The sequence below is a fragment of the Myxococcus sp. XM-1-1-1 genome (assembly GCF_020037095.1).
Taxonomy (GTDB): domain Bacteria; phylum Myxococcota; class Myxococcia; order Myxococcales; family Myxococcaceae; genus Myxococcus; species Myxococcus fulvus.
The window spans coordinates 401355-514729 of record NZ_JAIQDH010000001.1; the positions used below are offsets into that span (position 1 = coordinate 401355).

At 70.5% G+C, this 113375-nt stretch carries 98 protein-coding genes and 1 pseudogene (2 of these 99 cut by a window edge); 57 read left to right on the forward strand and 42 right to left on the reverse strand.

The window, feature by feature from the left end; all coding sequences use genetic code 11:
* A protein-coding gene (locus tag K8640_RS01590) for an MXAN_5187 family protein (RefSeq protein ID WP_223745464.1) crosses the window boundary here: on the forward strand, positions 1–1128 show its 3' portion. It extends 951 nt beyond the left edge of the window; only the last 1128 of its 2079 coding nucleotides appear in the window; its start codon lies off the left edge, out of view; it ends in the stop codon at positions 1126–1128.
* A gap of 259 nt (positions 1129–1387) precedes the next feature.
* On the opposite strand, the gene K8640_RS01595 is transcribed toward K8640_RS01590, so the two are convergent.
* From K8640_RS01595 to K8640_RS01615, 5 genes are all read right to left on the reverse strand, one after another.
* Positions 1388–3061: an ATP-binding protein gene (locus tag K8640_RS01595; RefSeq protein ID WP_223745465.1), complete on the reverse strand. Its 1674-nt coding sequence runs from the start codon at positions 3059–3061 to the stop codon at positions 1388–1390.
* A 277-nt stretch (positions 3062–3338) separates the two neighbouring features.
* Positions 3339–4709: a peptide ABC transporter substrate-binding protein gene (locus tag K8640_RS01600; protein WP_223745466.1), complete on the reverse strand. Its 1371-nt coding sequence runs from the start codon at positions 4707–4709 to the stop codon at positions 3339–3341.
* Positions 4706–6094: a VCBS repeat-containing protein gene (locus K8640_RS01605; RefSeq protein ID WP_255652612.1), complete on the reverse strand. Its 1389-nt coding sequence runs from the start codon at positions 6092–6094 to the stop codon at positions 4706–4708. Before K8640_RS01605 ends, K8640_RS01600 begins: the two co-directional genes overlap by 4 nt.
* 116 nt (positions 6095–6210) lie before the next feature.
* Entirely contained in the window at positions 6211–8835 is a 2625-nt protein-coding gene (locus K8640_RS01610) for a penicillin-binding protein 1A (protein ID WP_223745468.1), read from the reverse strand.
* Between the two features lie 95 nt (positions 8836–8930).
* Positions 8931–9986: a tetratricopeptide repeat protein gene (locus K8640_RS01615; RefSeq protein WP_223745469.1), complete on the reverse strand. Its 1056-nt coding sequence runs from the start codon at positions 9984–9986 to the stop codon at positions 8931–8933.
* 196 nt (positions 9987–10182) lie between these two features.
* Here K8640_RS01615 and xth point away from each other — a divergent pair, with 196 nt between their 5' ends.
* The 4 genes from xth (at position 10183) to K8640_RS01635 (ending at position 14165) form a co-directional block, all read left to right on the forward strand.
* Entirely contained in the window at positions 10183–10953 is a 771-nt protein-coding gene (xth, locus tag K8640_RS01620; protein WP_223745470.1) for an exodeoxyribonuclease III, read from the forward strand.
* Positions 10954–10973: 20 nt separating this feature from the next.
* Complete coding sequence (locus K8640_RS01625) at positions 10974–11825, forward strand: alpha/beta hydrolase (protein ID WP_141325605.1); 852 nt, start codon at positions 10974–10976, stop codon at positions 11823–11825.
* Positions 11826–11861: 36 nt separating this feature from the next.
* Positions 11862–13034, forward strand: a complete 1173-nt coding sequence (locus tag K8640_RS01630) for a threonine synthase (RefSeq protein WP_223745471.1) — start codon at positions 11862–11864, stop codon at positions 13032–13034.
* A gap of 273 nt (positions 13035–13307) precedes the next feature.
* Entirely contained in the window at positions 13308–14165 is an 858-nt protein-coding gene (locus tag K8640_RS01635) for an alpha/beta hydrolase (protein WP_223745857.1), read from the forward strand.
* A gap of 3 nt (positions 14166–14168) precedes the next feature.
* On the opposite strand, the gene K8640_RS01640 is transcribed toward K8640_RS01635, so the two are convergent.
* Positions 14169–14603 carry a hypothetical protein gene (locus tag K8640_RS01640; RefSeq protein WP_223745472.1) on the reverse strand — a complete coding sequence of 145 codons (435 nt, stop codon included), beginning with the start codon at positions 14601–14603 and terminating at the stop codon, positions 14169–14171.
* On the opposite strand from K8640_RS01640, the gene K8640_RS01645 reads away from it, so the two are divergent.
* Together K8640_RS01645 and K8640_RS01650 are read left to right on the forward strand one after the other, a co-directional pair.
* A complete protein-coding gene (locus K8640_RS01645; RefSeq protein ID WP_223745473.1) occupies positions 14602–14796 on the forward strand; it encodes a hypothetical protein in 195 nt (64 codons plus the stop codon). The genes K8640_RS01640 and K8640_RS01645 overlap by 2 nt on opposite strands.
* Before the next feature lie 208 nt (positions 14797–15004).
* Positions 15005–15475, forward strand: coding sequence for a hypothetical protein (locus tag K8640_RS01650; RefSeq protein ID WP_223745474.1), 471 nt, complete (start codon positions 15005–15007; stop codon positions 15473–15475).
* Positions 15476–15640: 165 nt separating this feature from the next.
* Here the strand turns inward: K8640_RS01650 and K8640_RS43040 are convergent, their stop codons facing one another.
* The 3 genes from K8640_RS43040 to K8640_RS01665 form a co-directional block, all read right to left on the reverse strand.
* Positions 15641–15772, reverse strand: coding sequence for a CstA-like transporter-associated (seleno)protein (locus tag K8640_RS43040; RefSeq protein WP_267700114.1), 132 nt, complete (start codon positions 15770–15772; stop codon positions 15641–15643).
* A 1-nt stretch (position 15773) separates the two neighbouring features.
* Positions 15774–15956 (reverse strand): hypothetical protein, encoded by a 183-nt coding sequence (locus K8640_RS01660; protein ID WP_223745475.1) that lies wholly within the window; start codon positions 15954–15956, stop codon positions 15774–15776.
* Positions 15957–16601: 645 nt separating this feature from the next.
* A complete protein-coding gene (locus K8640_RS01665) occupies positions 16602–17054 on the reverse strand; it encodes a nuclear transport factor 2 family protein (RefSeq protein WP_194869192.1) in 453 nt (150 codons plus the stop codon).
* 310 nt (positions 17055–17364) lie between these two features.
* Here K8640_RS01665 and K8640_RS01670 point away from each other — a divergent pair, with 310 nt between their 5' ends.
* Positions 17365–18966 carry a GMC oxidoreductase gene (locus K8640_RS01670; RefSeq protein WP_223745476.1) on the forward strand — a complete coding sequence of 534 codons (1602 nt, stop codon included), beginning with the start codon at positions 17365–17367 and terminating at the stop codon, positions 18964–18966.
* A 9-nt stretch (positions 18967–18975) separates the two neighbouring features.
* Here K8640_RS01670 and K8640_RS01675 read toward each other — a convergent pair whose 3' ends face one another.
* Positions 18976–19491: an OmpA family protein gene (locus tag K8640_RS01675; protein WP_141325585.1), complete on the reverse strand. Its 516-nt coding sequence runs from the start codon at positions 19489–19491 to the stop codon at positions 18976–18978.
* A 283-nt stretch (positions 19492–19774) separates the two neighbouring features.
* Here K8640_RS01675 and dgt point away from each other — a divergent pair, with 283 nt between their 5' ends.
* Positions 19775–21169 (forward strand): dGTP triphosphohydrolase, encoded by a 1395-nt coding sequence (gene dgt, locus K8640_RS01680; RefSeq protein WP_370640308.1) that lies wholly within the window; start codon positions 19775–19777, stop codon positions 21167–21169.
* 18 nt (positions 21170–21187) lie between these two features.
* Here the strand turns inward: dgt and K8640_RS01685 are convergent, their stop codons facing one another.
* Positions 21188–21643, reverse strand: a complete 456-nt coding sequence (locus tag K8640_RS01685; protein ID WP_223745478.1) for a VOC family protein — start codon at positions 21641–21643, stop codon at positions 21188–21190.
* Positions 21644–21787: 144 nt separating this feature from the next.
* On the opposite strand from K8640_RS01685, the gene K8640_RS01690 reads away from it, so the two are divergent.
* Positions 21788–22915, forward strand: a complete 1128-nt coding sequence (locus tag K8640_RS01690) for a sensor histidine kinase (protein WP_223745479.1) — start codon at positions 21788–21790, stop codon at positions 22913–22915.
* Positions 22916–23082: 167 nt separating this feature from the next.
* Entirely contained in the window at positions 23083–23883 is an 801-nt protein-coding gene (locus K8640_RS01695; RefSeq protein ID WP_223745480.1) for a response regulator, read from the forward strand.
* On the opposite strand, the gene K8640_RS01700 is transcribed toward K8640_RS01695, so the two are convergent.
* The 4 genes from K8640_RS01700 to K8640_RS01715 all read right to left on the reverse strand — a co-directional run bounded on the left by K8640_RS01700 (position 23880) and on the right by K8640_RS01715 (position 26757).
* On the reverse strand, positions 23880–24080 hold the full coding sequence (locus K8640_RS01700; protein ID WP_223745481.1) for a hypothetical protein: 201 nt from the start codon (positions 24078–24080) through the stop codon (positions 23880–23882). The two genes, K8640_RS01695 and K8640_RS01700, sit on opposite strands and share 4 nt — an antisense overlap.
* Positions 24016–24342 carry a hypothetical protein gene (locus K8640_RS01705; RefSeq protein ID WP_141325580.1) on the reverse strand — a complete coding sequence of 109 codons (327 nt, stop codon included), beginning with the start codon at positions 24340–24342 and terminating at the stop codon, positions 24016–24018. Before K8640_RS01705 ends, K8640_RS01700 begins: the two co-directional genes overlap by 65 nt.
* Positions 24343–24393: 51 nt before the next feature.
* Positions 24394–25929 carry an MBL fold metallo-hydrolase gene (locus tag K8640_RS01710; protein ID WP_223745482.1) on the reverse strand — a complete coding sequence of 512 codons (1536 nt, stop codon included), beginning with the start codon at positions 25927–25929 and terminating at the stop codon, positions 24394–24396.
* Between the two features lie 108 nt (positions 25930–26037).
* Positions 26038–26757, reverse strand: a complete 720-nt coding sequence (locus K8640_RS01715; protein WP_223745483.1) for a hypothetical protein — start codon at positions 26755–26757, stop codon at positions 26038–26040.
* A gap of 177 nt (positions 26758–26934) precedes the next feature.
* On the opposite strand from K8640_RS01715, the gene K8640_RS01720 reads away from it, so the two are divergent.
* Both K8640_RS01720 and K8640_RS01725 read left to right on the forward strand, forming a co-directional pair.
* Positions 26935–27609: an SOS response-associated peptidase gene (locus tag K8640_RS01720; protein ID WP_223745484.1), complete on the forward strand. Its 675-nt coding sequence runs from the start codon at positions 26935–26937 to the stop codon at positions 27607–27609.
* Positions 27610–27790: 181 nt separating this feature from the next.
* Positions 27791–28612 carry an alpha/beta fold hydrolase gene (locus tag K8640_RS01725; RefSeq protein ID WP_223745485.1) on the forward strand — a complete coding sequence of 274 codons (822 nt, stop codon included), beginning with the start codon at positions 27791–27793 and terminating at the stop codon, positions 28610–28612.
* Positions 28613–28669: 57 nt separating this feature from the next.
* On the opposite strand, the gene K8640_RS01730 is transcribed toward K8640_RS01725, so the two are convergent.
* The gene (locus K8640_RS01730) at positions 28670–29212 is read right to left on the reverse strand and encodes a hypothetical protein (RefSeq protein ID WP_223745486.1); all 543 of its coding nucleotides are present in this window, start codon (positions 29210–29212) and stop codon (positions 28670–28672) included.
* Positions 29213–29464: 252 nt separating this feature from the next.
* On the opposite strand from K8640_RS01730, the gene K8640_RS01735 reads away from it, so the two are divergent.
* Positions 29465–30853: a neprosin family prolyl endopeptidase gene (locus tag K8640_RS01735; RefSeq protein WP_223745487.1), complete on the forward strand. Its 1389-nt coding sequence runs from the start codon at positions 29465–29467 to the stop codon at positions 30851–30853.
* A 57-nt stretch (positions 30854–30910) separates the two neighbouring features.
* Here the strand turns inward: K8640_RS01735 and K8640_RS01740 are convergent, their stop codons facing one another.
* Positions 30911–32425, reverse strand: a complete 1515-nt coding sequence (locus K8640_RS01740; protein ID WP_223745488.1) for an Hsp70 family protein — start codon at positions 32423–32425, stop codon at positions 30911–30913.
* Positions 32426–32502: 77 nt separating this feature from the next.
* Positions 32503–33075, reverse strand: a complete 573-nt coding sequence (locus K8640_RS01745; RefSeq protein WP_223745489.1) for a helix-turn-helix domain-containing protein — start codon at positions 33073–33075, stop codon at positions 32503–32505.
* 47 nt (positions 33076–33122) lie between these two features.
* Between K8640_RS01745 and K8640_RS01750 the strand changes: the two genes are divergently transcribed.
* The 3 genes from K8640_RS01750 (at position 33123) to K8640_RS01760 (ending at position 35737) form a co-directional block, all read left to right on the forward strand.
* Positions 33123–33815, forward strand: coding sequence for an AzlC family ABC transporter permease (locus K8640_RS01750; RefSeq protein WP_223745490.1), 693 nt, complete (start codon positions 33123–33125; stop codon positions 33813–33815).
* The gene (locus K8640_RS01755; protein ID WP_223745491.1) at positions 33812–34120 is read left to right on the forward strand and encodes an AzlD domain-containing protein; all 309 of its coding nucleotides are present in this window, start codon (positions 33812–33814) and stop codon (positions 34118–34120) included. Before K8640_RS01750 ends, K8640_RS01755 begins: the two co-directional genes overlap by 4 nt.
* A gap of 216 nt (positions 34121–34336) precedes the next feature.
* A complete protein-coding gene (locus tag K8640_RS01760) occupies positions 34337–35737 on the forward strand; it encodes a hypothetical protein (RefSeq protein ID WP_223745492.1) in 1401 nt (466 codons plus the stop codon).
* Positions 35738–35741: 4 nt separating this feature from the next.
* On the opposite strand, the gene K8640_RS01765 is transcribed toward K8640_RS01760, so the two are convergent.
* Positions 35742–36359 carry an RICIN domain-containing protein gene (locus tag K8640_RS01765; protein ID WP_223745493.1) on the reverse strand — a complete coding sequence of 206 codons (618 nt, stop codon included), beginning with the start codon at positions 36357–36359 and terminating at the stop codon, positions 35742–35744.
* Positions 36360–36599: 240 nt separating this feature from the next.
* Between K8640_RS01765 and K8640_RS01770 the strand changes: the two genes are divergently transcribed.
* Entirely contained in the window at positions 36600–37691 is a 1092-nt protein-coding gene (locus tag K8640_RS01770) for a response regulator transcription factor (protein ID WP_223745494.1), read from the forward strand.
* A 65-nt stretch (positions 37692–37756) separates the two neighbouring features.
* Here K8640_RS01770 and K8640_RS01775 read toward each other — a convergent pair whose 3' ends face one another.
* Positions 37757–39250 carry a sigma-54 dependent transcriptional regulator gene (locus K8640_RS01775; protein ID WP_223745495.1) on the reverse strand — a complete coding sequence of 498 codons (1494 nt, stop codon included), beginning with the start codon at positions 39248–39250 and terminating at the stop codon, positions 37757–37759.
* A 219-nt stretch (positions 39251–39469) separates the two neighbouring features.
* On the opposite strand from K8640_RS01775, the gene K8640_RS01780 reads away from it, so the two are divergent.
* The 6 genes and pseudogenes from K8640_RS01780 to K8640_RS42390 form a co-directional block, all read left to right on the forward strand.
* Entirely contained in the window at positions 39470–40222 is a 753-nt protein-coding gene (locus K8640_RS01780; protein ID WP_141332153.1) for an OmpA family protein, read from the forward strand.
* Positions 40223–40249: 27 nt separating this feature from the next.
* Positions 40250–40684: a chemotaxis protein CheW gene (locus K8640_RS01785; protein ID WP_046715198.1), complete on the forward strand. Its 435-nt coding sequence runs from the start codon at positions 40250–40252 to the stop codon at positions 40682–40684.
* Positions 40685–40687: 3 nt separating this feature from the next.
* Positions 40688–41059 (forward strand): protein CrdC, encoded by a 372-nt coding sequence (locus K8640_RS01790; RefSeq protein WP_223745496.1) that lies wholly within the window; start codon positions 40688–40690, stop codon positions 41057–41059.
* Positions 41056–42846, forward strand: coding sequence for a methyl-accepting chemotaxis protein (locus K8640_RS01795; protein WP_223745497.1), 1791 nt, complete (start codon positions 41056–41058; stop codon positions 42844–42846). Before K8640_RS01790 ends, K8640_RS01795 begins: the two co-directional genes overlap by 4 nt.
* On the forward strand, positions 42843–44663 hold the full coding sequence (locus K8640_RS01800; RefSeq protein ID WP_223745498.1) for a methyl-accepting chemotaxis protein: 1821 nt from the start codon (positions 42843–42845) through the stop codon (positions 44661–44663). Before K8640_RS01795 ends, K8640_RS01800 begins: the two co-directional genes overlap by 4 nt.
* Positions 44664–44707: 44 nt before the next feature.
* Positions 44708–44878: pseudogene (locus K8640_RS42390) on the forward strand (Hpt domain-containing protein); the annotation flags it as partial.
* A gap of 14 nt (positions 44879–44892) precedes the next feature.
* Here K8640_RS42390 and K8640_RS01810 read toward each other — a convergent pair.
* Positions 44893–45171 (reverse strand): hypothetical protein, encoded by a 279-nt coding sequence (locus K8640_RS01810; RefSeq protein ID WP_223745874.1) that lies wholly within the window; start codon positions 45169–45171, stop codon positions 44893–44895.
* 781 nt (positions 45172–45952) lie between these two features.
* On the opposite strand from K8640_RS01810, the gene K8640_RS01815 reads away from it, so the two are divergent.
* The 8 genes from K8640_RS01815 to K8640_RS01845 all read left to right on the forward strand — a co-directional run bounded on the left by K8640_RS01815 (position 45953) and on the right by K8640_RS01845 (position 53564).
* Positions 45953–47635, forward strand: coding sequence for a response regulator (locus tag K8640_RS01815; protein ID WP_223745858.1), 1683 nt, complete (start codon positions 45953–45955; stop codon positions 47633–47635).
* Between the two features lie 79 nt (positions 47636–47714).
* On the forward strand, positions 47715–48770 hold the full coding sequence (gene cheB, locus K8640_RS01820) for a chemotaxis-specific protein-glutamate methyltransferase CheB (protein WP_141332148.1): 1056 nt from the start codon (positions 47715–47717) through the stop codon (positions 48768–48770).
* A 67-nt stretch (positions 48771–48837) separates the two neighbouring features.
* Entirely contained in the window at positions 48838–50037 is a 1200-nt protein-coding gene (locus tag K8640_RS01825; RefSeq protein WP_223745859.1) for a protein-glutamate O-methyltransferase CheR, read from the forward strand.
* Between the two features lie 59 nt (positions 50038–50096).
* On the forward strand, positions 50097–50945 hold the full coding sequence (locus tag K8640_RS01830) for a tetratricopeptide repeat protein (RefSeq protein ID WP_223745499.1): 849 nt from the start codon (positions 50097–50099) through the stop codon (positions 50943–50945).
* Positions 50942–51073 (forward strand): hypothetical protein, encoded by a 132-nt coding sequence (locus K8640_RS42395; RefSeq protein ID WP_255316141.1) that lies wholly within the window; start codon positions 50942–50944, stop codon positions 51071–51073. Before K8640_RS01830 ends, K8640_RS42395 begins: the two co-directional genes overlap by 4 nt.
* Before the next feature lie 66 nt (positions 51074–51139).
* Entirely contained in the window at positions 51140–52084 is a 945-nt protein-coding gene (locus K8640_RS01835) for a 5'-nucleotidase (protein ID WP_223745500.1), read from the forward strand.
* A 109-nt stretch (positions 52085–52193) separates the two neighbouring features.
* On the forward strand, positions 52194–52463 hold the full coding sequence (gene rpmE / locus K8640_RS01840) for a 50S ribosomal protein L31 (RefSeq protein ID WP_141323673.1): 270 nt from the start codon (positions 52194–52196) through the stop codon (positions 52461–52463).
* Positions 52464–52682: 219 nt separating this feature from the next.
* Positions 52683–53564, forward strand: coding sequence for a site-specific DNA-methyltransferase (locus tag K8640_RS01845; protein ID WP_223745501.1), 882 nt, complete (start codon positions 52683–52685; stop codon positions 53562–53564).
* 30 nt (positions 53565–53594) lie between these two features.
* On the opposite strand, the gene K8640_RS01850 is transcribed toward K8640_RS01845, so the two are convergent.
* Positions 53595–55349, reverse strand: a complete 1755-nt coding sequence (locus tag K8640_RS01850) for a M1 family metallopeptidase (protein ID WP_223745502.1) — start codon at positions 55347–55349, stop codon at positions 53595–53597.
* 132 nt (positions 55350–55481) lie between these two features.
* Between K8640_RS01850 and K8640_RS01855 the strand changes: the two genes are divergently transcribed.
* Both K8640_RS01855 and K8640_RS01860 read left to right on the forward strand, forming a co-directional pair.
* The gene (locus K8640_RS01855) at positions 55482–57872 is read left to right on the forward strand and encodes a 3-hydroxyacyl-CoA dehydrogenase/enoyl-CoA hydratase family protein (RefSeq protein ID WP_223745503.1); all 2391 of its coding nucleotides are present in this window, start codon (positions 55482–55484) and stop codon (positions 57870–57872) included.
* A gap of 77 nt (positions 57873–57949) precedes the next feature.
* The gene (locus tag K8640_RS01860) at positions 57950–59122 is read left to right on the forward strand and encodes a thiolase family protein (RefSeq protein WP_141323678.1); all 1173 of its coding nucleotides are present in this window, start codon (positions 57950–57952) and stop codon (positions 59120–59122) included.
* A 71-nt stretch (positions 59123–59193) separates the two neighbouring features.
* On the opposite strand, the gene K8640_RS01865 is transcribed toward K8640_RS01860, so the two are convergent.
* The 4 genes from K8640_RS01865 to dgcN form a co-directional block, all read right to left on the reverse strand.
* Entirely contained in the window at positions 59194–59718 is a 525-nt protein-coding gene (locus K8640_RS01865) for a hypothetical protein (RefSeq protein ID WP_223745504.1), read from the reverse strand.
* A 233-nt stretch (positions 59719–59951) separates the two neighbouring features.
* Entirely contained in the window at positions 59952–61799 is a 1848-nt protein-coding gene (locus tag K8640_RS01870) for a MutS-related protein (RefSeq protein WP_223745505.1), read from the reverse strand.
* Positions 61800–61890: 91 nt separating this feature from the next.
* Positions 61891–62877, reverse strand: a complete 987-nt coding sequence (gene dgcA, locus K8640_RS01875) for an N-acetyl-D-Glu racemase DgcA (RefSeq protein WP_223745506.1) — start codon at positions 62875–62877, stop codon at positions 61891–61893.
* Between the two features lie 6 nt (positions 62878–62883).
* Positions 62884–63900 carry an N-acetyltransferase DgcN gene (gene dgcN / locus K8640_RS01880; protein WP_223745507.1) on the reverse strand — a complete coding sequence of 339 codons (1017 nt, stop codon included), beginning with the start codon at positions 63898–63900 and terminating at the stop codon, positions 62884–62886.
* Positions 63901–64107: 207 nt separating this feature from the next.
* Here dgcN and K8640_RS01885 point away from each other — a divergent pair, with 207 nt between their 5' ends.
* From K8640_RS01885 to K8640_RS01895, 3 genes are all read left to right on the forward strand, one after another.
* Positions 64108–65202, forward strand: a complete 1095-nt coding sequence (locus K8640_RS01885; RefSeq protein ID WP_223745508.1) for a vWA domain-containing protein — start codon at positions 64108–64110, stop codon at positions 65200–65202.
* A 153-nt stretch (positions 65203–65355) separates the two neighbouring features.
* A complete protein-coding gene (locus K8640_RS01890; RefSeq protein ID WP_223745509.1) occupies positions 65356–66126 on the forward strand; it encodes a metallophosphoesterase in 771 nt (256 codons plus the stop codon).
* Positions 66126–66743: a hypothetical protein gene (locus K8640_RS01895; protein WP_223745510.1), complete on the forward strand. Its 618-nt coding sequence runs from the start codon at positions 66126–66128 to the stop codon at positions 66741–66743. The genes K8640_RS01890 and K8640_RS01895 overlap by 1 nt, the downstream gene beginning before the upstream one ends.
* A 16-nt stretch (positions 66744–66759) precedes the next feature.
* On the opposite strand, the gene K8640_RS01900 is transcribed toward K8640_RS01895, so the two are convergent.
* Positions 66760–68694: a sulfatase-like hydrolase/transferase gene (locus K8640_RS01900; RefSeq protein ID WP_223745511.1), complete on the reverse strand. Its 1935-nt coding sequence runs from the start codon at positions 68692–68694 to the stop codon at positions 66760–66762.
* 135 nt (positions 68695–68829) lie between these two features.
* Here K8640_RS01900 and K8640_RS01905 point away from each other — a divergent pair, with 135 nt between their 5' ends.
* Together K8640_RS01905 and K8640_RS01910 are read left to right on the forward strand one after the other, a co-directional pair.
* Positions 68830–69738, forward strand: coding sequence for a LysR family transcriptional regulator (locus K8640_RS01905; protein ID WP_223745512.1), 909 nt, complete (start codon positions 68830–68832; stop codon positions 69736–69738).
* Between the two features lie 107 nt (positions 69739–69845).
* On the forward strand, positions 69846–71420 hold the full coding sequence (locus tag K8640_RS01910) for an aromatic amino acid hydroxylase (protein ID WP_223745513.1): 1575 nt from the start codon (positions 69846–69848) through the stop codon (positions 71418–71420).
* Positions 71421–72028: 608 nt separating this feature from the next.
* Here the strand turns inward: K8640_RS01910 and mrpC are convergent.
* The 3 genes from mrpC to K8640_RS01925 all read right to left on the reverse strand — a co-directional run bounded on the left by mrpC (position 72029) and on the right by K8640_RS01925 (position 75476).
* Complete coding sequence (gene mrpC / locus K8640_RS01915) at positions 72029–72775, reverse strand: Crp/Fnr family transcriptional regulator MrpC (RefSeq protein WP_015351149.1); 747 nt, start codon at positions 72773–72775, stop codon at positions 72029–72031.
* 264 nt (positions 72776–73039) lie between these two features.
* Entirely contained in the window at positions 73040–74491 is a 1452-nt protein-coding gene (locus K8640_RS01920; protein WP_223745514.1) for a sigma-54 dependent transcriptional regulator, read from the reverse strand.
* Positions 74492–74501: 10 nt separating this feature from the next.
* Positions 74502–75476: a sensor histidine kinase KdpD gene (locus tag K8640_RS01925; protein WP_223745515.1), complete on the reverse strand. Its 975-nt coding sequence runs from the start codon at positions 75474–75476 to the stop codon at positions 74502–74504.
* 45 nt (positions 75477–75521) lie between these two features.
* Here K8640_RS01925 and K8640_RS01930 point away from each other — a divergent pair, with 45 nt between their 5' ends.
* The 4 genes from K8640_RS01930 to K8640_RS01945 all read left to right on the forward strand — a co-directional run bounded on the left by K8640_RS01930 (position 75522) and on the right by K8640_RS01945 (position 80836).
* Positions 75522–78392: a fused MFS/spermidine synthase gene (locus K8640_RS01930; protein WP_370640299.1), complete on the forward strand. Its 2871-nt coding sequence runs from the start codon at positions 75522–75524 to the stop codon at positions 78390–78392.
* A gap of 162 nt (positions 78393–78554) precedes the next feature.
* A complete protein-coding gene (locus tag K8640_RS01935) occupies positions 78555–78812 on the forward strand; it encodes a hypothetical protein (protein WP_046715176.1) in 258 nt (85 codons plus the stop codon).
* 156 nt (positions 78813–78968) lie between these two features.
* Positions 78969–79862 carry a cupin domain-containing protein gene (locus K8640_RS01940; protein ID WP_223745517.1) on the forward strand — a complete coding sequence of 298 codons (894 nt, stop codon included), beginning with the start codon at positions 78969–78971 and terminating at the stop codon, positions 79860–79862.
* A 206-nt stretch (positions 79863–80068) separates the two neighbouring features.
* The gene (locus tag K8640_RS01945) at positions 80069–80836 is read left to right on the forward strand and encodes a MerR family transcriptional regulator (protein ID WP_223745518.1); all 768 of its coding nucleotides are present in this window, start codon (positions 80069–80071) and stop codon (positions 80834–80836) included.
* 6 nt (positions 80837–80842) lie between these two features.
* Here the strand turns inward: K8640_RS01945 and K8640_RS01950 are convergent, their stop codons facing one another.
* Both K8640_RS01950 and K8640_RS01955 read right to left on the reverse strand, forming a co-directional pair.
* Entirely contained in the window at positions 80843–83338 is a 2496-nt protein-coding gene (locus tag K8640_RS01950; protein WP_223745519.1) for a YfhO family protein, read from the reverse strand.
* Complete coding sequence (locus K8640_RS01955; RefSeq protein ID WP_223745520.1) at positions 83335–84843, reverse strand: hypothetical protein; 1509 nt, start codon at positions 84841–84843, stop codon at positions 83335–83337. The genes K8640_RS01950 and K8640_RS01955 overlap by 4 nt, the downstream gene beginning before the upstream one ends.
* A gap of 1085 nt (positions 84844–85928) precedes the next feature.
* On the opposite strand from K8640_RS01955, the gene K8640_RS01960 reads away from it, so the two are divergent.
* The 5 genes from K8640_RS01960 to K8640_RS01980 are packed head-to-tail and all read left to right on the forward strand — an operon-like array spanning position 85929 to position 91208.
* The gene (locus K8640_RS01960; protein WP_223745521.1) at positions 85929–87254 is read left to right on the forward strand and encodes an amidohydrolase family protein; all 1326 of its coding nucleotides are present in this window, start codon (positions 85929–85931) and stop codon (positions 87252–87254) included.
* Between the two features lie 14 nt (positions 87255–87268).
* A complete protein-coding gene (locus K8640_RS01965) occupies positions 87269–88243 on the forward strand; it encodes a class I SAM-dependent rRNA methyltransferase (protein ID WP_223745522.1) in 975 nt (324 codons plus the stop codon).
* A 37-nt stretch (positions 88244–88280) separates the two neighbouring features.
* The gene (locus K8640_RS01970; protein WP_223745523.1) at positions 88281–89558 is read left to right on the forward strand and encodes a serine/threonine-protein kinase; all 1278 of its coding nucleotides are present in this window, start codon (positions 88281–88283) and stop codon (positions 89556–89558) included.
* 1 nt (position 89559) lies between these two features.
* Positions 89560–90357 carry a tRNA pseudouridine(38-40) synthase TruA gene (truA, locus tag K8640_RS01975; protein ID WP_223745524.1) on the forward strand — a complete coding sequence of 266 codons (798 nt, stop codon included), beginning with the start codon at positions 89560–89562 and terminating at the stop codon, positions 90355–90357.
* Between the two features lie 20 nt (positions 90358–90377).
* Complete coding sequence (locus K8640_RS01980) at positions 90378–91208, forward strand: hypothetical protein (protein ID WP_223745525.1); 831 nt, start codon at positions 90378–90380, stop codon at positions 91206–91208.
* Positions 91209–91214: 6 nt separating this feature from the next.
* Here K8640_RS01980 and K8640_RS01985 read toward each other — a convergent pair whose 3' ends face one another.
* The 3 genes from K8640_RS01985 to K8640_RS01995 form a co-directional block, all read right to left on the reverse strand.
* Complete coding sequence (locus K8640_RS01985; protein WP_223745526.1) at positions 91215–92825, reverse strand: Na+/H+ antiporter; 1611 nt, start codon at positions 92823–92825, stop codon at positions 91215–91217.
* Between the two features lie 104 nt (positions 92826–92929).
* Complete coding sequence (locus K8640_RS01990; RefSeq protein WP_223745527.1) at positions 92930–93805, reverse strand: ATP-grasp domain-containing protein; 876 nt, start codon at positions 93803–93805, stop codon at positions 92930–92932.
* A 2-nt stretch (positions 93806–93807) separates the two neighbouring features.
* On the reverse strand, positions 93808–94125 hold the full coding sequence (locus K8640_RS01995; protein WP_223745528.1) for a hypothetical protein: 318 nt from the start codon (positions 94123–94125) through the stop codon (positions 93808–93810).
* Positions 94126–94438: 313 nt separating this feature from the next.
* Here K8640_RS01995 and K8640_RS02000 point away from each other — a divergent pair, with 313 nt between their 5' ends.
* Positions 94439–94996: a hypothetical protein gene (locus K8640_RS02000; RefSeq protein ID WP_223745529.1), complete on the forward strand. Its 558-nt coding sequence runs from the start codon at positions 94439–94441 to the stop codon at positions 94994–94996.
* Positions 94997–95051: 55 nt separating this feature from the next.
* Here the strand turns inward: K8640_RS02000 and argC are convergent, their stop codons facing one another.
* From argC to K8640_RS02035, 7 genes are read right to left on the reverse strand one after another with little or no spacing between them, the layout of a single operon-like run.
* On the reverse strand, positions 95052–96119 hold the full coding sequence (gene argC, locus K8640_RS02005; protein WP_046715162.1) for an N-acetyl-gamma-glutamyl-phosphate reductase: 1068 nt from the start codon (positions 96117–96119) through the stop codon (positions 95052–95054).
* The gene (locus K8640_RS02010; protein WP_223745530.1) at positions 96116–97177 is read right to left on the reverse strand and encodes a hypothetical protein; all 1062 of its coding nucleotides are present in this window, start codon (positions 97175–97177) and stop codon (positions 96116–96118) included. The genes argC and K8640_RS02010 overlap by 4 nt, the downstream gene beginning before the upstream one ends.
* Before the next feature lies 1 nt (position 97178).
* The gene (argG, locus tag K8640_RS02015; RefSeq protein ID WP_223745531.1) at positions 97179–98372 is read right to left on the reverse strand and encodes an argininosuccinate synthase; all 1194 of its coding nucleotides are present in this window, start codon (positions 98370–98372) and stop codon (positions 97179–97181) included.
* Positions 98373–98399: 27 nt separating this feature from the next.
* A complete protein-coding gene (gene argH / locus K8640_RS02020; RefSeq protein ID WP_223745532.1) occupies positions 98400–99749 on the reverse strand; it encodes an argininosuccinate lyase in 1350 nt (449 codons plus the stop codon).
* On the reverse strand, positions 99742–100803 hold the full coding sequence (locus K8640_RS02025; RefSeq protein ID WP_223745533.1) for a M20/M25/M40 family metallo-hydrolase: 1062 nt from the start codon (positions 100801–100803) through the stop codon (positions 99742–99744). The genes argH and K8640_RS02025 overlap by 8 nt, the downstream gene beginning before the upstream one ends.
* A complete protein-coding gene (argB, locus tag K8640_RS02030; protein WP_141323719.1) occupies positions 100800–101729 on the reverse strand; it encodes an acetylglutamate kinase in 930 nt (309 codons plus the stop codon). Before argB ends, K8640_RS02025 begins: the two co-directional genes overlap by 4 nt.
* A gap of 54 nt (positions 101730–101783) precedes the next feature.
* On the reverse strand, positions 101784–102794 hold the full coding sequence (locus K8640_RS02035; RefSeq protein ID WP_046715156.1) for an N-acetylornithine carbamoyltransferase: 1011 nt from the start codon (positions 102792–102794) through the stop codon (positions 101784–101786).
* Between the two features lie 169 nt (positions 102795–102963).
* On the opposite strand from K8640_RS02035, the gene K8640_RS02040 reads away from it, so the two are divergent.
* The 8 genes from K8640_RS02040 to K8640_RS02075 form a co-directional block, all read left to right on the forward strand.
* Positions 102964–103401 carry an arginine repressor gene (locus tag K8640_RS02040; protein ID WP_082165339.1) on the forward strand — a complete coding sequence of 146 codons (438 nt, stop codon included), beginning with the start codon at positions 102964–102966 and terminating at the stop codon, positions 103399–103401.
* Between the two features lie 199 nt (positions 103402–103600).
* Positions 103601–104158 carry a Uma2 family endonuclease gene (locus tag K8640_RS02045; protein WP_223745534.1) on the forward strand — a complete coding sequence of 186 codons (558 nt, stop codon included), beginning with the start codon at positions 103601–103603 and terminating at the stop codon, positions 104156–104158.
* 100 nt (positions 104159–104258) lie between these two features.
* Positions 104259–105509 (forward strand): VWA domain-containing protein, encoded by a 1251-nt coding sequence (locus K8640_RS02050; protein ID WP_223745535.1) that lies wholly within the window; start codon positions 104259–104261, stop codon positions 105507–105509.
* An 8-nt stretch (positions 105510–105517) separates the two neighbouring features.
* Positions 105518–106225, forward strand: coding sequence for a response regulator transcription factor (locus K8640_RS02055; RefSeq protein WP_223745536.1), 708 nt, complete (start codon positions 105518–105520; stop codon positions 106223–106225).
* A 165-nt stretch (positions 106226–106390) separates the two neighbouring features.
* Positions 106391–108142, forward strand: a complete 1752-nt coding sequence (locus K8640_RS02060) for a HAMP domain-containing sensor histidine kinase (RefSeq protein ID WP_223745537.1) — start codon at positions 106391–106393, stop codon at positions 108140–108142.
* 351 nt (positions 108143–108493) lie between these two features.
* The gene (locus K8640_RS02065; protein WP_223745538.1) at positions 108494–109045 is read left to right on the forward strand and encodes an ECF-type sigma factor; all 552 of its coding nucleotides are present in this window, start codon (positions 108494–108496) and stop codon (positions 109043–109045) included.
* A 252-nt stretch (positions 109046–109297) separates the two neighbouring features.
* Positions 109298–111436 carry a hypothetical protein gene (locus tag K8640_RS02070; protein ID WP_223745539.1) on the forward strand — a complete coding sequence of 713 codons (2139 nt, stop codon included), beginning with the start codon at positions 109298–109300 and terminating at the stop codon, positions 111434–111436.
* Between the two features lie 111 nt (positions 111437–111547).
* On the forward strand, positions 111548–113375 hold the 5' portion of the coding sequence (locus K8640_RS02075) for a HEAT repeat domain-containing protein (protein WP_223745540.1). 98 nt of this gene lie beyond the right edge of the window; only the first 1828 of its 1926 coding nucleotides appear in the window; it begins with the start codon at positions 111548–111550; the stop codon falls past the right edge of the window.

Consider the following 113375-nt stretch of genomic DNA (forward strand, 5'->3'; position numbering starts at 1 on the left):
CAGCAGAGCGCGCTCTTCGCCCTGGCGGGCCTGCTGGTGCTGACGCTGGTGTGGGCGGCGATGATGGGCGGCGCTCGGGCCTCGGGTGACGAGGTCCAGGGCTCTTCCGACACGCTGAGCCTGTCGGCCGCGATGGCTGCGAGCGCTCCGGCGGCCATGCCCGCCGCGCATTCCACGCCGCCCCCGCCGCAGCCGGTGGCCGCGGCTCCGACGCCGGGACCGTTGCCGGACCCGTTCGCGTCCTCGCCGCTGCCTCCCGTGCCGACGCCGGGGCCGCTGCCCGACCCGTTCGCCTCCGCGCCGCCTCCTCCCGCGGCCCAGCCGTTCGGGGCGGATCCGTTCGCCCATGCGGCGCCGGCGCCCGCGGCGGCTCAGCCGTTCGGGGCGGACCCGTTCGCGCTGCCGCCTCCTCCCTCGGCGCCCGCGCCGATGGCGGACCCGTTCGCGCTGCCGCCTCCCTCGGCGGCTCCGTCCAGCCCGTTCGGTGGGGCGGACCCGTTCGCCCAGGCGGAGCCGTTCCCGTTCCCGGCGCCTCCTGCCTCGACGCCGCCTCCTCCGGCGGTGCCGCCCGCGACGCCGTTCGGCTCCGCGTCGTCCATGCCGTTCGAGCCGGAGCCCAATGGGGAGTCGCTGTCGCCGGCGTCGCCGCGTCGGGGGGCGTTCGCCTTCGAGGACCAGCCCACGGCGGCGTACTCGCTGCAGCAGGCGGCCAACCCGTTCGCGCTGGCGGCGGCGCAGTCTCCGGAGAACCCGGAGACGACGCGCGTCGCGGCGATTCCTCGCGAGCTGCTCCAGGCGAGCGCGCGTCCTCCCGACGCTCCGATTCCGTTGCCGGCGCGGGGTGGGGCGGCTCCCGCGGCGATTCCGCTGCCGGGCGCGGGGCCCTCGGGCAACTCCGCGGTGGCGCTCTCCGAGGAGCAGCACTTCCAGGAGGTCTTCCGCGAGTTCGTCACCACGCGCGAGCGCTGTGGCGAGCCGGCCGACGGCCTGACGTACGACAAGTTCGTGCAGAAGCTGCGCAAGAACAAGGAGCAGCTCGTCCAGAAGTACGCGTGCAAGACGGTGCGCTTCCAGGTCTACGTGAAGGAGGGCAAGGCCGCCCTCAAGGCCACGCCCGTCAAGGACTGAGCGCGGCGCTCACCGTGAGGTGACAGTCGGAGCCCGAGGCGCGGGTTGCCTCGGGCTTCGTACGTTTCCGGGGCCGCGGCACGCGGCGGCTCGTGTCCGGTGCGTTGGGCTCCAGGCACGTCCGCGCGTTTCGTATCGATTCGAGGCAGAAGGCTCGCCGCCCCTTGTTCCACACATGCAGTGCGTCGCGAGGGCCACGCCTGCGCGAGGCCTCGTGTCCCCTGGCCCGCGCGCTGGGCGGTGGCTCGAGGCGCCTGGCCTACCGGGCGCTGACGGTCCCGATGCTCTCGGCGCGGGGGAGCACGACGCTGAAGCGCGCGCCCTGACCCGGCTCTCCGCCGACCTCGAGCTTGCCGCCGTGCTCCTGGAGGATGCGCGCCGCGATGGCGAGCCCGAGCCCGGTGCCTCCATCTTTCGTGGTGAAGTACGGCTCGAAGATGCGGGCCCGGTGTTCGAGGGGAATGCCCGGCCCGCTGTCCTCGACCTCGATGAGCGCGTCGGTGTCCGTGCCCTTCACGCGCACGCGCAGGTTGCCGCCCTTGCCGGCCATGGCCTCCTCGGCGTTCTTCACCAGGTTGACCAGCACCTGCGTCAGCATGTCCCGGTCCACCCGCGCCACCACGCCCGTCTGCAGGGCGGGAAGAATCTGGATGCCCTCGGGCGGCGTGGCGTAGAGCGCGAGCACGCTCTGCGCCAGCTCGGACAGGTCCACCGGCGCGAGCTGCGGCTTGGGCATCCGCGCGAACCGGCTGAACTCGTCGACGATGCGACGCAGCCGGTCCACCTCCTCCAGCACCACGCCCGCGCTCTCCTTGAAGAGCTCCGGGAAGCGCGGATGACGTGCCTCCTGCGCGGCGAGCAACGTCTCCAGCGACATTCGGATGGGCGTGAGCGGGTTCTTGATTTCATGCGCGAGCCGCCGCGCCACCTCCTGCCACGCGGCGATGCGCTCGCTGGCCACCAGTCGCTCCGTGGTGGCCTTCAGCTCGGACGTCATGTGGTTGAACGTCCGGACCAGCTCGCCCACCTCGCCCGTGGCATCCGCCGTCACCTGGACGTCCAGCGCACCCTCGGCCACGCGGCGGGCGCCCTCCGTGAGTGCCTCCACGGGCCTCGTCATCCACCGGGACACCAGCAGTCCCAGGAGCACCGCGAACGCACCGCCCAGGCCCGCGAGCAGGACGAACGCGCGCATGACGCCTTCCTCGGCCTCGCGCGCTGCGGCGCGACTGAAGACCAGCCGCACCGTGGCCGTGTCCCCCAACGGCAGCTCCCGAGCCACGGTGGGTGGCAGCGCGGTGCCGGCGCGCGCCAGCTCGTTCTCTCCCGAGACCAGCGTGACCTGGGCCTGCGTCAGTCGCGCCAGGTGCTGCGCCAGGCTGTCATCGAGCAGCACGCCGCCCACGGCCCACAGGCGCAGGTCTCCGTAGTCGATGGGCCGCGCGGTGACGAGCGCGGGCATCTGCCGCAGCCCCGACGACGTGCGCACCTCCACGCGGACGGGGACGGGCTTGGGGGACGACTCGCGGGTGACGGCGAAGAGGACGGGGTCCGGGTCTCCGCGCCGCGCGGGCAGGTGGCCCGAGGAGAGCACCGTGCCTCCTCGGTCGAAGAGCGCGAGCACCGTCAGGCCGCGCGTCTTCATCAGCGCTTCCGCCGTGCCGGCCTGGATGGCGCGGGTGGGGCGCTCGCGCGCCTCGCGGGCGAGGTCCTCCATGGCGGGGCTCTCGACCAGCTCCTCCACCGCGCGGCGGGCCGTCGCGGCCGAGCGCTCCAGCGACTCCTTCGCGCTGAGGGTGGCCGCCTCCATGCGGGCATCCAGCTCGCGCGAGAGCGTGTCACGCAGGCGCGACAGCGTGGGGAGGACGACCACCGCGAGAGGAACCAACGCGAGCAGCGCGAAGGCGAGCGCCAGCCGGGTCCTCAGTCTCAAGAGTGGCTCCTCCAAGCGTGTGGCTCATCCACGCCACTCGGGCATCGCGACATGTGCATGGATGCCGTCCTATCGCGGAGCCCTCCGTGGGCAGCAGGACCGCCCCCATGCACGTCCGCGGAGCTCGGTTGCCGCGCACCTTCGCAATGTGGAGGTCGTGCCGAGCGCACCGATGGCCTCTCTGCGCGACGCGCTCGGTGGACTGGGGCAATGCGCCACCGCATGGCGGCTGCGCCGGCTCGCCGCTCACCCGCGCGGAGAGCCCATCGCGTCACGCTCACGGGCGCCCTCCCACCGCGGCGCCCTCTGCGGGCAGCAGGAACGCGCCGTCGAGCGTCGGCAGGCCCTGCGTGTCCATCACCAGCCCGCCGACCTCCGGCATGGCGCGCACGCCCAGACCCTGTGCATACAGCGGCAGCAGGGGCAGCGTCGCGGCCAGCGCCAACGCACGCTCACGGGCCCTCGCGTCGCGCGCCGCCATGTCCGTCAGGGCGCCGATGGCGGGCAGCTCCACGCCGAGCAAGTCCTTGCGCCCACCCGCGTCCAGCACCACGGCCAGCGCGGGCCCCGGCGCGGGCGGCAGCATCAGCGCATGCAGCATCAGCTCGAAGTCGCCCTTGGCCCACCGCGCTCGCAGGGCCGCTCGAGACAAGGGCTCCAGGGCCACGGTGTAGCCCCGCTCATGCAGCTTCACCTGGATGCGCTCGGCCACCGCGCGCTGGTCCTCGAGCGCCGTGTCGTAGATGAGCGTCACCTTGCGAGACGGGCCCGAGGGAGGCGCCGTGGGCCGCGAGCGAGGACCTTGCGGCATCAGCGCGGGAGGCAGCAGGTGCGGCATGGGCACAGCGGGTCCATGCACGAACAGCCGCGTGAGGTCCTCGCGGTCGATGGAGCTCTCCACCGCCTGGCGGAAGTCGGCGGGGAGCCGACGGGGCGAGAACGCCAGGTACGTCGCGTACAGCATCGCGCCCGACACGGTGTCGGACTCGGACGAGACGCCCAGCTCCACCTGGACCTGTCGCGAGGACCACAGGCGGGCCAGCCCCCGCTCATCGGTGGCCGTGAGCAGCAGCCGGTCCAGGTACGGCCTCCCACGAGGCCAACGGGTCTGCGCATCGAGCGCGCCGCGCCCCGCCGACGAGAACGGCCCCGCCGGAGTCCCAGACACGGGCGCGGCCAGCGCCGGATGGCACAGCGCGCGCTCCATGTCGGGCCAGGGGAACGACAGCGCCAGCTCCAGCGTGGCGCCGCTCGCGTTGACCTGTCGCCCCTCGCCCCGCAGCGGGTAGAGCAGCGCACGGTACGGCGAGGCGCCCTCCGTGCTGGACAGCCGCATCCACGCGCGGGCCAGCGCTCCGGCCGTGGCGGCGTTGGGCAGCGTCAGGCGCGAGACCTGAGGCGTGGGACGCGACATCTCCTGGGCGAGCGCGGGATGGGCCTCGCCCTCCGGCGTCACCGTGCACACGGGGCGCGACAGCAGGCCCAGCAACGTGGCCTCCAGCGGCGTGTCCGCGAGCGACGGCTCCCCGACCTCGGGCGGCCCCGCGTGGGCCATGCGCACCTCTCCGCCATAGCGCGTCCGCCCCGCCGCGAGCGAGGGCGAGGCGCCAAGGAGGACCAGACTGGCGAGCGCGAGACGCGGCGTCATGGGGCACCCTGGCGAAGGAGGAACAGCTCAGCGGTGCCATCCGGCTTCAACAGGCCCACCACCACCTCCCGACGCGCATCGCCGTCCAGGTTGGCCGTCACCACGTACAGCGCGCGCCCTGGAGGCAGCGCCCCCTGCCACAGCGGCTCATGCACGGTGGGGTCGGCGCCATTGAGCGCGTGCACCCGCAGCGCATCCGGTGAGGGCTGCAACAAGGGCGACGTGGTGAGCAGCTCCGGAGTGCCGTCTCCATCCAGGTCCCCCAGCGCGCTGCCCGCTCCCAGTCCGCTCAACCGCGTGGGCGCTGTCCCCGCGCGCGAATAGAGCGAGCCCGTGCCATCCGGGTGCACGAACAACATCCTCGGGGACGCGAAGCCGGCGGTGGTGAAGGGCGCGGAGAGCGTCACGGGCTTGCCGTCCGCCAGCCTCACCTCGGCCTGGAACGCCGTCTGTCCGGGGACGAAGCTCCCGCGCTCGGCGGGGCCCAGCGGGGCACTGTCCAAGGTCCCCACGGGCCGCAGCGTCCCGCGCCCCTTGTCGAGCACGAGCAACTCACCCTGCGACCGCCGGGTGCTCCAGGCGGCGAGGCGGGGCGGCCCCGGAAGCACCGCCAGCGCGCCGAAGGGCTCTCGCGTGGGCGCATTCGAGAAGGGCAGGCCGTCCAGCTCGCGTCGAGCCAACAGGCGTCCGTCCGCGTCGAAGACGGAGACCTCCGCCTCCGTCAGCACCGCGATTTCATCCCGCCCGTCACCATCCAGGTCGCCCGCGGCGAGCGCGGCGATGGGCTGCTCCAGTCGCGCCAGCACGGCGCCCAACAACCGCACACTCCGAACCCCCGCGGTGGGAGGCGTGGTCGCGGGAGCGCCCACCGAGGCCAGCGCGAGCACCTCCGCGTCCGCGTCCACCGACTCGACGAGCGCGCCCGAGGGCTTCGCCGGACGCGTCGGCACGCGGCCCGACCAGAAGTTCACCCACGTGCCCAGCGCATCGCCACGAGCCCGCAGGGCGCCAGCCTCCACATCCAGCGTCAGCCGCACCAGTGTGCGGGCACCCTGGGCCCGGGCCACGGACTCCGCGGCCTCGGCGCTCGGCGCATCCACCAGGACGGGGGCGAGGTTCGCCGAGGCGAGCCGTGAAGTGAGCACACTGCCCACCGCCCGCCGCAGCTCCGCCGAGCTTCCCGACAGGTACAGGCCCACGGGGGCCTCGGCGGGGAGCTTCCGCACGGCGGTGGCCAGCTCACCCGCGAGCCGCTGAACAGCGGATGTGCCCTCCGCGGAGGAAGACGCCGCGCCCGCCGCCACGAAGGACAGCGCGGGCCAGGCGCCCACGGCGGTAGCGACCCCACCAGCAGATGCAGAGGCTGCTCCCTCGAACACCGACATGGCAGCGGGAGCCTCGGGCGGCAGCCTTCGCACGGCGGGGGCCAGCTCACCAACCGAGGCCGGAGCCGCGCCCGCCGCCAGCGAGGCCAGCAGCGGCGCGAGGACGAGAGTTCGGCTCACAGACCCTTCCTGCCGTCGTCGAGGAAGAACTCATCCGTCGTCACCTGTCCGGGCGGCGGCGCCTCGGCGGTGGGCTGCGTCCCCTCGAGGAACGGCTCCAGTCGCCCCGGCACGGACGAGCCGGCCAGCAGCCCCGTCGCGGGGTCGATGCGAACCTGGAGCACTCCAGGAGGCACCTCGAACTCGCGCGCGGGAAGTCCCTCGTGCGCCACGCGCATGAACTGCAACCAGATGGGCAGCGCGGCGCGACCACCCGTCTCACTGCCACCCAAGGGCGAGTTGTCGTCGAAGCCCACCCATGCGCTGGCCACCCAGTCCGCCGTGTAGCCGGAGAACCACGTGTCCTTGCTCTCCTGCGTGGTGCCCGTCTTGCCCGCGGCCGGACGGTTGAGCTCGCGCACCGCCTTGGCCGTGCCTTCCTCCACCACGCTGCGCATCAACGACGTGGTGAGGTACGCGACGGCCGGCGGCAGCGTCTCCTCGAACGCGGGCTGGTGGTCCTCCAGCAGCTTGCCGCGCGAGTCCCGCACGCGCAGCAGCATGAGCGGCTCGGCCAGCTTCCCGTTGGCCTGGAGCGTGGCGTACGCGTTCACCGCCTCCAGCATCGTCACCTCGCCCGTGCCCAGCGCCAGCGTGAGGTTCTCCGGCATCGCGGAGCGGATGCCCGCCCGGCGCGCGAAGTCGATGACGGTGGGCGGGGTGAGCGCCTCGATGAGCCGCACCGACACCGTGTTCTTCGACTTCGTGAGCGCCTGGCGCAGCGTCATCGGCCCCTCGAACTGGCGGTCATAGTTCTGCGGCCTCCACGCCTTGCCCGTGTACGGGTCGCGGATGGTCTCGGGGGCGTCGTTGACCTTGGAGAGCGGCGTGTAGCGTCCGCTCGCGAGCGCGGCGGCGTACAGGAACGGCTTGAAGGACGAGCCTGGCTGACGTCGGGCCTGCGTGGCGCGGTTGAACGACGAGCGCTCCGCGTCATACCCACCCACCAGCGCGACGACGTTGCGGTTGTCGGGGCGGATGACCACGAGGCCGCCCTGCACCACGGGCACCTGGTCCAGCGTCGCCTCCACGAAGGCTGGCGCGGGCGGGGCCTTCAGCACGCGCACGAAGACCAGCTGCCCCTTCTCGAACACGTCGCCAATCTTCTTCGGCGCGCCCTTGCCCTTCTGCCGCGCCCAGCTCACGCCCGGGAAGGCCACCTCCGCGGTGCGGCCCACCAGGTCCACGCGCGCTACGTTGCGCTTCTCGTCCAGCTCCGTCACGTAGCCCGTCAACCGCAGCCCTTCCTCCAGCGGCTTCAGGCGCACCGCGCGCACCAGCAGCTCCTCCTCGGACGGAGGCGCCTCGTCCTCGGGCGTCAGCTCCGGCCGCTGCTCCTCCGCGCCGTCCACGTCCGCCTCCGCGGTGGCCACCTCCTTGGGGGGCTCTCCCGGCGCGATGACGCGCGCCAGGGGCTCCAGGTCCGCGACATAGCCCTGGTCCTTCTGCCGACGTCCGGCCTCCTCGATGCGGGTGAGCACCATGGCCCGAAGCCGCGTCCACTGCGCGTCCTCCAGCGTGCCCTTGGGACCGCGGTAGCCCTGGCGACGGTCCACCGCCTCCAGGCCCTCGCGCACCGCCTGCTCGGCGGCGACCTGGAGCCTGGGCACCATGGCGATGTCCACCCGCAGGCCCCCCTGCATCACCGCGTGCTCGCCGTAGCGCTCGATGAGCGTGCGGCGAATCTCCTCCGCGTAGTACGGGCCCACGGCCTGCTCCGGACGCGGCGCCAGGACGATGGGCTTCTCCAGCTCCTCGTCCACCACCTTGCGCGGCACGAAGCCCTGCGCGGCCATCTGCCCCAGCACATAGCGCTGGCGCGACTTCGCCCGCGTCATGTTCGTCACCGGGTTGATGCGGTGGGGAATCTGCACCGTGCCCGCCAGCACCGCCGCCTCGCCCACGCTCAAATCCTTGGCGCGCTTGCCAAAATAATAGAGCGCGGCCTCCTCCACGCCGTAGCGGCGCTGCCCGTAGTAGGACTGGTTGATGTAGAGGCTGAGGATCTGGTCCTTGGTGAGCGCCTCCTCGACGCGCGGGGTGAGGATCCACTCGCGAATCTTGCGCGACAGCTTGCGCTCGGGGGACAGCAGCAGGTTCTTCACCACCTGCTGGGTGATGGTGGACGCGCCGGACTTGCGGCTGCCGGGGATGAGGTTCTTGATGGCCGCGCGGAGGATGCCGAACGGGTCCAGGCCCACGTGCTTGTAGAAGTCCGCGTCCTCGGCGGCGAGGAATGCGTCGCGCACGTGCGGAGGCAGGTCCTGTACGCGCACCACGGTGCGCTTCTCGTAGGCATACTCGGCGCACACCTTGCCGTCCGCGCACGTCACCTTGGTGACCTGCGGCAGCTCGTACGTGCGCAGCGCGTCCACCGAGGGCAAATCCCGGCTGTAGTAGACGTACGCGCCCACGCACACGAGCAGGACCAGGACGAGCCCCACCACGCCGGTGATGAAGAGCCGCTTCGTCCACTTCCAGAGGCGCGCCCCCAGCCCGGGGCGGGGCGGTTCGGGCGCGGTCGGCGGCGTGGAGGGCTGCGGGGCTTCGGGCGGAGTGGGCATCACAGGGGCCAGGGTCATGTGCTTCTCGACGGGGGCTGCACGTTAGACCGATGGGCCGGCGGCGGGAACCGGCCCGACGCCCGCCTGGAGGTCGGTCTCCAGGCGGGGAGGCACTAATGCGGCTCGGGCAGGGGTGAAAGGGCTTCCGGCGTCCGGGTGTCGCTCGGGGCCAGGTCCGCCCGGGCGACGCGGCTCATCCGGTCCGCGTTGACGCGCGCCTGGACGTAGCGGGGCGACAGTCGGGTGGCCTGGGCATAGGCGCCCCGGGCCTCCTCCTTGCGGCCCAGCCGCTCCCAGGCCACGCCCAGGTTGTTGTGCACGTACGCGACGTGGGGCAGCAGCTCCGCCGCCCGCGCGAGCACCTCCGCGGCCTTCGCGTCCTCTCCCGCGCGCAGGTAGGCGAAGCCCAGGTTGTTGAGCGCGTAGCCGTGCTCCGGCTCCAGGTGCACCGCCTGCTGGAAGCGGAGGATGGCGGGGGACAGCTCGCCCGAGGCCAGGTGGGCCCGGCCGAGCGCCTGGTAGCCCTCCGCGTCCTCCGGCGCGCGCACCACCGCCTCCTCGCCCACGCGCACCGCCTCCGCGTGGCGCCCCAGGGACACCAGCAGGCGGGCCTGCTGGATGAGCGCGCCGGCCTCCTCGGGCATCAGGCTCCCCAGCCGCGCGTAGGCCGCGAGCGCCAGCTCCGACTGTCCCTGCAGCCGCGCCAGCCGGGCCGCCGTCATCAGCGCCTCCGTGTCGGACGGCTCATCGTTCAGGGCGCGGCGCACCTCGGTGAGCGCGCCGGACACATCCCCCAGCTCCCTGAGCGCGCGGGCGCGGCCCAGGTGGTCCACGCGGCGGGTGTGCTCGTGCGGCAGGGCCAGGGCGTCCTCGACCGCCACGCGCGGCGCGGGCGTGGACGGGAGCTCCTCGGCGGCCGGGAGGGTGGCCGGGATGGGCAGGGGCGCCTCGGCGAACGCCGGCGCGAGGTCCACGGGGATGACCGCATCGCGGGTGCGCGCGTGCTCGGCCAGGGCCAGCCAGGGGCGCAGCGTGGCGGGCAGGGGGACGTCGGTCCACGCGGCCAGGCCCAGGGCGGCGAGGCAGGAAGGCACCAGCGCCTTCTTGAGCGTGGGCGGCAGGGTGAAACCCAGGGTGCGGCGGGAGGTCTTCTTCGTCCTCGGGCTCATGGCGACCTCGACTCCAGGCGGGGCGTCCGGGAAGGGCGCTCCGGGAGGACACCTGTGGGCGTCCTCCCACCCGGAGTCATTGCGATGCGCGTGCCAGGGCCCTTGCCCCGGAGCATGGGACGGGGTGTGGCCGCGTAGCCGCACGAGGAGGGGAAAAGCGTGGCGGGGGCGTGGGTGCCGTGCGACGGTGCCCGCGATGAAAATCGCGACCTGGAACGTGAACTCGGTACGGGCCCGGCAGGAGCGCCTGCTCGAGTGGCTGAAGAGCGCGCAGCCGGACGTGGTGTGCTTGCAGGAGCTCAAGTGCACCGAGGCGGACTTCCCGCTGGAGGCGGTGCGCGACGCCGGCTACCACGCGGCCCTCCACGGGCAGAAGACCTACAACGGCGTGGCCATCCTGGCGAAGGAGGAGCCGCGGGACGTGGTGAAGGGGCTGTCGGACGGCGTGGACGACACGCACGCGCGCCTCATCGCCGCGACGGTGAAGGGCGTCCGCGTGGTGAGCGCGTACGCGCCCAACGGGCAGTCGGTGGACTCGCCCCAGTACGAGTACAAGCTCGAGTGGTATGGCCGGCTGCGCCGCTACCTGGACACGCGCCACAAGCCGGACGAGCCGCTGGTGCTCGGCGGTGACTGGAACGTCGCGCCCGAGGACATCGACACCTACGACCCGAAGCTGTGGGAAGGACAGACGCTCTTCACGCTCAAGGAGCGCGACGCGCTCCAGCGCCTGCGCGCCTTCGGCCTGACGGACGCGTACCGCAAGCTGCACCCCGACACGCAGCGCTTCTCGTGGTGGGACTACCGCAACCTTGGCTTCCCGAAGAACCTGGGCCTGCGCATCGACCACCTCTACGTGTCGGCGCCGCTGGTGCCCCGGCTGACGGGGGCGGACACGGACCGCGACGCGCGCAAGGGAAAGCAGCCCTCGGACCACGCGCCGGTGTGGCTGGAACTCCAGGATTGAAGCGGGTGGGGGACATCATGATGACGCGACGATGGATGGCGTATGTGGGGCTGAGCCTGTTCCTGGCGGGTTGCTCCGTGCGGCGGATGCCACCCGTCGCGCCGGAGCCGGTGCCGCCGCATGAGCTGTACCTCCTGTCCTCCTCGGTGCTGAAGGAGGAGCGGCGCATCACCGTCTACCTGCCGCCCGGCTACGAGACGGCGAAGGACGCTCGCTTCCCGGTGCTGTACATGCCCGACGGTGGGCTCCAGGAGGACTTCCCGCACGTCGCCTCCGCGGTGGACGCCGCCATCCGCGCGGGGGAGATGCGGCCGCTCATCGTCGTGGGCATCGAGAACACGGTGCGCAGGCGCGACATGACGGGGCCCACCGAGCTCGCGAGTGACCGGGAGCTCATCCCTGTCTCGGGTGGCTCGGCGGCGTTCCGCGCGTTCATCCGCGACGAGCTGCTCCCCGACATCTCCCGGCGCTATCGGGTGACCGAGGAGCGGGCCATCATCGGCGAGTCGGCCGCGGGCCTGTTCATCATGGAGACCTTCTTCCTCCAGCCCGAGCTGTTCGACACGTACCTGGCGCTGAGTCCGAGCCTCTGGTGGAACGGCGAGGCGCTGGTGAAGCAGGCCGGGACGTTCTTCGCGCAGCACCCGTCGCTGCGCGCGCGGCTGTATGTCTCCTCCGCGAACGAGACGGAGGACATCGTCCCGGCGGTGGCGCGGCTGAACGACATCCTCCAGGCGAGCGCACCCGCCGGGCTGACGTGGGAGGTGGAGCCCCGACCGGACCTGCGTCACGACAACATCTACCGCTCCACCGCGCCCGCCCTGCTGCGCAAGTGGCTGCCCCCGGTGAACACGGCCGGGGACGCACGGTAGGCCACGGGCCTGGGTTCGCCGTAGAGTCGGAGGGCCATGTCCGTCCTCCGACTCGACTGTACGAAGTGCGACCGGACGTATGCGCCGGGCGCCGTGCTGAACCTGTGCACCACCTGCGACGCGCCGCTGTTCGCGCGCTATGACCTGGAGCGCGCGGCGAAGACGCTGCGCCGCGAGGCCCTGGCGACGCGGGAGCGCTCCATGTGGCGCTACCACGAGGTGCTGCCCGTGGCGGACCCCGCTCAGCGACTCAGCCTGGGCGAGGGCTGGACGCCGCTGCTTGCGACGCCCCGGCTGTCGGCGCGGCTGGGGATGAAGCAGGTCTGGGTGAAGGACGAGAGCGGCAACCCCACCGGCTCGTTCAAGGCGCGCGGCCTGTCGGCGGCGGTGTCGATGGCGAAGGTGCTGGGAGCGAAGGCGGTGTGTCTGCCCTCGGCGGGCAACGCGGGGAGTGCGCTGGCGGCGTACGCGGCGCGCGGTGGCCTGGAGGCGCATGTCTTCGTGCCTCGCGACATCGCGAGCCTCTTCCTCCTGGAGACGCGGGCCTATGGCGCGCACGTCGAGACGGTGGACGGGCTCATCACGGACGCGGGGAAGGTGTGCGCGGGGCTGGCTCGCGAGCATGGGTGGTACGAGTGCGCCACGTTGAAGGAGCCCTACCGCGTGGAGGGCAAGAAGACGATGGGCTACGAGGTCGCGGAGCAGCTCGGCTGGACGCTGCCCGACGTCATCCTGTACCCGACGGGCGGCGGCACCGGGCTCATCGGCATGTGGAAGGCGTTCGAGGAGATGGAGGCGATGGGCCTCATCGACTCGAAGCGGCCGAGGATGGTGGCGGTGCAGGCGGAGGGCTGCGCGCCCATCGTGAAGGCCCACGAGGAGGGCAGGCCCGATGCGCCGATGTGGCAGGGCGCGACGACGCATGCGCACGGCCTTCGCGTACCCAAGGCCCTGGGCGACTTCCTCATCCTGCGCGCGGTGAAGGAGAGCGGGGGGACGGCGGTCTCCGTCACGGAGGCCGAAATCGTCCAGGGGACGAAGGACCTGGCCTCGGCCGAGGGGCTCTTCGCGGCGCCGGAGGGCGGCGCCTGCGTGGCCGCGCTGCGCAAGCTCCATGCGTCCGGGCAGGTGACTCCCGAGGAGTCCGTGGTGGTCTTCAACACGGGCACGGGATTCAAGTACGTGGAGAACATGGCGCCGCTCTGGTGAAGGGCGTGGCAAGGCGCGGCGCGCCATGCGCGTGGGTGTCCTCCCTGGCGCAAGGACCGCTCGGGCCCGCGCTCCCGGAGGGCGCATGCTGGGGCTCGCGGTGGCTCACCGGCCCGCGGATGAGAGACGAAGTGTTCGTGGAGCCCGTGGGCTCCTGTGTTGGATGGGAAGCATCGCCCGCTGTGTTCGCTGCCCCTGACCGAGGACCTGCTGATGACGCGTTCGAGGAACCCCTCCGCCCGGAGTCGGAACCGCGAAGGAGGCGCCGTGAAGATGCCGACGAGGAGGTCTCAGGTCCGCTCGCCGCGAGAGCCCTCGCTGCGTTGGCTCGTGGTGGTGATGTGCCTGGGGCTCGTGGCTTGTGTGGCGCCCCGGAGCGTGGCGCCAGCGGGTGAGGCCACGGCGACGGGGCCCATCGCCCACGTGTCCACGGATGGGCGGGTGCGCTCGCGTCCGGGCCCGGTGTCGGACGTGTCCGCGGCGGTCGGGGAGCAACCGCTGGGGCTGGGAGGCGCGCGTGACGGGCTCGTGTACGTGCCTCGCACCTATCGTCCGGAGCAGCCCGCGCCGCTGATGCTGTTGCTGCACGGCGCGAAGGGGAACGCGCGGCAGATGCTGCAGGCGCTGGCGCCCGTCGCGGAGTCGGAGGGATTCCTGCTGGTGATTCCGGAGTCGCGCGGCGTGACGTGGGACCACAAGCTGGCCACGGGCGGCGCGGACCTGGACTTCATCGACATGGCGCTCGCGCGGGTCTTCTCCCGCTACGCGGTGGCGCCCGAGCATGTCAGCGTCTCCGGGTTCTCGGATGGCGCGTCCTATGCGTTGTCGCTGGGCATCCTGAACGGTGACGTGTTCTCCCGCATCGTGGCCTTCGCGCCGGGCTTCGTGGACGCGGCGGAGCCTCGCGGTGTGCCGCGCGTGTTCATCGCCCACGGCGACGCCGACCAGGCCATCCCCGTGGAGGAGGGGCGCCGCATCGGCGCGGAGCTGCGCTCGGCGGGCTTCGACGTGCGGTTCCACGAGTTCACCGGAGGCCACTCGATTCCGGCCGACGTCGCACAGGCCGCCGCGCGGTGGCTTCGTGAACCGAACCCACCGGCGGACAGCCCCGCGTCAGGCGCGGTGCCGTAAGCCTCAGCGCCAGGGGAGCCGGTCGAGGATGCCGTCCTTGACGCGCTCGAGCGGCTCCGTGACGGTGTCCCAGACCTTCTTCCCGGCGTCCTTCACGCCGTCGACCACCGCGTCCTTGACCTCGTTCCACTTGCCCGTGGCCTTGGAGAAGTCCCAGTTCGGGTCTCCCTTGCCCGCGCGCATCTGCTTCACCGCCTCGTCGAGATACGCGGTGTGGTCCTTGCCGCTCTCTCCGATGAAGGGGCGCTTGCCGTCGAAGTAGCCCTGCTTGTACGCGTCCTGGATGAGCTCGCCCTGCTGCTCGGGGTTGAGGTCCGCCCACTTCTTGCCGGAGTCGATGCCCTTCTCCCAGTCGTAGCCCTGGCCCGCGCCCTGCGCGACCAGCGCCTTGGCCGCGTAGTCCGCGCTATAGCGGCTCACCTCCCGTCGAGAGCCCATGACGACACCCCCTCCCGAGTCGCTCCCGTTCCCGGACAGCCTCTGCCATCGCTGCGCCGCGCCACCGCGCTACGTCCAGTCACGGACCTCGGTGTTCATCATGTGCCCGCTGTTGCCGGGGAAGTACCCGCCGCAGCCGGTGCGGGCTTGCGCGCTCTTCCGCCCCGCGGCGCTGGCGGGTGTGAAGGATTGAACTGGAGCGAGGGCAGGAGAGGGAACGTGCCCTCGTCGCGAGGAGCAGGCGGCAAGACAGGGTGATTGCGAGGTGCGCTGGCCGTCCCCAACTGAGGCGCGCAGTGCAGTCACTGAGGGGGAGAGACTGGATGGTCGCCAAGAAGAGCTCGCGCGCTACGTCGCGCACCCGTGGGATGCCCAAGAAGCGGATGGTTTCTCGTACGCGCATGTCGAAGCCTCGACGTGCCACCACCACGCCCCGGCGTCGCGTGGCGTCCGGGGCGCGTGCCTCGACGAGCAGCCGGTACACCCGGCCCGCGCTGAGGGAGCGCCTCAAGAAGCGCCTCATGGCGGGGACGCGAGGCGGGCGCGCGGGACAGTGGAGTGCGCGCAAGGCCCAGCTGCTGGCCGCAGAATACGTGAAGGCCGGCGGTGGATATCGCGGACGGAAGGCCACGAGCCAGAAGTCGCTCACGACGTGGACGCGCGAGGCCTGGCAGACGAGCACCGGTGGCACGCGTGCGCGCCGCGGCGCGACGACGGCGCGCTATCTGCCGAAGAAGGCGTGGTCACGGCTCAGCGCGCGTCAGAAGCAGGCCACGGAGCGCCGCAAGCGCACGGCCTCGCGGAGAGGTCGGCAGTACGTGGCGAACACGCCCGCCGCGCGTCGTGCTCGCAAGACGGCGACGCGGCGGTAGGCGTACCGGCTCCCCGTCGCGCTCGCGTTGTGGCGGCGCGGCGGTGAGGGACTACGTCACCCGCCGTGCTCGCACCTCACGGCGGGTGACCCGCTCGGGCTCCCTGGGACAGGGGCGCCCGGTGGCGCGCCGCCATTCGCTCGTCGAAGAACTCCTCGTAGGTCATCATGGGGCGCTTGGATGATGCGCACGCAGGTGCGGCGCATACGCCTCGGAGTCCGGCACCCCAATCATCAGCCGAGCCACCCGGACGGCCTGCCGCCAGCCACGTCGCGGCACCTCCACCCAGGTCGTCATCTCAGGGCCCCTCCACCGCCGTCACGGGGACGTAGGGCGTCTCGTTCGCCGTGGGTGTCGCCGAGCGCCGGGCCGCGAGCGCGGAGCGCTCCCCGAACGCCACCGTCGCCAGCAGCAACATGAAGGAGACGGTGAGCCCGGCATCCAGGTCGTCGTTGGAGATGCTCCGCCGTATCTCCTCCATCCCTCGAAGGGTACGCCGTCACTTCCTCGTAGTGGCGCGCCTTGAGCAGCCGGCTCACCAGCTCGCTGGCGCAGACGACGGCCTTCTTCGCCTCCGACCTGGAGCGCCGCCGCGCGCAGGGCCTGCATGCCGCTGGAGCAGATGCCATGCAGTGACGCCACCTCACACGCGGGGCCACCCAGCGCGCGGCGCACCTGGCTGGCGAAGCCCGGCAGTACCCGGTCGCCCTGGGGGACGCCGTGACGAGCAGGTCCATCTCTCCCAGGGTGATGGGCGAGCGCGACAGCGCATCCTGGACGGCGTTCGCCGCGAGGTCCCAGTTGCACAGCACGGTGCGCTGCTCGCGGTCGAGGGCGTAGTGGCGCTGGGTGATGCCGTTCTGGACGAGGACACGGGCGCGGGCCCGGGAGGGCTTGCCCCGGACCTTGCCGAGGTCGTCCTCCATCTGGTCGTGGGGATGGGCTCGCCCGGGAGGAACTTCCCCAGGCTGGTGATGAAGACGTCGTGGGCCATGCGCCGACCGTAGGCCGTCCGCCCGAGCCACTTCCCCGGGAGGGAAATGACCCGCGGGAATCTTTCGCGCCCCTCTTGTGGTGAGCCATCCCGGCAAACACAAACTTCGCGCGCCCAGCCGCAGGCGGGGGGCTACCGCTTCTGGACGTGGACGACCTTGTTGATGATCTTCCAGCCCCCGTCCGTCTTGATGACGGTGAGGTAGTCCGTCATGAAGGCGCCCGGGTAGTCGAGCTCGACCTTGGCCACGCCCACGTCGCCGGTGACGTCCAGGCTGACCAGCCGGCGCTTGCGCTTCGCTTCGTCGTCGGCGGGCTTCCCGCTGACGCCGGCCAGGTACTCGGCGGCCGTCCTGCGCACGAGCACGCCGTCCCGGTTGAGGAACATCTTCATCTCGTCGTGCATCGCCTCGCGGAAGGGGGCCACCTGGCCCGTCGCGTGACCCTCCAGATACAGCTCCACCGCGCGCCGGGCGCCCACCACGTCCTGCGTGCTCGCGGGGGTTCCACGCGCGCTCCCGGAAGCGAGCACGCCTCCCACGAGGACCGCGCCCACCGCGACTGCGCTTCTGAAGTGCTGCTTCATGGCTTTGTGCCTCCAAGGTCCTCGGTACGTCGGTGCTCTTGGTAGCGCGCCCCTGGAGGGCCGTGTGACGTCCTCTTCGGACGGTGGCGGGAGTCGCCGAGCGGCCCAGGGCGTCGGTGAGTGGCACGGCCGTGACGCGGGCCTGGGCAGGAGAGCGTCCCGGAAAACCCGCTTCGTGGCGCCGGCCCGGAGGACGAGCGGGCGCCACGGCGGCGGCAGCGTGCTTCGCGAGTCGCGGTTCCCCAGCGTGTTTCGCATAGAGTGCCCTCGGCGAGTGCCGATGCCGGGGAATGCGAAGGACGGGAGACGCATGGACTGCGACTGGCTCATCATCGGCTCGGGCTTCGGCGGCAGCGTCAGCGCGCTGCGGTTGACCGAGAAGGGCTACCGCGTGGTGATGCTGGAGAAGGGGCGGCGGCTGGCTCCCTCCGACTTCCCGAAGACGAACTGGAACCTGAAGCGCTGGATGTGGATGCCCCAGCTCGGCTGGCGGGGCCTGTTCCAGATGAGCTTCTTCCGCCACGTCACGGTGCTGTCCGGCGTGGGCGTGGGAGGCGGCTCGCTCGTCTACGCCAACACGCTCCCCATCCCGAAGGACGACTTCTTCCAGGCCTCCTCGTGGGGACACCTGGCCTCCTGGAAGGACGAACTGACGCCGCACTACGCCACCGCGCGCAAGATGCTCGGCGCGACCACCAACCCGCGCGGCACCGTGGCGGACCGGGTGCTCGAACAGGTGGGCCAGGAGCTGGGCCGCCCGGGCTTCGAGCCGTCCACCGTCGCCGTGTACTTCGGTGAGCCGGGCGTCACGGTGAAGGACCCGTACTTCGGCGGAGAGGGCCCCGAGCGCACCGGCTGCACGTCCTGCGGCGGGTGCATGCTCGGCTGTCGCCACGGCGCGAAGAACACGCTGGACCGCAACTACCTCTACCTCGCGGAGAAGCGCGGCCTGACGCTGCACGCGGACACGGAGGCCACGTGGGTGCGGCCCCTGCCGGACGGTGGCTACGAGGTGGAGGCGAAGAAGGGCGCCGGCCTCTTCGGACGCGAGACCCTGCGCCTCACCGCGAAGAACGTCATCTTCGCTGGAGGCGTGCTGGGCTCGCTGTCGCTGCTGCTGCGGCTCAAGGAGCACAAGGACGGACTGCCCCGGCTGTCGGACCGGCTGGGCGACGGCGTGCGCACCAACTCCGAGGCGCTCATCGGCATCGTGAGCGGTCGCCCGGAGCACGACTTGTCGAAGGGCATCGCCATCGGCTCCATCCTGCACACCGACGAGCGCTCGCACCTGGAGCCCGTGCGCTTCTCGGAGGGCTCCGGCTTCTTCCGCCTGCTGATGGCGCCGCAGGTGCCCGGCAAGTCGATGCTGGGTCGGATGGCGCGGCTGGTGGGCCTGCTCGCGCGCCACCCGCTGCGCTTCCTCAAGGCGTGGTTCGTCCCGGACTTCGCCAAGCGCACGCTGATCCTGCTCTACATGCGCACGCTGGAGGGGCACCTGCGCATGCGGCGCGGTCGGCTGCTGAAGAACGGGCTGTCCACCGGGCTGCAGTCCGGCCCCGCGCCCACGTCCAACATGCCCGAGGCGTTCGACCTGGCGCGCCGCGTGGCGGACAAGCTGGACGGCTATCCGATGACGATGGTGAGCGAGACGGTGCTGGGCATCCCGACGACCGCGCACATCCTCGGCGGCTGCTGCATGGGAGACTCGGCGGCGACGGGCGTCATCGACCATCGCCACCGGCTCTTCGGCTACGAGGGACTGTACGTGGTGGACGGCTCGGCCATCTCCGCCAACCCGGGCGTCAATCCCTCGCTGACCATCACCGCGCTGGCCGAGCGAGCCATGACCTTCATCCCCCACGCGCGGACCGGGGAAGACGAAGCGCCGCGACCCGCCCGGCTGTCGTCCTGAGTCCGTGCGCTACAGGCGGACCTGGAGCTCGTAGCGGCGGTTCTTCGCCTTCTTCGCCTCGGTGTTGTCCGGCTTCACCAGGGGACGGTCGGAGCCGAGGCCCACGGCGACGATTTCACCGCGGGGGATGCCCCGGGCGACCAGCTCCTTGACGATGACCTCCGCGCGCTGCTCGCTGAGCTTCTTGTTCTTCGCCGCGTCGCCCGTCGAGTCGGTGTGACCGGAGACCTCGAACTTGTAGCTCTTCACCCCGCCGGCGGTGAGCTGCTTCTTGGCGTCGATGAGGGCGTTGGTCAGCTTCTTGAGCTTGTCCTCGCAGCCGGCGGCCAGCTCCGCGGTGCCCGTCTTGAAGCTGCACTGGTTCTTCTGGCCCTCCTCGAGGAGCTTGGCGTTGACGCGCTTCTCGACGGTGGACTTGCCCGCGTCACCCGCGGCCTTCTTGAGGTTGTCGAAGGGGCTCTGCGCGGCGGCCACACCCGGGAGGGCCAACAGCGACACGGCGATGCACAACGCCTTGAGCTTCATACGGTGAGACTCCTTGGGTTCCGCTGGAGGAGGGAACCGGGCGCAGGCTGCCCAGGGCACGCGCGTCCGTCCAGCGTCACGAGGCCCGGCGAGCGACCCGGGCGCCGTCCGCTCGCCGGGTGGGACAACGGCGCCGTGCCCACCCGTCCCATGAAACTTGCCTCCGCGTACGGGCGGAGCAGCATGCTCCCGTCGTCCTTCTCCAAGGGACGGCAGCGAGGCACTTTCAGTGGGCGGCAGAAGTCGGACGGAGCGGTGGCAGCGGTTCTTGTCGGGACACCGGGTGGGCTCGGAGCCGAAGCCCGTGGAGGCGCGGGTGGAGAAGGCGCCCGAGGGTGAGGTGTCCCTGCCGCTGGATGAGCGCACGCCGTTCGACGTCGACTACGACCGCATCGTCTTCTCCAGCGAGTTCCGTTGCCTGCACGACAAGACGCAGGTCTTCCCGCTGTCGACGAGCGACTACACGCGCACGCGGTTGACCCACAGCATCGAGGCGTCGTGTGTGGGGCGCTCGTTGGGACAGCTGGCGGGGCTGGGGCTGAAGTCGCAGGGGGTGAAGGTGGAGCCCTCGCACCTGGGGACCATCGTCGCGGCGGCGTGCCTGGCGCACGACATCGGCAACCCGCCTTTCGGCCACTCGGGCGAGGCGGCCATCCAGCATTGGGTGTCGCAGCGGTTGGCGAAGCCGGGTGAGACGCTCGCGGGCAAGCCGAGCCCCTTCACGAAGGCGGAGGAGTGGAGGGATTTGGAGAGCTTCGAGGGCAACGCGCAGGGCTTCCGCATCCTCAACCGGCTCCAGTCGCGCGAGCGGCGGGGCGGGCTGCGCTACACCGCGGCGACGCTGGGGGCGATGAGCAAGTACCCTCGGCCGTCGGTGCTCCCAGGCGGACGCGAGGCGAACAAGGCGCGCGTGTCGGAGAAGAAGTTCGGTTACTTCCAGGACGACCACGTGCTGGCGCTGGAGACCTACCGTGCCGCGGGGCTGCCCGAGCGCGAGGAGGGCGTCTTCTCCCGCCACCCGCTGGCCTTCCTCGTCGAGGCGGCGGACGACATCTGCTACGCGGTCATCGACCTGGAGGACTCCGCGAAGCTGGGGCTGGTGCCGATGGATGTGGCCTGTGAGCTGTTGGACCAGGTGCTGCCTCCCCCGGAGAAGTCGACGCGATTGCCACCCGCGCACCTGGAGACGCGCCTGGCGCAGGCGCGCGCGCGGGTGATTGGCGTGCTCATCCAGGCGAGCGTCCGCGTGTTCCTGGAGCACGTGGAGCAGATGGAGGAGGGCGAGTGGGAGAAGCCGCTCGTCTCCGCGCGAGACGACATCCGCGGGCCGCTCGACGCCATCAAGAAGCTGACGCGTCGCAAGGGCTACGAGAGTGAGCGCGTGCTGCAGATCGAGAGCGCCGGCTTCAAGACGCTCGGCGGCCTGCTGGACATGTTCGCGCAGGCGGTGGTGACGGACACGCCCAACCGGGAGGAGAGGAAGCTGCGGCAGCTGCTGCCCCTGGAGCTGTTCCAGCGGCCGGACAAGCCGCTGACCAGCGAGGACATCGGTGATGCGCTCGCGCGGCTGTCCATGTACCAGCGGCTCTTGTGCGTCACGGACTACATCTCCGGGATGACGGACGGCTTCGCGGTGGCGCTGTACCAGCGGCTGTCCGGCATCAAGCTGCCGACCTAGCGGGGTGCCCGGTGTCGCTCAGGCGTGCAGCCCTTCCGAAGGAGCGCTCGTGCGCGCCTGCCGTCCCCGTCGCTCCATCAGGGCGAGCGAGTCGTCGATGGCCAGGATGTTCCCCGACGGGTCCCTGAACCACGCCGACTTGAAGTCGCCCATGGTCGCGATGCCGTTCTTCGTCTGGATGCCCATCTCGGGGATGTCGTATTCCTCGAGCTTCACGCCCGCCTGTCGCAGCTCGTCCACGCTGGCCTCCACGTCCTCCACGGCGAAGGAGCACGCAGTGGCGGTGGAGCCGGACGGTGACGAGCGCTCGTAGACGAGGAGGAAGGACTCACCGCCCACGCGGTACATGGCCGCGCCCTCCTCGGAGATCTCCTTGACCTCGTCGAACCCGAGCACCTCGCCGTAGAAGCGCCGGGCCGCCTTCAGGTCCGTCACCGCCAGCGTGGGCACCGCCTTCGTTCTTCCCAGTCCCATGTGTCAGTCCTCCTCGGAGGACAAGTGGGCACCGGCCGGGCGACTCGCAAGCGAGGGTGCGTCGCGGCTGCCGCCTCCCGGCTCGCGTGGATGGACATGGGTGGCGCGGTGCGACTCCGCTAGACTCGGGGCACCGTGACGCCGATGGAAGAGACACCTGCCCCCCTGTGGCGGCGAGCGCTGGGGCTCGTCGCGGTCTGGAGCGTGCCGGGGACGCTGTCCGCGCTGGAGACGTACTTCTTCAGCCTGTCGTCGCCCCGGCCGATGGAGCCGTGGCGCGCGTTCCTGTCGCAGCTTCCCGGCTGGTATGTGTGGGTGCCCGCCACGCCGTGGGTCTTCGCGCTGGCGCGGCGGCTGCCGCTGGGGCGGCCGTTCCGCGCGGGGGCCTGGGCGGGGCACGTGCTGGCGTGCCTGGGCGTGAGCGGGCTGTTCGCGCTCGTGTACACGGTGTGCCAGCGGGCCTTCGGCGCGGGAATGGGAGGCGCGTCCTTCGGGGGGATGCTGGCGCGCTATGCGCTGGGCTGGTTGCCGATGATGGCGATGACGTACGTCGCGACGGTGGGGGTGGCGCAGTCACTCGCGGCCCGGCGGCGTGAGCGTGAGCGGGAGCGGCAGGCCGCGGCGCTCGCCGTCGAGCTGGCGGAGGCCCGGCTCCAGGCGCTCCAGGTGCAGCTCCATCCTCATTTCCTGTTCAACACCCTGAACGCCATCGTCGTGCTGGTGCGGGATGGGGAGAAGGACACGGCCGCGAGGATGCTGGTGCTGCTAGGGGACATCCTGCGCCGGCTGCTCCAGCAGGGCGCGACGCAGGAGGTGTCCCTCCGGGACGAGCTGTCGGTGCTGGAGCGGTACCTGGAGATACAGCGGCTGCGCTTCCAGGACCGGCTGCGGGTGGACTGGGATGTGGACGAGGCGTTGATGGACGCGCGGGTGCCGCACCTGGTGCTCCAGCCGTTGGTGGAGAACGCCATCCGGCACGGTGTGTCGGCCCGCACGGCGGCGGGAGCGCTGCGCATCCGGGCCCGGCGCCACGGCGAGGCGCTGGAGCTGATGGTGGCGGATGACGGTCCGGGGTTGCCTGTCGGCTTCGATGTGGAGCGAAGCCCGGGTATCGGGCTGTCCAACACCCGGGCGCGGCTGTCCCAGCTCTACGGGGCGGCGGGGCGAGTCAGCGTGGCGGCGGCGCCGGAGGGCGTGGGGACCGTGGCTACGGTGTGGCTGCCCTTCCAGCGCGAGGACGCTCCTTCAGGGCGGGGGGCCGCGCATGGCTGAGCTCAGTGTCCTCCCAATGGGTAGCGGAGGCATGAACGCCGTTTCTGAAACGCGGCCGCGCGTCGTTGGGCACAGCGTCCTCCCGAGAAGGAGCGTTGGCATGGGCACGGCGCCAGAGGACGGAGGCGCGCATCGCGGGGCCATGGTTTTCGGAGCGGAGATTTCGCGTGGCTGAGCTCGCCGTCCTCCTGGTGGATGACGAGCCGCTCGCCCGACGTGGCCTCCGGCAGGCCCTGTCGCGGCATCCGGACGTGACGGTGTGCGGCGAGTGCCGCGACGGGCGCGAGGCGGTGGACTCCATCCACGCGCTGAAGCCCGCGCTGGTGCTGCTCGACGTGCAGATGCCGGAGCTGGACGGCTTCGGGGTCATCCGCGAGGTGGGCGTGACACGGATGCCCGCGGTCATCTTCATCACCGCGTTCGACTCCTTCGCCGTGCGCGCCTTCGACATGCACGCGGTGGACTACCTGGTGAAGCCCTTCGCGGACGAGCGCTTCGACGAGGCGCTGAGCCGGGCCCGGCAACGACTGCGCCAGGACGAGGCCTTGGCGTTGGGACGAAAGCTGGCGGCCCTGCTCGCGGACACGGGACACGCTCCTCCCACGGAGCGCGAGTCTCCGCCAGGGGACGAGCACCCGAGCCGACTGGTGGTGAAGGTGGGGGCGCGCTCGGTGCTCGTGCCGGTGTCGGACCTCGACTGGATTGGCGCGGACGACTACTGCGTCACGCTGCACGTGGGCGACAAGGAGCACGTGCTGCGCGAGAGCCTGGCGTCACTGGAGGCCCGGCTCGACGCGGAGCGCTTCGTGCGCATCCATCGCTCGGTCATCGTCAACGTGGAGCGCATCCGCGAGCTGCATCACGACTCGGCGACGGAACTCGTGGTGGTGCTGAGCACCGGCCAGCGCCTGCGGGTCAGCCGGAGTCGACGCGAGGAACTGGAGCGCAGGCTCGGACGGGCTCGCTAGACGTCCCGTCGATACGCGGGAGGAATCTGCTCTCCTTCGAGTGTCACCCGCGTCCCGACACCCCGCTCGCCGAAGAGGATGCGCCGGATGACGTCGTTGAAGTCCCTCAACCGGATGTAGAGGATCCACGTCTCATCCAGGAGCCACCAGCCGCCCTCCGCCGTCACGAAGAGGATGGCGAAGTCGCTCGTGGCCACATCCGTCGATGCCATCCGCCGCATCGCTCGCGCCGAACTTCAGGTGGCGATGGTCGACCCCGCGCACGTCGAGCCCGTCCATGAACGACATCACGGCCTGGGCGTAGTCGTGGACCTGGTAGCCCAGGCCCGCCAGCTCCGCGCACACGGTGTCGATGGGCACCGTGCGCGACTGGAGGACGCCGCGCTGCTGGAGGAAGTCCCGGACCTTGGGGTCGAGGACTCCCATCCACGGCGGAGTGAACAGCGTCGTGTCGTTCATGACGGATGCGCCCCCGTGTGTTCTTCTCCATCCTCGCACACGCGCTTCACTTCAGGGCTTCACCTCGGAGACCACGGCGTTCTGCTTCTCCACCGCCGCCGCGAGCGCGGACACGTCCGTGGCGCCCAGGTGCATGCCGAAGACACGGGCCACCTCCAGCCGCTCACGCGCGATGACCTCCATCGTCTCGGAGACCTGTTGCACGTTGAAGAAAGTCCCGTCCGGGCGAGGCTGGACCAGGTCGCTGGTGTAGAGCAGCCGGTGCTCGGGAAGCGCGACGAAGAGCATCCGCTCCCCGGTCTCCGTGCGCACGGGGACCAGCTCCAACCGGTTCTTTCCGGCGCCGAGCTTCACGCGTTGCCCCACGTTGACCAGCGAGGCGGCCCGAGGCGCACGGGCGAGCGCGTCCGGCGCGAGGGTCCGAGGCGCCGTGAGCACCCCCTGCAGGAGCGGCCGGTTGAGGTCCAGCACGTGAAGCGGGATGCCGCGCGCGGCGTACTCCCGGACCCCGCCCACGTGAGGCCATGCATCGCTCGTGGACACCACCGCCTTCACCTTGACGCCCGGGAAGCGACGCTGGGCCTCCTCCAGGATTCGCGCCGAGTAGCCCGAGGAGATGGGCGCCTCGATGATGACGAGCCCATCAGCCTGCTTCACCAGCGTGACATCCCACGCGCCAGGCAGATGCACGACGCCCGGCGCCAGCTCGACGGCCGGACGGTCGGGGCGACCCAGCGGCAGGTCATCCGCGGTCATCCGCCCCCGCGCCGCGAAGCCCTTCTTCACGTCCTCGGGAATGGCGAAGTCCTCCTCGGAGACCTTCGGAGCCAGCTCCAGCCGCGTCACGGTGAAGCTGTGGTAGGCCTGCCCCTTGCGCTCCCACTCCCAGTGGCGTGGATGGCGCAGCCCGCCCGGCTCCAGGGACCACGCCTGGAAGAACAACCGCGTCGTCACATCACCCCAGACACTCCAGAAGAAGTCCGACGGGTGCGCGTCCAGCGTCTCCACCATCGTGGGCAGCCGCGTCCGCGCGTTGAGATACAGCTTCACCCGCGCGTGGCCATGGCGGAACGCCACCACGTGGTGCGGCACGTCCTGCAGCCGGGTGTCCGCCAGCGCGCGCAGCTCCGGCGCGGCCAGCGCGGTGAAGAGAATGCGCTCGGGCGCGAAGTCGAGCCGCTCGTTCAGGTCCTGCAACTGGGCCCCTCCCGCGGGACGTCGCTGGCCGCCGCGCTCCATCATCACCACACCGTCGGACAGCACCATCGTCGCGCCCTGCCAGTCCTCGAGCCCCGGGGAGCCACGGCCCTCGGTCTTCATCCGCAGCCGACGCTGTCGCAGGTCTCGCACCTCGTCGACCTGCTCGTAGCTGACGAGCCACGGTGGGGCAGGGCGCTCGGACTGCTCCATCAGGTTCCAGTGGCCGATGCCCTGGATGCGCAGCGCGCAGAGGGCCTGGAGCTTCGCTTCGCCCCCCATGGCCTCCAGCGAGGCCCGCAGGTGGGCACGCGCGACGTCCTCGGCCGCGAGGGCGGAGGACGCGAGGAACAGGCCGAGGAGCACGAGCAGCGGAGTGGTTCGTCTCATGCCCCCAGGATGCCGAGGCGCCCGTGGGCTCCCGGTGCCTTTGCAGCCAATGGCGGGACGGGCGCGGCGAAGTGCGCGCCCGGAGCGGCGAGTGGTGGAGCGCCGGGCTCAGTCGCCCGCGACCGCGAGCTGCCAGTCCCCGTCCTTGTCGATGCCGACGCGCAGGCCCAGGTAGCTGCCCAGCTCCTTGCGCATGCTCTCGAGGTCGGCCTTCGGGTAGACGCCGGCGAGCATCTTCACGTCCTTCTCCGTCTTGAAGCCGGTGATGTGCACGGAGGGCCAGTAGTAGAGGTCTCCCTCCTGGGCGTAGGGCAGCTCCAGCACCTGGACGATGCGCGCGAGGGTAGGCTCGCCCTTCGCCTCCTCCTGCTTCCAGAACGCCACCGCGTCCTCGTCGGGGCCGAAGCTGAAGCGCACGCTCTTGCCCTTCTCGTCCACCAGCCTGCCCAGCTCCGCGTAGTCACACGCCCGCGCGGCGGCGATGATGCGGGTGCGCATGCTCTCCACCGCGGGAGGCAGGGGCGGCTTCGGCGCGGCCTTCGTGGAGGCCTTCAGCTTCGCCGCGGAGCAGTCCGTGCCACCCGAGGCCCGCGCGAGCTCTCCTGCGTCACCCGGGCCCGCGTCATGCGTGCCCGCGTCGGCCAGGTCCACCGCGTCCCCCGCCGTACCGGGAGCGACGGGAGGGGAGTCGGGGACGACAGGCTGGGAGGGTGCCACCGCCGAGGCGGGAGCCCCCGCGTCCAGGGGCCCGGCGGGAGTGGCGGTGCGCTCGGTGCAGGCGACGAGCGAGGCGGCGACGCAGACGGACAGGCGGGTCAGGCGGTTCATGGCCCGCGTATGTAGTTCAAGCCGCCCGGCCCGTGTCTTCCCGGGGCGCCTCTTCTGGTGACTCGAGGACGAACGTTCATTCCCGGGCCCCTCGCGCACCGCCGGACGGCGAGCGAGCGCCGGTGCCACGCATGAGTTGCTTGGGTCCGCCTCCGGACGAGGTGATACTCCCCACCCATGTGCGGCCGTGTCACCGTTCGGACCTCTCCTGATCAGCTCGTGGTGGAGCTGGGCCTCGCCGGCATTCGCATGGCGGTGGACCGCCCCCGCTTCAACCTGGCGCCCACGCAGCTGATGCCCGTGGTGCCCAATGACGGAGCGCGGATGCTGGACGCCTTCCGCTGGGGGCTCATCCCCTCGTGGGCGAAGGACGCGAGCATCGGCAACAAGCTCATCAACGCGCGCGGGGAGACGGTGGCGGAGAAGCCCAGCTTCCGCAGCGCGCTCAAGCGTCGTCGGTGCCTGGTGCTGGTGGACGGCTGGTTCGAGTGGAAGCAGTCCACGAAGCCGAAGACGCCCTTCTACTTCCACCGCGCGGACGGCAAGCCCCTGGCGCTCGCGGGGCTGTGGGAGGAGTGGACGGCGCAGGACACCGGCGAGGTGCTGCGCACCTGCACCATCATCACCACCGGCCCCAACGCGTTGATGGCGCCCATCCATGACCGGATGCCCGTCATCCTGCCGCCCCCGGCCCAGGAGGTGTGGCTGCGCCCCGAGCCCCAGGAGTCCTCCGTCCTGCTGCCCCTGCTGGTGCCCGTGGCGGACGACGGCCTGGACGCCTACGAGGTGGCGCGCGTGGTCAACTCCCCCACGAACGACGTGCCGGCCTGCGTGGAGCGGGTGGCCGCGTAGCCGCGGGAAAATAAATCCCCTGTCGAAATGCGCGGGCCCCGTTCGTTCGCCTCCTGAAGTCGAACACATCGGAGGATTCGCGATGAAGGACCGGGGTCGGGAAGGTCTCAGCCGCCGTTTCATCCTGGGGGCCGGGGCCGCGTGTGTCGCGAGTCTTGGACTCTCTTGCCGGGGACACGCCATGAACACGAAGCCGCAGCAGGGTGGCTACGCCACCGTCGACGACCTGAAGGTCTATTTCGAGGTCCACGGAGGCCCGCTCGAAGGAGGCAAGACGCCCCTCGTCCTGCTGCCGGGCGGAATGCTGGCCATCGAGACGGCCTTCACGAAGGACCTGCTCCCGCGCTTCGCCCGGAGCCGCCCCGTCATCGCCATGGAGATGCAGGGGCATGGCCACACGGGAGACAGGCCGGGCCCCATCCAGCTGGAGCGCATGGTGAAGGACGTCGTGGGCGTGCTCGCGCACCTCGGCGTGAAGCGGGCCCACCTGCTGGGCCACAGCCTGGGCGGGATGATCGCCACGGGCGTGTGCGTCCACCATCCCGAGGTCGTGGCCAGCGCCACGCTCCTGAGCGTCACGTACACGCTCGAGGGCATGCTGCCCGAGCTGGTGAAGATGCAGCGAGACCCGACGCACGTGCCCTCGCCCGAGCTGATTCCGCTCCTTCCCACCGAGGCGGACTTCGTGTCGTGGAAGGCGAACTTCGACAAGTACAACCCGGACCCGTCCAGCTTCGAGTCCGTGCTGGCCCGACTCAACACCCTGCTGACCGAGTGGAAGGGGTGGAGCACGGCGCAGCTCAACGGCATCCGCGCGCCGGTGCTGCTCGCGCTCGGCGACAACGACTTCACCCGCCTGGAGCACGCGGCGGAGATGTACCGGCTCATCCCCGGCTCGAAGCTGGCCGTGCTGCCCAACACCATGCACATGAACATCATCGAGCGCGGTGCCTGGCTGGAGCCCATGGTCCAGGAGCTCATTTCGCGCGCGGAAGGCGCCTGAGCGGAGGCGTCCGCCCGCGCCGCGCCGTCCCTGTCGACGCGCGGCGCGAGCCTGCGACTACTGGAGGTTCGGCGGCCCCGCGTCCGGAGTGCCCGAGTCCGACGCTCCCGCATCGGAGGTGCCGGCATCGGACGGGATGAAGATCGTCGTCTTGGAGCAGCCCCCGTCGCAGAAGCCGCAGTTGAGCTGCGAGCATCCCGTCGGAACGGCGACGCAACCCGTGGGAGGAGGGCACCCGTTCCCGCCCGTGCAGGTCCCCGTGCAGATGATGGTCCCCTCGCCTCCGGGAATCACGACGGGAGGCACGTTCGAGGCCGAGTGCGAGGCGGTGGGAAACTCCACGCGGACGGAGAGGGTGGAGATTCTCTTCCCGTCCTCCTCGTGGTTTCGCGCGGCCCCGAGCGGCGTCAGCACCGCGCCCTCCAACCGCCGGGCGACGTCGGGCGGCGTGTTGTCGACGAAGGCGCACGCCGGTGCATCCGTGGACGCGGCGGCGTCTATTCGAGACGCCGCCTTGGGCTCGTCACCACAGGCCCAGAGTGCCGCCACCGCCAGGACCACCGCCACCACGACACGATGCAAGGGATTGAGAGAGGTCATGGTCCCGAGTCTGGCTGGGACGCCCCGTGCGGGCTGACGTCCTCGGGACGGATGTCCAAGCCCCGACACTCAGCCCCGGCTCGGACTCCAGTCCCGCGCCAATCTTCCCATCCCGCCGTTGCTCCTCCTGCGTGTCCGCACCTCCCCTCGTGAGACATGAAAGGCTCCAAACGAAGGATTCCATGACAGGCGTTCATTCCATGCCTCGCCACGAAACAGGCCGGGCATTGCACCAACCAAGAGGGGCATTGCATGAACGAGCAGCGAAGGTCGTCGCGTGGCTGGCGTCTGGGCTCGGTGTCGGGAGTGATGCTGGGCGCGCTGGCGTGCGGAGGTGTCGCGGAGCCCGAGGTCGCCGCCCCCGAGGCCACGGGAAGCACGGCGCTGGTTGAGCGCGTGCGGGACACGGCGGAGCTGGCCCGGATGAAGGCCTACGCCGAGTCGCTCTATGACGAGAAGGACGTGGTGCATCGCTTCACCAGTCGCGGCGGCGAGGCCATCGACTGCGTGCCGCTGTACGCGCAGCCCGCGCTGCGTCAGCCGGGCATGGAGAACCACCGAATCCAGCTGGCGCCGGGCACCGAGCCCATCGCGCGTCCGGAGCGGCCGGTGGCGCCGGGGGACTCGCTCGCGGCGAAGTGGCGCGCCGAGCCCGCGACGCTGGAGGGCCGCGCGGACGAGCTGGACGCCACGGGCGCGCGCAGGCGCTGCCCGGAAGGCAGCGTGCCCATCGTCAAGCTGACGCTCGACACGCTCAAGCGCTTCGAGTCGCTGGACGACTTCCGCCGCAAGATTCCCAGCCACCTGACGGGCAACGTCTCCGTGGAGACGGGCAAGCGGCGCTCCGAGCAGGCGCCCACGCCGTCCCTGCGCGCGGGCCCCACGGACCTGCACCAGTACGCGCACACGTCCCAGTGGGTGAACAACATGGGCGCGGAGGCCATCTTCAACCTGTGGAGCCCGTACACGGAGCTGAGCAGCGAGTTCAGCCTGTCGCAGATGTGGGTGGTGCGCGGCTCGGGCGCATCGCTGGAGACGGTGGAGGTCGGCTGGCAGCGCTACCGCGACCTCTACGGCGATGACCGCTCGCGCCTCTTCATCTACTTCACGCCGGACAACTACGGCAGCGGGGGTTGCTACAACCTGAGCTGTGGCGCGTTCGTGCAGACGAACACGTCCGTCTTCATCGGCGGAGGCTTCGACAACTACAGCGTCGCCGGCGGCGCCCAGTACGAGTTCAAGTTGATGTGGTTCAAGGACGGCACCACGGGCGCCTGGTGGCTGAAGTTCCAGGACACGTGGGTGGGCTACTACCCGCGCGCGCGCTTCGACGCGGCGGGCCTGGCGGACCGGGCGGACGTCATCGATTTCGGCGGCGAAATCATCGACAACCGCAACCTCAACCTCCACACGTCCACGGACATGGGCAGCGGCGCGTACCCGGGCGCGGGCTGGAGCCACGCCGCGTACACCCGCAACATCCTCTATGTGGACACGGGCAATGTCTATCGTGAGCCCACCTCGCTGAGCGCGTGGCGCAACGACAGCAACTGCTACGACATCAGCCAGTCCAGCAACCCGGGCGGCTGGGGCCGGTACTTCTACTTCGGAGGCCCCGGCTACAACGGCAACTGCACGTAGCCCACGTCGTCAGCGCCGGGTGGGAGGCGGGGACAGCTGCTCCCCGCCCGGGCTGGCTCAGGACGCGCGCTTGGGGGCGCGCAAATCGGTAATCGGCAGCGGGTGGCGGGTGCCCTGGGGCGAGACGAGGGCCGCGGCGAGGACGAAGTCCTGGCCCATGCGCAGCTCCAGGGTGGTGGGCCCCTTGTGCGTGGTGCGCCAGTCCAGGTCGATGCGCACGGTGCCGAGCAGCTCTCGGTCCACGGTGGTGGTGTCGAGCGACTCGAACAGGGCGACGGAGATGGGGCCGGGGATGAGGGGCAGCTCCAGCGTCACGGACTTCGTCGCGGGCACGGGGGTGTTGGCGGGGATGACCTCGTGCTGGGCGCCGCCGGGCACCATGATGCCGATGGGCATGGGCACCACGTCCGACAGGCCCGTGATTCCGCGCGCCAGGTTGCGCCCGAGGATGGCCGCGCCCACCGCCACGCCCAGCTCCGGGTTGACCTCCTTGTCGGAGGACAGCCGCTTGAAGTGGGAGAAGCGCTGCCGGATGACGGGCATGCGCGTCTGGCCGCCCACCAGCACCAACTCGTCGATGTGCTCCGCCTTGAGCCTGGCGCGCTCCAGCACGTCGTCGCACGCGGACGCGGTGCGCTCGATGAGCTGGAACACCATCTCCTCCAGCTGCTTGCGCGTCAGCGTGTAGTCGAAGTCGATGAAGCCGCCGTCCTTCTGCGCGATGCAGGGGACGCGGAGCACCGTGGACTCGCGCGTGCTGAGCGCCATCTTCGCGGACTCGGCGGCGAAGACCAGCCGCTGCATCACCACCTGGTTGCCGCGCAGGTCCAACCCGTGCTGGCGCTGGAAGTCCGCCACCAGCAGCTCCACGATGCGCTCGTCGAAGTTGGCGCCGCCCAGGAACGCGTCGCCGCCCGTCGCGAGCACCTTCACCACCCGGTTCTGCACCGCCAGCAGCGTGGCGTCGAACGTGCCGCCGCCCAGGTCGAACACCATCACCGTCTGCTCGGGGTTGCGCAGGTTGGCGTAGTAGAGCGCCGCCGCCGTCGGCTCGTTGATGATGGCGCGCACGTTGAGGCCGCACATCTCGGCGGCCTGCCGCACCGCCTCGCGCTGGCGGATGCTCGCGTGCGCGGGCACCGTGAGCACGCACTCCTTGAAGGGCTCGCCGGCCGCGTGCGTGGCCAGGGTGAGGATCTGCTTGATGACCAGGTGGGTGACGTCCGTCAGCGACGTCTGCTTGCCGTACATCGTCACCGCGGTGTACCCGTCCGGCGCCTCCACCAGCTCGAAGGCGTACTTGTCCTTGTGCTGGGTGACGTACTCGGATTGGTAGCGTCGGCCCAGGAAGCGCTTGGCGCCGAACACGGTGTGCCGCGGGTCGTCGATGATCTGCCGCCGGGCCGCGTGGCCGACGATGGCCTTGTCCGCCGCGTGGAACCACACCACCGAGGGCAGCGTGAAGCTCTTGTCCGTCACCGGCACCAGCCGCAGCTTGCCCGCCTTGTCGAAGAAGGCCGCCGACGTGTTGGTGGTCCCGAAGTCGATTCCGAGGATGGGGGCCGTACTCATGCGCCCCGGAGTCTCCCATGTCTGGCCCGGCGGTTCAGCTCCGAGATTCCAGGGATTCGGAGTCGCGGTTCACCCGCCTACACGTGCTCCATCACCATGACGGCGACGGTGTGGGGGGCGAGGGCCTCGTAGAGGTGGGGCACGTCGCCGGGGAAGGTGGCGTAGTCGCCCGGGGCCAGCTCCACCGGGTGGTCCGAGGGGCCCGCGCGCAGCCGTCCCTTGCTGACGATGAGGTGCTCGACGCTGCCGGGGATGTGGGCCTGGGCGTGGCGGGCGGAGCCGGGCTCCAGGGTGATGACGTAGAGGTCGCGTCGTGCGCCGGGCGGGCAGGCGGACAGCATGATGCCGGTGAAGTGGGCCTGCTCGGAGCGGATGGCGGCGCCCTCGCCCGCGCGGATGACGCGCACCTCGCGAGCGGGCGGGTCCACCAGCCGGCTGAAGGGCACCCCCAGCGCCACGGCCAGGGCCCAGAGCGTCTCGATGCTCGGGTTGCCGGCGCCCGACTCCAGCTGCGACAGCGTGGACTTGGAGATGTCCGCGCGGCGCGCGAGCTCCGACAGGGACATGTCCGTGCGCTCACGCTCCCGGCGCAGGGCGACGGCGATGGCGTCCAGCGGACGAGGGGGCTTGGGTGTTCGTTTTAACGGCATGGTCGTTCTTATTGACGAACGGGTGGCTTCTGTCCAGATTGAGATGCATGGCGAACGTGGACCGGGTGTTGGTGCGGGACGTGGGGGCGGTGGCGCTGGCGTCGGGCGTGGTGGGGGTGTCGTTCGGGGCGCTGGCGGTGGCGGCGGGGATGTCGGTGTGGATGGCGCTGTTCATGTCGGTGGTGGTGTTCGCGGGCGGCGCGCAGTTCGTGGTGGTGGGGATGGTGGCGGCGGGGGGCAGTCCGGCGGCGGCGGTGGTCGCGGGGCTGTTGCTCAACGCGCGGCATCTTCCCTTCGGGTTGGCGGTGGCGGACCTGTTGGGGAAGCGGTGGTCCACGCGGCTGCTGGGCGCGCACCTGATGGTGGACGAGTCGGTGGCCTTCGCCCTGTCCCAGCGGGAGCCGGGACGGCGTCGGGCGGCCTACTGGTTGTGCGGTGGCATGTTGTTCGTGGGGTGGAACACGGGCGTGGTGCTGGGCGGCTGGGCGGGGCGCGTGGTGGGCAGCTCCGAGTCGCTGGGGCTCGACGCGGCGTTCCCCGCGTGCATGGTCGCGCTGCTGTTGCCATCGCTGTTGCCGCCCCGGGAGCAGGACGCGGAGGCGGGCGCGAGGGAGCGGGCGGCGAAGGCGCGCCAGGTGGCGCTGGTGGGCGCGCTCATCGCGTTGGTGCTGACGCCGTGGCTGCCCATGGGGCTGCCGGTGATTCTGTCGATTCTCGCCGTGGGAGTGGCGCTGCGATGACCTTGCTGCCGATTCTGGTGCTGGCCCTGGGGACGTATGGCTTTCGCGTGGCGGGGCCGCTGTTGAGCGAGCGGCTGAAGCTGTCGGCGCGGGTGCGGCAGCGGATGGCGCTGGCGACCATCGCGATGCTGGCGGCGCTCGTGGCCACGTCGACGCTGCTGGCACAGGGAGGCCTCGCCGGGTGGGCCCGGCCGACGGGGGTGCTCGTCGGCGCGGTGCTCGCGTGTCTGCGGCTGCCCTTCATCGCGGTGGTGGTGGCCGCGGCGGCGACCGCGGCGGGGCTGCGCCTGCTCGGCGTGCCGTGAGCACGTCGAGCAGGGCCGAGGTCAGCCGTGCTCGAAGCGCGTGAGGTTCAGGGACAGGTGCTCTGGTTGTAGGTCTTGGGGTAGGGCGTCAGGCTGCCCTCGAAGACGGGCGCCGCGCGCAACGTCGAGGGCGGGATTCCTTCGGGCGCTGCGTGTATTTCTTCACGTCCCGGTCGGCGGATGTCGACGCACCGTGAGGCGTGATAACCGCGACGGATGCGAATGAATCAGCGGTGGCTCGAGGTGACGCTCCTGGCGACGGCGCTGTGTCTGTGTGCCTGCGGCTCCAGTGACTCGAAGGACGATGCGGGCAGCCCGGATGCCGGCGGTGGTGACGCGGGGACGCCGGACGCGGGCACCCCGGACGCGGGGCCCGAGGTGCCCGCCTTCGAGCAGGGGGACGGTGTCTCTCGCGAGTCCGCCGTGGTGGGGGGCGTCGACGTGGACCGCTACACGTGGACGGACTCGAAGGGGCGCCCGAGGACGTTGTCGCTGAAGCGGCAGACCGCCGCGGGCAATGGCGGGTACGCGGTCCAGATGACCTATCAGGTCGCCGCGGGCGCCGACTGGCGCACGGTGACGGTGGATGGCACGGGCGGCGGCGAGCGCGGCTTCGGCTACTTCGTGGGCCATGAGCTGTACCGCCAGTTCGACAACGGCGCGTCCGGCACCATCGCGGGGCTGAACGGCGAGGACGACTCGCCGCTCGGGTATGGCTTCGCGGTGCGGGGTGTCCCCTCGTCCATCCTCCCGGCGAGCACCTCCGCCAGCCACACCTTCACGACGACCTATCCGAAGTGGGGCACCCGGGTGGCCATGGCGGACGTCACCGCGGCGACGCCGGCCGCCACCGCGTCCCACCAGAAGTTCCTGGTGCCGCTCACCCTGCGCTGGGTCTTCCAGAAGGGCGTCGACTTCCCGCGCCTGGACATCCGGCTGGACCTGGGCGAGGCGACGGCGGGGCAGTTCTCGTTCGACATGCGAGGCCCCTACGGTGTCGTCGAGTTCGCGGACGCCGACCCGCAGGCGCCGCTGAGCAACGTGCAGTGGGGCGACACGCGCAACCACTTCACCACGCAGGCACCGGTGGCGGGTGTGCTGACCACCCAGGCGAACTGGACGTGGAACGAGCCCATCGGCGCCACGCGCAAGTACCACGCGCTGCTCGCGCGCCACTCGGGCACGGGCGTGTTGTACGAGCTGGGCCTGGTCGAGCTGAAGCTGGGCCAGGACGCGGGGTTGGTCTACGGCGGCTACAGCACCAACAACGGCGCGACGAAGGCCGCCACGGGGCGGGCGCTGCTGAGCGACGGCTTCTCCGCGGGCGAGTGGCCGTTCCAGTCCGCGCAGTACAGCGGGCTCAACGCGGCCACGGGCGTGACGGGCAAGAAGTTCGCCTGGGGCTCCAGCCCGTTCTACGGCTCGGCGTTCACCTCGGTGTACTTCAACAACGACTTCGGCACGGCCATCGACGCCTTCCCCGCGAGCAAGGCGCTGCTCTACCGAACGTGTCTGGTGATGGGCGTGTCCCCGTTCACCGACGCGAGCCGCAAGTCCTTGACGCGTCAGGTGGCGGAGAGCGCGTCGCCGAGCTGCGCGACGGCCGACCCGCTCTGAGCCGTCACTCCAGGGCCCCTGCCTCGCGTGGGCAGGGGGCCGTCACGCGCGTCTCATGGGGGGACGACACGCCCCAGGATGTCTGGGCACCGAGGCAATCCCTGCCGCGCCATCCCACCAGGAGGGTGCGGCCCTCGTCCGCGTAGAACTGGAGGCGCTCGCTCTGGCCGGACGCCAGGAGTGCTCGTCGCGGGGCGCGGGGGGCCTCGGGGGGCGCTTCCACGAGGAGCCGCTCGAACACCGAGCGATGGACGTTCCATTGCTGCGAGGGGTGCGGCTGACATTCCGGGTGGAGGCGGATGCGCGCCCCTCCCACGGGCTCCGGCGCCCCCTCCACGCATTCCCCCGTCGCGGCGCTCTTCAGCTGGATGCCCCGGAACCCCGGAGGCGGAGGGGCGCCGGGTGTCTCGAACGGGGTGATGACCCATTGCTGCTCGAGACTGTCATCACAGGGCGCGGAGACCAGACGTCGCCCGCGAGCACCCAGACAGAAACTTCCATTCCGGATGCGCTCCCGGTGGGCCTGGGTTCCCCGCACCGGCTCGAATTCCCAGTCGAGCCCCGAGGCATGACAAGGCGCGGCGCTGACATTGCCGCCGGGAGTCCCGATGGCTGGCTTCATGCAGTATTGCTGTTGTTGTTGATGCAGGACTGTCAGGGGGCTCACATCCGCGGGGACAGACGCGCAGAGCGCCAAGGTCGCACTCCGGGCGACAACGCGAATCGTCACGCGACCACGGGGGTGATTGCGCACGGCTCCTCCACGAGGGACAGGGATTGCCGACAGGGTGCGTTGGCCCCGTCGGGCGCGTCTATCCCAGAAAAGTGGGGAATTCTTGTCTGGGCTGGATATTGTCAGGGAATGGTGACGCGTTCCCGGATGGAGCGAGAGTTGTTGGGCGCCTTGCGTGAGCTGTCCGAAGCGGAGCTCCCCTTGGGGGAGTTGTTCACGCGGCTGAATGTCTTGCTTCGCGAGCCCCTGGGAGTGGATGCGAGTTGTTGGCATGGCACGGACCCGGCGACGGGGCTGGTGACGTCGACGGTGATGGAGAACCTGGACCCGCGGGGGTTCGAGCGGGCGGCGTATCTGGAGTTGTGGGCGCCGGAGCCCTTGACGTTCGCGGGGCTGCGGGCGTCCGGGCAGCGGGTGGGCTCGTTGCGGAGGGCGGCGGGGGAGAAGCTCGACGAGAGCGCGCGCTACCGCGAGCTCATCGCGCCCTTCGGCTTCGGGGACGAGCTTCGGGTGAACTTCGACTTGCCCTCGGGGTGTTGGGGCGCGGCGACGTTCCTCCGCGCGACGGACCGGGGGCCCTACACGGAGCGGGAGCTGGGGATGATGGAGCGCTTCTCCGCGCACATCGGGCAGATGTTGTGGCGCTCGTACCAGGGCACGGTGCCGAAGGGGGAGGGGCAGCCGCTGCCGGGCATTGCGGTGCTGGGGCCCCGGGGGCAGTTGATGTCGGCGGACCCGAGGGCGGAGGCGGTGCTGGCGGAGCTCGCGGAGACGTCACCGTCGTCGACGGGGGTGCCGTCCGGGGTCATCACCGTGGCCGAGCATGCCCGGGGCCTGGGCGCGGCGGGGCGCAGGGACGTGCCGTCGCGCTCCAGGGTGAGGACGCGCACGGGGCAGTGGCTCACGCTGCATGCGTCCCTGCTGGAGGGGCGTCCGGACGGGCAGGTCGCCATCGTCGTGGCGCCCGCCACGCCCGCGGAGGTGTTGCCCATGGCCCTGATGAGCCTGGGGCTGACGGCCCGTGAGCAGGACGTGGCCATCCTGGTGGCCCAGGGGCACACCACGGACACCATCGCGCGGACGCTGGCCATCACTCCGGCGACGGTGCAGGACCACCTGAAGGCCATCTTCACCAAGGCCAGGGTCCGCAGCCGCCGCGAGTTCATCGCCCAACTGGTGGGCATGTCCGCGGGGCCCCAAGGCGTCGCGCGAGGGGCTTGAGACAACAGTGTGTTTGGAAATGTTTCAGCATGGTGGCGCTGAAACATTTGTGACGACGCTTGGGGTTACGTCTCGGATTGGCCGCGCCGGAGGCCCAGGGCCTTCATCTTCTTGTAGAAGTGGCCCCGCTCCAGGTCCAGGAGCCGGGCGGCCTCCGTGACGTTGTCGTGGGTATGGGCCAGCACGTAGAGGATGATCTCCCGCTCGGCGTCCTCCACCTGCTCGCGGAAGGTCTTGTCCGCGCGGGGCTTGAAGCCCACCACGGGGGCCGGTGCCGACGTCGGGGGAGGGGGCGCCACCAGCGCGTGCGCGGGCGTGCTCGCCGCGGCCACCACCGCCGAGTCCAGCGTGGGCGCCGGCGCGGCCACCGTCTCCATCGGAGGCGGCACGACGCCGCGTCCCCGGGGCAGCAGCTCCAGCGCGTCCGCGCGCGTGACGACGGGGCCCTCGCACAGGATGGCCAGCCGCTCGACCAGGTTGCGCAGCTCGCGCACGTTGCCGGGGTAGTCGTAGGCGCTCATCACCGCCAGCGCGTCCGGGGACAGCGTCAACGGCCGCCGCCCGTTCTTCGCGCAGGCCTCGCTCAGGAAGGTGCCGATGAGGTCCGGCAGGTCCTCGCGCCGCTCACGCAGGGGCGGTGAGTGAATCTGCACGACGTTGATGCGGTAGTACAAATCCTCGCGGAAGCGCCCCGCGCCAATCTCCTGCTCCAGGTTCTTGTTCGTCGCGGCGATGACGCGCACGTCCACCTTGAGCGTCTCCGCGCCGCCCACCCGCTCCAGTTCCCCCTCCTGGAGGACCCTGAGCAGCTTGGCCTGCATGGCCGGCGGCATGTCGCCAATCTCGTCGAGGAACAAGGTCCCCTCGTGCGCCAGCTCGAACTTGCCGCGGCGCACGCTCACCGCCCCCGTGAACGCGCCCTTCTCGTGGCCGAACAGCTCGCTCTCGATGAGCTCGTGCGGCACCGCCGCGCAGTTGAGCTTCACGAACGGCGACGCCTTGCGCCGCGAGTTCTGGTGCAGCGCCCGGGCGATGAGCTCCTTGCCCGTGCCGTTCTCACCGGTGATGAGCACCCGCCCCTCGGACGGCGCCGTGCGCTGGATGAGCGAGAAGATGCGCTGCATGGCCGGGCCGCTGCCCACCATGTCGTAGCGCCCCAGCTGCTCGCGCAGCTCGCGCAGCTCCTCCATCGCCGCCTGGTGCTTGAGCACGTTGCGCAGCGCGACCAGCAGCCGCTCCCGCGCGATGGGCTTCTCCAGGAAGTCGCGCGCCCCCAGCTGCGTCGCCTTCACCGCCGTGTCGATGGTGCCGTGCCCCGACATCATGATGACGGGCAGCTCGGGCCGCAGCTCCGTGAGCCGGGCGAGCGCCGTCAGCCCATCCATGTCCGGCATCTTCACGTCCATCAACACCGCGTCCACCGGCCGCGCGCTCACCACGTCGAGCGCCACCTGCCCGCTGGCCGCCAGATGTGTCTGATATCCCGCAAGCTGCAACGACTGGCTCAGGGTCAGCAGGATGTTCTTCTCGTCATCGACGATGAGCACGGATGCGGGCATGCGGGGCGCTCCCGGCCCGGGGACCACGTCACGCGGCCGCTCCCGGGCAACAGCGACAATCTCACGGAAAATATTTGGACATTCAAGGGTTTCGGGGCGCGGAGGGGTGTCTCGAAAGGGACAAAAGCTTTGACTCACCCCGGCGACTGAGACTACACGCGACCCGACTACCCGTCCCCTGCGGGTGCTTCTTTCGTTTCAATGATTTCGGGAGGAATGATGCGTCGGATTTCTCTGTGGGCGGGTCTCGGCCTCGCCATGGCCGTGCTGACCGGCTGCCCCCCCAGCTACCCCAACTGCAAGGACGACTCGACCTGCTCCGAGAAGGGCGAGGTCTGTGTCCAGGGCACGTGCCAGGAGTGCGCGACCGACGCCAACTGCAAGGAGGGCTTCTCCTGCCAGGGCAACAAGTGCGCGCCCAAGCCGCCCGAGTGCACCGTCGACAACCAGTGCGGTGACGGCCGCATCTGCGAGGCCGGCAAGTGCGCCGAGGCCCAGTGCAAGGACGACTCCTCGTGCCCGTCCGGTGGCAAGTGCCAGGGCGGCCGCTGCCAGGTCCCCACGGACACGTGCGCGTCCAACTCCGACTGCGGTGACGGCCAGGAGTGCAGCGCCGGCCGCTGCGTGACGGCCTCCGCGGACAAGTGCGACTGGAGCCCCATCCGCTTCGGCTTCAACGAGTCCTCGCTGGACTCCGAGGCCCAGCAGCGCCTGTCGGACCTGGCCAACTGCCTGAAGACGGGCCAGGCGGGCAAGCTGACCCTGGCGGGCCACGCCGACGAGCGCGGCACGGAGGAGTACAACCTCCAGCTCTCCAACCGCCGCGCGGCGGCCGTCAAGCGCTACCTGACGGACCTGGGCATCAAGTCCAACACCGTCACGACGGTGGGCTACGGTGAGACGCGCCCGGTGAACAACGCCTCCTCCGAAGAGGCGTGGAGCGAGAACCGCCGGGTCGAGTTCCAGCGCTAGTGGAGGCTGAGGTAGGCTTGGCGCCACATGGCCGTCCACGAGCCGGAAGCGCGTCAGTCCTATCTCGTCTTCGCCTGCGGTAGCAGCTGGTACGCGGTACCCGCGGACAGCGCGGCGGAGGTCGTCACCTTCCCCGAGCTCACGCGGGTACCGGGGGCTCCAGCCCACCTGCTGGGTGTGTTCGCCCACCGGGGAGAGGTCATCCCGGTGGTGGACATGGGCCTGCTGGTGGGCGGCGCCAGCCAGTCCTCGCGGCGGGCCGTCCTCGTGCGGCTGCCGCGCGGCACCCTCGCCCTGACGGCGACCACGGTGGCCGGCGTCTCCCCGGTGACGGGAGCGCTCGAGCCCCTGGGCTCCGCGGGCGTCCAGGTCCACCTGAGAGGCCCCGCCAAGAGCGGCCCCCGGGATGTGGCCGTCATCGACCCCGAAGGGCTCTTCGACCACCTCAGCCAGGGCGCCTGAGTCATGGCCCCGGCAGGCCCCGTGCGGGGCATGTTGTTGTGTCACGCGGGCCCGCATCGGCTCGCGTTCCTGGCCCATGAGGTGCTCTCCATCACCTCGCCGGGGGAGGAGGACGCGGCCTCGGCCCGGCTGGCCTTCCAGGCGTCCGCGGGCGCCCAGCGCGTGCTGGTGGCGACGTCGGGCGGGGCGGTGGGCGTGGACGCGCTCGAAATCGAGGCGGAGGCGCACCCGGTGCTGACCGCGCCGCCGGTGGCGGTGAGCGCGTCGGGTGGTTGTCTGCGCGGCTTCGTGCTGGCGCGCGGGGTGCTCTGGCCCTTGTTGGGGCTGGCGGACTTCGAGCGGTTCCTCCGGCGGCGGATGGGGGGCGCGGCGTGACGGGGCCTTCAGACGTGCGGGGGCTGGCGCTCTGGGTGGCGAGGCCGGTGATGCCGGCGAGCACGGTGGGCATCTGCCTGGCGCTCTTGCACGGGTTGCTGACGGATGCGCTGCCCCGGGAGGCGTGGCTGCGCTTCCTGGGGCTGGTGGTGGTGGTGACGGCGCTGTCCTTGTGGCTGGTGCGGCTCAACGCGCGGCGCTCGCTGCGGGTGCTGCACGCGGTGGGGGAGGGGGCGCTGCCCGCCTCCGCCGAGCACCTGCGCCAGGCGCTGCTGGAGGCCCGGGCCTTCCCCGACAGGGTCTTCTCCTTCGCGCTGCGCAGCTGGTTGTTGGGCGCGCTGGTGGTGGCGTTCATCTTCATCCCCTGGACGGACGCGTCGCTGGGGCTCGCGCCGCGAATCGTCCTGGTGGGCGCGTGTCTGGGCTCGCTGACGGCGCTGCTCATCTACCTGCTGGTGATTCGGCGCTGTCGTCGGGCGGTGGAGCTGGTGGCGGCCCGGGGGCTGTCCCCGCTGGACGTGGTGGCGGCGGCGCCCCCCCGGCGGCTGCACATGCGCCGGCACATGGTGCTCTTCACCGCCATCGCGGTGCTCACCCCCTCGCTCTTCATCCTCGACGCCACCGTCACCGGCACCTCGCGGGCCATGGACGAGGTGGTGCGCGCGAAGTCGCCCCAGGAGCGGGACATGGCGGTGCGGCGGGTGGACGACGAGCGGGGGTTGGCCGTCGCGGGGCTGGTGGCGGTGCTGGTGCTGTTGACGGCGCACCTGGGCGGCACCGTCATCGCGGGGCCCCTGCGCGCCATCACCGAGGAGGCCACCCGCATCGCCCAGGGAGACCTGCGGCCTCCGCGCGTCATCCCCGCGGAGGACGAGGTGTGGGCCACCTCGGCGGCCTTCGCGCAGATGCAGGCGCAGCTCGGCCAGGCACTCACCCAGCTGCGCCGCGCGGGCCTTCAGATATCCACCACCACCGAGCAGCTGGTGGCGACGTCCGGTGAGCAGGAGGCGGGCGCCGACGAGCAGGCCAGCTCGCTCAACGTGACGAGCGCGACGACGGAGGAGCTGGCGCGCTCGGCGCAGCAGATCGCCGGCAACGCGGAGTCGGTGTCTACCATCGCCGAGTCGACGTTCTCCGCCGCGCAGACGGGCCAGCGCGGCGCGGCCGCCTTCCTGGGCGCCATGCAGCGCATGAAGCAGGACAACCAGGCCATCGCGGACGCGGTGGTGCGGCTCAACAAGCGCGTGCAGCAGATTGGCAAGGTGGTGGAGTTCATCAACGAGATCGCCGACAAGTCGGACCTGCTGGCGCTCAACGCGGAGCTGGAGGGGACGAAGGCGGGCGAGGTGGGGCGGGGCTTCTCGCTGGTGGCCGCGGAGATGCGCAGGCTCGCGGAGAACGTCATCCGCTCCACGAAGGAGATTGAGGGCCTCATCGAGGAGATCCGCGACGCGACGAACGCGGCGGTGATGGCGACGGAGGCGGGGCTGAAGGCCATGGACGCGGGCACGGTGCTGGCGGCCGAGGTGGACGAGAGCCTGAGCCTCATCCTGGAGCTGGCGCGGCAGACGTCCCACGCGGTGCGCAGCATCTCGCTGGCCACGCAGCAGCAGCAGACGGGCACCGACCAGCTCGCCGCGGCGATGGGAGACATCCTGCGCGTCACCGAGCAGAACTCGGCGGCCACCAAGCAGATGGCGGTGGCCAACGCGGACCTGTCCACGCTGGCGAGGGATTTGAAGCGCGTGGTGGAGCGCTTCCACGTGGTGGCCGGGGAGGACGCATGAGCCCGCGTGCGAGCTCCAGGCGGACGTCCTTCACCCGTCATCTGATGCTGCCCGTGCCGCTGACCAACCTGGTCGGCGTGGTGTTCGGGCTGCACTACGCCTGGCTCACGCTCTCCGACGCGCCGGGGATGGCGGGCCGGATGGAGCTGTTCGTCCGGTGGGCGTGCGGGATGGGGGCGGTGGCCATCATCCTGGGCGCGTGGGTGTCGCTCGCGCGGCTGCGCACGGTGCGGGCGCTGGAGCTCGGGCGCGTGGCTGCGACGCCGGAGGTCTTGAAGGCCGCGGTGACGGAGGTGACGCGCTGGCCGGACGAGGCGTTCCTGCGCTCGCTGGGGCTGTGGCTGTTCACCACGCCCCTGTTGGGCTTCGCGGTGTGGTGGACGGCGGGCGTGGACGCGGACGCGGCGCGGCGCATCGCCGGGTTGGGGCTCTTGTTCGGTCCGCTGACGGCGCTGCTGGTGCACTGCCTGGTCATCCTGCGCTCGCGCAAGGTGGTGCTGTGGCTGGCGGAGCTGGGCATGACGCACGGCCAGCTCATCGCGGCGATGCCGAGGCGGGCGGAGATTCGCGCGCGGCTGGTGGCGTTCGCCTTCATCTCGGTGGTGACGCCGGCGGTGTTGTCCGTGCAGCTCTCCTCTGCGCTGGGAGAGCGTGCGCTGCGGCAGCTCATGGCGCATGCTGCGCCGAGCGCGGAGCTGGCCTCGCGGCTTCGCGTGGAGGCGCTCGTGTCGGGCGGGCCGCTGGTGCTGCTCGTCTTCGCGCTGGCGCTGACCACCGCGTACCTGGGCGGCACGCTGCTGGGGCGGCCCCTGCGGGAGCTGTCGAGCGAGGCGCGGCGCATCGCCGAGGGGGACCTGGCCAGCCCTCGCGTGGTGCCGACGGAGGATGAAATCTGGGACGTGTCCGCGGCCTTCACCACCATGCGGACGCACCTGGCGGACGTGATGTCCCAGCTCCAGCGCGCCGGGGCGCAGATTTCGGCGACGACGGAGGAGATCCTCACCACCTCCGGACGCTACGAGGTGGGTGCGACCGAGCAGGCCAGCTCCCTGGACCAGACGAGCGCGACGACGGAGGAGCTGGCGCGCTCGGCGCGGCAGATCGCCGAGAACGCGGGCTCGGTGGCGCAGATTGCCCAGCGCACGCTGGGCGCGGCGCAGCAGGGCCAGCGCAGCGCGGAGTCCTTTCTGGGCTCGATGGAGCGCATGAAGCAGGACAACGTCGCCATCGCCTCCTCGGTGGTGCGGCTGAACAAGCGCGTGCAGCAGATCGGCAAGATTGTCGAGTTCATCAACGGCGTCGCGGACAAGTCCGACCTGCTGGCGCTGAACGCGGAGCTGGAGGGGACGAAGGCGGCGGAGGTGGGGCGGGGCTTCTCGCTGGTGGCCGCGGAGATGCGAAGGCTCGCGGAGAACGTGCTCGAGTCCACGAAGGAGATTGAAGGGCTCATCGAGGAGGTGCGCGAGGCCTCGGCCGCGGCGGTGTCCGCGACGGAGGGCGGCGTGCGCGCGGTGGAGTCCGGGACCACGCTGGCGCAGCAGGTGTCGGAGTCGCTGCGGCAGATCACGAAGCTGGCGGGGAAGACGTCGGACGCGGTGCGGAGCATCTCGCTGGCCACGCAGCAGCAGCAGACGGGCACCGACCAGCTCGCGGAGACGATGGCGGACATCCTGCGCATCACCCAGCAGAGCCTCAACGCCACCAAGCAGGTGAGCACCGCGAACACGGACCTGCTCGTGCTGGCGCGGGACTTGAGTGAGGTGGTGGAGCGCTTCCAGATTGGTCAGGAGACGCTGCGAGGGGAGGAGGGCGGGTGAACCCGAGCGAGCGCCTGCTCAGGCAGTTCCGGGACCTGGTGACGGTGCGCCTGGAGCGCATCAACCGGGCGCTCATGGAGCTGGAAGCAGGGGCGAGCCCGGATGCGGGACGGGGTGCGCTGCGCGAGCTGCACGGGCTCAAGGGCGAGGCCCGGATGATGGGCTTCGACGATATCAACGTGCTGGTGCACGAGATGGAGGAGCTCGTCCGCTGCGTGGAGCCCCGGCGCTATGCCTTGTCCGCGGACTCCGCGGACGCGCTGCTGAGCGCCGCCGACGCGGTGCTGTTGCTCTCGGGGGCGCAGCCGGGGGCGGCGTCCTCGCCCGAGGTGGTGCGGCTGGTGGGCTGGCTCCAGGCCTGTACCCGCGCGGAGACCCGGGACGGTCCGACGGGAGAGAGCGCCGGGGCGTCCTCGAGCGCGAGGGTCGATGGGGCCGAGTCGTTGGCGCGGACCGTCGCCGCCGCGTCGGTTGGGGCCGGGGCGCCGCGTGGTGCGACTGGCGACATCGGTCGCGAGGCTTCTGGTCCACATTCATCGTCACGAGGTGACGATGACTCGCGGAGCGGGGGGCACGCGGCCGACGCTTCCTCGCGAGGCGACGGGAGGGGGAGGAGTGGGGCGACCGCTGCCGACGCCGCGCCCCGAAATGGCGGGAGCGGGAAGGACGTGGCCGCTGCGGCCGATGCCGCAACCCGAAGTGACGGGCGAGAAAGAAGCGGGAGCTACGCTTCTGATGCCGCATCCCGAAGCGAAGGCGATGCGCGGAGCCATGCTCCTGCCGCCAATGCCGCGTCCCGAAGGGATGCCGATGCGCGGAGCCTAGCCCCGGCTTTCACCGTCGCGCCTCGCGGCGAGGCGCATGCTCTCGATGGGACCTCGCACGGCGAGGCGCGCGTTTCCGACGTCCCGTCCCGAAGCGGAGGCGCCGTCCCCGATGCGCCCCTCTGGCTGGAGGGCGGTGTCGCCGAAGGGCCTGCTCGCAGCGGGGTGCGCACGGCTCCCGGTGGCAATCCGCTCTGGCGGGTCTCAGGGACGGGGATGACCCGCGTGTCCACGGTGGCACCCTCCGAGCCTCCACTGCGCGGTGGCGCCCCACCTCCCATGGGAGGCATCTCGACCGTCGCGCAGAATCGCGGTTGGCCCTCCGCGCCACGTCCCGAGACGAGCCCCGCCCGCCCCTCAACAGGAGCGACTGGCGCGAGTCCCTCGCCCACGCCTGCCCCGGGCCCTCGCGTGGCCGCGCCAGGGCAGGGGACCTCGACGTCGCCCCGTCAGCCCGAGACGCGCATGGACGCGGTCCGCATCGACGTGGCCAGCCTGGACCTGTTGACCAGCGCGGTGACGAACCTGGCCCAGGTCGCCCGTCGCCGGGAGCGCGCCAACGCCCGCCGCCTGGCCCTGGCCCGGGAGCTGGGAAAGCTGGCCCGCGAGGCCGAGGACCTGGGCCCCGCCGCCGCCGCGCTGGTGGCCCGGCTGGGCACCGCCAAGGAGCTGGCCGCGGACCTCCATCGCGAGTCCAAGCTGCTCTCCAACGAAGAGCTCCGCGACCTGGGAATGGTCGTCGAGGAGGTCCAGGGCCTGCGCATGCTCCCCCTGTCCGTCCTCTTCGAGCCCTATCCGCGCATGGTGCGAGACCTGTCGCGCACGCTGGGCAAGGAGGTGGAGCTCGTCGTCGACGGCGAGGACACCCGCGCGGACCGGGCGGTGGTGGAGGCCTTGCGCGAGCCGCTGATGCACCTGGTGCGCAACGCCCTGGACCACGGCCTGGAGACGCGCGTGGACCGCGTCACCTCCGGCAAGCATCCCCGGGGCTGTCTCACCCTGCGCGCCGCGCGCGAGGGCAGCCGCATCATCCTGCGCGTCGAGGACGACGGCATGGGGCTGGACCCCGTGGAGCTGCGCCGCGTGGCCGTGCGCCGGGGCGTCCTGGACGAGAGCGCCGCCAACGCGCTGTCCGACGCCGCCACCCGCGAGCTCATCTTCCTGCCGGGCTTCACCTCCCGGGAGGTCGTCACGGACCTGTCGGGTCGGGGCGTGGGCCTGGACGCCGTGCGCGCCTCCATCCAGGGCCTGGGGGGCGACGTGGGCGTCGAGTCCGCGCCCGGCTGGGGCACCATCTTCGAGCTGCGCGTCCCCGTGTCCCTCACCGTCGCGCCGCTGCTCTTCGTCCAGGTGGGCACGGAGACGCTCGCCTTGAGCGCCACCCACGTCTCGCGCGCCCTCAAGGTGGAGCCCCTGCACCTGTGCGAGGTGGCGGGCCGGCCCGCGCTGCTCGTGGAGGGCCGCGTGCTGCCGCTGGCGTCCCTGGGCTCGCTGCTCGGCCTGTCCCCGGAGCGCGAGGTCCGGGAGGGGGAGCTCGTCCTGGTGGTCCGCAGCCAGAGCGGCGCCGCCGCCGTCGTCGTGGACCGCGTGCTCGAGGAGCGCGTCCAGGCCATCCTCCCCCTGCGCGGCGTGCTGGCCCGCTTCGGCCACCTCACGGGCGCGACCTCCCTGGCGGACGGCCGGCTCGCCATGGTGCTGTCGGCGGCCTACCTCACCGCCAGCGCCCACGGGACGTCCCCGCTGAAGCTGCCCCGCTCGTCGGCCCCGGAGACGGAGTCACGGCGCCGGCGCATCCTCGTCGTGGACGACTCCCCCCTCACCCGGGAGCTCATCTCCAACCTCCTGGAGGCGGTGGGATATGACACCGTCATGGCCGCCGACGGGGCGGACGCGCTGGACGTCCTGGAGGGCACCCCGGTGGACCTGGTGGTGACCGACCTGGAGATGCCGGGCATGGACGGCCTGGCGCTGACCCGCCGGCTGAAGGAACTTTCCGCCCGGCCCAGGCTGCCCGTCGTCATCCTCACCACCCGTGGTGGAGAGGAGGACCGGCGGCGTGGGCTGGCGGCGGGGGCGGACGCCTACGTCACCAAGGGGGACCTGGTGCGCCAGGACCTGGTGGATGTGGTGGGGCGACTGTTGTCCTGAGGGCCCCCGCTCAACCTCCTGAGGACAGGACGGAGCATTGGCTATACTCGGCGCCTCGCGCACGGGGTATGGACAGGGCATGGGCAAGAAAGTGTCGGTGCTGGTGGTCGATGACTCACTCATCTGCCGACAGCTCATCTGCGAGGCGTTGAGCAAGGACCCCGACATCGAGGTGGTCGGCTCGTGCGCGGACGGCAAGCAGGCCGTGGAGATGACCAAGGAGCTGCGGCCCCACGTCATCACCATGGACGTGGACATGCCCGTCATGGATGGGTTGACGGCCACCGAGCACATCATGGCCGAGTGCCCCACGCCCATCCTGGTGCTGACGGCGGACCCGCGCTCGCAGGCGCCGGAGCTGACGTACCGGGCGCTGGAGCTGGGCGCGCTCGCGCTGCAGATCAAGCCCGCCATCGACGCCGGCCCCGAGGCCTGGAACCTGGTGCGGGAGATCAAGCTGCTCTCCTCGGTGCGCGTCATCCGCCACCTGCGCCGTCCCCAGAAGGGCATCACCCCGCCCCGCGTGACGACGTCGGTGCTGCCCGCCGTGTCCATGGGCGTGGTGGTGGTGGCCGCGAGCACGGGCGGGCCGCAGGTGCTGTGCCGGATGCTGTCGGAGCTGCCGGCGGACTTCCCCGCGCCCATCGTCATCGTCCAGCACATCAACGCCGCCTTCGCCGAGTCGCTGGCGGGGTGGCTGGGCAACACCAGCCGGCTCAAGGTGCGGCTGGCGCAGGATGGCGAGCCGTTGATGCCGGGCCACGTGCTCATCGCGCCGCCGGGGCAGCACACCATGATTCCCTTCCGGGGACGGGTGGCGCTCAAGGCGGGCGTGGAGCGCGACGGGCACATGCCCTCCGGGACGACGCTGCTGGAGAGCGCGGCCCGGACCTACGGCCGGCGCGCGGTGGGCCTGGTGCTGACGGGCATGGGCGCGGACGGCGCGGAGGGGCTCCTGGCCATCCGTCAGGCCGGAGGGCTGACGCTGGCGCAGAACGAGGAGTCCTGCGTGGTGTTCGGCATGCCGGGCGCGGCGGTGGAGCGCAAGGCGGTGGACCACCTCATCCACGGCGACGAGGTCGCGGCGACGCTGTCGCGGCTGGCGCGGGGTGAGTCGTTGGCCGTGGGGCGCTGAGCTGGCGGTGCGTGCTCCGAGCGCGCCATGGGCTTTCGTGCGCGCCTTCCTCACGGCGCGTACGGGCATGGCCTTGAGCGGGCCCCAGATTCGTCGGCTGGATGACCGGCTGGCGGAGCGGTGTCGCGGGCTGACGCCGCACCAGTACCTGGCGTTCCTCAAGTCGCCCACGGGCGCCGCGGAGCTGGAGGGGCTCATCTCCGCGGTGGTGGTGAACAAGACGGACCTCTTCCGGGACGAGGTGCAGCTCACCGACTTCCGCGAGCACGTGCTCGGGCCGCTGGTGGAGCGGGCGAGGGGAGGGCCCCTGCGGGTGTGGAGCGCGGGGTGCTCGACGGGCGAGGAGGTGGCCACGCTGCTCGTCCTGCTGGCCGAGGCGGGCGCGAGCCCCGGGAGCACCGTGCTGGGCACGGACATCTCGGAGGCGGCGCTGCGGCGCGCGCGCGGGCTCTCCTTCTCCGCGGAGCAGCTGCGTCGGGTGCCGCCCGCGCTCCGGGAGCGCTACTTCGTGTCGACGGGCTCGCGCCAGGCGCTGGTGGGCGGGCTTCGCGAGCGGGCCAGCTTCCAGGTCCACAACCTGATGGACGTGCCCTATCCCCGGGCCCCGGCCGAGCGCGGCTTCGACGTCATCTTCTGCCGCAACGTCCTCATCTACTTCACGGTGGAGTCCTTCCACCGGACCGTCGCCACGCTGGCGGAGAGCCTCGCGCCCGGGGGCACGCTGGTGCTGTCGTCCTCGGAGCCGCTGCTCCAGGTGCCGCCCACCCTGCGCGTGGTCCGCACGGAGTCGGCGTTCTTCCACGTCCGGAGCGACGCCGAGCGCCTGGCGCTCGTGGAGCCGACGCGAGGCCCGCCCGCCTCCGTCCCGACGGGACCTTCCAAGGGGCCCTCCCGGGGCACGGCGCCGTCCTCCTCGGCGACCCCGCTCGAGGCCCCTGCGCTGGCGCCCGCCTTCGCCGAGGCGGACCTGCTCTTCGCGTGCGTGCTGGACGGCGCCGCGTCGGGCGTGTCGGACGCGGCGGCGGAGCGGGACCTGCGCCAGTGCCTCCAACTGGACCCCGACCATGCGGCCGCCCGCTACCTGCTGGCCCTGCTCTTGGAGCAGTGCCGCCGCCCCCTCGAGGCGGCCTCCGAGTACCGCCGCGCCCTGGTCGCCCTGGAGGAGGGCCGCGCCCGGCCGGTGCCCTTCTTCCTCAACCCCAGCCGCCTGCGGGTGGCGTGCGCGCACGCGGCCGGCCGCCTGGAGCCCCTGGGCGGGCCCCGCTAGCCGCCCCCTTGGCGAGAAGTCCGGACGACGCGCCGATTTGGCCCTAAGATGCCGGCCCCATGCGAAGGCTCGTCCTGTTCGCGCTGCTGGTAGCGCTCCCTGGCTGTTTCTATCCCGCGGACCGCGGCCGCGCCCTCGAGGCGAAGGTCGACCGGCTCGGCACCGACTCCGCGCAGATGCAGACGGAGTTGAAGGAGGCGCGCGCGCAGCTCGCCATCGTCCTGCCGAAGATCGACGAGAAGGTCGCCGAGGTCACCAAGGCCCTGGACGGCCTGGACACCGCCGCGCGCCGCAAGGACGCGGACATCGGCATCCAGCTCCAGAAGACGATGGAGGACCTGTCCCAGCTGCGCGGCCAGGTGGAGACCTACCTCCATAAAATCACCGAGCTGGAGACGGCGCTCGGCGCCCAGGACCAGAAGCTGCTCGCCATGCAGGGCGCCGCCGCCGTGAAGGAGGCCGAGGCCAAGAAGAAGGCCGAGGAGCTCCAGCGCCCCACCAACCCCAAGGACTTCCTCGCGCTCGCGCAGGAGCGCGCCAAGGCCGGCGAACTGCTCGTGGCGCGCCAGCTCTTCAACGAGCTGATGAAGAAGTGGGCCAAGGACGCGCTCGTGGGCGAGGCCCACTACGGCCTGGGCGAGACGTACTTCTCCGAGTCCAAGTGCCGCGAGGCCCTCTTCGAGTACGGCAAGGTGGTGCAGGACCACCCGAAGACGCCCTCCGCGCCGGATGCGTACCTGCGCTCCTCCGAGTGCTTCGCCCAGCTCAAGATGAAGGACGAGTCGCGCCTGGCGCTCGAGGAGCTGGTGAAGAGCTACCCCAAGTCCGCCGCCGCCAAGACGGCCAAGGAGCGCATCGCCGAGCTGGACAAGGCGAAGGCGCCCGCGAAGAAGGGGGGCAAGAAGTGAGCCTCCGCCTGCCCGGGCTCGCCCTGCTGGCCGCGCTGCTCTTCCCGCTCGTCGCGGGGGCCGCGCCCAAGCAGCTCGTGCTCCTCTTCACCGGAGACAACGGGGGCGAAGTCGCCCCCTGTGGTTGACGACACAACCCGTCTGGCGGTCTGGCCAGAAGAAAAGTCACGATAGAGAAGGAGCGCGCGAAGGGCGTGCCGGTCCTCGTGTTGGACGCGGGCAACGCGCTCTTCAAGAGCCGGGACAGCGGTGAGGCCCCGGATGCCCGCGCGCGCGCCGAGCTGGTGTTCGCGCAGATGAACGCGCAGGGCACCACCGCCATGGCCGTGGGCACGCGCGATTTGTCGCTGGGCGTGGACTTCCTGCTCAAGCAGTCGCGCAAGTCGAAGCTGAAGCTTTTGTCCGCGAACCTCGCGGACGCGCAGGGCAAGCTGCTGTTCCCCGCGTCGATGGTGACGCAGGTGGGGGGCCTCAAGGTGGGCCTCGTGGGCGCCTCGCCCGCCACCGAGCGCCCGGAGCCCATGGAGCCCTTCGCCCAGGGCAAGGCCGCGGCCGTCCAGCGCCAGGGGCTGCCCGTGCTCCCCGCCGTCACCGCCGAGGTGAAGCGCCTGCGCGAGCAGAAGGTGGACCTGGTCATCCTGCTGGCCGCCGTGCCCTACAACGACCTGCTCCAACTCGCCGGTGAGCTGGAGGGCGTGGACTTCGTGATGCAGTCGCACGAGGGGCGGGGCTCCGGCATCGCCCAGCGCGTGGGGCTGACCACCGTGGTGCCTCCGGGGGAGCGGGGCCGCCAGGTCGCGAAGCTGGAGCTGTCCATCGACGGCCCCGGTCGCTTCGTGGACGTCTCCGAGCGCGAGCGCACCCGCGACAGCCTGCGCATCGTCGAGACGAACCTCGCCCGGGCGAAGGAGCGGCTGGGCCAGATGAAGGACGAGGCGCAGAAGCGGGCGCTCGAGGCCTCGGTCGCCAGCCTGGAGACCCGGCGCCAGTCCCTGGAGAAGACGTTGGCGGGCGGCGCAACGCCCTCGGCCCGGACGCATCTATTGTCGTACATCCAGCTCGGCAGCGACGTACCGGCGGACCCGGTCGTCCAGAAGGCGGTGGAACGTGTCGAGCCCCCGGGCTCGGCGGCCCACTGAGCCGCGCTGGTCTTGTGCCCCGGTCGGCGCGCCGTTATAAGCGCCGGCCATTACAGTGCCGGACCTCCCTGCCGTGGGCGGCTGGGGGCAAGGCACCCTGGAGAGCGTCATGAAGCCGGAAGTGCATCCCGTCTATCCGCCGTCCCGCATCACCTGCGCGTGCGGCAACATCGTCGAGACCCACTCCACCCGCGGCTCGTTCTCGGTGGAAATCTGCTCGAACTGCCACCCCTTCTTCACGGGCAAGTACAAGCTCGTGGACACGGCCGGCCGTATCGACCGCTTCCGCAAGAAGTACGCGGCGAACCCCACGGAGACCGCCGCCGCCGAGGGCGCCATCGCCGTCCCGGCCGCCAAGGGCAAGAAGGCCAAGGCCTGATTCCAGCCGTCGCGCGCTCGCCGCGTGACAGCCATTCGCAGCACCGTCGAGCAGGGTGTCGGAGGGCCTCACTGGAGGCGCTCCCGCCCTGCTCGAGTCGTTTCCACGGCAAGCCCCCCGGGTCAAATTTCAGGGTGCTACAGGCCAGAAATTAGACGTAGCACTCAAGTCACCGCACATTCCGCCGCGTCCCACGACGAAGAGTCCGACGGAGGCGTGATGTTGGCTGAAGCTGCTCCCCCTGACCTGAAGATTGTCCGGCGCTCCCTCAACGAGAGCGTGCACGCGAAGGGCGACGCCTGGACGCTCCTGCACGGGGACAGCCTGGAGCTCCTGAACCGGTTCGAGCCCCAGACGTTCGACATGATCTTCGCCGACCCGCCGTACTTCCTCTCCAACGGCGGCACCACCTGCAAGGGTGGCAAGCGCGTCTCGGTGAAGAAGGGCAACTGGGACGTGTCGCGCGGGGTGGAGGAGGACCACGCCTTCACCACGGCGTGGCTCGAGGCCTGCCAGCGGCTGCTCAAGCCCACCGGCACGCTCTGGGTCAGCGGCACCCAGCACGTCATCTTCAACGCCGGCTTCGCCATGCAGAAGCTCGGCTACAAGCTGCTCAACACCGTCACCTGGTTCAAGCCCAACGCCAGCCCGAACCTGGCCTGCCGCTACTTCACCCACTCGACGGAGCTGCTCATCTGGGCCTCGCCGAAGTCGGGCGGCAAGCTGCAGCACGTCTTCAACTACAAGAAGATGAAGTCGGACAACGGCGGCAAGCAGATGCGCGACGCGTGGGTGCTGCCGCCCTCCGGCGACGCGGAAGTCACGGACGACGGCGAGGGCCGGCTGTGGACGCTCACCGTCCCGCGCGGCGGTGAGGAGAAGGCCCACGGCAGCCACCCCACGCAGAAGCCGGTGGCCCTGCTGGAGCGCATCATCGAGGCGAGCACCCCCGAGGACGCGCTGATTCTCGACCCCTTCAACGGCAGCGGCACCACGGGCGTGGCGGCCCTCAAGCTGGGCCGCCGCTACGTGGGCATCGACATGGACGAGAAGTACCTGGACCTCTCCGAGAAGCGCCTGAAGGCGCAGTCGGCGAAGTAGTCCGTCGTCGTCCTCCTCCCCGCGCCTTCCTCAGGCGCGGGAGAGGATGAGCTCCACGCCCTGCCGGGCGATGGGGTGGTAGCGCTCCTGGTGCTGCTGGAAGAGCGAGCGCGCCAGCGACTTGTGCTCGCGCGACGCGCTGAGCACGCCGTACAGGGGCTTGAGGTACTTCATGCGGCCCACCTCGCCCAGGAAGACCTCGGTGCGCGCCACCGCCGGCTCCCAGCCCGCGCGCAGGGCCGCCACCAGCCACGCCACCAGCACCTCCGAGTTGCGGCTCTTCGTCAGCTCGAAGCGCTCGTCCAGCTGGCGGAACAAGTCCCGCGGCGCGTCCGACGGCAGCCACTCCAGGAAGAGCTGCCACTCCGCGGGCGTCCAGTCCTTCACCGCGTCCTTCGACGGCACGGTGCCACGCAGGCGCAGGAGCGTCTCCAGCCGGCTGGAGCGAGGGGAGGGCGCGCCGCCGGGGATGCCGGGCCGCTGCAGGTACGCGTCCGCGTCCACCTTGGCCAGGGCCCCGGGCAGCTCGCGCTCGGTGAAGGCGATGAACTCCTCGGTGGTGAGCGCGCGGAAGCGGTACGTGGCCAGGTAGCGGCGCAGGAAGCCGTCGAACGTCTCGCGGCCCACCGCGTCCTCCAGCGCGCGCAGGAACAGGTAGCCCTTCTCGTACGGAATCTGGGAGAAGGCCTCGTCCGGGTCCACGCCCGTCAGGTGCGTGCGCAGCGCCGTCAGGTGCGGGTGCTCGCGGAAGTGGTGCATCGCCTCTTCCAGCGCGCGGCGCCCCAGCGCCCCGTGCAGCGCGGCCACCTCCTTGCCCGCCAGCGCCTCCAGGATGCGGCGCTCGGCGAACACGGTGAAGCCCTCGTTGAGCCAGAAGTGCTCCGCGGACGCGTTCGTCACCAGGTTGCCGGTCCACGAGTGCGCGAGCTCATGCGCCACCACGTTGACCAGGCTCTTGTCGCCGGCAATCAGCGTGGGCGTGAGAAACGTCAGCCTCGGGTTCTCCATGCCGCCGTACGGGAACGACGGAGGCATGGTGAGCAGGTCGAAGCGCTCCCAGTCGTACGGCCCGAAGAGCGACTCGGCGGCGCGCAGCATGTCGTCCACGCCGGAGAACTCCTCCGCCGCGTCCTCGAGCAGCTCCGGCTCCGCCCACACCCGCGAGCGCGGCCCCAGCTCCTTCGGCGCGAGGCTGCCCACCGCGAAGGCGAGCAGGTACGGGGGCACCGGCTGCGGCATCTCGTAGTGCTCCTCCGCCTCCACGCCGTGCTCCTCGCGGCCGACGAAGCTGGCGGCCATCACCGCCTTGAGCGCCTTGGGCACGCGCAGCGACGCGCGGTAGCGGATGCGGATGCGCGGCGTGTCCTGCAGCGGCACCAGGCTGCGCGCGTGGATGGCCTGGCACTGGCTGTAGAGGAACGGGTGCTGCCCGCCCGCCGTCTGCGAGGGCGTCAGCCACTGCAGCGCGCTCGCGGTGGGGGACGTGCGGTAGTGCACCGTGAGCTGGCGCACGCCCTGGGGCAGCTCCACGCGGAGCCTGCTCCCCAGGATCGGCTCGGGCGGCGCGAGCATGTAGGGCAAGGGGCGACCATTGCCGTCTACGACTCTGAGAATCTCCAGGTCCCGGGTGTCCAGGTCGAGGGGACCGGCGGACGCTTCCTTCAGCGTCAAGGTGGCCTCGGCGTGCAGCCTTCGCGTGCGGAAGTCGACGCGGGCCCTCCAGTCCAGGGTTTCCGTCTCGGGCTGCGTGCTGTCGTTGTACGAGTGCGGGTCGGGGCGAGCCATGGAGGTCCGGTTTGTAGTCCCTGGCGCGCCGGGTGGCGAGTGCTCCCACCCGCTGAACCGATTGACTTTCGGGTCAATCGCCTACATTTGTGCAGTCCCCTCCTTCCCACAAGAGCAAGGGAGCCTTCCCCAATGACGACGCGGATCCGCAAGGTAGCTGTGCTGGGCGCCGGAGTGATGGGCAGCGGCATCGCCGCCCATCTGGCCAACTCGGGCGTGCGCGCGCTCCTCCTGGACATCGTTCCGCCGAAGGCCGCACCGGGCGAGGACACCTCGACCAAGGCCTTCCGCAACAAGTTCGCCCTCGGGGCGCTGGCCAACATGCGCAAGCAGAAGCCCAGCCCCATCATGTCCGAGCAGGTGTTCACCGCCATCGAGGTGGGCAACTTCGAGGACGACCTGTCGCGCATCTCCGAGTGCGACTGGGTCATTGAGGTGGTGAAGGAGGACCTGGCCGTCAAGCAGGCGCTCTTCGCCAAGGTGGAGCAGCACGCCCGCAAGGACGCCATCATCTCCTCGAACACCTCCGGCATGTCGATTGTCGGGATGACCGAGGGCCGGGGCGAGGCCTTCAAGAAGAACTTCCTCGTCACGCACTTCTTCAACCCGGTCCGCTACATGAAGCTCCTGGAGCTCGTGGCCGGCAAGGACACGGACCCGGCGGTGATGAAGGCCATCCACCGCTTTGGCGAAGAGGTGCTCGGCAAGGGCATCGTCTACGGCAAGGACACCACCAACTTCATCGCGAACCGCATCGGCGTGTACGGGATGATGCGCACCATCGCGGCCATGGGCCCCGCGGAGCTGTCCATCGAGGAGGTGGACAAGATCTTCGGCCCGGCCATGGGGCGCCCCAAGTCGGCCGTGTTCCGCACCGCGGACATCGTCGGTCTGGACACCTTCGTCCACGTGTCGAAGAACTGTTACGACACGCTGACGCAGGACGAGGAGCGTGAGGTCTTCGCCATCCCCGGCTTCCTCCAGAAGATGGTGGAGAAGGGGATGCTGGGCGACAAGAGCGGCGGCGGCTTCTACAAGAAGGACAAGAGCTCCGGCGGGAAGGAAATCCTGGCGCTCGACCTGAAGACGCTCGAGTACCGCCCGCAGGGCAAGGTGCGCTTCGAGTCGCTGGGCGCCGCCCGCGAGGTGGAGAACGTCAAGGAGCGCGTCGCCGTCGTCATGAACGGCACGGACAAGGCCGCGAAGTTCGCCGAGCAGGTGACGCTGGACGTGCTGGCGTACACCAGCCGCCGCATCCCCGAGATTGCCGACGACGTGGTCAACGTGGACCGCGGCGTGCGCTGGGGCTTCGGGTGGGACCTGGGCCCCTTCGAGGTCTGGGACGCGTACGGCGTGAAGAAGGGCGTCGCGCGGATGAAGGAGCTGGGCCTCAAGCCGGCGAAGTGGGTGGAGGACATGCTGGCCACGGGCCGCGAGTCCTTCTACGGCGTGGAGGGCGGCAAGGACACGTACTGGGACATCCCCACGAAGTCCGTGAAGGTGGTGCCGGAGAACGCGCGCACCCAGCGCGTGGAGTACCTCAAGCGCGGCAACAAGAAGGTCGCCGGCAACGACTCCGCCACCCTGTGGGATTTGGGCGACGGCGCCACGCTGCTGGAGTTCCACACGAAGATGAACTCCATCGATGACCAGATCATCGAGATGATGCACACGGCGCTGGACGAGACCGAGAAGAACTTCAAGGGCCTCGTCATCGGCAACGACGGCGCCAACTTCTCCGCGGGCGCGAACATCGTCGCGCTGGTGTGGGCGGCGAAGAGCGGCCAGTACGAGGACATCCGCAAGCTGGTGACGTCGTTCCAGGCGGCCAACCAGCGCATGCGCTACAGCCCGGTGCCGGTGGTGACGGCGCCCTTCAACCTCACGCTCGGCGGCGGCGCCGAGGTGACCATGGGCGGCAACGCGGTGCAGGCGAGCGCCGAGCTGTACATGGGCCTCGTCGAGGTGGGCGTGGGCCTCATCCCCGGCGGCGGCGGCAACATGCAGCTGCTCCGCAACGTCTACGGCGCGTACTCCACGGACAAGGACTTCGATCCGTTCCCCTTCCTCAAGAAGGTGTTCCTGTCCATCGGCACGGCGAAGGTCGCCACCAGCGCCGAGGAGGCGCGCGAGGCGGGCTTCCTCTCGCAGGCGGACGGCATCAGCGCCAACCGCGACTTCCTCCTGTCGGACGCGAAGGCGCGCGTGCTGGGCATGGCGGACGCGGGCTTCCGCGCGCCGCGTCCCTCGCGCTTCCGGCTGGGCGGCCCCAGCGGCTACGCCACCATCGACATGATGCTGTACGACATGGAGATGAACGGGCAGGTCAGCGCGCACGACCGGAAGATCGGCCAGAAGCTGGCGCGCGTGCTCACGGGTGGTGACACCAGCACCTCGGCGCTGGTCACCGAGGAGAAGCTGCTCGAGCTGGAGGCCGAGGCCTTCCTGAGCCTGTGCGGCGAGGAGAAGACCCAGGACCGCCTGACGCACATGATCGAAAAGGGCAAGCCGCTGCGGAATTGACGGCCGGCCGGTACTCATTGGCGACGACATAAATTTCGCTGCATGCCCGGGTGTTACCCGGGCAAGGAGACATCAAGATGCCTGGTCGAGTCGTGATTGCCAGCGCGGTCCGCACGCCGTTCACCCGCGCGCACAAGGGAGAGTTCAAGGACACGCGGCCGGATACCCTGGCGGCCGTCGCCATCAAGGAGGCCGTGGCGCAGGTCCCCGGCCTGAAGCCGTCGGACGTCGAGGACGTCGTCCTGGGCTGTGCCATGCCGGAGGCCGAGCAGGGCATGAACGTGGCGCGTCAGGCCACGCTGCTGGCGGGTCTGCCGGTCGACGTCCCGGCGATGACCATCAACCGCTTCTGTTCGTCCGGGACGCAGGCCATCGCGCAGATTGCGGCGGCCATCCAGGCGGGCCACATCCAGGTGGGCATCGGTGGTGGCACCGAGTCCATGACGATGGTGCCCATGGGCGGCAACAAGGTCAGCGCCAACCCGGACATCATGGCGAACCACCCGGAGATCTACAGCTCCATGGGTGTGACGGCGGAGAACATCGCCTCGCGTCACAACGTGTCGCGTGCGGACTCCGACAAGTTCGCCGCCGAGAGCCAGCGCCGCGCGGCGACGGCTCGGGAGACGGGGAAGTTCAAGGAGGAGATCGTCCCGGTCACCACCACCGTCTACGACGAGGAGGGCAACGCGCAGACGGTGACGGTGTCGGTGGACACCATCCTGCGTCCGGAGACGACGGCCGAGGGCCTGGGCAAGCTGCGCCCGGCGTTCAACGCCAAGGGCGTGGTGACGGCCGGCAACGCGTCGCCGCTGACGGACGGCGCGGCGGCGGCGGTGGTGATGAGCGAGGAGAAGGCGAAGGAGCTGGGCGTCAAGCCGCTGGGCTACTTCGTGGACTTCGCCGTCGCGGGCGTGCCTCCGGAGGTCATGGGCATCGGCCCCGTGCCCGCGGTGCGCAAGCTGCTGGCGAAGAACAAGCTCGAGGTGAAGGACATCGACGTCTTCGAGCTGAACGAGGCCTTCGCTCCGCAGGCGCTGTACTGCATCCGTGAGCTGGGCATCCCGGAGGACAAGGTGAACCCGAACGGCGGCGCCATCGCCCTGGGTCACCCGCTGGGCGTGTCCGGTGCGCGGCTGGTCGCGACGATTCTGCGCGAGCTCAAGCGCCGCAACGGCCGCTACGGCGTCGTCACCATGTGCATCGGTGGCGGCATGGGCGCCGCGGCGCTCATCGAGCTGGCGAAGTAATCGCCGCGCGCTCCTGAAAGTTCACGGGCCCCGGGGAAGCGCTTCCCGGGGCCCGTTTTCGTTCGGGGACCTCAGAAGAGGCGGGTGATGACGAGGACGGAGGGGCCCGCGACGGAGGTGACGCCCTGGGGCGTCGAGCATGCGAGAAAGTCCGTCTGGAGCAGGGTGGAGGTGACGACCACCGTGGCGCCCACGAAGCGGCCCTCGGTCACCGTGGACTCCGTTGCGATGACAACCTCTCCCAGGGGCGCGGCGCGCAGGAGGGCTCGACCCTGCCCCGTGCTGTAGGTCCCGTCGTTCCACTTCAGTGTGAGGGACAGTTTTCCGTTCTCGAGCAGGCCACACGAAAGTGGGGTCTGCGCGAACGTATCGAGACTCGCGGACACGAGCCCCAGGGGGAGCCCCGTGCAGGGGCCGTAGAGCGCCTTCGAGTCGACGGTGATGAGCCGAGGGGTGTTCGAGAGCCCGGGCGCGTAGTTGACCCTCAAGGTGCCCGGGCAGGTGAGGGCCACGGGCTGCGCACGGCTGGCCGGGGCCAGCAAGAGGGTCGCCATGAACAGGGTGGACAGGACCGCGTGGAGCGCGTGGTTCATCATCAGTTCCTCCATGGACCGTGGCTAGAGCGCCACGTGAGCCGATGATGGTCGGGCGCGGGAGCGGTCGTGCGATGGGCACGCGGAGGCGGAGCTCGTCCGACATGATTCGCGCCAGCGGGTGCTCAGCACCTCACGAAGGGATTGGACTCGAAGACAGGGGCCGGACGCAGGGCAGGCGGTGATGGCGAGCAGGGGCTGCGCGCCCGGAGAACGGGCGGCGGGGTGGAGCGGGCCTACTTCCGACGCTCGGGCGCCTCGGGGTCGTCCACGGGGACACCGGCGAGTCGCAGCACGCGCAGCGCGTTGGTGGTGTCCACCACGCCTTCCCGCAGCGTGTAGTCGAACACCATCTGTCCCTCCTCCAGGTGGTCCCTGAAGTGGACGTTGCGGACCTTCGCGTTCGTGGTCTCCTCGGCGAGCGAGGTGAGCGACAGGTCATGCGTCGTCACCGCGCCGCTGGCGCCCGTGGCGAGCAGCAGGCGCAGCACCTCGCGCGAGGCGAGCTGGCGCTCTCGCGTGTTGGTGCCCAGCAGGATTTCGTCGAGCAGGAACAGGGCCTGGCCGTTCGCTGCGCGCGCCGCGTCCAGCACGGCCTTGATGCGCTGCACCTCCGCGTAGAAGTACGAGACGCCGCGCTCCAGCGAGTCCTTCACCCGCATGCTGGTGAGCACATGCAGCGGTGACAGGCGGAACGACGCGGCGGACACGGGCGCTCCGGCGAGCGCCAGCACCACGTTGGCGCCCACCGCGCGCATCAGCGTCGTCTTCCCGCTCATGTTGGAGCCGGTGATGATCAACGCGTGCGCGGGGCCCGGGAGGGACACGTCGTTGGGCACGGGCGCGTCCAGCAGCGGGTGTCCCAGCTTCGTCGCCTCGACGATGGGGCCCTCCTTCACCAGCGTGGGCCAGGCGAAGGCGGGGCGGTCATGCGCGAGCCCGGCGACACAGGACAGGGCCTCCAGCTCCGCGAGCGCCTCGAACCAGTGCCGCACGCGGGTGCCGTGCTTCTCGCGCCAGTTCTCCAGCGCGAACAGCGCGTGGATGTCCCAGAGGGTGAGCCAGTGCACGATGGGGTGGAACTGGTGCCGCTTGAACTCGATGAGCGAGAAGAGCTGGCTGAAGCGACGGAAGTGCGAGGACACCGGCGGCTCGCCCTGCTGTTGGAGGCCCGCCTGGAGCTGGCGCAGCAGGGGATGCTCGAAGCGCTGGCTCTCGATGCGCTCGAAGAGGGGGGCATACCGCGCGAAGCCCCGCTCGCCCTTCTCCACGTTGTCGTCCATCCGCTTGAGCGTCTTGCGGGTGGCGGCGGCCAGCGCGAGCTGTGCGATGAGGCCCGCCCAGACGGATGCGCCGGGAATCACGCCCACCTCGCCCAGGATGAAGAGCGCGAGCGTCACGAAGGGCAGCACCACCGCCAGCGGACGGGACCAGCGGATGGCGTCGAGCGAGGAGCCGGCTTCCGCCCATTGGATGAAGAGCGCGGGGTCCGCCTTCTCCTTGGCCACCGTGCGCGCGTCCACGCAGAGGTCCTGGCGGAAGTCCACGCGCGGGGCCAGCTCCTGGGCGGCGCCCTGTCGGGCCTCGACGACCTCCCGTGAGGCAGGGGACGACAGCCACGCGGCGAGCCGCTCCTCGCCGGCGCGGGTGGCCGTCTCGTTGAGGAGCTGGAACAGGCTGCCCTGGCCGAAGACGTCCAGGTCCGGCGTGTAGAGGTGGGAGGGGGAGGCGAAGCGCTCACCCTGCTCGGTGAACTCGTGCCAGCCATGTCCCAGGCGCGCCAGACCCCGCTCGTTGAGCGTCACGTAGAGCCGCTGGCGCTCCTCGCGACGGAACACCTGGTGGTGCATGACGGCGAGGATGATGAAGACGACGACGAAGCCGAGCGCGCCCCACCACCACGTCTTCGGCAGGCGTCCGGTGAGGATGAGGCCCGAGATGATGGCCGCGGCGAGGACGGCCACGGTGCGCAGGTTGGCGTAGCGGGCGCTGATGCGGTCCAGGACGGACAGCTCCGCCTGGGCGGCGGCGCGGCGCTCGGTATACGTGTGGTGGGGACTCGGGCGGGTGGCGTTCACGGACACGGTGGCCGCGCATGCTGTGCTTCCGGCCCGCCCAGGGCAAGAGGCCCTTGTCGTCGGGTGCCATCGGGACGACGAAGCCCCACCCGGGCCTTCAGCCCCACAACTCCCGGGGCGGCCAGAACAGGGTGTTGCCCTCGAAGAGCAGGCCCGGCTCGCGGTCCTTCGCCAGCAGCAGGGGACCGTCCAGGTCCACCACCTCCGCGTCCTGGGCCACCAGGGCCGCGGGGGCCATGGAGAGGGACGTGGCCACCATGCAGCCCACCATGAGCTGCAGCCCGTGCCCTCGCGCGTCCCGGGCCAGGGCCAGGGCCTCGGTGAGCCCTCCCGTCTTGTCGAGCTTGATGTTGAGCGCGTCGTACTTGCCCACGAGCGCCGCCAGCCCGTGCCGGTCATGCGCGGACTCGTCGGCGCACACGGCCACCGGGCGCCCCAGGCCCCGCAGGGCCTCGTCGTCCGAGGCGGGCAGGGGCTGCTCCACCATCACCACCCCCAGCTTCGCGCACGCATCCAGCAGGCCGGGCAGCTCCGCGGGGCTCCAGCCCTCGTTGGCGTCCACGATGAGCCGGCTGGCCGGGGCACCCTCACGGATGGCCCTGAGGCGCTCCAGGTCCTCGGTGCTCCCGCGTCCCAGCTTCACCTTGAGCAGCGGTCGGTGCGCGGACTTCACCGCGGCCCGGCCCATGGCATCCGCCGTGTCCAGGCTCAGCGTGTACGCGGTGACGAGCGGCCGGGGCTCGGGCATCCCCAGCAGCGCCCAGACGGGCCTGCCGGTCCGCTTCGCCTCCAAGTCCCACAGGGCGCAGTCCAGCGCGTTGCGCGCGGCCTTGGGCTCGAGCACCTCGGAAACCTCCTCCCGGGACAGCCCTCCCTCGATGCGCGCCCGCGCGGCCTCCAGCGCCTTCAGGACACCCGGCACCGTTTCGCCATAGCGGGCATAGGGCACACACTCGCCGCGCCCCACGGCGCCGCCTTCCTCCAGCGTGACGACCACCACCTCGGCGCTCGTCTTCGAGCCCCGGGAGATGGTGAAGCTGCCGGCGATGGGCCAGCTCTCGTGTCGGACGGTGAGCTTGCGCATGGGCCTTCAGCTCCGGACGGGGAAGCGGCGAGAGAGCTCGTCGACGAGCGGCCCGACACCGGTGCGGATGGGGTCCACGCAGGGCAGCCCGTGCTCGCGCCCGGTGCGCTCCAGCAGCGCCAGGGCCTCGGCTTCGTCCAGGTGCTCGGTGTTGATGGCCAGCCCCGTGCACTGGATGGCGGGGTTGGTGAGCTGTCCCTCCAGCACGGTGCGCTCGATGACGGCTTGAATCGAGGGCAGCGCGTGCTGGACGCCACGCATCTTGGTGCGCGTGGGCTCGTGACAGACGATGAAGGCATCCGGCTGCGCGCCATGCAGCAGCCCCAGCGTCACGCCCGCGAACGAGGGATGGAACAGCGAACCCTGTCCCTCCACCAGGTCCCAGTGGTCCGCGTCGTTGGCGGGGGACAGCCACTCGGCCGCGCCCGCGACGAAGTCGGACACCACCGCGTCGATGGCCACGCCCCGACCCGAGATGAAGATGCCCGTCTGTCCCGTGGCCCGGAAGTCCGCCTTCAGGCCACGCGCCCGCATCTCCTTCTCCAGCGCGAGCACGGTGTATTTCTTTCCCACCGAGCAGTCCGTGCCCACCGTCAACAGGCGCAATCCCTGACGCTTGGTGCCCTTGCCCGTGGCGAAGTCCTGGTCGGGAATGCGCACGTCGTGCAGCGCGCGGCCGTTGCGTCGGGCCGCCTCGGCGATGGCGGGGAACGAGGACAGCCTCTTGTGCAGCCCCGTGGCGACGTCCATCCCCGCGTCCAGCGCATCCACCAGCTTGCTCACCCAGTGCTCCGGCAGCACTCCGCCCGCGTTGGCCACGCCGACGATGAGCGTCCGGGCGCCCTTGGCCTTCGCCTGCGCGATGTCCAGGTCCTCGAGGCCACAGTCCGCCTTGCAGCCCGGCAGCCGCAGCTGCCCCACGCACCAGTCCGGCCGCCAGTCGACGATGCCGTGCGCCGTCTTCGCCGCGAGCTGGTCGGGGACATCCCCCAGGAACAACAGGTAGGGCTTCTGGATCTCCACCAAGGTCCTCCCCGGGCCCCAGGCAGGGGCTGTGGCGCGCTTTTCAGCACGGCCCCTCGAAGCCCGCAAGGACAACGCGGACCCCGCCAGGATTGGCGTCGGAAAGGGCCCGGAACCACCCCTCACGTAGGCCCTTGCGGCGCCCCGAAAATGTCAGACCCACCCCGTATTCTTCCTCTCGTCACGGCACACGAGGGGAGCCAAGAAATGGGCAAGTCCGTCGTCGATAATCGCGTCGAGATTGTCTTCAGCTTCGATACCACCGGCAGCATGTATCCCTGTCTCGCGCAGGTCCGAAAGAAGCTGCACGGCACGGTGTCCCGGCTGATGAAGGAGATTCCGGGCATCCGCATCGGCGTCATCGCGCACGGCGACTACTGCGACGCGCGCTCGACGTACGTGACGAAGATCCTCGACCTCACGGACGACGTGAACGCGGTGGTGCGGTTCGTGGACAAGGTGGGGCAGACGGGCGGCGGCGACGCGCCGGAGTGTTACGAGCTGGTGCTGCACGAGGCGCAATCCCTCTCATGGTCCGCGGGCTACAAGCACGCCTTCGTGTTGATTGGCGATGACGTGCCGCACGCGCCCTCGGACAATCCGAAGCGGCTGGACTGGCGCAAGGAGGTGGACGCGCTGGGTAGGCTGGGCATCCCCGTGTACGGGGTCCAGGCCCTGGCGCGCCGCCACGCGACGCCGTTCTACCGGGAGCTGGCCCAGAAGTCGGGCGGCTTCCACCTGAGCCTGGACCAGTTCTCCCACGTCACCGACATGCTGCTGGCCGTCTGCTACAAGCAGGCGTCGGACGCCCAGCTCCAGGCCTACGAGGCGGAGGTCTCCCGCGAGGGCCGCATGAGCCGGAGCCTGAGCGGCCTGTTCAGCACCATGCTCGGGCGCGCGCCCACGTCCGTCTACGGCGAGGCGGACCTGCGCGCCGTGCCTCCCGGCCGCTTCCAGTCGCTGGAGGTGGACGCGGACATGCCCATCAAGACCTTCGTCCAGGAGAACGGCCTGGGCTTCAAGACGGGCAGGGGCTTCTACGAGTTCACCAAGACGGAGACCATCCAGGGCCACAAGGAGGTCATCCTCATGGACCGCAAGACGGGGGACTTCTTCAGCGGCGAGCGCGCGCGGGAGATGCTCGGCCTGCCCCCGGGAGAGACGGTGCGCATCCGGCCCGCGAGCCTGGAGAAGTACGTCGTCTTCGTGCAGAGCACCTCCGCCAACCGCAAGCTCGTGAAGGGCTCGCGCTTCCTCTACGAGGTGGAGGACTGGGACGGCGCCAAGGCGCTCGCGGCCTGAGTCCCGACGACAGGGGCAACGGCCCGGAGTGCGTGTTGCGATGACGGTGACTGTCGGTCAGGTGATGGTCGACATGAGCCATTGTGTCTTGGGAGCGGCCCGGGCGAATCCAAGGGTTGAAGAGGTGGCATCGGGTCGTTAGTTCCGAGGGTCGTGAGACCCTGGCTCCCATCGCTGCTGCTCCTCTCGGGCTGTGGCGCGTTCGAGATGCACCCGTACGAGGTTCGCGGGGGCGAGCGGGACTCGAATGCGCGGGCCGTGGAGCGGCTCCAGCAGCGGATGAGCTCGGGGCCCTTCCGCTTCGCGGTGATTGGGGACATCGGCATCTTCCAGGGCTCCTCGGAAGCGGCGGTGCGGGACCTGGCGCGGCGGGAGGTGGACTTCGCCGTGCAGATGGGGGACCTGACGGAGTTCGGCTCGGCGGACGAGTACAAGTGGGTGTCGAAGCTGCTCAGCGACGCGTCGGTCCCCACGATGGCGGTCATCGGCAACCACGACATGGTGGGTAAGGGGACGGAGCTGTTCCTGGCCCGCTTCGGTCCGACGTTCCTGTCCTTCGAACATGGCGGCAGCCGGTTCGTCCTCTTCGACTCGAACTCCCGCGAGTACGACTTCCCCGGCGACGTGCCTGACCTGGCCAGGCTCGGGCAGGCGCTCGCCGATGCTCCGCCGGACGGCCACCTCTTCACCTTCTCGCATGTGGCGCCCGGGCATCCGGACTTCGACCCGGTGCTGACCGGGCCCCTGGAGGAGCTCCAGTCGGAGCGGGGCGTGACGGTGTCCTTCCACGGCCACGCCCACCGCTTCCAGAGCGATGAGCGACAGGGCGTGCGCTACTTCGTCACCGACGCGCTCGACATCCGCAGCTACCTGCTGGTCTCCGTCGAGGGGCCGTCGGTGGATGTCGAACAGGTCTTCTTCTGATGTCGCGCTCCGGGCTCGCGGGAGGACTGCTGGCGTCGCTGCTCCTGGCGGCGTCCTCGGCGCGCGCGGAGGAGCAGGAGCTGCACGAGGACGTCTCCGAGTCGAAGGGGGCGCCGTGGTACGTGCCGGACCATGCGGCCGTGCAGTTCGCGGGCTCCATCGGGATGCTCGCGGCGGGGCCCGGGTGGGCGTTCCTGGACGAGCAGGTGGACCTGGAGGTGCTCGTGGGCTGGGCGCCGCAGGCGGTGGCGGGCTCGGACTTCGTGACGCTGACGCTCAAGGCGCAGTGGCATCCGTTCCGGGTGCGCCATGGGGAGTGGGACCTCCGTCCGCTCACCCTGGGCGCGGCGTTCAGCTACACGTTCGGCGATGACTTCTACCTGACGCTGCCGGACCGGTACGAGTCGGGCTACTACTGGTTCAAGACGGCGCTGCGTCCGGCGTTCCTGCTCGGAGGGGGCGTGGGGCGGCCGGCGAAGGTGCTCGGGTTCGAGCGGCTCGAGGGGTACTACGAGCTGGTCGCCACGGACTACCGCATCGTCCAGTTCCTCCGGAACCCGGACACCGTGAAGCTGGGCCTGTTCTCGCTCGCGCTCGGCGCCCGCGTCCGCTTCTGAGTCACGGACGCGTGCCTCAGCGTGGCGGCTGGGTCGCGGTTGCGGGAGCCCCCGTGGGGACGGGCCGGGGCGTGGGCTCGGAAGCTTCGCTCTGCGCGCCTCCGCCGCGCAGCCTGCGGAGGATTCGCGGCGCCTCGGCCGCGAAGCGCTCCTGCGCATCTGGCAGCGGGCGGTCCCACAAGTCACTCAGCTCGGTGCCGGGCAGGCCCGCGCCGAAGCGCACCTTCAGCTCACGTCCGATGAGCGCGTAGCGAGGCTCCCAGCCGATGGTGGTGAGCAGGTAGCGCCGAGGGTCCGGACGGCTCATCGGAATCCCATCGCCCAGTTGCTCCGGCGTGTGCGTGTCCCCCAGCAGGTCGAACAGCGTGGGCACCAGGTCGATGTGGCCGGTGACGGCTTCGACCTGGCCCGGCGGCAGGCGCTCATCGAAGACGAGCATGGGCACATGCAGTTGCAGCTCGGTGACGTCGCTGGCGTGGCCCACGCGGCCGTGCTCGCGGAACTCCTCGCCATGGTCTCCGGTGAAGACGACCAGGGGGCGCGTGCCGCGCACGGCCTCCCACTGGGACAACAGCTCCTCCACCTTCGTGTCCACCTCGTAGGCGGAGTTCCACGCGCGGGCCTTGAGGTGCTCGGCGGGCACGCGCGCGGTGGCGAGACCGCCCTTGCCGTCCCACGCGGGCGAGAACACCGCCGAGCGCGGCGGGTAGTCGTAGTCGAAGTGCGTGCCCGCGAAGAACACGAAGGTGAACAGCGGCGTGTCCACGGGCGTGGAGCGCGCCAGGTCCAGCGCGTCCTTCACCATGGCCGCGTCGCGCAGGTGGCTCTTGCCCTCGTAGTCCGTGCGCAGGCCGCCCTGCACGTCGCGGAACACCGTGTCCTTCAGCCCCATCCAGTCCACCGAGGACGCGGCGAAGAAGGCCTGGCGATAGCCGTTCTCCCGCAGCGCGGGGAAGAGCAGGGGCGCGCGGCCCGCGCCCACCACCGCGTCACGGCGCTGGGCCTCCAGGCCGAAGAAGAGGCTGAAGACCGAGTAGTCCGTGGAGCTCGCCGCGCTGTGGTGGTGCAGGAAGCGCGTGCCGTGCTCCGCGCGCTTCCACAGGTGGGGCATGACGTCCGGACGGAAGAAGTCGTCGCGCAGGCTCTCGACGAGGATGAGCAGGATGTCGGGCTTGCGCGTGAAGCGCACGGCGGCGGGGTCGATGGTCGACGCGGGCACGCCGGCCTCGGGGCTCACGCCCAGGCGCAGGCCCGACGCGGGAGGCCGGCTCGTCAGCCGCATCAGCAGCGTGTTCATCCGCACGGGCGGCTGGAGGGGCAGGGTGGTGGCCGCGTGCAGCACCGCGCCACCATGGGCGAACACGAGCCACGCGCTCGTCAGGCGCTCCACCGCGGTGGTCAGCACGAGGACGGCGACCAGCCTCGCCACGTGCCGGGGCCGATGGACGCGGCGCAGGAACTGGACGCCCACCCAGACATCGAGCGACAGCACGGCCAGGGTGCCGACCGCGAGGAGCGCGAGTTCGTGCGGCGCGAGCCCCGTCTCCGCGAGCGCGCGAGGCTGCATGGCCACCGCGAGCACCAGGCCGTTGATGTGGAAGCCCAGCGAGGACAGCACGAGCGCGTCCACGCCCAGCATCGCCACGCCGAGCGCCACGGCGATGGGCAGGGCCACCGCGTAGCGCCGCCCGAGCAACATCAGCGGCAGCGTGGCGACGAAGGTGAGCAGCCCCAGGAACAGGGCCTGGATGACGCCGCCCGCCAGCAGCACGGGGCGCAGCGAGGCGGCCAGCCGCTCCACGGAGGCGAGCAGGGGGGCACCGAAGAACGCCAGCGCGAGCAACCCGTGCAGCGTGCACCACAGCAGCGCGGGGCCCATCAGGGGCGTGGCGCCGGCCAGACGCTGGCGGAGCCCCTGGGCGGGGAGGGTGTCGGAAGGCGTCCGGGACATCGCGCCTTCTGCTAGCCCGCCCCCGGCGCATGTTCAAGCAGCGACGCGCGCCCGACTGCTTCCTCGCAGTGGAAGCGCGCCCGGCGTCTCCAGAGTCCTCGTGCCGCGTGTGGGAGGGGTGCCAGGATGGGGAGCATGCCGCCACGCAAGCTGGTGCGACATCTCGTCTGGCTGGAGTCCTTCACCGCCGCCGTGGAGGCGGGCAGCATCGAGTCCGCCGCCGAGCACCTGGGCGTGGCGCGCTCCGTGGTGAGCGAGCACATCCGCGCGCTGGAGATGGCGCTGGCGGACGGCGCCACGCTGCTCGAGCGCGGCCCCGGGCGTCGACTCCAGCTCACCGCCCGGGGGGAGCGGCTCTTTGCCGGCACCCAGACGCCCCTGCACCAGCTCGACATGAAGCGCCTGAAGGACCTCGCCAGCGCCGAGCCCGTGGTGCGCCTGGGGCTCAATCCCACGCTGTCCCTCTCGCTGCTCGGCAAGGTCGCCCAGAACGCGGCGGCCACGGGGCTCAAGCTGGTGCTCAGCTTCGGCGGGCCGCACGAGCTGACGCGCCAGGTGCAGACGCGCCAGCTGGACCTGGCCCTGGACTTCACGCCCCTGCCGCCACACGAGGGCGTGGAGTCGGAGTCGCTGCTGCGCATGCCCTTCGTCGTGCTCGCGGGCCCCGGGAGTTCGCTCGCGACAGCATCCACGGCCCGGCGCACGCTGCATGTGAGGGACCTGGCGGGCCAGCCCTTCGTCGACTGGCTGCGCGATGACCCCTACGGTGGCGCGAACAGCGCGCGCTTCGCGGAGCACGGTGTCGCGGTGCAGGAGGTCGCCCGCGTCGAGAGCTTCCTGCTCCTCTACGAGCTGCTGCGCGCGTTTCGCGCCTGCGCGATCACCCCCGACCTGCGCCCCATGCACCCGTTCCCAGAGGACATCCACGCCTGGCCCCTGAAGGAGGAGGAGCCCCAGGCCGTGGAGGTCGTGGCCCTCTGGCCCTCCGGCTCCCTCAGTCCCGGGGCCGCCAGCGTCCTCGACGGACTGCGTCAGCGCGTGTGAGTTCTCGTCGATAAAACGACGAAGGCGTCGGATTCTGTCGGTTTTCCGGAGCCGACTGCCGTCAGTATCCTCTCCTGATTGGAAGTTTTCACCAGGAGTACTCGGATATGACGCCAACGGAACTGACGATATCCCGCCTGCCCGCGCATCTGCGGCGCTACGTGGTGAGCCAGGACTACGACGCGTACACGCCGAGGGACCACGCGGTGTGGCGGCACATCCTGGGCAAGCTGCGCGGACATCTCTCCGAGCGGGCGCATCCGGTGTACCTGGAGGGCCTGTCGGCGACGGGCATCAACCTGGAGGCGATTCCCAGCCTCGACGAGATGAACGAGCGGCTGTCGCGGCTGGGTTGGGCGTGCGTGGGCGTGCGCGGGTTCATCCCGCCGGCGGTGTTCACGGAGCTCCAGTCGATGGGTGTGCTGGCCATCGCGTCGGACATCCGCACGCACGAGCACATCGGCTACACGCCCGCGCCGGACATCGTGCACGAGAGCGCGGGGCATGCGCCCATCATCGCGAACCGGCGCTACTCGGAGTACCTCAAGGCCTGCGGCCTGGTGGGGTTCAAGTCCATCGCGAGCCTGGAGGACCAGGCGGTGTTCGAGGCCATCCGCAACCTGTCGGTGGTGAAGGAGGACCCGGACGCGAGCGAGGACGAGGTGGCGCACGCGGAGGCGCGGCTGGCGGCGGCGAGCGCGAGCCGGCGCTACGTGAGCGAGAGCACGCGCGCGAGCCGCCTGTACTGGTGGACGGCGGAGTACGGCCTGGTGGGCGACCTGGAGCGGCCGCGCATCTACGGCGCGGGCCTCCTGTCGAGCATCGGCGAGGCGGAGCATTGCCTGACGCCGGCGGTGCGCAAGCTGCCGCTCACGGTGGCGTGCGCGGACACGGAATACGACATCACGCGGATGCAGCCGCAGCTCTTCGTGGCGCGCGACTTCGAGCACCTGTTCGAGGTGCTCGCGGAGTTCGAGTCGACGCTGGCGTTCAAGCGCGGTGGGGACTTCGGGCTGGAGGTGGCGCGCGAGGCTCGCACGGTGAATCACCTGGTGCTGGCGGACGAGCGCGAGGTGACGGGGCGGGTGATGGAGTCGGTGCTCGCGCCGAGGCCGGTGGCGCCCGGGCTCACGTCCGCGCTGGTGCGGATGGAGGGGCCCATCATCGTCTCGCGCGGTGGCAAGGCGGCGGACGGGACGCGGCCGTGGAATGGCTCGGCGTTGGTGGCCTTCGGCGCGGGCGGGTTGCCGGAGCGCGGGCCGTTCAAGTTGTCGCTGTCGAGCGGGTTGGAGCTGGAGGGCTTCGCCGCCGGTGGGGGCGAGGTGCTGGCGCTGCGCGCGCGGCTCGCGGGTCGGGTGTTGGAGGTGCCCGCGGTGACGAAGCTCTTCGTGAGCACGCACCTGCCCTCGGTGGCGGGTGGGCCCGCGGACCCGGCGACGTGGGACCGGTGGTTCGGCGAGCTGGAGGCGTTCGCGGAGGGCGACGGCGAGTCGAAGGCGCGCGAGCGCAAGTCGCTGGCGCTGCATCCGTCACTCGCGGCGCTCTACCGCGAGGTGCGCGGCTTGCGTGAGTCGGGGCGCGCGAAGCCGGAGCGTCTGGCGCAGATCGCCGCCGCCGCGACGGACTTCCAGGATGACTGGCTCCTGCGCGCCGAGGTCGAGGAGCTGAAGGCCCGCGTCTGAGTCGTGACGGGGCCGCGGGTGCAGAGGCGGTCCCGACGGACCCCCAGCACGCGCGTGGGGTTCGCGTGACGCGGCCTCTCGTGGCAGGCGCGAGTCCCACGCCGCAGGTCCCCTGTCGGCGGACGGTTCCGTGGGTCCGCGCGGACAGACGGCTCGACTCGCGCGAGCGGCAAGTTTCTGGCCGCGCTCATCCCGTCGAGCGTTCGCTATCTCGCGCGGCGCGGGACGGATTGAACGAGTTGAACGGAGAGGTTCACTCGTCGGCGTTCGGTGGGCACCGGGCGTTTCGTCGAGTTCGTTCCCTCAGCCCCGCACTGGAGCGGGCTTCGTGGGTTCCACGACAGTGGAAATCACGCCCACATCGCGGCTTGTCCGATGGCCACGGACGTCCACTTTCGAGCAGCCCGGCCTCCGGATTGAACGAGTCGATCATCCGCGCATCCGGGAGCGCATGAAGTCGCCCGCACCGGAGTTGGAGCCATGCCGGGCGATCCTTCACGCCTCGCGCATCACCCCAGAAAACGACGCGGGCCCGGCCACACGCGAAGCGCATGGTCAGGCCCGTCGTTGAACGCTGCTTCGTCACACCCGCGAGCGCGGGCCGTGGCTCACTTCTCCTTCGAGGCGATCTTGCGCAGGGCCTTCTGGTCGCGCACGCAGAGGATGCGGCCGACGTTGCCCAGTACGCCCTCGCGCTTCATCTCGTTGATGAGCGTGGACACGAACGAGCGCGAGGCGCCCACCAGGTCCGCCAGGTCCTGCTGCGTGATTCCGCGCAGGTCCGTCTCACCGCCGTGGGGGCAGCGCTCACCGTGCGCCTCCACCAGCGTCAGCAGGGTGTCCGCCAGACGCGCCGGGACCTCCTTGAAGGTCAGGCCCAGCACGCGCTTGCGCAGGGCACGCACGCGCTCGGCGTAGGCGCGCACCACGTCCACCGCCAGGGCCGGACGCGCCTCGAGCTGCGCGCGGAAGTCACGACCCTCGATGCTCCACACCTCGGCCTCACCCGCCGCGATGGCCATCTCCTCGATGGGCGTCCCCTCGGGGCGGAACAGCTCGCCGAACAGGTCGCCCGGGCGCAGGATGGACACCACCGAGCGGGTGCCGTTCTTCCCGATGCGCATCAGGCGCACGCGGCCGGACTTGAGCAGATAGACGCGGTCCGTGTTGTCGCCGGGGCGGTAGATGGTCGAGTTGTGCGGGAAGGACTCGACCTTGAAGTACCCCTTGAAGTCGATGGCCTCCTGCCCCGGAACGAGCTTGTTCGCGGTGACCATCATCCCGGAGCTGGTCGCCTGGAGCGGCGCCACGACGTTGGAACCGATAGGGCCGAGGGGGCGATTGAAACCGTGCATGGCATTCACTCCGTGGAAGGCAGTCGGGGGTAGAAGCGGCCGCCTGCTTCGGCGGCAACGGGGCTTTCCAGTTCCAAGGAACGTGCCAGCGGGGAATGAAGTGCTCCAGGGGGAACACATCCAAGAATGCCGGGTACTTAGCGCTAGAGGTCCGTAGCACCCACCCTTCTGTGTCCAAAACCTGAAACAGAACGTTCAAACAGTCTGATCAAGTTGAACGAAACGTTAAATCCACCAGGGCCTTTGTCGCGGCCCGGACAATGTTCACGGGTCGTCTTTCACGGGGAACCCCGGCCCTGAAGGGTTCTGTCCCTGTGAAAGATTGTACTTCTGCAGTTTGCGCTCGAGGGTCGGGCGACTGATTCCAAGAATCTGGCAGGTGCGACCCTTGTGCCCCTTGGTGACGGCCATCGCACGGGCGATCAGCATCCGCTCCGCTTCGTCGAGCGTCGGAATCTGGCTGGCGTCGTCCACCGCGGGCGCGGTGAACATGAGGCTGTTGCTCGGGGGCCGTCCGTTGTCCGGTGAGGGCTGGGTGTCGAGTGACGGGAGATCATCCCCGCGGAGCACATCCCCTGGCGCGAGGACGACAGCGCGCGTGAGCACGTTCTCCAGCTCGCGCACGTTGCCCCGCCACGGCAGCCGGGTGAGGCGCTCCATCACCTCGGTGGGCACGCGCGTGACGCGCTTGTGGACCTTCTCGTTGATGCGCTCGAGCAGGTGCTTGACGAGCAGCGGGATGTCCTCGCGCCGCTCGCGCAGCGGGGGAATCAGGAGGGTGATGACCTTGAGGCGCTGGTAGAGGTCCTCGCGGAAGCGCGTGGCCTCCACCTCCTCGGCGAGTGTGCGGTGCGTCGCGGCGATGACGCGGGCGCGCAGCTTGATGCGCTTGACGCCGCCCACGCGCTCGAACTCTCGCTCCTGCAGCACGCGCAACAGCTTCGCCTGGAGCATCAGCGACATGTCGCCAATCTCGTCGAGGAAGACGGTGCCGTCCTCGGCCAGCTCGAACTTGCCGGGCTTGCCCGCGGTGGCGCCGGTGAAGGCGCCCTTCTCGTGGCCGAACAGCTCGCTCTCCAGGAGCGTGTCGACAATGGCCGAGCAGTTGATGCCGATGAAGGGCCGGGGCTCGTCGTACGAGTAGTTGTGGATGACGCGGGCGATGAGCTCCTTGCCGGTGCCGCTCTCGCCCGTAATCAGCACGGTGGCGTGGCTGCCCGTCACCTTGCCAATCTCCTTCACCAGCTGCTGCATCAGGGGACTGGTGCCCACGATGTCGCCCAGGCGCACCGCGGCGTTCTCGCGGTTGACCTCGTCCGCGCGGCGCGACAGCTGGCGGTACTCCAGCGCGCGCTCGACGACGAGGTCCAGCGCGGCCGGGTCCGGGAAGGGCTTGTGGATGTAGTCGAAGGCTCCGGCCTTCATGGCCCGGATGGTCGTCTCCATGTCGTGGTACGCGGTGACGAGGATGATGCGGGCATCGCCGCACAGCCCCTTCATCTCCTCGATGATCTCCAGGCCCGTGCGGTCCGGGAGCATCATGTCGAGGATGACCACGCTGGGCATGGTCTCCTGGGCGGCGCGCAGGCCCGCCGCGGCGCTGGTGGCGGTGGCCACCTGGTAGCGCGGCTGGTTGTCGTGCTCGATCTCCTCGAAGTGCATCTTCAAGGTCTCGAGGAGCGACACGTCGTCGTCGACGATGAGGAGGGTCTCCATGGCGTCCCTCTCAGGTGGCGAACGTCAGCGTGAACACCATGCCGGGCTCCGCGCTGCCCTCGGCGGCCACGTCCCCCCCTTGCCCCATCATCACCCGGCGCAGGGCCGCCAGCGACAGGCCCGCCCCCCGGGCCAGCCGCGAGCCGAAGGGCTCGAACAGGGTGCCGCTCTCCTCGGGAGGCAGGGCGGCGGCGGGGTCCTTGAGCACCATGAGCACGCGGCCCGGTCCGCCCCGCTTCAGGGCGACCTCCACCGGGCTGTCCTCGGGGCGGCCCATGGCCACGTTGAGCAGCACCTGCGCCAGCACGGGCCGCAGCCGGTTGGGGTCCACGCGCACGCGCGGCAGCTCCGCCTCCTCGTCCACGCGCACCTCGATGCGCCGCTCGGCCAATTCCAGCGCGACCATGCCCTGGGCCTCCTGGAGCACCGAGCGCAGCGCGTGCGCGTCCAGGTTGGGCGTGGTGTCGCGGCCGTACTCGGACAGGAGCCACAGCATGCGCTCCATGGTGCGGATCTCTCGGTTGGCGATGGTCAGCCGCCGCTTGTCCCGGTCCGACAGCGCGGTGTTCCGCGCGAGCGTCTGCACGGCCATCTTCACCGAGGACAGGGGGTTGCGGATCTCATGGCTGAGCGACGAGGACAGCCGGGAGATCTGCACCGGCGGCGCGCCCTCCAGCAGCACGTTGAGGTCCTGGACGCACGCGCAGGCCTCGCCGTCCTCCTGACCGAGCGTGAGCCTCAAGGGCGTGGCGTCCTCTCCGCCCAGGTGCGCGGAGACGAACTCCACGGCGCGGCGGTCCTCGCGCGCGACGCGGTCCAACTCGCGGGCGCGCTCCTGGGAGATGCCCAGGGCCACGTGGAGCGGGCGGTCCACGAGTGACTCGGCGGGGTGGTGGAGTATGGCGGCGCAGTCTCCCTGCGCGCGGGTCACCCGCAGGCCTGGAGACCAGGCGAGCAATGCGGCTTGCAGGAGGTGGGCGTTCATTGGTGGGTCCCGAACATAACGAGTAAGGTTCCGCGCTGTCCCCTTATGTCCCTCATCGCGCGTTTCCCGAAGAACCTTGTGTCGGCCCTCCTCTTCCTGTCGGGAGGCACCGCGCTGGTCTACGAGCTGGTCTGGTCCAAGTATCTCGGGAACGTCCTGGGCAACAGTGGTCAGGCGCATGCAGTGGTGCTCGCCACCTTCATGGGCGGCCTGGCGCTGGGTGCATCTGTCTTCGGGCGGACAGCGGACCGGGTGAAGAGCCCGCTGGCCCTCTACGGCGTGCTGGAGCTGGGCGTGGCGCTGTACGCGCTGGCCTTCCCCTACGTCCTCGACGCCCTGGGGGCCCTGTGGCTGGCGGTGGCGCCCAGCGTGCCGGACGGGTGGCGGGTGGGGCCCCGGCTGCTGGTGGCCGCGCTGTCCCTGGTGGTGCCCACGCTGCTGATGGGCGGCACGCTGCCGGCGCTGGTTCGTCATTTCGCGGACAGTCTGTCGGGGGTGCAGCGGGAGCTGGCGCGGCTGTACGCGGTCAACAGCCTGGGCGCGGCGCTGGGCGTGTTCATCGCGGGCACGCGGCTGGTGCCGGTGCTGGGGCTGTCGGCCTCCGCGAAGCTGGCGGCGGGGCTGAACATCCTGTTGGCGGTGGCGGCGTTGCTGCTCGCGCGCAGGCACCCTCCGGCGCTCGCGCCCGGACAGGCGGCGCCGGTGGCGGAAGGGGCCCAGGACGTGGCCTATCCCCGCGTGGCGGTGCGCGCGGCGCTGGTGGGCGTGCTGCTGTCGGGCTTCACGTCCATGCTCTACCAGGTGACGTGGATCCGCCTCTTGTCCATCGTCCTGGGCGCGTCCACGTACGCGTTCACGCTCATCCTGACGGCGTTCATCCTGGGCATCGGCCTGGGCAGCTTCTGGCTGATGACGCGGGCACAGAAGGTGGACTCGCTGCGCGTGTACGGCTTCACGCAGGTCGCGCTGGTGGCGAGCCTCTGCGTCGCGCTGCCCCTGTACGTGCGGCTGCCGCACCTGTTCCGCTCGGCGCAGTGGATGATGACGCGCTCGGTGGACACCTGGCCCTTGTTCCAGTTGCTCACGTTCGGCTTCTGCTGCCTCGTGCTCCTGGTGCCCACGTTCTTCATGGGCGCGGCCTTCCCGGCGGCGGCGCGTGTGGCGACGGCGAAGGTGTCCGAGGTGGGGCGCGAGCTGGGGAGCGTGTACCTGTGGAACACGGTGGGCACCATCACCGGCTCGGCGCTGGGCGGGCTGGTGCTGATGCCGTGGTGGGGCATGGAGGGCAACTTCGTGGCGGGCGTGGTGGCGAACCTCGCCGCCGCGGCGCTGGCCTTCCACGCGCTGTCGGGCCGTCCGCAGAGCCCCGTGCGCGCGCTGTGGCCGGTGGGCGCGGCGGCGCTGTTGGCCGTGGTGGTGCTGGGCAGCATGAGCGGCTGGTCCGTGCGGCTGTCGGGCATCGCCTCCATCCGCTCGCACCAGAAGCCGCCGGACAGCTACGCGAAGCTGGTGGCGGACACGGAGAAGAACTTCCAGCCCGTGTTCTACCGGGACGACACCTTCGCGACGGTGCTGGTGGCCGACTACCCGAAGGACCACCTGCGCTTCATGAAGCTCAACGGCAAGATTGACGCCTCCAACGGCAGCGACGTGGAGACGCAGGTGATGGCCGGCCACCTGGGCGCGCTGCTCCACGCGCGCGAGCCGAAGAACGTGCTCCTGGTGGGCGCGGGCGCGGCGATTACGGCGGGCAGCGTGCTGGCGCATCCGGTGGAGCGGCTGGACATGGTGGAGATCGCCCCGGCGGTCATCGACGCCGCGCGCCTGTTCAAGGATGACAACCGCAACGCGGTGGATGACCCGCGCACGCGCGTGCACATCGACGACGCCAAGACGTTCATGGCGCTGGCGGACCGCAAGTACGACCTGGTCGTGAGCGTGCCCTCCAACCCGTGGGTGGCGGGCGTGTCCGGCCTCTTCACGCGGGACTTCTTCCAGACGGTGGACCGGCACCTCACCGACGACGGCGTGCTGGTTCAGTGGATCCACACCTACGAGAGCAACGACGAGCTCATCCGGCTGGTGGTCCGCACCATGCGCGACACCTTCCCGCACGCCACCACGTGGCTGGGGCCGCAGGACCTGGTCATGGTGGCGAGCCGCAAGCCGCTGGCCCTCGATGTCGAGCGGCTGGCCCGGCGCATGGCGCTGCCCGAGGTGCGCAAGGACCTGGAGCGGGTGGGGCTCACGGACGTGTTCTCGCTGCTGTCCAAGCAGGTGCACAGCGAGGAGGGGCAGCTCGCCTTCGCGGGCCCGGGGCCCATCAACACGGACGACCACAACCTGCTCGAGTACGCCTCGCCCATCGCCTTCTTCGTGGCGAACCTGGATGTGCGCGTGAAGGACGAGCGGCGCTCCCCGGACGGAAGCTCACGGCTGTTCATCGAGGACTACCTGCGCCAGCACCCGCCCACCCCCGAGCAGGCGGAGCGGCTCTACCGGAACATGGAGCGCTACCACGCCGCGAATGACCCCCTGGTCCGGGGCGTGGCCTCGCTGTGGCGACAGGTGGCGCCCGACAGCCGCGGGGCCGCCGTGGCCCTGGCCCGCGCCGCCCTGGCCCAGAAGGACTTGTCGCTGGCCGCCTCCCTCCTGGAGCCCGAGGTGCGAAAAGGTGGGCGTGAGCCGGAGCTGATCGCCGCGTACCTGAAGCTCGTGGCCGAGCAGGCCTGGGCCACGCGCACGGTCTGGACGCCGGTGGATGCCCGGGAGGCGCTCGCCCTGGGACGGCAGGCCGCCGCCGAGCACCCCCAGGACGAGGAGCTGTCACGGGCGGTACGGAACCTGTGCGATGCTCTCCCTGCCTCCGCGTGCACCCGGGATTCTCCGCCCGTTGCGGCCCCGGTCGGCCCCTGAGCGGGCCTCCAATTCTCAAGAAGTGAGCTATTCGCCCGGAATCACAGGAGATTACCCCCATCCTCCCGATGACGGATGGAGGTGCAGGTGGGATCTCCTTTAGGGTGCGTTTCAACCCCGAGTAACAGGGTGTCTTTCCCGTCTGAACCCCAGGAGACTTCCATGAAGGCGATCTCGAAGAAGAACCAGCTCCGCAAGGCTCGTGGTCAGGGCATGACCGAGTACATCATCATCGTGGCCCTCATCGCGATCGCCGCCATCGGCGTTGTGACGCTGTTCGGTGACAACATCCGCAAGCTGTTCGGCGCCTCCGCGGCCGCCCTCGCCGGCAACTCCGACGTGGACAACGACGGTCAGTCGTCCAACGTCGCGCTGAACAAGAAGACGATGAAGGACTTCGGCAAGAACAACGCCTACTGAGTCCCTCGGGTCTCGTGAGGAGTCGCCTCGCGGCGCTTCCTCCGAATCATGTGGCGGGTGTCCTCCTCACGGAGGGCCCCGCCATGTTTCTTTGTGCGCTTCAGGCTCGGCTGCGGTGCGAGGGGCCTGACGACGCTGACGTCCAGGATGCCCTCCTTGAGCGAGCCCATCTCGGTTGAGTCCGCCACGCTGCGACGTCGGGTGGTGTTGTACCGGACGCTGTCGCTGGTGCTGACGGTGTTCCTGGTGGCGGTGCTGTTCGCGGTGAAGCGCGCGATGACGGTGCCCGAGGACCCGGAGGTCGAGGTCTTCGACGTGCCCGCCGTCTTCGAGTCGCTGGCGAAGAAGAACCCCGACGCGGCGGACATCTCGGACACGTTCTTCTTCGCCGACGGCGCGACGGTGCACCTGCACGTCATGGGGCGAGGGCAGGCGTGCCCGCTGCACATCCACCGTCGGACTCATGAGGCCACGGTCATCGTCGCGGGCCAGGCGGAGGTGCAGCAGATCTGGGGGCAGGATGGGGCGCTGACGGAGCGACGCGGGACGCATCCGCCCGGGGACTTGATTGCCTCCGAGCCTTTCACCGGACACGCGTGGTTCAACCGCGCGGAGGACCAGATGCTGGGCAACCTGGTGTTCGCCGCGCCGCGCTTCGATGGGAATCTCTACATCGACGCGGAGGACGCGCGGATGCAGCGGGGGCCGGAGCCCTTCACGTTCACGCCGTTGCAGGCGCTCGCGAAGCTGGCCGAGGGGGGCGGGGAGTCGGTGGTGGTGAAACTGCCCGCGTTGGAGGGGCGGATGTCCAGCGTGGTGCTCGCGCGGGGGGCGCATTCGCTGGAGGCGACACGCGCGGAGCCGGTCATCGTCTACGTGGCGGAGGGCTCGGGAGTCCTTGCAGCGGAAGAGGAGAAGCCGGTGAAGGTGGGCCAGTTGTGGGTGCTGCGTCGGGGCGCAATGGTGCGCGCGACGGAGGGCTCGCCGTTGATGCTCTATGTCTTCCGTCCACCCATGGACGCTCCGGCGAGCGTGGCGCGCGGCGATTGAAGCAGAGGGCTTGCGAGCCTCTCGGCGGAGGGCTCACCGCTGTATCCCAACCTCTTTCTCCTGCACACGACCCCTTCCGCGAATGGCGCGGGGCCCTGCTGGCAGCCTCGATGGCCTGCGGGGAAGCAGCCGTGTGCTCCGTGCACACCTGGGGTTGACCCTCACGCGACGTGAGGCCTTAGACATCTCATCCGAGGTGGAGAGAGATGGCCCTTACAGTCAGCCAGGTGGCCCGTCTGGCGAAGGTCAGCGTCCGGGCGTTGCATCACTATGACGACCTGGGCCTGTTGAGTCCCTCGGGGCGCAGCGAGGCGGGTTACCGGCTGTACACGCAGGCGGACCTGCGGCGGCTGCAGCAGGTGCTCTTCTTCCGGGAGCTCGGCTTCCCGCTGGAGGAGATCCGCCGGATCCTGGGCGACCCTCACTTCGACCTCCGCGCGGCCTTGCTCATGCAGCGGCAGTTGCTGTCCGAGCGGGCCTCGCGACTGGACGCTCTCCGGCGCACGGTGGACCAGGCGCTGGAGGCACTCGAGCAGGGGAAGCACATGGACAACGAGATGATGTTCGAGGCGTTTGGGGACTTCGATCCGTCGAAGTACGAGGCGGAGGTGAAGGAGCGCTGGGGCGACACCGAGGCGTACCGGGAGTCGTCTCGACGGACCTCTCGCTACAAGAAGGAAGACTGGAGCGCCATCAAGGCGGAGCAGGACGGCCTCCTCGGGTCGTTCGCGAGGCAGCTCGAAGCGGGGCGCGCGGCGACGGACCCCGAGGTGCTGGCGCTCGCGGAGGCGTATCGCCAGTTCATCTCGAAGTGGTTCTACCCATGCTCCCACGTGATGCAGCGAGGGCTCGGGGAGATGTACGTGGGGGACTCGCGCTTCACGGAGAACCTGGACGGCGTGAAGCCGGGGCTCGCGCGGTACCTGCGAGATGCCTTCGTGGCGAACGCGGAGCGGCACGGGGTGACGTCGTGAGTCACGTCACGCGCGGCGTCTCGCCCTGAGCCACACGAAGCCGAGCCCCGCCCAGCCGAGCAGTGACAGGGCGAGGCCCAGGCGGAAGCTCGTGGGTGCGTAGTCGAAGTGGACGCGGTGGGCGCCGGGAGTCAGGCGCACGGCGCGCAGGGCGTGGTTGGCACGGTGGATGGGTGTGTCCTTCCCGTCCACCGTCGCGCGCCACCCGGGGTAGTAGCTGTCCGAGACGACGAGGTAGCTGTCGTCACACGCGCTGACGGCGAGCTCCAGGTGTTGAGCGGTGCTCTTCTCGATTCGCACGGAGCCTCCCGCGCACTCGGGCTGGTCCAGTGGCTCGCCGGTGGCGAGGAAGGCGATCTCCCGGAAGGGGTGGTCCTCGTCGAGGACAGCCTCCAGTGCCTCTTCGTCGGAGACGACGCGGGCACGCTGGACCAGGAACGCGCGAGGCAGCGCGGTGCGCGAGCGCGACAGCGTGGTGCCGTCCTCGGCCTGGTGGAGCAGCTCGAGGTCCTCGAAGGGGGGCGGCCCCTTGCGGATGTAGTGCGTGACGCCCGCGAGGTCGTATGCGCCGCGCTCTCCCGCGAGGTGGAAGACGTCTGAGCGCAGCGGCTCGGGGGCACCGTAGCCTTCGAGGGCAGGGAGGCGTTCCTCGACGAAGCGATTGGGGATGAGGCGGTCGAGGCTGCGCTCGATGGTGTTGGTGATGCCCACGCGCGTCGGGTCCTCGGGTCCTTCGATGTCCGCGCTGATGCGTCCCTGGAAGGGCTCGGGCAGGAAGGCGCGCAGGGAGAAGGGCTGTTTCAAGGCCTCCCAGGGCGTGTAGCGGGGAACGCCGAGCAACGAGTGCGCGGCCGCGAGCTCCAGCACGGCGAGCGCCGCGAGTCCGTGTCGCACGCGGCGCGGTCGGGCGAAGGACCACGGCAGCAGGAGCACTGTGACGACGGCGAGCCCGAGCGCGAAGGGCACCCAAGGGGCGCCTGCTTCAGCGGAGGCGCGCATGGGGAGCATGCGGACCAAGGGGCCACTCGCGGCGATGGCGGCGCCCATGAGGACGAAGGCCACGGCGGCCTTCACGCGTGAGGGAGGCAGCTTTCGTGCGAGCCGGCCCAGCGCATCCAGTCCGAAGGCCGCGAGCACGGAGAGGCAGAAGGCGGTGCCGACGAAGTACTTCGCGGGATAGCGGAAGAGGGAGAACGGCGGCACGGACTGGAGGACCCAGGCCGCGGGAGGGAAGTGCCGACCCAGGCTCAGGAGCACCAGGGCGAGCGCGCCGATGAGGAAGGGGCGAGCGCGCCGGGGACCGTGGAGCCCACCAACGATGGCGAGCGTGCAGGGCAGGGTGCCGAGGAACAGGTTGAGGATGAACCACTGGTCCTTGCCCCAGTACCTGTCACGAGGCCAGTCCGCGAGCGGCCACACCGACGAGAGGACCTGCGGCCACGACACAGACCACGCGAGCTGCTCCGACCAGCCACCCTGCGCGCGCAGCGAGTTGAGCGCGAACTCGGTCGTGGGCAGCAGGACCACGGAGGCGAGGATGGCGGAGAGGATGAAGCCACCCGCGATGGCCGCCACGGCACGAATTCGGGAGCGGGCTCCGCTCAGCGAGGCCCGTGATGAACGGGGCTCGGCGGTGATGACGTGGAGCGCCTGCTCCGGCTCGGCAGTGGTGCTGGAGGCGACGTGGGACTCACTGTCGAGGGCGGAAGCGACCTGCGAAGAGCCCGTGGGGCGAGGCGTTGTGATGGGAGGGTGAGCGGAGGCCTGTTGCGCGACCTGCGCCGAGGCGTCGCGGGATACCACGACAGCGTGAGGTGTTCCCGAATCGCCAGGGCGCGCGACCTGTCCGGTGGCTCCAGGTGTCCTCGTCGCACCGACGAACCCAGCCACGAGCACCGCGATGATTCCCTGCCACAGCGTGGTCTCCGGCGAGCCGGCGAACAGCGACAGGGTGGAGAAGATGGCGAGGCGGGTCAGCGGTCCGCGCCCGGGCTGGAGCGCGAGGTCATACGCGGCCAGGAGGATGAACCCACTCCAGGCCGCGGCATCCACGACGTTCTGCTGGATGCCCAGGTCCGTCATCATCGGCGACAGGCCGAACATGGCGCCCGCGACGAGCGACGCGGGCCACGAGGCGCGCAGCCTCCTCGCGAGCAGGAACACGCCCACCGCCGCGAGCGCCGCGTGAGCGATGTGCATCACCGTCATCGAGACGATGTGCCCGGAGACGAGCACGGCCACCCAGCGCGGCGGGTAGAACACCTGCGAGTAGAGCGTCGCGGCGAACGGCTGCCCCAGCCGCATGTACGGCGTCCACAGGGGCAGCTCCCCCGTGCGCAGGGACTCGAGCAGGAACGCGGAGTCGGGGAAGAAGATGCGGAACACGTCGCGGCCCGCGAGCAGCTCGCCGCGCAGCACGGGGCTGTAGTCGAACGCGAGCAACGCCACGAGCCCGACGACGGCGAGCGCGACCTTGCGTCCCTCGAGTCTCCGCGTCGTCATGGGTGGCCCGTCGCGGTGGGACGCTCGCGAATCCACAGGACGTAGTTGCCGTCCCGAGCCTCCTCTCGCCAGCCCCCGAGCACACGGAGGTTGTCGAGCAGGATGTTCCCCGGGTTCTCGATGTCCCAGAGCAGGTAGTCCGGGTCATAGCGAGCCAGCGCGTCCTCCCAGCCGGGCTCACCCCAGACGAGCTTGTCGTAGTCCTCGTGGATGGACATGGGGAACGGGTCATTCCGGCTGTCGATGAACACCTTGTAGTCGGCGCCCGCGAAGAACGAGATGGGTCCGCCGATGACGAAGGGGTTGAGCACCTTGCCCGGCGGGTGCTTGCGCAGCGCCTCGAACACGGGGATTGGGATGACGGAGCGCTTCACGCCCTGGTCGAAGGGCAGCGGGTGCTGGGCGTGAATCACGACGAGCCCCAGCAGCGCGAGCGTGGGCCAGAGTCCGCCACCGGCCCTGGCGCTCCACCCGGCCGTCCACGCATCCACCCGACCCCAGAAGCGCTTCCAGGCACCGAGCCCCGTGTCCGTGGTCTCGCCCGCGACACGCGTCAGCGCCGCATGCTCCAGCAGGGCGAGCGCGAGCAGCACGGCCGCGAAGGGAGCGTGTCGCTGGACCTTGATGGCGGCGAGTCCCAGCACGAAGGCGGGCAGCAGGATGGCCACCTTGCGGACGCGGGACTGGCCGACAGCGAAGCAGGCCGCGCCGCCGAGCGCGAGATAGGCCCAGCTCGACGCGAGGTCGAGGTTGAGGGGGCGCCACTCGACGATGGTCTGCGTGGAGGCCAGGAGCGAGTGGTGGATGGGGTACAGGTAGATGTTGATGCCATCGGGCCCCAGTCCCGCGGCGAGGAACGCGGCGACGCTGAAGCCGACGGCCTTCAGTGATCGCCGGAGCGACTCCGGGGTGCGCTCGTCGAGGTACTGGCCCACGGCGGTGGAGCCGAGGAGCGCGGGCCCGAGCAACCAACTGCCGTGAACGTTGGCCCAGATGGCGCCGAGGAAGGGGAAGACCCAGAGGATGCGGTCATTGCCCGCGCGCCACGACTGGATGGCGAGCACCGCGAGGGTGAAGAGCAGGTGGCCCAGGTGGTACGGCCGCTCCTGGGGCCAGGTGGGGCCGTAGACGACGAGCAGGGCAGCGAGCGTGGCGACGGCCAGCAGGCCGCGTCGACCCGAGGCGGCGCGCTCGAGGACCTTCCACAGGAGCATGAGGTTGAGCGCGACGAGCCCCGCGACGAGCAGCGCGGGACCCGCGGCGCCGAGCAGGCGGATGAGGCCGATGCAGAGCACGCCGAAGCCCCACTCGTGAGGCACCCAGCCCGCGGTCCCCGTGACGCTGAAGGGGTCCACGCGGGTGAAGCCGTTCTTCAGGACGAACTGGCCCCCGGCGAGGTGGAAGAAGAGGTCGAAGTTCTTGAGCGGCGACATCCCGAGCCGCACGGTGAGCACCAGTGCCGCCAGAGCCGCCGGTCCTGGGAGGAGGAGGGACCGCGTTCTCATGTGGGCCGCAGCCTACAGTGCTCCCGGGCCTCCTGCGAAGGCGCGCTCACCGTGGACGGCCCAGCTCAGGCCGCCTGGAGGCAGATTTTGGGTGCTCAGCGGCCGTCGGTGGGGGGCTCTTCCAGCTCTGCCGCAGTGTCTCGACCTGCCAGGTGCAGTCTGAACAAAGGGCCGGGCCCGCGTGTCCGCAGAGCACGCAACCGGATGAGGCGGTAGCCGGGACCACCAGGCCCGGGCTCAGGCACTCGGAGCACACTGTCGCCCTGGGGCCGATGACGAACCTGGGCACGCTCACATGTTGATGACACAGGTCGCATGTCAGGGCGTGGTTGCTCGGAAACATTCGAGTCAGGAGCACGGCCCCACAGTCGCGAGGCACAATTCCTCTCCATTCCCAGAGGCCGGTCGCTTCGAGAAATCGTTGTAGCCGAGCCGTCCTCTCTCTCATGCAGAGGAGGGTCAGTGCCACATTGCAGCGCTCCTCGGCAGGAGCCCCTCGTTCGATGGCGCGCAGGATGGTTTCGAGCTCCTCGTCACTCATGCGGGGCTCGTACGCTGTGAGGATCCCATCTACGGCGCCTATCCGTCCTTCCGCCATGCATTGCCAGAGATAGGGGATGAGGTCGTCTGGCGGGTGCTTCAAGTCCACCAGTGCCTGCACAGCCCGATTCTCAATCACCGGGGAGCGCGTCGTCGCGCGAATGCGCCGCCAGACCTGGACCTGCAGGAGGCTGGGGTAACGAGAGAGTGCCCCGGAGTCCGCGAGGCCCTCCTCCGAGTTGAAGAAGAAGTCGACCGCTTCGGCGGGCGCCTGCCTGGCTTGCCGCAGGAGTCTGACGACGGCTCCGGGGCGCGAGACGATTCTCAGCAGTTTTCGCAAAGCCTGCTCTCCTCGCGTTGGCCAGCGTCCGCCGAGCAAATCACAGTCAGAAAGACGCCTCGATGCATACGTGACGGGCCCTCCGAGGAGCTCGCGGGCCCTGCACCGAGTTGCCCGCGTCTGGCAAGTCCCCATATCGGCCCCAGGATTCCCCGACTTGTCCTGCTCCCCCCTCGGGGAAGCCGTGCTATGACAGATGCCGGACATGGAAGGTCGCCTGCTGCTGAAGAACTGCGCTGTGTTCCGAGCGGACGGTCGGGTCCGCCGTGGCATGGCCGTGGTGGTCGAAGGTGGCGTCATCCGTCGCGTCGCTCCCGACGCCCAGGTACCGGTGCTGCCAGGTGACTGGGAGGTCGCCTGTCGCGGACGCCTCGTCGCTCCGGGCCTGGTCGACAGCCACTCGCACCTCGTCAACGGGCAGCTGTTGCCGCCCAATGGCCAGTTCCTCCTCCTGCCGCCTCGCGAGCGACTGGAGCGCATGCGCCGCGTGGCCCGCCTCGTCTCCTCCGAGGACGTGGAGGCCCTCACGCGCTTCGCCGCCGCGCGGGCCCTTCGTGACGGCGTCACCCTCGTCGTCGAGCACCTCGCCTGCTCTGATGTCGCCGGTGGTCTCGCCGCCCAGGCCCGCGCCTCCGAGAGTGTCGGCCTGCGCCTCGTCACCAGCCATGCCACGCACAGCATGGACGGCGCCTCCCAAGCGGACGCGTGGCTCGACGCCAACGCGGACTTCGCCCGCCGTCATGCGAAGCACCGCCTCGTGCGCGGTGCGCTCGGCTTCCACGCCTCGTACACCTGCGAGGACTCACTCCTGTCGCGCATCTCCCGCCTGAGCGCGGAGCTCGACGTCCCCACCGTCTTCCACCTCGCCGAGAACGAGGACGACCTCAGCACCACCTACGCGCGACATGGTCAGCGCGTGGTGCCCCGGCTCGACTCGCTCGGGCTGCTCGGCCCTCGCGCCATCGCCGGCTATGCCCGCGCCCTGGACAGTGCCGAGGCCACCCGCCTGGAGCAGACCGAGACCTTCGTGTCCCTCGCGGCGCGGGGCGTGCGCACCCTCGAGCGTGGCACGGACCCGATGGAGGCCATCCTCCTTCGCCTGCACCTGCTCGGCCTGGGCACTGGCGGCCACGGGACTCTCCAGGACGAGCTGCTCGCGGCCCTCGTCGGTGTGCTGCGCATCTCCCGTGCGGGTCACCTGCCCGACGTGGACAGCACGCTCGCGCACCTGCTCGTCAGCGGGCCCGCGGAGCTGTGTACGCGCCTGTTCGGTCTGCCCTCGGGCACCGTCGAGGAGGGCAGCCTCGCCGACCTCGTCGTCTACGATTCGATTCCCGCCGCGGACCCCGAGACGGGCTACTCGCCCTATCTCATCGGACAGCTCGCTCGCTCTCCCGTCGCCTGGACTATCGTCGATGGCCGCGTCCGTGTGCGTGAAGGACAGCTGCTCGGCACCGACTACGTGGACCTGTCCCTCGCCGCCACCGAGGCGCTCGAGCGCGTCTGGTCCCGCGCGCGGCTGGGAAGCTGATACAGGGAGGGCCCATGCCCACCCTCGTGGACACCCTGCGGACCGCGCAGGCCCGGCGCGGCCCCCTGCTCGACGACCCTCGCACCACCGCCTTCCGCGTCCTCAATGGCGAGGCGGACGGCGTCCCCGACGTCACCGTCGACCGCTTCGGCGGGCTGTACGTCGTCAGCCTCTACCGCGACCTCTCCGCCTCGGAAGAAGAGTCCCTCCTCGACGCCGCGATGGCCGCGTGGGCTCCGACGAGCCTCTATCTCAAGCGTCGCCCCCGGGAGGCCCGTGTCCTCGCCAACGTGGCGAAGGAGACGCTCGCACCGGAGAGCGCCGCGCGCGGTGAGCCCATCGAGTCCCTCACGGCGTTCGAGAACGGCCTGTCCTTCCTCATCCGCCCCGGACAGGGACTCTCCGTCGGCCTGTACCTGGACATGCGCGAAACCCGCGCGTGGCTCCTGAACGAGGCGCGCGGCCTCACCGTGCTCAACCTCTTCTCTTACACCTGCGCGTTCGGCGTCGTCGCCACCGCGGCCGGCGCGAAGCGGGCGCTCAACGTGGACGCGAGCCGCCGCGTGCTCGAATGGGGCGAGGAGAACGCGCGCCTCAACGGACAGTCCGCGGACCGCTATGACTACGTGGCCGGGGACGTCTTCGACTGGCTCAAGCGATTGGCGAAGAAGGGCGAGGCGTTCGACCTCGTCATCGCGGATCCTCCGTCCTTCTCCAACACGAAGGAGGCCCGCTTCTCCGCGGCGCGCGACTACGCCCGACTGGCCGAGGCCGCCGCTCGCGTCGTCGCACCGGGAGGCCGGCTGGTCGCCTGCTGCAACCATGCGGGCCTGCCCCTGAAGCGCTTCGAGACGATGGTGGCCGAGGGCATCGCCCTGGCCGGACGACAGGGGAGGGGGCTGGGGTCGACGGGGCCTTCTTCCCTCGACTTCCCGAGCCCTCCTGGCCAGGAGCCGGCCTTGAAGGTCCACGTCGTCCAACTTCGTTAGCGCGAGGTGCCCTGGCGCGGGTTAAGGTCCAGGGTCCATGTCTCCCGCCGCACCGCAGCAGCGCGAAACCGGTCGCTTCGGCAAGTACCGGCTCATCGACCGCATCGCCGTTGGAGGGATGGCGGAGATCTTCCTCGCGCACCAGGAAGGTGAGGACGGACGCGAGTCGCCCGTCGTCATCAAGCGCATCCGCCCGCACCTGTCCAAGCACGCGGCCTTCGTGAAGATGTTCCTCAACGAGGCCCGGCTCGCCGCCCAGCTCAACCACCCCAACGTCGTGCAGATCCACGACCTGGGCAAAATCGCGGAGAGCTACTTCATCGCCATGGAGTACGTGGCCGGCCGCGACATGCGCCGCGTCGTCCCCAAGGCGGAGGCGCTCGGCATCCCCTTCCCGCTGGTCTACGCGGTGAAGATCGCCTCCTGCGTCTGCGCGGGCCTGCACCACGCGCACACGAAGGTGGACCTCTACGACAACCCGCTCAACATCGTTCACAGGGACGTGTCGCCGGAGAACATCGTCGTCGCCTTCGACGGCTCGGTGAAGATCCTCGACTTCGGCATCGCCAAGGCGGCCAACCAGGTCAGCCAGACGCGCACGGGCGAAATCAAGGGCAAGCTCAGCTACATGAGCCCCGAGCAGTGTCTGGGCAAGGCGCTGGACTGCCGCAGCGACGTGTTCTCGCTCGGCGTCGTGCTCTACGAATGGCTCACGGGCTTCAAGCTCTTCACGGGCGAGTCCGAGGTCGCCGTGATGCGCAGCATCACCGAGGGGAAGATCTACGCGCCCTCGTACTTCCGCGAGGATCTGCCCGAGCGCGTCGAGGTCATCCTGATGAAGGCGCTCGAGAGGGATCGCGAGCGCCGCTATCAGACGGCGGCGGAGATGCAGAAGGACCTGGACGCGTTCCTGGACGCGTACGACTTCACGCCCACGCCGCTGCACCTGGCCAACTTCATCAAGCAGCTCTTCGAGGAGGAGCTCCAGGAGGAGCAGCGCCGCCAGCGCGCGCGCCAGGCCACCGCGCCCACCTCCGAGGAGGCACTGGAGCTGTCCGAGGTCGTCGGCGCGCTGGACACCGCTCCGCCGCCCGTGTCCGAGCCTTCCCCCGCCGTCACCACACCCCTGACGATTCCGCCGGGAATCGCCGCGCTCGCGCCCGGTGGTCCCGAGGAGCGCACCGAGCCGCGCATGCTGGCCGTGCCGCTCACCGTGGAGCAGTTGGAGGCGCTGGAGGCCGTGGCCCGCCGCAACAACGTGCAGCCGGGCCGCATGGTGGCCGAGCTCCTCGAGTCCTGGCTCAAGTACCGCTGACATGCCTCGGCTGAAGCTGACGCTCGAATACGAGGGCACGCGGTACGTGGGTTGGCAGGTGCAACCCAATGGCCGCGCCCTCCAGGCCGTGCTCGAGGAGTCGCTGGGGAGGTTGCTTGGAGAACAGGTGTCCGTGCGCTCCGCCGGGCGCACCGATTCGGGCGTGCACGCGACGGGGCAGGTCATCTGCTTCGACACCGAGCGCGCGCTGCCGCTGAAGGCCTATGTGCAGGGCCTCAACAGCTTGTTGCCGGAGGACGTCGCGGTGGTGAGCGCGGTGGAGGCCCCGGATGGGTTCGACCCGAGGCGCTGGTCCCGGGGCAAGCGTTACCGTTACCGGGTGAACAATCGCCGCACGCGCTCGCCGCTCTTGCGCACGACGCACTGGGAGGTGTTCGCGCCGCTGGACGTGGAGGCGATGCGGAGGGCGTCGGCGCACCTGTTGGGCCGGCATGACTACTCCGCGTTCCGGGCGTCGGACTGCCAGGCCAAACACGCAGTCCGCGAGGTGCGCCGGCTGTCCGTCGAGGGCGAGCCGGGTGGGGCCATCAGCTTCGTGGTGGAGGGGACGGCCTTCCTGAAGCACATGGTCCGAAACCTCGTCGGGACGCTGGTGGAGGTGGGCAAGGGCCGTCGGTCCGAGGCGTGGGTGGCCGAGGTGCTGGCCTCTCGGGACCGGAAGAAGGCCGGGCCCACGGCGCCTCCCCAGGGGCTGGTGCTGGAGGAGGTCTTCTACGCGGACGGCCCGCCTCCTCGCTCACCGGGGGGCGAGGCGGACGCGGACGAGGACGAGGGCTGAAGTGGAGTAGGCTGCCGGCCGTGAGCCCCAAGACCAGTGCCCTCGAGCCGTTGCGTGTTCGAATCCGCCGTTTCCAGTTCATCGTGGGACTGGGTTTCATCGCGCTGGTCGCGGGCTCGACGCTGAGCGTGTCGCTGACGCTGCGGCTGAGCCAGCGGGTGCAGTCGCTGTCCTTCGGGCCGCTCAAGATTTTCATCGCGGTGCTGCTGGAGAACCTGTGGGTGCTCGCGGTGCTGCCGGCGCTCTGCTACGGCGCGGGTCGGGTGATGGAGCTGCGGCCGTGGAAGACGGCGGCGGGCGCGGCGGTGTCCGGCGCCACCTTCGTCCTCGCGCTGGGCTTCGTGCAGGGCGGTGCGGATGCGCTGTGGCTGGGCGGTCTGGGCTCGGTGCTGAACGTCTTCGCCTTCGCGGGCGGCGTGGTGCTCAGCGCCCGTGCGCTGAAGCTCGGCCGGGACGCGGCGGCGAAGCAGACGGAGAAGACGCAGGCGAAGTCCGAGGCCCGCAAGTCCGAGTACGACGAGTTCCTCCGCGCGGCGGAGCAGGGGGGCGCCCGACTGGAGCAGCGCGAGGCCCAGGTGGCCTCCGGCACCGCGACGGCGGCGACGCCTTCTCTCGAGGGCACTCCAGCCGCGGAGGTCTCCTCGGCGGTGGCGCCTGTCTCCGCCTCGGAAGCGGCTGCTGTGGTGCCAGCCCCGAGCGCGGTGGAGACCCTGGGGGCCTCGACGACGAGTGCTACGACAGCAGGGCCCCTCGGTGAGGCGCTCCCCGGGCAGGTGATTCGCCTGCCCGAGCAGTCCCTGACCGCCCAGGCACCGGAGGCTCCGGAGTCACCGAAGCCTCCCGTGCCCTGACGTACTTCACGTCCCGACGGCGCTCGTGGGCGTCGACGGTGCGGCGGGCGAGGAGGTGTGGGCCTCGGCGGCGTCGGCCTGGGCGATGCGCTCGTCCAGCTCCGCGGTGAGCCTCGCGAAGGCCTCCTTGCCGATGGTCGCCGACTGGTACGCCTTGAGCAGCGACTCCTTCTCGACGATGAGCACGCGGCGGATGGCCTCCTGGTGCTCCTCCTCGTGGAAGCGCATCGACTGCTGCTTGAGCTGCGCCAGCTCCGCCTCCATCACGCGCTCCTTCTCCTGGTAGTCCTTCTCGACCTGGCTCACCACGTCGCCGGGAATCTCCCGCGAGCGACGCATCGCCTCGAGCGCGGCCATCGCCGCGTGGATGGCACCCAGTCGACCGCGCGCCAGCTCGTACTGCTCCTGGTACTCGTCCTTGAGGCCCGTGATGCGCAGCTTGCGCAACAGCGGCGCCATGGTGAGGCCCTGGAACACGATGGAGAGCACCACCACGCCGAACGTCATGTTCACGAGCAGCTCGCGGTGCGCGAAGTCCGCCGGAAGGCTGAGCACCAGCACCATGGAGATGGCGCCGCGCAGGCCGGCCCACGTGAGCACCGCGCTCCAGGACCACGGCATGCGCTCCGACGTGAGCTTCAGGATGGCGGACACGCCGTACACCACCACCGCGCGGCCCGCGATGACCGCGAAGTAGGCCGCCAGAATCGGCTTCCACGACGCGAGCAGCGAGGTGAGGTTCACCTCCAGGCCGATGAGCAGGAACACCACCGAGTTGAGCGCGAAGGACCAGTACTCCCAGAAGCTCTCCACCGCGACGCGCGTGGTGGGGCTCATACCCTCGTGCGTGGCCCAGTTGCCGCACAGCATGCCGGCCACCACCGTCGCGATGACGCCCGAGTAGTGGAAGTTCTCCGCGATGACGAACGAGCCGTACGCCGCGATGACGGTGCAGGTGATCTCCACCATCGCGTCATCCACCTTCTTGATGACCCGCGCGGCCACGTAGCCCACCGCGCTGCCCACCACCATGCCCATGCCGGCGACCTTGATGAAGTCCATCACCGCGCCGCCCACCGTGAACTGGCCGCCCATCGCCACCGCCACCACCAGCGTGAACAGCACCACGGCGGTGCCGTCGTTCAGCAGGCTCTCACCCTCCACCAGGATGAGCAGCCGCTTGGGTGCGCCCAGCGACTTGAACAGGCCCACCACCGCAATCGGGTCCGTGGAGACGATGACCGACGCGAACACCATCGCCGGAATCATCCCGAACCCCGTCACCACGTTCATCCCCTCCACCCAGTGCGACAGGATGAACGCCGTCAGGCCCGCCGACGCCGCCACGCCCGGAATCGCCATGGCGTGGATGGTCAGCTTGTTCTTCCAGAACTTGCGGAACTCGAGGTGGAACGCCGCCTCGAACAAGAGGCCCGGCAGGATGATGGCGAAGAGCAGCTCCTTGGTGAGGTGCGGTGGCTCGAACAGATGCACCGCGCCCAACGACAACCCCGCCACCACCAGGGCCACCGTGTAGGGAATCTTGAAATACCGCGCCGCGATGGCCACCGCGGTCGCGACTGCGAAGATGAGGACGAAGGCCAATTCGAAATGCATCGTTCCTTGCCTGGTTTGACGTCAAAACTTCAAAGGAACGGACCATAACCCAGATGCCCCGCGTGGCGGGGCACCCAGGTGCAGATGGCGTGGCGGGTGCCTGTCTACCCGGTCCCCAGCAGGGGCTCGAAGAGGGCGTGAGGGTCCAGCCCCGGAGGCAGGCCGGAGACGCCGCCGTCGTTCACCTCGATGACGGCCCAGCCGCCGTCCTGGAGCATGGCGACGTCGAGGGTGAAGAAGGGTGAGTCGATGCGGCGTCCCAGCGGCTCGAAGGATGAGAAGTCGGGGACCTCGACGTCGAACTCATGCTGAGGCTCGGCGGCGAGCAGGCGGCCGTGGCCGAAGAAGAGGCGGAACTCCAGGTGGGCGGGGCCGGTGGGCGTGCGGCCGTAGACCTTGAGGGGCAGGTACTTGCGCACGACGAGCCCCCGCTCGAAGCGCTCGCCGCGCTCCTCCACGAGGTTCTCGCACGTGCGCGAGAAGTCCTCGAGCGTGGCGCCGGCGGGCACGTGGCAGGCCTCCTCCCAGCGCTCCTTCGCGGACTTCACGTGGTCCTTGAGAATCCACGGCGGAGGGCCGAGCACGCGGGCCGCTTCGCTCCAGGCCGCGCGGGCCACCGTGCCCTCCGTCCAGATGGAGCGCGCGGTGTAGCGCGCGAGGCGCGGGTACCAGAGGGGCAGGTACAGCGCGGCGGCGTACTGCGTGGGCGTGGTGGTGAGCCGGTGGCCGCGCTCGGAGAGGGCCTCGTCGAGCGAGGTGTACTCCTCCTCGGTGAGCATCCAGCCCCGGTAGAGCAGGCGCAGGGGGCCTTGGTGCGGCACCGCCTCGAGCGCCAGCTCGACGTTGCCGTTGAGCAGCGCGGCCAGGTCCACCTGGTACGTGTCGAACCCCAGGGCCTCCGCGGCCTCGGCTTCCACGTCGAAGGTGTCGTGCTGGGAGGGATTGCGACCGAACAGCAGGGCGCGTGCAATGCGAGCCATGGCTAGTTCCCTCCCTGTCGCTTCGAGTCGTCCTCCGCGGCCCCGAGGTCGAGGCTGGCCAGCAGCCCTTCGGGAATCCGTCCGCCGAAGAGGATGTCCAGCGCGTGGCGCGGGGTGGGGGACTCGAGCGGGCCAGCGCAGCGGATGCAGGCGAGGGTTTCACCGACGCAGCGCTCGCACCAGAAGCGCCGGCAGGAGGGGCAGTGTCGGTAGTGGGTGGCGAAGTGCTCCGGCTGGGCCGCGGCCACGGGATTTCCCGCGGGGTCCACCGAGAGCGAGATGACGCGAGGACAGCCTCCAGCACATTCAGCGATGGGCATGCGCGGCCTTTCGTCGAGAGCAGGGAGCAAGGGCGCAACCCGGACGCGGGCACATGGAGTGCCTGACGTGCTGGCGGAAGATTCTCACGCGCGAGCGCACGCACGACTTTCGACGAAGGCTGGAGGCTTCCACGTACGCGACTGCGTGGCACGGTGACTCCTGACAAGCGGCCCGCAACAGCGCCCGCAGCAGCGGGAGGTGGATGTCGCCGTGTCCCCAGGTTCAATGGTCCGCGCGCGCGTGCGGCGTGACAGTGGCACCGGGTCGACCGCGGGCCTCGGGTCCACCCGAAACCCCATTCCTGGAGCATGCATGAGCACGCTGACGCGTCGTCTGGGTGTCTGGCTGTCGAAGAGTCTGTTCTGTGCGGCGCTGGTGGCGCCCGCGGGCGCGGTGCTCGCCGCGGAGCCGGTGAGCGTCATCTGTGAGCTGGGGACCTCCACGCGGACGTTCTCCCCCGCGGCGACGATGACGCCCCGGGACATCGACGTGACGACCTCATCGGCCTTCAGCAACTGCCTGACGGTGCTGGGACAGGTCGTCCTCAACGGCAACGTGACGACGGGGCCCTATGAGCGCACCGGGCTGACGTGCTCGAACCCGCTGGCCACGGGGGCCGGTGAGGCCACCATCACCTGGAACACCGGGGAGTTCTCCCGGTTCGACTACACGTCCGTCGACGTCAGCGTCGCGGGCCTGACGACGGTGGTGACGTATGCCGGGACGGTGCTGCACGGGAAGTACTACGGCGCCACCGCGACCTGGACCATCGCCTACACGACGGCGCTGTTGAACCTGGCGTGCATGAACCCCGCGGGCGTGTCCTCGCTGGGCGGCGTCGCCCAGCTCACCATCACCCGCGTGCTCTGAGTCGTGAGGCCGTCGCGCCCGCCACCGGGAGGATTCGGGGTGGGCGCGGGCTTCGTCACGGGTAGCAGGCCGCCTGGCGCAGGCCGGTGTCCTCGGGCAGGCCCAGGGACACGTTGAAGTTCTGCACGGCCTGGCCGGCCATGCCCTTCACCAGGTTGTCCAGCGCGGCCATGACGGCGACCGAGCGGCCCTTCGTCGCGACGGAGATGTCGCAGAAGTTGCTGCCGGTGACGGCGGCGATGCGCGGGGTGCCCTCGACGATGCGCACGAACTTCGAGCCCTCGTAATAGCGGCGGAACTTGTCCGTCAGCGACTGCGTCACCACCGCGCCGCCGTGCTCGGGCCACTCGAACTGCACGGTGGCGAAGATGCCGCGCACCATGGGCGCCGAGTGCGGCACGAAGGCCAACCGGTGGCGCTGCGCGCCGTGGGCCACCAGCATGACCTCCACCTCCGCCTCGTGCTGGTGCTCGAGCGGCTTGTACGCGCGGAAGTCGTGCGCGCGGGTGGGGTGGTGCGTGCCCTCGCCCGGCAGCGAGCCGGAGCCGGACGAGCCCGTCACGCCCGACACGGCCAAGAGGCCCAGCCCCGGCGTGGACGCGATGGGCAACAGGGCCAGCTGCACCGCGGTGGCGAAGCAGCCCGGGTTGGCGATGCGCTTGGCGCCCTTGAGCGCCTCGCGCTTCCACTCGGTGAGGCCGTACGTGAAGGTGCCCAGCAGGTCCGGCGCGGGGTGGGGCTTGCCGTAGGCGCCCGCGTAGCGGCCCGGGTGGTCCAGGCGGAAGTCAGAGGACAGGTCCACCAGCAGCACGCGCTCGGCGAGGCCGACCTCGGCCCACTTCTTCTCCAGGCCGAGGAACTGGGTGGCCAGCTCCCCGTGGCCCAGCGCACTGAAGACGACGGGCTGCTGCGAGTCGGCCAGCCAGCGCCAGTCCGGCTCCGCCTCGAACTTCGCGTCCACCAGTCCGCGCAGGTGCGGGTGCACCTTGTGGATGGGCTCACCGGCGTGGTGCCGGGACACCACGCGGATGCCCGCCACCGCCGGGTGGCCGGAGAGAATCCGCAAGAGCTCGCCGCCGCCGAAGCCGGAGGCGCCCAGGATGTAGATATGTGCCCGCGTCATGACTTCCTCCCCACGCCCAGCTTCGGCGTGAGCTTCTCCAGGATGAGACCACCCAGCGCCGCCGCGTCCGCGCGGGCGTTGCGCGCCGGAACCCCGACGACCTGCTCCACGAAGCGCACGCCCACCGCGTTGTCCGTCGCCGGCCCCGCCAGCACGTCCACCTCGATGCCGTACGTCTCCTTCAGATGCCGCACGCCGCCGGCCGCGCCCACCGGGTCGTTCGCGCACATCACCCACGCGCCCGCCAGGCCCTTGAGCTCCGGGTCCGCGAGAATCGCCTGCACGCCGTACTCACCCATGATGCCGTCGCCCGTCTCCGCGACGATGACGTCCACGTCCGCCGACGCCAGCTCGCTGAACAGCACCCGCGCCACCCGCGCCGCCGTGCGAGGCCCCGTGCACACGATGCCCGCGTCCGTGAAGTCCATCACCACGTCCGCGCCGGAGTCCTGCATGCTCAGCGTGTCGCGCATCAGCGACACCCCCGTGAGCTTCGCGCCGCCCACGCGGTAGCCCGCCTGCGCGAGCTTGCGCACCATGGCGCTGGCCGCGTACGTCTTGCCCGCGTTCATGCACGTGCCCACCACGTAGACGACGGGGCACTTCACCATCGTCCCCGTGCCCTTGAGCGCGCCCGAGGAGATGTGCGCCGGCTGCCCGTTGCGCGACAACAGCTCCGGGAACTCCAGCACCCGGCCCAGCACCTCCGCCTCGAAGGGCATGCCCACGCCGGGGTTGTGCGAGGTGCACTTGCCGATGACGCCGCCCATGTTCAGCACATGCAGCCGCTGGCCCACGGTGACGGACTCCGGCACCACGCCCTCGTAGCCGTGCAGCGCGTTGCGGTGCCCCAGGGCGCCCACCATGATGTCGCCCGCGTGCAGCGTCACGAGCCGGCCGTGGCAGTCCTCCAGCTGGTTGTAGACGCTCTTCTCGCCGTGGATGCGCACGGCGACGACGGCGCCCTCCTCGGCCTTCACCTCGGGCGTCAGGTGCACCGTGCGCCCCAGGCCCAGGTTGCGGGTGACGCTACCGACCTTGTCGACGAAGACCTTCATGTCAGCCTCCCTTCGCCTTGTGCGAGAGCATCTGCGCCACGCCGTACAGCTTGGCGAAGCCAGCGGCCTCCGAGCCCGTCCACAACACGTTCGCCTCTCCGTACGTCGCCACCTTCGCGTCCATCAGCGAGTACGGCGAGCGCACGCCCTCCACCACCAGCGTCCGCGGGTGCAGCACCAGCCGCACCTCGCCCGTCACCCGCTCCTGCGAGGAGGTGAGGAACGCCTCCAGGTCCTTCACGAGCGGGTCGAAGAAGTGACCCTCGTGGAGCAGCGAGCCGTAGAGGTTGCCCACGGTCTCCTTCCAGAACAGCTGCTTGCCCGACAGCACCAGCTTCTCCAGCTCGCGGTGCGAGGTGATGAGCAGGTGCGCCGCGGGCGCCTCGAAGCCCACGCGGCCCTTGATGCCCAGGATGGTGTCACCCAGGTGCACGCCGCGGCCGATGCCGTACTGACGGCCCAGCACGTTGAGCGCCTCCACCAGCTCCACCGGTCCCAGCGCCTTGCCGTCCAGCGACGTGGGCACGCCCTTGTCGAAGCCCACGGTCAGCGTACGGGGCTTCAGGTCCGTGGGAATCTCGCCGGAGGGGAACGCCGCCTCGGGCAGCGCGCTCCACGAGTTGAGCGTCTCGCTGCCGCCCACGGACGTGCCCCACATGCCCTCGTTGACCGAGTAGGAGCCCAGCTTCGGCGGCATGTGGATGCCGCGCTCGGCCAGGAACGACAGCTCCTGCTGACGGCTCAGGCCCAGCGTGCGGATGGGGGTGAGCAGCTCCAGGTCGCCCGCCAGCGAGCGGAACGCCACGTCGAAGCGCACCTGGTCGTTGCCGGCGCCGGTGCTGCCGTGCGCGAGCGCCTGCACGCCCTTCTCGCGCGCCACGCGCACCACCTCCACCGCCTGGCAGGCGCGCTCGGCGGAGACGCTCAGGGGGTAGACCTGGCCGCGCAGCACGTTGCCGGCGATGAGGTAGCGCAGGTAGCCCTCGAAGAGGGGGCCGCGCGCGTCCACCTTGATGTGCTCCACGGCGCCCAGCTTCGCCGACAGGGCCGCGATGTTCGCCAGCTGCTCGGGCGGGAAGCCGCCCGTGTCCACCGTGACGGTGGTGACGTTGTAGCCCTGCTCTCGCAGGTACACCGTGCAGAAAGCGGTATCGAGTCCGCCGGAGAAGGCCAGCACCACGTTCTTCTTGCTCATGTCGTCACTCCTCGCGGGGAATCGTCGTCACACATCCCAGACGCGCTCGGCCGCCGTGGCCAGGGCGCGGTGGGTGTCGTCGAGCCAGGCGCGCCAGGCGCCGAGCTCCTCACGGGCCTGGGCCAGTCCCAGGTTGCCGGCGCCACCCAGGTGGGTGGCCGTCAGGGCCTCGCGGTCCGGGTGGAACGTGCCGTCCGCCAGCTCCCGGCCCACCTGCCGGTACGCGTCGCGGAAGGCCTGTCCCCCAGCCACCAGCGTGTACGCATGGTGGGCCGCGTAGAGCGTGTCGTCACAGGCGGCCAGCGCCGCGTCCGCCTTGACCTGGAGCACCGGCACCAGCCGGGACAGCACATCCAAGAGCGAGCGGCTGGAGGACAGCGCCGCCAGGGTGGGGCGCTTGAGCAGCTGGAAGTCACGGTGGTAGCTGGACGGCAGTCCGCTCGCCACGGCCTCCACCTGGTGCAACAGCCCCCGCAGCTCGCGGCACCGGCCGCGCGCCAGCTCCACCACGTCCGGGTTCTTCTTCTGCGGCATGATGGACGAGCCGGTGGTGAAGGCGTCCGGGAGCCCCAGGAAGCCGAACTCGTCCGTGCTGTAGAGCTGCACGTCCCACAGCCACTTCTCCAGCGTGCCCGCCACGCTGCAGGCCCATGTCAGCACCGCGGTCTCGTGGCGACCGCGGCCGTTCTGCGCATCGATGGGACTTCTCTGCACGCGACTGAAACCGAGCAGCGACGCGACGTATTCACGGTCGATGGGCAAGGGCACGCCGAAGCCCGCGGCCGCGCCGAGCGGACACCGGTCCAGCCGGCCCCACACGCCGCGCAGCGCCTCCAGCTCCTCGAGCAGCCCTTCCGCGAAGGCCATGGCCCACATGCCGAAGGTGGAGGGCATGGCGCGACGCAGGTGCGTGTAGCCCGGCAGGGCCACGTGCTGGTTCGCCTGGGCGAAGTCGAGGAACGTCTCGGCGAGCTTCACGGCGCCCGCGCCGAGCGCGAGCACCTCCTCGCGCAGGAACAGGCGCACCGCGAGCAGCACCTGGTCATTGCGCGAGCGCGCCAGGTGGATGCGCTTGCCCGGCTCGCCCACGCGCTCCACCAGCGCCGCCTCCAGCGCGGTGTGGCCGTCCTCCTGCTCGGGGCGGATGGTGAACTGGCCCGCGCGGGCCTCGTCGTGCAGCGTCTTGAGCGCGCGCACGAGCACGCGGGACTCCTCGGCCTTCAGGAGCCCCACCTTGCCCAGCATGCGCGCGTGCGCGGCGCTGCCCAGCGCGTCGTGCGGCGCGAGCGACAGGTCGACGATGGGGTCGTCGCCCACGGTGAAACGGTGGATGACCGCGTCCAGCGCGGCGCCCTTGCCCCACAGGGTGTCAGCCACGGGCCACCTCCTCGAAGTAGCCGCGCAGAAGGCGCGTGTAGAAGGCGGCGCCGGCTTCCAGCTCCGCCCGGGTGATGTACTCGTCCGCCAGGTGGCTTCGCAGCGTGTCCCCTGGGCCCACCTTCACCGCGGGCAGCTCGCCCAAAAACGCCCAGTCGGACGTGGTGCTGGAGCCCACCGGCGCCTCGCCCGACGCCGCAATCGCCGCGCGGACGATGGGCTGATGGTCCGCCGTCGCCTTCGGCAGGTAGCGCGCCGAGTGCACCTTCACCTCGCTCTGGAGCGCCTCGCCCAGCTCCTTCGCCACCTGCGCGTGGTCCATGCTCGGCGTGGTGCGCAGGTCCACGAAGAACTCACATGCGTCGGGCACCTGGTTGCGCGCCAGGCCCCCGGTAATCTGCGTCACCTGCGCCCGCGCCTCACCCAGCAGCGGATGCGACGGGAAGCGCAGCTCCGCGAGCTTCGAGATGTCCCCGGCCGCCATGTGGATGGCGTTGACCGCCTGGGCCTTGTGCGCGTGCGCCACGTGCGCGCTCTTGCCGTGCGCGGTGCAGCGCAAGAGCAGCATGCCTCGCTGGGCCGTGCAGGGCTTCAGGCTCGTCGGCTCGCCCACCACCGCGGCGTCGAGCGGCCCCAGCTCGGGCAGCAGCGTGCCCAGGCCCTGGCCTCCGGTCTCCTCCTCGGCGGTGAAGGCGAAGACGACTTCGCCGCCCTGGGGCGCGCCTTCGGCGAGCAGGGTGCGGGCCGCGACGAGCATCCCCGTCACGCACCCCTTGGCGTCGTTGCTGCCCAGGCCGTACAGGCGGTCCTCGCGCCACTCGGGCGCGTGGGGCGCGTACGTCCACCCGGCACACGGCTTCACCGTGTCCAGGTGCGAGTTGACGAGCAGGCGCCGGGGGCCGCTGCCCACGGAGAACCACACGTTGTGGCCCTTGCGCTGGACGCGCGCACCCCAGCCCTCCGCCCACCCGGACACCGTGTCCGCGATGAGACGCTCGTCACCCGACACGCTGGGGATGGCCACCAGCGCCTGGAGCAGCTCCGCGGGCTTCATCCCGCGTTCCCGGCGGCCGTCTTGGGCGCCTTCTCGCGGACGACCATGGTGCCGCTGCCCTCGTTGGTGAAGACCTCCTCGAGCAGCGCGTTGGGCGCGACGCCGCTGACCAGGTGCACGCTGCCCACGCCACCCACGAGCGCGTGGCGGATGGCGTGCGCCTTGGGACGCATGCCGCCGGAGATGGCGCCCGTGTTCTCCATGGTCGCCAGGTCCGTCAGGTTCGCCAGCGTCACCAGCGACGTGGGGTCGTTCAGGTCCTTGAGCAGGCCCGGCACCTGGACCAGGAAGAAGAGCTTCTCGGCCGACAGGGCCACCGACAGCGCCGCCGCCACGGTGTCCGCGTTGGTGTTGTACACGGCGCCGTCCACGCCACCGGAGAGGGGCGCGATGACGGGCACGTAGTCGGCCGAGCGCAGGTGCTCGACGACGCGCGTGTCCACCGCCTCGATGTCACCCACCAGCCCGTAGTCCACGAGCTTGCCCTCGGTGGCGCCGGGCTCGGTCACCATGACGGGAGGACGCTTGCGCGCCTTGATGAGGCCCGCGTCCACGCCGCTCAGGCCCACCGCGGGCACACCCGCCGCCTGCAGGTCCGCGAGCAGGTCCGTGTGCAGCTTGCCGGCGAGCACCATCTTCGCCGCGTCCAGCACGGGCGCGGACGTGACGCGGCGGCCCGCCACCTTCTCCACCGGCAGGTGGAGGGCGTCACAGAGCGTGTCCAGCTCCGGGCCGCCGCCGTGCACGACGACGGGACGGATGGAGAAGGTCCACAGCAGGGCGATCTGCTCGCACGCGGAGCGGCGCAGGCGCGGGTCGCTCAGCATGGCGCCGCCGAGCTTCACGACGAACGTCTTGCGACGGAACTGCTGCACATAGCGCGCGGCGTTGCGAAGCGCGGAGTACGGGTCGGGCGACAAGGGCACGGGAGACCTCGAAAGGAAGAAGGGTGACGGGCACGCCTCGAAGGGCGCCGCTTTTCAGAGGGACTGCGAGCGCATCCAGTGCAGGAGGGCGCGCTGGACGTGGAAGCGGTTGCCCGCCTCGTCCACCACGCGGCTGCTGGAGTGGTCCAGGACCTCGTCGGCGACCTCCACGTTGCGGCGCACGGGGAGGCAGTGCAGGAAGGCGGCGTCCTTGGCGGCGCGCGACATGGTGCGCAGCGTGGGCATCCATCCGGAGTACGACGCGAGCAGCGCCGTGACGTCGTTGGGCGAGAAGGCCGCCGCGGCCGTCGGGCCCCAGGACTTGGCGTAGACGGCGCGGCTGCCGGCGAGCGCCTCGTCCTGCTCGTGGGTGTAGGTGATGCTGCCGCCGGTGGCCTTGGCGTACGCCTCCGCCTCCGCGCGCACGGCCGGGTGCAGCTCGAAGCCGGGCGGGTGGGCCACGCGCACCTCGCAGCCGGCCGCGGCCGCGCTGAGCAGGAACGAGTTGGGCACCGCCTTGGGCAGGGGCTTGATGTGGGGCGCCCACGTCAGCGTCACCGGCAGCTTCTTCGTGGAGCCGAACGTCTCGCGCAGGGTGAGCACGTCCGCCAGGCCCTGGCAGGGGTGCTCGCGCGCGGACTCCATGCTGACCACGGGGACGGTGGCCCACTTGCGGAACGCGTTGATGATGGGGTCGACCTCGTCCTCCTCGTCACCGCCGCCCTGCGAGAAGGTGCGCACGCCCAGCATGTCCACGAAGCGCGACAGGACGGGCGCGGCCTCCTTGAGGTGCTCGGCGCGGTCCAGGTTCATCACCGCGCCCTCGCGGTGCTCGAGCTTCCACACGCCCGCGCCCACGTCCAGGATGATGGCGTTGCCACCCCCGCGCAGCATCACCGCCTCGAACGAGGTGCGCGTGCGCAAGGACGGGTTGAAGAACACCATGCCCAGGATGCTCCCCGGGAAGAGCGCGCCGGGGGCCTTCTTCTTCCAAGCCTCCGCCTGAGAGAGGACGGCCTCCACACCCGCGGGGCCGAGATCCTTGATGTGGGTGACGTGCTTCATGGGCCTGCGCTCCCCGGCCTGGACCGGTGCATAGGTGGATGAATATGCACCTTCATGCGTGCATTTCCGCGAATGGGGCGCGGATATTATGCAGAAGGACGCGGCGCGCAAGAGTATTGTTCCCGCAATCTTTCATGCGGGTTCCTTGCATGGAAATTCACGTGCATGCATGGTGGAAGGAATGAACCTGGACGACGAAATCCTTCGGCTCATCTCGGAGCGGGAGATCAGCGATCAGGCCGTCTTGCAGGAGCTGTTGGAGGCGGAGGGGCAGGCGCCGAGCCAGTCCACGCTGTCGCGGCGGCTCAAGAAGCTGGGCGTGCAGAAGGTGGGCGGGCGCTATCAGCGCGCGTCGCTGACGGAGCCGGTGGCGACGCCGGAGCGGCCGCGCGTGAGCATCGTCGAGGCGCCGCCGAACCTGCTCGTGGTGAAGACGAGCCCCGGCTACGCGCCGGTGCTGGCGCTGGCGTTGGACCGTGAGCCGGAGGTGCCGGGGCTCGCCGGCACGGTGGCCGGTGACGACACCATCTTCGTCGCGGTGACGGACCCGTCCCGCCTGCGTGAGGTCCGCTCCGTCGTGGAGCGCTTGATGCTGCGCAGCGCCTGAGCCTCGAGGGAACGCTGGATGCAGGGCTGTGCGCGCGGGAGGCTGGCCCGGGGCGAGGCTTGCGCTCGCGTTCCAGGCGATGCAACCTTGGAGGGATGTTCAAGCAGGGACAACCCAGGACGTCAGACCCCCGCGCTACTTCGTGGGCATGACCATGGAATCGGGGTGGGGCGTCGGGGTTTATCGGAGTGAGGGCACCGTGGAGAAGAAACCGGCCACCTATGCGGACCTGGAGGCGCTCCCCGAGACGGTCATCGGGGAGCTCATCGACGGCGTGCTGCATGCCAGTCCCAGGCCGGCGCTTCGGCATTCGTTGGTGTCATCGCGTCTGAACGGTGAACTGAGCGGTCCCTATGACAAGGGGAGAGGCGGCCCCGGTGGCTGGTTCATCTTGTTCGAGCCGGAGCTCCATCTCTCCGGCGGAAACGTCCTCGTCCCGGACCTCGCTGGATGGCGGCGCGAGCGGATGCCGGGGATTCCCAGCGGGGTCGGCTGCACCGTCGTTCCGGACTGGGTCTGCGAGGTGCTCTCCCCGTCGACCTCGCGGCTGGACCGCTTCGCCAAGCAGCCCATCTATGGTCGTGAAGGCGTGAAGCACCTGTGGCTCATCGATCCGAAGGTCCGGACCCTGGAGGTCTGGCGACTGGAGGGCGCGGGGTACCAGAAAGTCGCCCAGCATGAGGGGCTGGCCAAGGTGCGCGCGGAGCCATTCGAGGCCGTCGAACTGGAGCTGGGTTTCCTCTGGGACGAGGGGTAGCGCGGCACGCGGTTACAGGGCGGTTACACCTTTCACCAGGGCTCACTCGTTACTGTCCCAAGCGTGCTCACCAGGGCACCGCCGTACGAAAGGACACACGATGAAACCGGCCCTCAAGCTCCCCATCATCCTCGGCTCGGCCGCGGCGCTCGCGGTCTCCGCGCTCCTGTTGGGCAAGCCGTCCACGGACAATGCTCCCGCCCCCGTTGTCGCGACGCCTCCGGTCGCTCCACCTGCTCCCGTCGCGGTGGTGCCCGCGGCTCCCGTGGCGCCTCCCTCGCCCCAGTTCGTGGACCCGAAGGCGGCGCCGGTCATCCAGATCGCGCTCCTGCTCGACACGAGCGGCAGCATGGACGGGCTCCTGGACCAGGCGCGCACCCAGCTGTGGAACATCGTGAATCGCTTCGCCAAGGCGAAGCGTGGCGGCGTGGCGCCCCGGTTGGAGCTGGCCCTCTACACGTACGGCGACACCACCCCCGGCGCGAGCTCGAGCGAGATCCGCCAGGTGACGCCGTTCACCTCGGACCTGGATGCGCTCTCCGAGCGGCTGTTCGCCCTGCGCACCTCCGGCGGCTCGGAGCACGGTGGCGAGGTCATCCAGGAGGCCACCCGGAAACTGGAGTGGAGCCCGAAGGAGGACTCGATGCGGCTCATCTTCATCGCCGGCAACGAGACCTTCATCCAGGGGCCGGTCGACTACCGGGAGGCCGTGGCCGCCGCGCGCAAGAAGGGCATCACCGTGAACACCATCCACTGCGGTGACTACGAGCAGGGCATCGCGGACCACTGGAAGGATGCGGCCACGCGCGCCGACGGCAGCTACATGAACATCGACCAGAACCAGCGGGTCGTCGAGCTCGCCGCTCCGCAGGACGATGAGATCGCCCGGCTGGGCACCGAGCTGAACAACACCTACGTGGTCTACGGCGGCGCCGAGGCGAAGGAGAGCCAGCAGCGACAGGCCACGCAGGACAAGCTCTCGCGCGGCGTGTCGCTGTCGAACATGGCTTCGCGTGCGATGGCGAAGAGCTCCGGGAACTATTCCAACGAGAGCTGGGACCTGGTGGACGCGGTGAAGAAGAACAAGGTGGACCTGGGCTCCGTCGCGGCGGAGGAGCTGCCCGAGCCCATGCGCAACCTGGACGCGGCGGGGCGCAAGGCGTGGCTCGCGGCCCGGGAGAAGGAGCGTGAGGCGCTCCAGCAGCGCATCCAGCAGCTCGGCAAGGAGCGCCAGCAGTTCCTGGCGGAGGCGCGCAAGAATCAGGCGACGAAGGGGGATGACACGCTGGACGGCGTCATCGGCCAGGTGGTGCAGCGCGAGGCGAGCAAGCGAAGCTTCACCCTGGAGTAGGATGCGTCATGGCCGCGCGCCGAGTGCTCGTCGTCGAGGATGACCCCGCCATCCGGCGCGGAATCGTGGATGCGCTTCGCTTCGAGGGCTACGAGGTCCTCGAAGCGGGCGTGAAGGAAGAGGGCCAGCGCGTGGCCGAGCGCACGCCGGTGGACCTGGTGCTGCTGGACCTGGTGCTCCCTGATGGTGACGGGTTGGACCTGCTGGCGGCGGTGCGCAAGAGCCGGCCCACGCTGCCCGTCATCATCCTCACCGCCCGGGGCCAGGAGGAGGACCGGGTGAAGGGCCTGAAGCTGGGGGCGGACGACTACGTGGTGAAGCCCTTCTCGGTGCGGGAGCTGTTGGCCCGGGTGGGTGCGGTGCTCCGACGCTCGGCCGAGCGTCCCGTGGGGGCCTCCCGCGTGGACTTCCCTGGCGGGCACTTCGTGGTGGAGCGCCGCGAGCTGAGCTTCGATGACGGCACGCGGATGGACCTGTCGGAGCGAGAGGCGGACGCGCTGCGCTACCTGGGGGAGAACCCGGGGCGAGCCATCTCCCGCGAGGAACTGCTCGAGCGCGTGTGGCACCTGCCCGCGCGCGGACTGCAGACGCGCACGGTGGACATGACGATGGCGCGGCTGCGCGAGAAGCTGCGCGATGACTCCGCCGAGCCCCGCGTCATCCTCACGGTGCGCGGCAAGGGGTACATGTTCTCCCAGCCGGGCGGCGCCCGATGATTCGCTCCTGGCGTGTCTGGAGCGTGGTGAGCGCCTGTACGGTGCGCGGCAAGGGCTCCATGGGCTCCCCGTCGGGCGGCACTCGATGATTCGCTCCTGGCTCGCGGTAATCGCCCGTGCGGCATGCGGCAAGGGCTCCATGTTCTCCCAAATGGGTGGAGCCCGATGATTCGCTCCTGGCGAGTCTGGCTCGCGGTGAGCGCCTGCCTGGCGCTGGCGCTGGCCGGCGTGGTGTGGCTGTCCGTCTTCGCCCTGCGCCTGGACCGCGCGGACCGTCAGGCCCGCCTGAGCGCGGCGCGCGAGGAGAACGTGCGCCTGGCGCTGTGGCGGCTGGACTCGGAGCTGTTGCCGCTGGTGGCCCGGGAGAGCGCGGTGCCCGCGGAGGCGTATGCGGCCGTGGCCCCCGTGCCCGGTGTGCTGGACGCGCGCAACGCCCCGCTCCCCGAGGGGCAGGCGTGGATGGCGTCTCCTTTGCTCGCGGGTCCGCCGGAACATGTCCTGCTCCACTTCCAGGTGGACACCGCCGGGAACGTCACCTCTCCGCAGGTCATCGAGGCGTCGCTGCGCGCCTCGCTCGGAGTGGCCCCGCCCCGCGTGGGGGAGGAGGTCCTGAGGGCGCGCCTGGAGCACGTGTCGCGTCAGCTCGGCGGCCTCCGGCTGCGCGAGGCGCTCGCGGCGCGGGATGCACCCGCCTCGACCGGCAGCCCGTTGTCACGCGTCCAGAGCAAGCTGTCGTCCTCGTTCCAGGAGCTCAAGAACGCCAGCGAGTACGACGCCCGCTCGCGCAGCGCGCGCCAGGCCGCCAGTCAGAATGTCGTGACCTACCAGGCCCAGGAGCCATCGGCGGCCCGCGCCTCCCCCCGCGCGGAGATGCGGGCGCTCTGGGTGGGCGACGCGCTCCTGCTGGGCCGGCTCGTCCGGGTCGATGGCCAGGAGGTCCTCCAGGGCTGCTGGCTGGACTGGCCCGGGTTGAGCCGCTGGCTCCAGGGCCGCGTGGAGGACCTGCTCCCGGGCGCGACCCTGGAGCCCGCACGGGGCGACGTCACGGCGACAGGGGAGGGGAGGCTCCTGGCGGCCCTGCCGGTGCGGCTGGTACCGGGCTCCACTTCGGGCGAGGAGGGCTCCTCGGGCGCCCTCTCGTCCCTGCCGCTCGTGCTCATGGTGGCCTGGAGCGGCGTGGCGCTCGCGGGCGTGGCGGTGGTGGCGCTGCTGGTGGGCGTGATGGCGCTGAGCGAGCGTCGGGGCGCCTTCGTGTCGGCGGTGACGCACGAGCTGCGCACGCCGCTGACGACGTTCCGCATGTACACGGAGATGCTGTCGGCGGGCATGGTCCCGGACGCCGCGCGGCGACAGGAGTACTTCGACATCCTCCACCGCGAGGCGGAGCGGCTCAGCCACCTGGTGGAGAACGTGCTCGCCTATGCCCGCATCGAGCGTGGGCGCGCGCCGGCCCGGTTGGAGCCGGTGGCGGTGGACGCGCTCGTGTCGCGGCTGGAGCCCCGGCTCGCCGAGCGCGCGCTCCAGTCCGGGCTGGTGCTGAGCGTGGACGTGCCCCCGGACGTCACCGTGCTGACGGACCCGTCGGCGGTGGAGCAGGTCCTCTTCAACCTCGTCGACAACGCGTCCAAGTACGCCGCCGGCGCCACCGACCCACGCCTGCACCTGGAGCTGGAGCGGCGGGGCCGCCGGGTGGGGCTGGTGGTGAGGGACCACGGCCCGGGCGTGGACCCCGCCACGGCCCGCAGGCTCTTCGAGCCCTTCTCCAAGTCCGTTCAGGCCGCGGCCCGGTCCGCGCCCGGCGTGGGCCTGGGGCTCGCCCTGTGCCGCCAGCTGGCCCGGAGCATGCGCGGGGAGCTGCGCTACACCCTGGCCCCCGAGGGCGGCGCCCGCTTCGTGCTCTGGCTACCCACCGCGTAGCCCGCCTCCAGGTCGACCCAGGACCTCGGGGCCGCCCACCCTCCAGGGCGTCGTGGGAAGCCGAGGCGTGCCCACCCCCCATGCGCGGGGCCCCGAACGCTTCCTCGCTGGCACGTGCGCCAGTCGTCTTTGGAAATGTGGATAAGAGCGAATAGCCAGCGAAGTTGGTGATCCTGCGTTGCGCCAGGACGACCATGAGAGCAGCTTGGCCATCCCGGCGGGCAGGGAATTGTCGGTATTTACGAAAACAATTCTTTGTTCTCAAGATTTGCGGGGGATTTCGTTCGACAGGCTAGGCAGGCGTGGCGAAGCGACTCGATGGGATGTGAGACCCAGGAGGACACCATGGGCATGTCGGGGAAGACATCGCTGCTGGAAGGCGCTCGCAACGAAGGAGGAGAGGCCCGGGATGCCCTTCAGGGGGTGGCGTACCAGGAGCTCCGCGAGATGACGCACGCGGCCATGAGCGGAGAGGCCTCGCGGGCCACGCTGCGTCCCATGCTGCTGCTGCGCGACATCTGCGGGCGGTGGGCGGGGGAGTCCGCGGACATGGAGCGACGTCGCCATGTGCTGGGGGTGGGGGCCCAGGCGATGCGTCGGGCGTTGGTGGAGGCGGTGCGGGTGCGCAACGCCCACCGTCGGGACGCGCTGCGTGAGCCGTTGTACCTGCACGACGAGGTGACGGAGTCCCCCGTGGGCGTCGACATCGACGTGCTGGGGTTGGAGCGGGTGCTGGTGGAGCTGGAGTCGTTCAAGCCCCGGCTGGCCCGCCTCGTGGAGCTTCGTTACTTCGCGGGCCTGGGCATCCAGGAGACCGCCGCGGTGCTGGGCGTGGCGCCCGCCACCGTGCGCCGGGACTGGGCCTTCGCGCGTGGCTGGTTGTGCGAAGGCGTGGGGCACTGACGCTCCCCACGTCGTCGTCCTGGTGCGTGTTGCCTCGCAGGCAACGTCCTGGTTCGCCGTGTTGTCTCCGGGTCCTCGCGGGGTGGTCGCGTCGTCACGCGCCCCCGAGTGACACGCGCCGCGGCACAGCACGTGCTCTGGGGTCCGGCGGGCCGTGCCCGAAGCCGGCCCTCACCAAGGACGAAGCTTCATATGAACCAGGGGAAGAAAGTGGGTCTGTTGGGGAGCCCGCTGCGTTGGGCCGGAGTGTCGATGACGCTGTTGTCGGCGCCCGTGAGCCTCGCGGAGGACTGCCCGACGCCGTCGCTGCAGCAGTGCGTGGACGTCGACTACCGCTCGAGCAAGTGCGGCGAGGCCCACGACGGATATTGCCAGCAGATCATCGAGACGGAGTGGAGGGCGCGCTGGGACAACGCGCCCAAGCGCACGGTGCTGTTGCCGGAGGAGTTCGGCAGCGGGACGGCGACGGTGGCCACCCAGCCCGTGTCGCTGGGCACCACGCGCGTGAGCGGCATGGACCAGGGCCTGTCGGGCCAGGTGCTCAAGGGGCAGATTCTCTACCGCAAGAAGCTGGAGAAGCTGACGAAGGCGGAGCTTGCGTACCTGGGGCAGCTGCAGGCCTGGGACAAGAACGGGACGCAGGTGACGTCCTGCCAGGAGTACGTGGACGAGAAGTACTACGACTACAGCCGCTTCGAGCGGCGCTCGGGCGTGCACGGCGACGACTACCGCGCGCTGTTCCAGTCGGCCTACGGGGGCGACGGCATCGCCCACCGCACGCTGTACAGCCGCGACGGCAAGAAGCTGGCGTCCATCTGGGGCGAGACGCGGGTGGCGAAGAACGCGTACTTCGCCTTCACGCCCGGCCCCTACCCGAAGGGCGTCAAGCCCTACGAGTTCACCACCGACGCCGCGCGGCTCGCCAACAACCCGGAGGCCCGGCAGTGGGCGGTGGCCTCGGACTCGTGGCACCAGGAGATGGCCGAGCAGCTCGCGCACATCCCGGATGACGAGCTCACCGTGCGCCAGGAGGAGCAGGAGGGCTTCATCGCGCTGCTCGCCCAGCGCGCGGGCATCTACGCCGACTGGCAGAAGGCGTACGCGCTCTTCCTGAAGAAGGACCGCGACACGAAGGAGCTGAACGCCACCACCGCCGAGCGGCTCTACGCGCTCGACAAGGTCATCGAGGAGCGCCTGGTCCAGGCCGAGGGGCAGGGCTGCCTCGACTCGAAGTACGTGACGTCCTGCGACTGGAGCCCGCGCCGCTACAAGCTGGAGCTGGACGCCGCCATGGGGCCGCGCCGCGCCGCGGACCTGCAGGCGTGCTTGTTCCTGACGGGCAACGACTTCAGCGAGACGAGCTTCGTGCGCAACGCGCACCTGCTCAAGATCTCCACCCTGAAGGAGAAGGACTACACCCTCAACACGACGATGCTGGCCCAGTACGTGCTCGCCTACGGCCAGTACATCCAGGCGCAGCAGGCGCCCACCAACCCGTCCACGGGCCTGGTGCGCCATGGCGGCGAGGCCGGTGACAGTGGCTACGCGGGCGACAGCTTCATGGGCGCCGGCTACGACTACAACGGCGGCTGGGAGGTCACGGCGCCGGGCGCTTCGAGCGCGCGGATGCAGGCGAATGGCTTCGGCCTGACGGGCCCGTGGTGCGAGTACAACGCGCGCATCTACGGCGAGTTCAACGCCTACGCGAACCTCTTCAGCCCCACCCGCATGGAGGTCATCCACATCGACGGCTCCGCGGGCACCGAGGGCAACGGCATCCGGCTCACCGTGGGGGCCCGCTTCCTGGGGCAGTCCGTCTACACCCACGACCAGACCTATCCGCTGCGCGTCACCTTCGCGCAGACCAAGCCCGTGTACGCGTTCGACGAGGCCCAGACGTCCTACACCTTCATGGTCTGGTACATCCCCGTCACGCTGACGGCGGGCGTGTCCGCGGAGACGGGCGTCAAGTTCGACATCGGCGGCGCCATCACCCGTGACTGCGCGGCGGACCTGCTGGGCGTGGACCTGTTCGGCATCCTCACGCCGTACCTCTCCGTCAATGGCTTCGCGTCGGTGGGCATCGGCCTGCCGAAGGTCCAGGTCGCCGTCCGCGGCACGGTGGTGCTCACCCGCGCCAACCTCCCGCTGGAGACGGACATCGGCATCTACCTGAGCTCGCCCTCGCACCCGACGGACCCGAACACGCTGTTCCTGCGCCTCACCTCGAAGCTGGACATCGAGACGCGCTTCCTCGACGGGCGCATCTCGCTCTTCCTGCAGCTGTTCGACCTGAAGGCCGAGTTCCCCGTGTTCTCGTGGAGCGGCTTCGGCTTGAAGCACAACATCTACACCGAGACCAAGACGGTGCCGCTGGCGCGCATCTTCTAGTCACACGGCGGGGCCGCTCCGGCGCTCACGTGTCGGGGCGGTCCTCCTGGGGCGCCATGGCCTTCCATCGCCATGGCGTCCCGCCCCAGTCCCTTCCTTTCGAGGTCCTTCATGCGTCGCCCGAGGCTCGCCGTCCGTACGGCCGTGCTGTCCACCCTGCTGCTCACCGGCTCAGTGTCCGCCTGGTACTTCACGCGCCCCACCGTCGTCGCGGGCGAGGCCGCCCCGGTCGTCGTGAGCGACTCCCGCCTGCCCCTGTTCCAGTGGGCGCCGGGAGAGGAGCGCATCTATCGGTTCGCCTGGGATGACCTGCAGCGCGTGGAGCTCCCGATGCCCGTCCCGGGGGGCGCGACGTCGTCCGGCGCGGTGGAGGGCACGCTGCACCTGGAGGGCTCGCTCGCCCTGCGCGCGCTCGAGGTCCGCCCGGACGGCACGAGGGTGCGGCTGTCCCTGAAGTCCCTGGAGCGGCACGACGCGGTGCTCTCGGGGCAGCAGCTCTTTCCCGACGCGGCCTCCGTGGCGGCGCAGCTGCCCGAGTCCGCGTCGGCCTGGGTGGAGCTGGACGCGAAGGGCGCGCTCCTGGCGGTGCGCTTCTCGGAGTCGGAGCCCGCCATGTTCCGCCAGCTGGCGCAGACGCTCGCCGCGGAGCTGTTCCCCACCACCCTGCGCGACGCGGCCGAGTGGGACGTCGTCGAGTCCAACCAGACGGGCGAGGTCCAGGCCCGCTTCCAGTTCGACGGGGACTCCGTCCTGACGCGGCGGCGCACGCGCTACGTGACGCTGAACGCCGCGGGGAAGGACCGGCCGTTCCAGCAGGAGCTGCGCTCGCTCACCCGCTTCGAGCGCGCGCCGGATGGCCGGATGGCCGGGGTGTCCCACGACGAGTCGCTGGACGCGACGCGGACGGATGGCGCCCCGCTGATGTCGCGCCGGATGCGCCTTCGCGTGACGTTCTCCGCGCGGAGCATGGCGCCGCTGCTGGCGACGAACGAGGACAAGTCCCTCATCCGCAAGCCCGAGCAGATCGTCTTCGAGGGAGACAAGGAGACGGCGCTCCTGCGCAGCCAGGCGGACGGCATGACGGTGGACGAGGTCCTCCGCGTGCTCGCCGCCGCCACGCGCCCGGAGTCCATCCCGGAGCTGGACCGCTTCGTGCGCCGGGCCATCGCCGCGCTCAAGCTGGAGCCCGGCAGGACGCGGGAGCTCGCGGCGTCCTTCCTGCGTCCGGGCGTGAATCCGGGACTGCGTGAGCTCACCATGGACGTGCTCGCGGGCACGGGGCATGGAGAGGCCCAGGCGCTGATGCGCGAGCTGCTCCAGGCCCCCGTGGCGCGCGAGCACGAGACGTCCTACGGGCTGATGCTGCAGCGCGCGGGCTTCCTCGAGGCGCCCGAGCCGGAGACGGCCCGGATGCTGACCACGCTGCGGGAGCGGGCCCGCGCGGGCAACGACGTGGCCACCCGGCGCGCGTCCGAGTACGCGCTGGGCGGCGTGGTGTCGAAGCTCCCCTCCGGGGACCCCAACGTGGCGACCTACCTGCGCCCGCTCCAGGACTCGCTGCGCGACGCGAAGGACCCGCAGGACCGCATGCACGCGCTGCGCGCGCTGGGCAACACGCGGCAGGAGGCCGTGTTGGATGCGGCGCAGCCCTACCTGCGCGACGACTCCACCGAGGTGCGCGCCGCGGCGGCCGAGTCCCTGCGCGGCGTGCCGCAGGAGGTGGCCACACGCATGCTGCTCGACTCGCTGGTCCAGGAGCCGGAGCGGTTGGTGCAGGCGGCGCTGCTGGACGCGCTGGACGCACGCAGGCTGGACGGGGCGGACCTGGAGCGGCTGCGCGCCTGGGTCGTCTCGGGGGGGATGGTCTCCGGGGTGGAGGCCACGCTGCTCAACCTCATCACCCACCGCATCGAGGGCGGCGGCGCGCCGGTCCTCCAGA

Coding starts and splice junctions, on each gene's coding strand:
- K8640_RS01600 (WP_223745466.1), bottom strand. CDS start 4,709: ATGACGCCGCGTCTCGCGCTCGCCAGTCTGGTCCTCCTTGGCGCCTCG.
- K8640_RS01605 (WP_255652612.1), bottom strand. CDS start 6,094: ATGTCGGTGTTCGAGGGAGCAGCCTCTGCATCTGCTGGTGGGGTCGCT.
- K8640_RS01610 (WP_223745468.1), bottom strand. CDS start 8,835: ATGACCCTGGCCCCTGTGATGCCCACTCCGCCCGAAGCCCCGCAGCCC.
- K8640_RS01615 (WP_223745469.1), bottom strand. CDS start 9,986: ATGAGCCCGAGGACGAAGAAGACCTCCCGCCGCACCCTGGGTTTCACC.
- xth (WP_223745470.1), top strand. CDS start 10,183: ATGAAAATCGCGACCTGGAACGTGAACTCGGTACGGGCCCGGCAGGAG.
- K8640_RS01625 (WP_141325605.1), top strand. CDS start 10,974: ATGACGCGACGATGGATGGCGTATGTGGGGCTGAGCCTGTTCCTGGCG.
- K8640_RS01630 (WP_223745471.1), top strand. CDS start 11,862: ATGTCCGTCCTCCGACTCGACTGTACGAAGTGCGACCGGACGTATGCG.
- K8640_RS01635 (WP_223745857.1), top strand. CDS start 13,308: ATGCCGACGAGGAGGTCTCAGGTCCGCTCGCCGCGAGAGCCCTCGCTG.
- K8640_RS01645 (WP_223745473.1), top strand. CDS start 14,602: ATGACGACACCCCCTCCCGAGTCGCTCCCGTTCCCGGACAGCCTCTGC.
- K8640_RS01640 (WP_223745472.1), bottom strand. CDS start 14,603: ATGGGCTCTCGACGGGAGGTGAGCCGCTATAGCGCGGACTACGCGGCC.
- K8640_RS01650 (WP_223745474.1), top strand. CDS start 15,005: ATGTCGAAGCCTCGACGTGCCACCACCACGCCCCGGCGTCGCGTGGCG.
- K8640_RS43040 (WP_267700114.1), bottom strand. CDS start 15,772: ATGACGACCTGGGTGGAGGTGCCGCGACGTGGCTGGCGGCAGGCCGTC.
- K8640_RS01660 (WP_223745475.1), bottom strand. CDS start 15,956: ATGGAGGAGATACGGCGGAGCATCTCCAACGACGACCTGGATGCCGGG.
- K8640_RS01665 (WP_194869192.1), bottom strand. CDS start 17,054: ATGAAGCAGCACTTCAGAAGCGCAGTCGCGGTGGGCGCGGTCCTCGTG.
- K8640_RS01670 (WP_223745476.1), top strand. CDS start 17,365: ATGGACTGCGACTGGCTCATCATCGGCTCGGGCTTCGGCGGCAGCGTC.
- K8640_RS01675 (WP_141325585.1), bottom strand. CDS start 19,491: ATGAAGCTCAAGGCGTTGTGCATCGCCGTGTCGCTGTTGGCCCTCCCG.
- K8640_RS01685 (WP_223745478.1), bottom strand. CDS start 21,643: ATGGGACTGGGAAGAACGAAGGCGGTGCCCACGCTGGCGGTGACGGAC.
- K8640_RS01690 (WP_223745479.1), top strand. CDS start 21,788: ATGGAAGAGACACCTGCCCCCCTGTGGCGGCGAGCGCTGGGGCTCGTC.
- K8640_RS01705 (WP_141325580.1), bottom strand. CDS start 24,342: ATGAACGACACGACGCTGTTCACTCCGCCGTGGATGGGAGTCCTCGAC.
- K8640_RS01710 (WP_223745482.1), bottom strand. CDS start 25,929: ATGAGACGAACCACTCCGCTGCTCGTGCTCCTCGGCCTGTTCCTCGCG.
- K8640_RS01715 (WP_223745483.1), bottom strand. CDS start 26,757: ATGAACCGCCTGACCCGCCTGTCCGTCTGCGTCGCCGCCTCGCTCGTC.
- K8640_RS01720 (WP_223745484.1), top strand. CDS start 26,935: ATGTGCGGCCGTGTCACCGTTCGGACCTCTCCTGATCAGCTCGTGGTG.
- K8640_RS01725 (WP_223745485.1), top strand. CDS start 27,791: ATGAACACGAAGCCGCAGCAGGGTGGCTACGCCACCGTCGACGACCTG.
- K8640_RS01730 (WP_223745486.1), bottom strand. CDS start 29,212: ATGACCTCTCTCAATCCCTTGCATCGTGTCGTGGTGGCGGTGGTCCTG.
- K8640_RS01735 (WP_223745487.1), top strand. CDS start 29,465: ATGAACGAGCAGCGAAGGTCGTCGCGTGGCTGGCGTCTGGGCTCGGTG.
- K8640_RS01740 (WP_223745488.1), bottom strand. CDS start 32,425: ATGAGTACGGCCCCCATCCTCGGAATCGACTTCGGGACCACCAACACG.
- K8640_RS01745 (WP_223745489.1), bottom strand. CDS start 33,075: ATGCCGTTAAAACGAACACCCAAGCCCCCTCGTCCGCTGGACGCCATC.
- K8640_RS01750 (WP_223745490.1), top strand. CDS start 33,123: ATGGCGAACGTGGACCGGGTGTTGGTGCGGGACGTGGGGGCGGTGGCG.
- K8640_RS01755 (WP_223745491.1), top strand. CDS start 33,812: ATGACCTTGCTGCCGATTCTGGTGCTGGCCCTGGGGACGTATGGCTTT.
- K8640_RS01760 (WP_223745492.1), top strand. CDS start 34,337: ATGCGAATGAATCAGCGGTGGCTCGAGGTGACGCTCCTGGCGACGGCG.
- K8640_RS01765 (WP_223745493.1), bottom strand. CDS start 36,359: ATGAAGCCAGCCATCGGGACTCCCGGCGGCAATGTCAGCGCCGCGCCT.
- K8640_RS01770 (WP_223745494.1), top strand. CDS start 36,600: ATGGTGACGCGTTCCCGGATGGAGCGAGAGTTGTTGGGCGCCTTGCGT.
- K8640_RS01775 (WP_223745495.1), bottom strand. CDS start 39,250: ATGCCCGCATCCGTGCTCATCGTCGATGACGAGAAGAACATCCTGCTG.
- K8640_RS01780 (WP_141332153.1), top strand. CDS start 39,470: ATGCGTCGGATTTCTCTGTGGGCGGGTCTCGGCCTCGCCATGGCCGTG.
- K8640_RS01785 (WP_046715198.1), top strand. CDS start 40,250: ATGGCCGTCCACGAGCCGGAAGCGCGTCAGTCCTATCTCGTCTTCGCC.
- K8640_RS01790 (WP_223745496.1), top strand. CDS start 40,688: ATGGCCCCGGCAGGCCCCGTGCGGGGCATGTTGTTGTGTCACGCGGGC.
- K8640_RS01800 (WP_223745498.1), top strand. CDS start 42,843: ATGAGCCCGCGTGCGAGCTCCAGGCGGACGTCCTTCACCCGTCATCTG.
- K8640_RS01810 (WP_223745874.1), bottom strand. CDS start 45,171: ATGTCGCCAGTCGCACCACGCGGCGCCCCGGCCCCAACCGACGCGGCG.
- K8640_RS01815 (WP_223745858.1), top strand. CDS start 45,953: ATGGACGCGGTCCGCATCGACGTGGCCAGCCTGGACCTGTTGACCAGC.
- cheB (WP_141332148.1), top strand. CDS start 47,715: ATGGGCAAGAAAGTGTCGGTGCTGGTGGTCGATGACTCACTCATCTGC.
- K8640_RS01825 (WP_223745859.1), top strand. CDS start 48,838: ATGGCCTTGAGCGGGCCCCAGATTCGTCGGCTGGATGACCGGCTGGCG.
- K8640_RS01830 (WP_223745499.1), top strand. CDS start 50,097: ATGCGAAGGCTCGTCCTGTTCGCGCTGCTGGTAGCGCTCCCTGGCTGT.
- rpmE (WP_141323673.1), top strand. CDS start 52,194: ATGAAGCCGGAAGTGCATCCCGTCTATCCGCCGTCCCGCATCACCTGC.
- K8640_RS01845 (WP_223745501.1), top strand. CDS start 52,683: ATGTTGGCTGAAGCTGCTCCCCCTGACCTGAAGATTGTCCGGCGCTCC.
- K8640_RS01850 (WP_223745502.1), bottom strand. CDS start 55,349: ATGGCTCGCCCCGACCCGCACTCGTACAACGACAGCACGCAGCCCGAG.
- K8640_RS01855 (WP_223745503.1), top strand. CDS start 55,482: ATGACGACGCGGATCCGCAAGGTAGCTGTGCTGGGCGCCGGAGTGATG.
- K8640_RS01860 (WP_141323678.1), top strand. CDS start 57,950: ATGCCTGGTCGAGTCGTGATTGCCAGCGCGGTCCGCACGCCGTTCACC.
- K8640_RS01865 (WP_223745504.1), bottom strand. CDS start 59,718: ATGATGAACCACGCGCTCCACGCGGTCCTGTCCACCCTGTTCATGGCG.
- dgcA (WP_223745506.1), bottom strand. CDS start 62,877: ATGCGCAAGCTCACCGTCCGACACGAGAGCTGGCCCATCGCCGGCAGC.
- K8640_RS01885 (WP_223745508.1), top strand. CDS start 64,108: ATGGGCAAGTCCGTCGTCGATAATCGCGTCGAGATTGTCTTCAGCTTC.
- K8640_RS01895 (WP_223745510.1), top strand. CDS start 66,126: ATGTCGCGCTCCGGGCTCGCGGGAGGACTGCTGGCGTCGCTGCTCCTG.
- K8640_RS01900 (WP_223745511.1), bottom strand. CDS start 68,694: ATGTCCCGGACGCCTTCCGACACCCTCCCCGCCCAGGGGCTCCGCCAG.
- K8640_RS01905 (WP_223745512.1), top strand. CDS start 68,830: ATGCCGCCACGCAAGCTGGTGCGACATCTCGTCTGGCTGGAGTCCTTC.
- K8640_RS01910 (WP_223745513.1), top strand. CDS start 69,846: ATGACGCCAACGGAACTGACGATATCCCGCCTGCCCGCGCATCTGCGG.
- mrpC (WP_015351149.1), bottom strand. CDS start 72,775: ATGCACGGTTTCAATCGCCCCCTCGGCCCTATCGGTTCCAACGTCGTG.
- K8640_RS01920 (WP_223745514.1), bottom strand. CDS start 74,491: ATGGAGACCCTCCTCATCGTCGACGACGACGTGTCGCTCCTCGAGACC.
- K8640_RS01925 (WP_223745515.1), bottom strand. CDS start 75,476: ATGAACGCCCACCTCCTGCAAGCCGCATTGCTCGCCTGGTCTCCAGGC.
- K8640_RS01930 (WP_370640299.1), top strand. CDS start 75,522: ATGTCCCTCATCGCGCGTTTCCCGAAGAACCTTGTGTCGGCCCTCCTC.
- K8640_RS01935 (WP_046715176.1), top strand. CDS start 78,555: ATGAAGGCGATCTCGAAGAAGAACCAGCTCCGCAAGGCTCGTGGTCAG.
- K8640_RS01945 (WP_223745518.1), top strand. CDS start 80,069: ATGGCCCTTACAGTCAGCCAGGTGGCCCGTCTGGCGAAGGTCAGCGTC.
- K8640_RS01950 (WP_223745519.1), bottom strand. CDS start 83,338: ATGACGACGCGGAGACTCGAGGGACGCAAGGTCGCGCTCGCCGTCGTC.
- K8640_RS01955 (WP_223745520.1), bottom strand. CDS start 84,843: ATGAGAACGCGGTCCCTCCTCCTCCCAGGACCGGCGGCTCTGGCGGCA.
- K8640_RS01960 (WP_223745521.1), top strand. CDS start 85,929: ATGGAAGGTCGCCTGCTGCTGAAGAACTGCGCTGTGTTCCGAGCGGAC.
- K8640_RS01965 (WP_223745522.1), top strand. CDS start 87,269: ATGCCCACCCTCGTGGACACCCTGCGGACCGCGCAGGCCCGGCGCGGC.
- K8640_RS01970 (WP_223745523.1), top strand. CDS start 88,281: ATGTCTCCCGCCGCACCGCAGCAGCGCGAAACCGGTCGCTTCGGCAAG.
- truA (WP_223745524.1), top strand. CDS start 89,560: ATGCCTCGGCTGAAGCTGACGCTCGAATACGAGGGCACGCGGTACGTG.
- K8640_RS01985 (WP_223745526.1), bottom strand. CDS start 92,825: ATGCATTTCGAATTGGCCTTCGTCCTCATCTTCGCAGTCGCGACCGCG.
- K8640_RS01990 (WP_223745527.1), bottom strand. CDS start 93,805: ATGGCTCGCATTGCACGCGCCCTGCTGTTCGGTCGCAATCCCTCCCAG.
- K8640_RS01995 (WP_223745528.1), bottom strand. CDS start 94,125: ATGCCCATCGCTGAATGTGCTGGAGGCTGTCCTCGCGTCATCTCGCTC.
- K8640_RS02000 (WP_223745529.1), top strand. CDS start 94,439: ATGAGCACGCTGACGCGTCGTCTGGGTGTCTGGCTGTCGAAGAGTCTG.
- argC (WP_046715162.1), bottom strand. CDS start 96,119: ATGACGCGGGCACATATCTACATCCTGGGCGCCTCCGGCTTCGGCGGC.
- K8640_RS02010 (WP_223745530.1), bottom strand. CDS start 97,177: ATGAAGGTCTTCGTCGACAAGGTCGGTAGCGTCACCCGCAACCTGGGC.
- argG (WP_223745531.1), bottom strand. CDS start 98,372: ATGAGCAAGAAGAACGTGGTGCTGGCCTTCTCCGGCGGACTCGATACC.
- K8640_RS02025 (WP_223745533.1), bottom strand. CDS start 100,803: ATGAAGCCCGCGGAGCTGCTCCAGGCGCTGGTGGCCATCCCCAGCGTG.
- K8640_RS02035 (WP_046715156.1), bottom strand. CDS start 102,794: ATGAAGCACGTCACCCACATCAAGGATCTCGGCCCCGCGGGTGTGGAG.
- K8640_RS02040 (WP_082165339.1), top strand. CDS start 102,964: ATGGTGGAAGGAATGAACCTGGACGACGAAATCCTTCGGCTCATCTCG.
- K8640_RS02050 (WP_223745535.1), top strand. CDS start 104,259: ATGAAACCGGCCCTCAAGCTCCCCATCATCCTCGGCTCGGCCGCGGCG.
- K8640_RS02055 (WP_223745536.1), top strand. CDS start 105,518: ATGGCCGCGCGCCGAGTGCTCGTCGTCGAGGATGACCCCGCCATCCGG.
- K8640_RS02060 (WP_223745537.1), top strand. CDS start 106,391: ATGATTCGCTCCTGGCGAGTCTGGCTCGCGGTGAGCGCCTGCCTGGCG.
- K8640_RS02065 (WP_223745538.1), top strand. CDS start 108,494: ATGTCGGGGAAGACATCGCTGCTGGAAGGCGCTCGCAACGAAGGAGGA.
- K8640_RS02070 (WP_223745539.1), top strand. CDS start 109,298: ATGACGCTGTTGTCGGCGCCCGTGAGCCTCGCGGAGGACTGCCCGACG.